Origin of the sequence: Streptomyces sp. CS113, assembly GCF_002188365.1 — a bacterium.
GTDB lineage: Bacteria > Actinomycetota > Actinomycetes > Streptomycetales > Streptomycetaceae > Streptomyces > Streptomyces tendae.
Genome location: NZ_KZ195574.1, coordinates 4,197,050 through 4,308,668, shown reverse-complemented (window position 1 = coordinate 4,308,668; position 111,619 = coordinate 4,197,050). Strand labels below are relative to the sequence as shown.

At 74.3% G+C, this 111,619-nt stretch carries 106 protein-coding genes and 3 pseudogenes (1 of these 109 only partly in view); 61 read left to right on the top strand and 48 right to left on the bottom strand.

Translation table 11 applies throughout. The features are described 5' to 3' along the window. On the bottom strand, positions 1–707 hold the 5' portion of the coding sequence (locus B9W62_RS19055; RefSeq protein ID WP_087808320.1) for a maleylpyruvate isomerase family mycothiol-dependent enzyme. It extends 118 nt beyond the left edge of the window; the window shows 707 of its 825 coding nt (coding positions 1–707); the start codon lies at positions 705–707; its stop codon lies off the left edge, out of view. Between the two features lie 181 nt (positions 708–888). On the opposite strand from B9W62_RS19055, the gene B9W62_RS19050 reads away from it, so the two are divergent. Continuing rightward, positions 889–1,686 carry a carbon-nitrogen family hydrolase gene (locus B9W62_RS19050; RefSeq protein WP_087808319.1) on the top strand — a complete coding sequence of 266 codons (798 nt, stop codon included), beginning with the start codon at positions 889–891 and terminating at the stop codon, positions 1,684–1,686. 66 nt (positions 1,687–1,752) lie between these two features. Then, the gene (locus tag B9W62_RS19045; protein WP_087811978.1) at positions 1,753–2,217 is read left to right on the top strand and encodes a DUF2867 domain-containing protein; all 465 of its coding nucleotides are present in this window, start codon (positions 1,753–1,755) and stop codon (positions 2,215–2,217) included. Between the two features lie 19 nt (positions 2,218–2,236). Here B9W62_RS19045 and B9W62_RS19040 read toward each other — a convergent pair whose 3' ends face one another. From B9W62_RS19040 to B9W62_RS19025, 4 genes are all read right to left on the bottom strand, one after another. After that, positions 2,237–2,731 (bottom strand): LURP-one-related/scramblase family protein, encoded by a 495-nt coding sequence (locus B9W62_RS19040; RefSeq protein WP_087808318.1) that lies wholly within the window; start codon positions 2,729–2,731, stop codon positions 2,237–2,239. 82 nt (positions 2,732–2,813) lie between these two features. Further along, positions 2,814–3,065 carry a DUF6458 family protein gene (locus tag B9W62_RS19035; protein WP_087808317.1) on the bottom strand — a complete coding sequence of 84 codons (252 nt, stop codon included), beginning with the start codon at positions 3,063–3,065 and terminating at the stop codon, positions 2,814–2,816. Positions 3,066–3,179: 114 nt separating this feature from the next. Beyond that, complete coding sequence (locus B9W62_RS19030; RefSeq protein WP_087808316.1) at positions 3,180–4,478, bottom strand: M18 family aminopeptidase; 1,299 nt, start codon at positions 4,476–4,478, stop codon at positions 3,180–3,182. A gap of 98 nt (positions 4,479–4,576) precedes the next feature. Then, positions 4,577–6,403, bottom strand: a complete 1,827-nt coding sequence (locus tag B9W62_RS19025; protein WP_087808315.1) for an acyl-CoA dehydrogenase — start codon at positions 6,401–6,403, stop codon at positions 4,577–4,579. Between the two features lie 149 nt (positions 6,404–6,552). On the opposite strand from B9W62_RS19025, the gene B9W62_RS19020 reads away from it, so the two are divergent. From B9W62_RS19020 to B9W62_RS19010, 3 genes are all read left to right on the top strand, one after another. Then, a complete protein-coding gene (locus B9W62_RS19020; protein WP_087808314.1) occupies positions 6,553–7,020 on the top strand; it encodes an SseB family protein in 468 nt (155 codons plus the stop codon). Between the two features lie 141 nt (positions 7,021–7,161). Continuing rightward, on the top strand, positions 7,162–8,139 hold the full coding sequence (locus B9W62_RS19015) for a pirin family protein (protein ID WP_087808313.1): 978 nt from the start codon (positions 7,162–7,164) through the stop codon (positions 8,137–8,139). Between the two features lie 65 nt (positions 8,140–8,204). Further along, positions 8,205–9,293, top strand: coding sequence for an AI-2E family transporter (locus B9W62_RS19010; protein ID WP_087808312.1), 1,089 nt, complete (start codon positions 8,205–8,207; stop codon positions 9,291–9,293). On the opposite strand, the gene B9W62_RS19005 is transcribed toward B9W62_RS19010, so the two are convergent. After that, a complete protein-coding gene (locus B9W62_RS19005) occupies positions 9,218–11,389 on the bottom strand; it encodes a SpoIIE family protein phosphatase (RefSeq protein WP_087808311.1) in 2,172 nt (723 codons plus the stop codon). The genes B9W62_RS19010 and B9W62_RS19005 overlap by 76 nt on opposite strands. Before the next feature lie 195 nt (positions 11,390–11,584). On the opposite strand from B9W62_RS19005, the gene aspS reads away from it, so the two are divergent. Next, positions 11,585–13,348, top strand: coding sequence for an aspartate--tRNA ligase (gene aspS / locus B9W62_RS19000; protein ID WP_087808310.1), 1,764 nt, complete (start codon positions 11,585–11,587; stop codon positions 13,346–13,348). Between the two features lie 67 nt (positions 13,349–13,415). Here aspS and B9W62_RS40775 read toward each other — a convergent pair. Then, positions 13,416–13,568, bottom strand: a pseudogene (locus B9W62_RS40775) (Uma2 family endonuclease); the annotation flags it as partial. Here B9W62_RS40775 and B9W62_RS40770 point away from each other — a divergent pair. Then, positions 13,568–13,651: pseudogene (locus B9W62_RS40770) on the top strand (transcriptional regulator); the annotation flags it as partial. The pseudogenes B9W62_RS40775 and B9W62_RS40770 overlap by 1 nt on opposite strands. A 17-nt stretch (positions 13,652–13,668) precedes the next feature. Continuing rightward, entirely contained in the window at positions 13,669–13,815 is a 147-nt protein-coding gene (locus B9W62_RS18990) for a DUF397 domain-containing protein (protein ID WP_373433691.1), read from the top strand. On the opposite strand, the gene B9W62_RS18985 is transcribed toward B9W62_RS18990, so the two are convergent. From B9W62_RS18985 to B9W62_RS18975, 3 genes are all read right to left on the bottom strand, one after another. Next, positions 13,754–14,119, bottom strand: a complete 366-nt coding sequence (locus tag B9W62_RS18985; protein WP_087808307.1) for a PH domain-containing protein — start codon at positions 14,117–14,119, stop codon at positions 13,754–13,756. The genes B9W62_RS18990 and B9W62_RS18985 overlap by 62 nt on opposite strands. A 107-nt stretch (positions 14,120–14,226) precedes the next feature. Continuing rightward, positions 14,227–15,843, bottom strand: coding sequence for a methionine--tRNA ligase (gene metG, locus B9W62_RS18980; RefSeq protein WP_087808306.1), 1,617 nt, complete (start codon positions 15,841–15,843; stop codon positions 14,227–14,229). A gap of 115 nt (positions 15,844–15,958) precedes the next feature. Then, positions 15,959–17,299: a VWA domain-containing protein gene (locus B9W62_RS18975; protein ID WP_087808305.1), complete on the bottom strand. Its 1,341-nt coding sequence runs from the start codon at positions 17,297–17,299 to the stop codon at positions 15,959–15,961. 263 nt (positions 17,300–17,562) lie between these two features. Between B9W62_RS18975 and B9W62_RS18970 the strand changes: the two genes are divergently transcribed. After that, positions 17,563–19,641, top strand: a complete 2,079-nt coding sequence (locus tag B9W62_RS18970) for a PhoX family protein (RefSeq protein WP_087808304.1) — start codon at positions 17,563–17,565, stop codon at positions 19,639–19,641. 44 nt (positions 19,642–19,685) lie between these two features. Here the strand turns inward: B9W62_RS18970 and B9W62_RS18965 are convergent, their stop codons facing one another. The 4 genes from B9W62_RS18965 to B9W62_RS18950 form a co-directional block, all read right to left on the bottom strand. Next, positions 19,686–20,717, bottom strand: a complete 1,032-nt coding sequence (locus B9W62_RS18965; RefSeq protein WP_087808303.1) for an endonuclease/exonuclease/phosphatase family protein — start codon at positions 20,715–20,717, stop codon at positions 19,686–19,688. Positions 20,718–20,843: 126 nt separating this feature from the next. Beyond that, positions 20,844–21,215, bottom strand: coding sequence for an ADP-ribosylation/crystallin J1 (locus tag B9W62_RS18960; protein WP_179235555.1), 372 nt, complete (start codon positions 21,213–21,215; stop codon positions 20,844–20,846). Between the two features lie 45 nt (positions 21,216–21,260). After that, positions 21,261–22,190, bottom strand: coding sequence for a hypothetical protein (locus B9W62_RS18955; protein WP_087808301.1), 930 nt, complete (start codon positions 22,188–22,190; stop codon positions 21,261–21,263). Between the two features lie 72 nt (positions 22,191–22,262). Continuing rightward, positions 22,263–22,775 carry a hypothetical protein gene (locus tag B9W62_RS18950; protein WP_087808300.1) on the bottom strand — a complete coding sequence of 171 codons (513 nt, stop codon included), beginning with the start codon at positions 22,773–22,775 and terminating at the stop codon, positions 22,263–22,265. A gap of 93 nt (positions 22,776–22,868) precedes the next feature. Between B9W62_RS18950 and B9W62_RS18945 the strand changes: the two genes are divergently transcribed. Together B9W62_RS18945 and B9W62_RS18940 are read left to right on the top strand one after the other, a co-directional pair. Next, entirely contained in the window at positions 22,869–24,131 is a 1,263-nt protein-coding gene (locus B9W62_RS18945; protein WP_087808299.1) for a PP2C family protein-serine/threonine phosphatase, read from the top strand. Positions 24,132–24,196: 65 nt separating this feature from the next. Further along, the gene (locus B9W62_RS18940; RefSeq protein WP_087808298.1) at positions 24,197–25,276 is read left to right on the top strand and encodes a hypothetical protein; all 1,080 of its coding nucleotides are present in this window, start codon (positions 24,197–24,199) and stop codon (positions 25,274–25,276) included. A 97-nt stretch (positions 25,277–25,373) separates the two neighbouring features. On the opposite strand, the gene B9W62_RS40210 is transcribed toward B9W62_RS18940, so the two are convergent. Beyond that, positions 25,374–25,550 carry a hypothetical protein gene (locus B9W62_RS40210; protein ID WP_087808297.1) on the bottom strand — a complete coding sequence of 59 codons (177 nt, stop codon included), beginning with the start codon at positions 25,548–25,550 and terminating at the stop codon, positions 25,374–25,376. A gap of 112 nt (positions 25,551–25,662) precedes the next feature. Between B9W62_RS40210 and B9W62_RS18930 the strand changes: the two genes are divergently transcribed. Further along, positions 25,663–27,012, top strand: a complete 1,350-nt coding sequence (locus B9W62_RS18930; RefSeq protein WP_087808296.1) for a helix-turn-helix domain-containing protein — start codon at positions 25,663–25,665, stop codon at positions 27,010–27,012. A gap of 41 nt (positions 27,013–27,053) precedes the next feature. Here the strand turns inward: B9W62_RS18930 and B9W62_RS18925 are convergent, their stop codons facing one another. From B9W62_RS18925 to B9W62_RS18900, 6 genes are all read right to left on the bottom strand, one after another. Further along, on the bottom strand, positions 27,054–27,914 hold the full coding sequence (locus tag B9W62_RS18925; RefSeq protein WP_087808295.1) for a hypothetical protein: 861 nt from the start codon (positions 27,912–27,914) through the stop codon (positions 27,054–27,056). A gap of 133 nt (positions 27,915–28,047) precedes the next feature. Further along, the gene (locus B9W62_RS18920) at positions 28,048–29,718 is read right to left on the bottom strand and encodes a glycoside hydrolase family 13 protein (protein ID WP_087808294.1); all 1,671 of its coding nucleotides are present in this window, start codon (positions 29,716–29,718) and stop codon (positions 28,048–28,050) included. Positions 29,719–29,818: 100 nt separating this feature from the next. After that, positions 29,819–30,799, bottom strand: a complete 981-nt coding sequence (locus B9W62_RS18915; protein ID WP_087808293.1) for a nucleoside hydrolase — start codon at positions 30,797–30,799, stop codon at positions 29,819–29,821. 439 nt (positions 30,800–31,238) lie between these two features. Further along, positions 31,239–32,522 carry a threonine--tRNA ligase gene (gene thrS, locus B9W62_RS18910; RefSeq protein ID WP_179235554.1) on the bottom strand — a complete coding sequence of 428 codons (1,284 nt, stop codon included), beginning with the start codon at positions 32,520–32,522 and terminating at the stop codon, positions 31,239–31,241. A 210-nt stretch (positions 32,523–32,732) separates the two neighbouring features. Then, positions 32,733–33,884, bottom strand: coding sequence for an aminopeptidase P family protein (locus B9W62_RS18905; RefSeq protein WP_087808291.1), 1,152 nt, complete (start codon positions 33,882–33,884; stop codon positions 32,733–32,735). 159 nt (positions 33,885–34,043) lie between these two features. Continuing rightward, positions 34,044–34,415: a DUF6479 family protein gene (locus B9W62_RS18900; RefSeq protein ID WP_087808290.1), complete on the bottom strand. Its 372-nt coding sequence runs from the start codon at positions 34,413–34,415 to the stop codon at positions 34,044–34,046. 240 nt (positions 34,416–34,655) lie between these two features. On the opposite strand from B9W62_RS18900, the gene B9W62_RS18895 reads away from it, so the two are divergent. Next, positions 34,656–36,335 (top strand): right-handed parallel beta-helix repeat-containing protein, encoded by a 1,680-nt coding sequence (locus tag B9W62_RS18895; RefSeq protein ID WP_087808289.1) that lies wholly within the window; start codon positions 34,656–34,658, stop codon positions 36,333–36,335. Between the two features lie 76 nt (positions 36,336–36,411). On the opposite strand, the gene B9W62_RS18890 is transcribed toward B9W62_RS18895, so the two are convergent. From B9W62_RS18890 to B9W62_RS18880, 3 genes are read right to left on the bottom strand one after another with little or no spacing between them, the layout of a single operon-like run. Then, positions 36,412–37,290: a serine hydrolase gene (locus B9W62_RS18890; RefSeq protein WP_087808288.1), complete on the bottom strand. Its 879-nt coding sequence runs from the start codon at positions 37,288–37,290 to the stop codon at positions 36,412–36,414. Beyond that, positions 37,287–37,586 (bottom strand): hypothetical protein, encoded by a 300-nt coding sequence (locus B9W62_RS18885; RefSeq protein ID WP_087808287.1) that lies wholly within the window; start codon positions 37,584–37,586, stop codon positions 37,287–37,289. Before B9W62_RS18885 ends, B9W62_RS18890 begins: the two co-directional genes overlap by 4 nt. Continuing rightward, a complete protein-coding gene (locus B9W62_RS18880) occupies positions 37,583–38,515 on the bottom strand; it encodes a LysR family transcriptional regulator (RefSeq protein WP_256976502.1) in 933 nt (310 codons plus the stop codon). Before B9W62_RS18880 ends, B9W62_RS18885 begins: the two co-directional genes overlap by 4 nt. A 368-nt stretch (positions 38,516–38,883) precedes the next feature. Between B9W62_RS18880 and B9W62_RS18875 the strand changes: the two genes are divergently transcribed. Further along, entirely contained in the window at positions 38,884–39,723 is an 840-nt protein-coding gene (locus tag B9W62_RS18875) for a CE1 family esterase (protein WP_256976499.1), read from the top strand. 29 nt (positions 39,724–39,752) lie between these two features. After that, entirely contained in the window at positions 39,753–41,396 is a 1,644-nt protein-coding gene (locus tag B9W62_RS18870) for a penicillin-binding transpeptidase domain-containing protein (protein ID WP_087811977.1), read from the top strand. Positions 41,397–41,435: 39 nt separating this feature from the next. Here B9W62_RS18870 and B9W62_RS18865 read toward each other — a convergent pair whose 3' ends face one another. Next, entirely contained in the window at positions 41,436–42,575 is a 1,140-nt protein-coding gene (locus B9W62_RS18865) for a cytochrome P450 family protein (protein ID WP_087808284.1), read from the bottom strand. A 152-nt stretch (positions 42,576–42,727) separates the two neighbouring features. Between B9W62_RS18865 and B9W62_RS18860 the strand changes: the two genes are divergently transcribed. After that, positions 42,728–43,468 (top strand): TetR/AcrR family transcriptional regulator, encoded by a 741-nt coding sequence (locus tag B9W62_RS18860; RefSeq protein WP_087808283.1) that lies wholly within the window; start codon positions 42,728–42,730, stop codon positions 43,466–43,468. Between the two features lie 12 nt (positions 43,469–43,480). Here the strand turns inward: B9W62_RS18860 and B9W62_RS18855 are convergent, their stop codons facing one another. From B9W62_RS18855 to B9W62_RS18845, 3 genes are all read right to left on the bottom strand, one after another. After that, positions 43,481–43,711, bottom strand: coding sequence for a twin-arginine translocase TatA/TatE family subunit (locus B9W62_RS18855; RefSeq protein ID WP_087808282.1), 231 nt, complete (start codon positions 43,709–43,711; stop codon positions 43,481–43,483). A gap of 103 nt (positions 43,712–43,814) precedes the next feature. Then, positions 43,815–44,270, bottom strand: a complete 456-nt coding sequence (locus B9W62_RS18850) for a tellurite resistance TerB family protein (protein WP_087808281.1) — start codon at positions 44,268–44,270, stop codon at positions 43,815–43,817. 76 nt (positions 44,271–44,346) lie between these two features. Then, positions 44,347–45,324 carry a sporulation protein gene (locus tag B9W62_RS18845; protein ID WP_179235553.1) on the bottom strand — a complete coding sequence of 326 codons (978 nt, stop codon included), beginning with the start codon at positions 45,322–45,324 and terminating at the stop codon, positions 44,347–44,349. 270 nt (positions 45,325–45,594) lie between these two features. Between B9W62_RS18845 and B9W62_RS18840 the strand changes: the two genes are divergently transcribed. The 10 genes from B9W62_RS18840 to B9W62_RS18795 all read left to right on the top strand — a co-directional run bounded on the left by B9W62_RS18840 (position 45,595) and on the right by B9W62_RS18795 (position 57,742). Beyond that, the gene (locus B9W62_RS18840) at positions 45,595–47,016 is read left to right on the top strand and encodes a hemolysin family protein (protein WP_256976495.1); all 1,422 of its coding nucleotides are present in this window, start codon (positions 45,595–45,597) and stop codon (positions 47,014–47,016) included. Continuing rightward, positions 47,013–48,035: a hemolysin family protein gene (locus tag B9W62_RS18835; protein ID WP_087808279.1), complete on the top strand. Its 1,023-nt coding sequence runs from the start codon at positions 47,013–47,015 to the stop codon at positions 48,033–48,035. Before B9W62_RS18840 ends, B9W62_RS18835 begins: the two co-directional genes overlap by 4 nt. A 76-nt stretch (positions 48,036–48,111) precedes the next feature. Continuing rightward, positions 48,112–48,624, top strand: a complete 513-nt coding sequence (locus B9W62_RS18830) for a hypothetical protein (protein WP_087808278.1) — start codon at positions 48,112–48,114, stop codon at positions 48,622–48,624. Positions 48,625–48,775: 151 nt separating this feature from the next. After that, entirely contained in the window at positions 48,776–49,753 is a 978-nt protein-coding gene (locus tag B9W62_RS18825; protein WP_087808277.1) for an alpha/beta hydrolase, read from the top strand. Continuing rightward, positions 49,750–50,964: an acyltransferase family protein gene (locus tag B9W62_RS18820; RefSeq protein WP_087808276.1), complete on the top strand. Its 1,215-nt coding sequence runs from the start codon at positions 49,750–49,752 to the stop codon at positions 50,962–50,964. Before B9W62_RS18825 ends, B9W62_RS18820 begins: the two co-directional genes overlap by 4 nt. Before the next feature lie 85 nt (positions 50,965–51,049). Further along, positions 51,050–52,102 (top strand): fatty acid desaturase family protein, encoded by a 1,053-nt coding sequence (locus B9W62_RS18815; protein WP_087808275.1) that lies wholly within the window; start codon positions 51,050–51,052, stop codon positions 52,100–52,102. A gap of 126 nt (positions 52,103–52,228) precedes the next feature. Then, the gene (locus B9W62_RS18810; RefSeq protein ID WP_179235552.1) at positions 52,229–53,545 is read left to right on the top strand and encodes a sensor histidine kinase; all 1,317 of its coding nucleotides are present in this window, start codon (positions 52,229–52,231) and stop codon (positions 53,543–53,545) included. Continuing rightward, entirely contained in the window at positions 53,542–54,216 is a 675-nt protein-coding gene (locus tag B9W62_RS18805) for a response regulator (RefSeq protein WP_087808273.1), read from the top strand. Before B9W62_RS18810 ends, B9W62_RS18805 begins: the two co-directional genes overlap by 4 nt. Before the next feature lie 164 nt (positions 54,217–54,380). Further along, positions 54,381–55,229 (top strand): ABC transporter ATP-binding protein, encoded by an 849-nt coding sequence (locus B9W62_RS18800; protein WP_087808272.1) that lies wholly within the window; start codon positions 54,381–54,383, stop codon positions 55,227–55,229. After that, on the top strand, positions 55,226–57,742 hold the full coding sequence (locus tag B9W62_RS18795) for an ABC transporter permease (RefSeq protein ID WP_087808271.1): 2,517 nt from the start codon (positions 55,226–55,228) through the stop codon (positions 57,740–57,742). The genes B9W62_RS18800 and B9W62_RS18795 overlap by 4 nt, the downstream gene beginning before the upstream one ends. A gap of 653 nt (positions 57,743–58,395) precedes the next feature. Here the strand turns inward: B9W62_RS18795 and B9W62_RS18790 are convergent. Genes B9W62_RS18790 through B9W62_RS18780 form a run of 3 tightly spaced genes read right to left on the bottom strand, consistent with a single transcriptional unit; the run spans position 58,396 to position 61,981 of the window. Further along, on the bottom strand, positions 58,396–60,948 hold the full coding sequence (locus tag B9W62_RS18790; RefSeq protein ID WP_087808270.1) for an FtsX-like permease family protein: 2,553 nt from the start codon (positions 60,946–60,948) through the stop codon (positions 58,396–58,398). A gap of 2 nt (positions 60,949–60,950) precedes the next feature. Beyond that, on the bottom strand, positions 60,951–61,706 hold the full coding sequence (locus tag B9W62_RS18785) for an ABC transporter ATP-binding protein (protein WP_087808269.1): 756 nt from the start codon (positions 61,704–61,706) through the stop codon (positions 60,951–60,953). Then, a complete protein-coding gene (locus B9W62_RS18780; RefSeq protein WP_087808268.1) occupies positions 61,703–61,981 on the bottom strand; it encodes a hypothetical protein in 279 nt (92 codons plus the stop codon). Before B9W62_RS18780 ends, B9W62_RS18785 begins: the two co-directional genes overlap by 4 nt. A gap of 206 nt (positions 61,982–62,187) precedes the next feature. Here B9W62_RS18780 and B9W62_RS18775 point away from each other — a divergent pair, with 206 nt between their 5' ends. The 3 genes from B9W62_RS18775 to B9W62_RS18765 all read left to right on the top strand — a co-directional run bounded on the left by B9W62_RS18775 (position 62,188) and on the right by B9W62_RS18765 (position 64,694). Continuing rightward, positions 62,188–63,438, top strand: coding sequence for a sensor histidine kinase (locus B9W62_RS18775; protein ID WP_087808266.1), 1,251 nt, complete (start codon positions 62,188–62,190; stop codon positions 63,436–63,438). A gap of 140 nt (positions 63,439–63,578) precedes the next feature. Then, a complete protein-coding gene (locus B9W62_RS18770; RefSeq protein ID WP_179235551.1) occupies positions 63,579–64,250 on the top strand; it encodes a hypothetical protein in 672 nt (223 codons plus the stop codon). A 237-nt stretch (positions 64,251–64,487) separates the two neighbouring features. Further along, on the top strand, positions 64,488–64,694 hold the full coding sequence (locus B9W62_RS18765; RefSeq protein WP_087808264.1) for a cold-shock protein: 207 nt from the start codon (positions 64,488–64,490) through the stop codon (positions 64,692–64,694). 83 nt (positions 64,695–64,777) lie between these two features. Here B9W62_RS18765 and B9W62_RS18760 read toward each other — a convergent pair whose 3' ends face one another. Then, on the bottom strand, positions 64,778–66,160 hold the full coding sequence (locus B9W62_RS18760; protein ID WP_179235550.1) for a hypothetical protein: 1,383 nt from the start codon (positions 66,158–66,160) through the stop codon (positions 64,778–64,780). 113 nt (positions 66,161–66,273) lie between these two features. Between B9W62_RS18760 and B9W62_RS18755 the strand changes: the two genes are divergently transcribed. Beyond that, on the top strand, positions 66,274–67,515 hold the full coding sequence (locus B9W62_RS18755) for a molybdopterin-dependent oxidoreductase (RefSeq protein ID WP_179235549.1): 1,242 nt from the start codon (positions 66,274–66,276) through the stop codon (positions 67,513–67,515). A gap of 376 nt (positions 67,516–67,891) precedes the next feature. Here B9W62_RS18755 and B9W62_RS18745 read toward each other — a convergent pair whose 3' ends face one another. From B9W62_RS18745 to B9W62_RS18735, 3 genes are read right to left on the bottom strand one after another with little or no spacing between them, the layout of a single operon-like run. After that, the gene (locus tag B9W62_RS18745) at positions 67,892–68,686 is read right to left on the bottom strand and encodes a class I SAM-dependent methyltransferase (protein WP_087808259.1); all 795 of its coding nucleotides are present in this window, start codon (positions 68,684–68,686) and stop codon (positions 67,892–67,894) included. Next, on the bottom strand, positions 68,683–69,324 hold the full coding sequence (locus B9W62_RS18740) for a TIGR04282 family arsenosugar biosynthesis glycosyltransferase (protein ID WP_087808257.1): 642 nt from the start codon (positions 69,322–69,324) through the stop codon (positions 68,683–68,685). Before B9W62_RS18740 ends, B9W62_RS18745 begins: the two co-directional genes overlap by 4 nt. Further along, positions 69,321–70,043, bottom strand: coding sequence for a glycosyltransferase family 2 protein (locus tag B9W62_RS18735; RefSeq protein WP_087808255.1), 723 nt, complete (start codon positions 70,041–70,043; stop codon positions 69,321–69,323). Before B9W62_RS18735 ends, B9W62_RS18740 begins: the two co-directional genes overlap by 4 nt. A 115-nt stretch (positions 70,044–70,158) precedes the next feature. Here B9W62_RS18735 and B9W62_RS18730 point away from each other — a divergent pair, with 115 nt between their 5' ends. Continuing rightward, positions 70,159–71,010: a response regulator transcription factor gene (locus tag B9W62_RS18730; RefSeq protein ID WP_087808253.1), complete on the top strand. Its 852-nt coding sequence runs from the start codon at positions 70,159–70,161 to the stop codon at positions 71,008–71,010. A 2-nt stretch (positions 71,011–71,012) separates the two neighbouring features. Further along, on the top strand, positions 71,013–72,125 hold the full coding sequence (locus tag B9W62_RS18725; protein ID WP_087808251.1) for a sensor histidine kinase: 1,113 nt from the start codon (positions 71,013–71,015) through the stop codon (positions 72,123–72,125). 9 nt (positions 72,126–72,134) lie between these two features. Here B9W62_RS18725 and B9W62_RS18720 read toward each other — a convergent pair whose 3' ends face one another. Next, a complete protein-coding gene (locus B9W62_RS18720; RefSeq protein WP_087808249.1) occupies positions 72,135–73,139 on the bottom strand; it encodes an NAD-dependent epimerase/dehydratase family protein in 1,005 nt (334 codons plus the stop codon). Positions 73,140–73,351: 212 nt separating this feature from the next. Between B9W62_RS18720 and B9W62_RS18715 the strand changes: the two genes are divergently transcribed. From B9W62_RS18715 to B9W62_RS18695, 5 genes are read left to right on the top strand one after another with little or no spacing between them, the layout of a single operon-like run. Next, positions 73,352–73,747, top strand: a complete 396-nt coding sequence (locus tag B9W62_RS18715) for a RodZ family helix-turn-helix domain-containing protein (RefSeq protein ID WP_087808247.1) — start codon at positions 73,352–73,354, stop codon at positions 73,745–73,747. Continuing rightward, positions 73,744–74,373 (top strand): class F sortase, encoded by a 630-nt coding sequence (locus tag B9W62_RS18710; protein WP_087808246.1) that lies wholly within the window; start codon positions 73,744–73,746, stop codon positions 74,371–74,373. Before B9W62_RS18715 ends, B9W62_RS18710 begins: the two co-directional genes overlap by 4 nt. A 55-nt stretch (positions 74,374–74,428) precedes the next feature. Next, a complete protein-coding gene (locus tag B9W62_RS18705) occupies positions 74,429–74,920 on the top strand; it encodes an RNA polymerase sigma factor (protein ID WP_003975205.1) in 492 nt (163 codons plus the stop codon). Continuing rightward, positions 74,904–75,446, top strand: coding sequence for a hypothetical protein (locus B9W62_RS18700; protein WP_256976824.1), 543 nt, complete (start codon positions 74,904–74,906; stop codon positions 75,444–75,446). Before B9W62_RS18705 ends, B9W62_RS18700 begins: the two co-directional genes overlap by 17 nt. Further along, on the top strand, positions 75,446–75,799 hold the full coding sequence (locus tag B9W62_RS18695) for a DUF952 domain-containing protein (RefSeq protein WP_087808242.1): 354 nt from the start codon (positions 75,446–75,448) through the stop codon (positions 75,797–75,799). The genes B9W62_RS18700 and B9W62_RS18695 overlap by 1 nt, the downstream gene beginning before the upstream one ends. 7 nt (positions 75,800–75,806) lie before the next feature. On the opposite strand, the gene B9W62_RS18690 is transcribed toward B9W62_RS18695, so the two are convergent. The 4 genes from B9W62_RS18690 to B9W62_RS18675 form a co-directional block, all read right to left on the bottom strand. Continuing rightward, positions 75,807–76,136, bottom strand: coding sequence for an SCO5918 family protein (locus B9W62_RS18690; protein WP_087808241.1), 330 nt, complete (start codon positions 76,134–76,136; stop codon positions 75,807–75,809). A gap of 58 nt (positions 76,137–76,194) precedes the next feature. Further along, complete coding sequence (locus B9W62_RS18685) at positions 76,195–77,790, bottom strand: DEAD/DEAH box helicase (RefSeq protein WP_087808240.1); 1,596 nt, start codon at positions 77,788–77,790, stop codon at positions 76,195–76,197. Between the two features lie 274 nt (positions 77,791–78,064). Next, the gene (locus tag B9W62_RS18680) at positions 78,065–78,268 is read right to left on the bottom strand and encodes a cold-shock protein (protein ID WP_003975209.1); all 204 of its coding nucleotides are present in this window, start codon (positions 78,266–78,268) and stop codon (positions 78,065–78,067) included. A 284-nt stretch (positions 78,269–78,552) separates the two neighbouring features. After that, a complete protein-coding gene (locus B9W62_RS18675) occupies positions 78,553–79,416 on the bottom strand; it encodes an oxidoreductase (protein ID WP_087808239.1) in 864 nt (287 codons plus the stop codon). Positions 79,417–79,545: 129 nt separating this feature from the next. Here B9W62_RS18675 and B9W62_RS18670 point away from each other — a divergent pair, with 129 nt between their 5' ends. Both B9W62_RS18670 and B9W62_RS18665 read left to right on the top strand, forming a co-directional pair. Beyond that, entirely contained in the window at positions 79,546–80,199 is a 654-nt protein-coding gene (locus tag B9W62_RS18670; RefSeq protein ID WP_087808237.1) for a helix-turn-helix domain-containing protein, read from the top strand. Positions 80,200–80,328: 129 nt separating this feature from the next. Beyond that, positions 80,329–81,060 (top strand): hypothetical protein, encoded by a 732-nt coding sequence (locus tag B9W62_RS18665; protein WP_087808236.1) that lies wholly within the window; start codon positions 80,329–80,331, stop codon positions 81,058–81,060. Between the two features lie 121 nt (positions 81,061–81,181). Here the strand turns inward: B9W62_RS18665 and B9W62_RS18660 are convergent, their stop codons facing one another. Next, on the bottom strand, positions 81,182–81,766 hold the full coding sequence (locus tag B9W62_RS18660) for a TerD family protein (protein ID WP_087808234.1): 585 nt from the start codon (positions 81,764–81,766) through the stop codon (positions 81,182–81,184). Positions 81,767–81,898: 132 nt separating this feature from the next. Here B9W62_RS18660 and B9W62_RS18655 point away from each other — a divergent pair, with 132 nt between their 5' ends. The 13 genes and pseudogenes from B9W62_RS18655 (at position 81,899) to B9W62_RS18595 (ending at position 95,251) form a co-directional block, all read left to right on the top strand. Further along, positions 81,899–82,519 (top strand): VOC family protein, encoded by a 621-nt coding sequence (locus tag B9W62_RS18655; protein ID WP_087808232.1) that lies wholly within the window; start codon positions 81,899–81,901, stop codon positions 82,517–82,519. Between the two features lie 78 nt (positions 82,520–82,597). After that, a complete protein-coding gene (locus B9W62_RS18650; protein WP_087808231.1) occupies positions 82,598–83,887 on the top strand; it encodes a phosphatase PAP2 family protein in 1,290 nt (429 codons plus the stop codon). A gap of 175 nt (positions 83,888–84,062) precedes the next feature. Then, positions 84,063–84,581, top strand: coding sequence for a hypothetical protein (locus tag B9W62_RS18645; protein WP_087808230.1), 519 nt, complete (start codon positions 84,063–84,065; stop codon positions 84,579–84,581). Between the two features lie 159 nt (positions 84,582–84,740). After that, positions 84,741–85,583 (top strand): DUF4097 family beta strand repeat-containing protein, encoded by an 843-nt coding sequence (locus B9W62_RS18640; protein ID WP_087808229.1) that lies wholly within the window; start codon positions 84,741–84,743, stop codon positions 85,581–85,583. Between the two features lie 134 nt (positions 85,584–85,717). Beyond that, complete coding sequence (locus B9W62_RS18635; protein ID WP_087808227.1) at positions 85,718–86,713, top strand: ATP-binding cassette domain-containing protein; 996 nt, start codon at positions 85,718–85,720, stop codon at positions 86,711–86,713. Further along, positions 86,710–87,501, top strand: a complete 792-nt coding sequence (locus B9W62_RS18630; RefSeq protein WP_087808225.1) for an ABC transporter permease — start codon at positions 86,710–86,712, stop codon at positions 87,499–87,501. Before B9W62_RS18635 ends, B9W62_RS18630 begins: the two co-directional genes overlap by 4 nt. Before the next feature lie 235 nt (positions 87,502–87,736). Further along, positions 87,737–88,174, top strand: a pseudogene (locus B9W62_RS18625) (hypothetical protein); the annotation flags it as partial. 225 nt (positions 88,175–88,399) lie between these two features. Continuing rightward, positions 88,400–88,489: a K(+)-transporting ATPase subunit F gene (kdpF, locus tag B9W62_RS18620; protein WP_037922167.1), complete on the top strand. Its 90-nt coding sequence runs from the start codon at positions 88,400–88,402 to the stop codon at positions 88,487–88,489. Between the two features lie 7 nt (positions 88,490–88,496). Continuing rightward, entirely contained in the window at positions 88,497–90,158 is a 1,662-nt protein-coding gene (gene kdpA / locus B9W62_RS18615; RefSeq protein WP_087808224.1) for a potassium-transporting ATPase subunit KdpA, read from the top strand. Beyond that, positions 90,155–92,290, top strand: coding sequence for a potassium-transporting ATPase subunit KdpB (gene kdpB, locus B9W62_RS18610; RefSeq protein WP_087808222.1), 2,136 nt, complete (start codon positions 90,155–90,157; stop codon positions 92,288–92,290). The genes kdpA and kdpB overlap by 4 nt, the downstream gene beginning before the upstream one ends. Positions 92,291–92,295: 5 nt before the next feature. Further along, entirely contained in the window at positions 92,296–92,973 is a 678-nt protein-coding gene (locus tag B9W62_RS18605; RefSeq protein WP_087808221.1) for a potassium-transporting ATPase subunit C, read from the top strand. A 21-nt stretch (positions 92,974–92,994) separates the two neighbouring features. Then, the gene (sigJ, locus tag B9W62_RS18600) at positions 92,995–93,939 is read left to right on the top strand and encodes an RNA polymerase sigma factor SigJ (RefSeq protein WP_087808220.1); all 945 of its coding nucleotides are present in this window, start codon (positions 92,995–92,997) and stop codon (positions 93,937–93,939) included. Between the two features lie 115 nt (positions 93,940–94,054). Beyond that, the gene (locus B9W62_RS18595; RefSeq protein WP_087808219.1) at positions 94,055–95,251 is read left to right on the top strand and encodes an NAD(P)/FAD-dependent oxidoreductase; all 1,197 of its coding nucleotides are present in this window, start codon (positions 94,055–94,057) and stop codon (positions 95,249–95,251) included. A 16-nt stretch (positions 95,252–95,267) separates the two neighbouring features. Here B9W62_RS18595 and B9W62_RS18590 read toward each other — a convergent pair whose 3' ends face one another. Together B9W62_RS18590 and B9W62_RS18585 are read right to left on the bottom strand one after the other, a co-directional pair. Next, complete coding sequence (locus B9W62_RS18590) at positions 95,268–96,044, bottom strand: polysaccharide deacetylase family protein (protein ID WP_087808218.1); 777 nt, start codon at positions 96,042–96,044, stop codon at positions 95,268–95,270. A 252-nt stretch (positions 96,045–96,296) separates the two neighbouring features. Beyond that, complete coding sequence (locus tag B9W62_RS18585) at positions 96,297–97,922, bottom strand: PH domain-containing protein (RefSeq protein WP_087808217.1); 1,626 nt, start codon at positions 97,920–97,922, stop codon at positions 96,297–96,299. A gap of 161 nt (positions 97,923–98,083) precedes the next feature. On the opposite strand from B9W62_RS18585, the gene B9W62_RS18580 reads away from it, so the two are divergent. From B9W62_RS18580 to B9W62_RS18570, 3 genes are all read left to right on the top strand, one after another. After that, entirely contained in the window at positions 98,084–98,638 is a 555-nt protein-coding gene (locus B9W62_RS18580; RefSeq protein ID WP_087808215.1) for a SigE family RNA polymerase sigma factor, read from the top strand. After that, the gene (locus B9W62_RS18575) at positions 98,631–99,239 is read left to right on the top strand and encodes a hypothetical protein (RefSeq protein WP_087808214.1); all 609 of its coding nucleotides are present in this window, start codon (positions 98,631–98,633) and stop codon (positions 99,237–99,239) included. The genes B9W62_RS18580 and B9W62_RS18575 overlap by 8 nt, the downstream gene beginning before the upstream one ends. A gap of 128 nt (positions 99,240–99,367) precedes the next feature. Next, positions 99,368–99,934 (top strand): hypothetical protein, encoded by a 567-nt coding sequence (locus B9W62_RS18570; RefSeq protein WP_087808213.1) that lies wholly within the window; start codon positions 99,368–99,370, stop codon positions 99,932–99,934. A gap of 223 nt (positions 99,935–100,157) precedes the next feature. On the opposite strand, the gene B9W62_RS18565 is transcribed toward B9W62_RS18570, so the two are convergent. Further along, positions 100,158–100,571 (bottom strand): arsenate reductase ArsC, encoded by a 414-nt coding sequence (locus tag B9W62_RS18565; protein WP_087808211.1) that lies wholly within the window; start codon positions 100,569–100,571, stop codon positions 100,158–100,160. Positions 100,572–100,663: 92 nt separating this feature from the next. Here B9W62_RS18565 and B9W62_RS18560 point away from each other — a divergent pair, with 92 nt between their 5' ends. The 3 genes from B9W62_RS18560 to B9W62_RS18550 are packed head-to-tail and all read left to right on the top strand — an operon-like array spanning position 100,664 to position 103,174. Then, a complete protein-coding gene (locus B9W62_RS18560; RefSeq protein ID WP_087808210.1) occupies positions 100,664–100,972 on the top strand; it encodes an ArsR/SmtB family transcription factor in 309 nt (102 codons plus the stop codon). Further along, on the top strand, positions 100,969–102,087 hold the full coding sequence (arsB, locus tag B9W62_RS18555; RefSeq protein ID WP_087808209.1) for an ACR3 family arsenite efflux transporter: 1,119 nt from the start codon (positions 100,969–100,971) through the stop codon (positions 102,085–102,087). Before B9W62_RS18560 ends, arsB begins: the two co-directional genes overlap by 4 nt. 22 nt (positions 102,088–102,109) lie before the next feature. Then, the gene (locus B9W62_RS18550; protein ID WP_087808207.1) at positions 102,110–103,174 is read left to right on the top strand and encodes an ArsO family NAD(P)H-dependent flavin-containing monooxygenase; all 1,065 of its coding nucleotides are present in this window, start codon (positions 102,110–102,112) and stop codon (positions 103,172–103,174) included. Positions 103,175–103,235: 61 nt separating this feature from the next. On the opposite strand, the gene B9W62_RS18545 is transcribed toward B9W62_RS18550, so the two are convergent. Further along, a complete protein-coding gene (locus tag B9W62_RS18545) occupies positions 103,236–103,604 on the bottom strand; it encodes an ArsR/SmtB family transcription factor (RefSeq protein ID WP_087808206.1) in 369 nt (122 codons plus the stop codon). 293 nt (positions 103,605–103,897) lie between these two features. Between B9W62_RS18545 and B9W62_RS18540 the strand changes: the two genes are divergently transcribed. Further along, positions 103,898–105,253, top strand: coding sequence for an NAD(P)-binding domain-containing protein (locus B9W62_RS18540; protein ID WP_087808205.1), 1,356 nt, complete (start codon positions 103,898–103,900; stop codon positions 105,251–105,253). 53 nt (positions 105,254–105,306) lie between these two features. Here the strand turns inward: B9W62_RS18540 and B9W62_RS18535 are convergent, their stop codons facing one another. Together B9W62_RS18535 and B9W62_RS18530 are read right to left on the bottom strand one after the other, a co-directional pair. After that, on the bottom strand, positions 105,307–105,966 hold the full coding sequence (locus B9W62_RS18535; RefSeq protein WP_087808204.1) for a response regulator transcription factor: 660 nt from the start codon (positions 105,964–105,966) through the stop codon (positions 105,307–105,309). Next, positions 105,942–107,195, bottom strand: a complete 1,254-nt coding sequence (locus tag B9W62_RS18530) for a sensor histidine kinase (RefSeq protein ID WP_179235548.1) — start codon at positions 107,193–107,195, stop codon at positions 105,942–105,944. Before B9W62_RS18530 ends, B9W62_RS18535 begins: the two co-directional genes overlap by 25 nt. 110 nt (positions 107,196–107,305) lie before the next feature. On the opposite strand from B9W62_RS18530, the gene B9W62_RS18525 reads away from it, so the two are divergent. Together B9W62_RS18525 and B9W62_RS18520 are read left to right on the top strand one after the other, a co-directional pair. After that, positions 107,306–108,067 (top strand): ABC transporter ATP-binding protein, encoded by a 762-nt coding sequence (locus B9W62_RS18525; RefSeq protein ID WP_087811973.1) that lies wholly within the window; start codon positions 107,306–107,308, stop codon positions 108,065–108,067. Beyond that, positions 108,067–110,448: an ABC transporter permease gene (locus B9W62_RS18520; RefSeq protein WP_087808202.1), complete on the top strand. Its 2,382-nt coding sequence runs from the start codon at positions 108,067–108,069 to the stop codon at positions 110,446–110,448. Before B9W62_RS18525 ends, B9W62_RS18520 begins: the two co-directional genes overlap by 1 nt. A 184-nt stretch (positions 110,449–110,632) precedes the next feature. Here B9W62_RS18520 and B9W62_RS18515 read toward each other — a convergent pair whose 3' ends face one another. Next, positions 110,633–111,472, bottom strand: a complete 840-nt coding sequence (locus B9W62_RS18515) for a DUF899 family protein (protein ID WP_087808200.1) — start codon at positions 111,470–111,472, stop codon at positions 110,633–110,635. Positions 111,473–111,619: the final 147 nt, after the last annotated feature.

The window sequence follows — 111,619 nt, the reverse complement described above, 5'->3', positions numbered from 1 at the left end:
GTCTCCCAGTCGAGGGTGAGGGTGGCGGCGGGGCCGAGGGCCGGGGACGACTCGAGGGTGCCGCGGCCCTGGATGTCGACGCGGATGGTGCGCAGGAACTCGACCGGGCCGTGCACGTCGAAGACGACGGCCGAACTGCGCGGCGCGTCCGCCCGCTCGGCGACCACGGCGGGCAGCTCGCCGAGCAGCACGTCACGGGCGACGTGCGCGCCGGGGGAGTCGAGGTTGCCGGGGCGGCCGAGGGTCGTGCGCAGGTCCTGCTCGTGCGCCCACACGTCGAAGGCGTGCCGGCGCATGGCCTCCTCCAGGGTCAGCTCGGTGCCGAGCGGGCCGCGCACCTTCGTGCCCGGGTCCCGGGACTCGTTCCGCAGCTGGCGGTTGCGCCGGATGATCATGTACTCCAGCTCGGACGTCATCTCCGGCGCCGTGTGGTGGCGGCGGACGTCGACCTGCATCTCCATGTACCGCTGGTGGTCGTTGGTGACGTGGTAGAGGTCGCGCGGCAGGGTGTGGATGGGGCGGGGGTCGCCGAGCATCTCGGAGTCCAGGCCCAGCACGTGCGAGACGATGTCGCGCACCGACCAGCCCGGGCACGGGGTCCGGCGGTTCCACTCTGCCTCCACAAGCGGCTGGACCAGCTCGGATATCGCCTCGATGGAGTGAGTCCAGGCGTCGGCGTAGGGCTGGAGGGTGGGATGCAGACTCACGGAACGGGACCCCTCGGCGGTCGGTACACGGGCGGTTGGCGGCAGCGGTGCCAGTGGCGGCGGCGGCAGTCGGCGGGCGTCTTGGGAGGCTAAGTTACGCTGCTGTGCGGCACCCCGGCAGTGCTTTCGTGTGACGATCGTAGGCCCGTGTGGACGGCTCGAATGCCAGGACGGTGGTAGTGTGCGCGCCTCTTTGATCCAAATCGCCGTGAACGAGGACGAAACGGTCGAAGCGCGTCGCCTCCGGGCGGCGGCTCTGGTAAGGGAGCAGGCGGGCGCCGATCTGGTGGTGCTGCCGGAGCTGTGGACCACGGGCGCGTTCGCCTTCGAGGAGTTCGACGCGGCGGCCGAGCCGCTGCGGGGCCCCACGTACGAGGCGATGGCGAAGGCGGCGAGCGACGCGGGGGTGTGGCTGCACGCCGGGTCGATCCCCGAACGCGGCCCGGACGGACGGCTCTACAACACCTCGCTCGTCTTCTCCCCCTCCGGTGACCCGGCCGCCTCCTACCGCAAGATCCACCGCTTCGGCTTCGACAAGGGCGAGGCCGTGCTGATGGGCGCGGGGCGCGAGCCGGTGACGGTCCCCATGGCGGACACCACCACCCTCGGCGTGGCGACCTGCTACGACCTGCGCTTTCCGGAACTCTTCCGCGCCCTCGTCGACGCCGGGGCCGAGATCCTCGTCGTCCCGGCGGGCTGGCCGGAGCGCCGCCGGTCGCACTGGACGCTGCTGGCGCAGGCGCGGGCCGTGGAGAACCAGGCGTTCGTCCTCGCCTGCGGAACGGCCGGGACGCACGCCGGAGTTCCGCAGGCCGGTCACTCGATCGTGGTGGACCCCTGGGGCGAGGTGCTCGCGGAGGCCGGTGCGGACGAGGAGGTCCTCACCGTGGAGTTCGACCCGGCGAAGGTGGCGCGGACCCGGGAGCAGTTCCCGGCCCTCAAGGACCGGGTGCTGGGTCTGGAGCCGCCGCGCGGCTGAGCGCGGAGTGTGAGGACAAGTGACACCACGTGTTTGACGTGGCGTCGCATGGCCCAGTATGCCGGTATGACACGGACACCTACCGGTACCTCCGCCATTCGCCGGGTGCGGGTGGACCCCCTCGGCGCCGCTTTCGCGTCGGCCTTCGAGCTTCCCACCGCGGGACTTCCCCGGCTGACGCCCGAGGAATGGGTGCGCGCCAGCTTTGAGGACGTCCCGGTGACAGTGCGTGAGCTGTTCCGGACGGGGTGGGCGGGCGTGCTGGGGCTGCGACTGGGGCCGCGCACCTCGCGACGGCACGTGGTGGGCTGGCGCGTGCTGGAGACCGGGCCGGGCAGGATCGCCCTGGAGGCCCGCGCGCCGTCGCTGACCGTGCGCAACGTCGTGACCCTGGACGACGCGCGGCTGCTCTGGGCGACGTACGCGTTCTACGAGCGCCGGGCCGGCCGGGTGCTGTGGGCCCTGGCGGCACCCGTGCACCACCTGGCCGTGCCGCTGCTCCTCGGCCGCGCCGTCCGCCGCACGGCGTGAGGCCCCGGGGCCCCGCTCCTCAGTCGTCCTCCCGTTCCTTCTCCGCCAGGTGGATCACGCACACCGTCAGGGCGATCAGCAGCGCCGGGTCCGCGTCGTCCCGGACGACGTCCACGCCGTAGGTGTCCCGGAGGGTGAGCCAGCGCCGGGAGACGACGGCCAGCAGTTCGCCGTCGTACTCGACGGCGAACTCCCGGTCGAGGATCTTGCCGCTGACGTCGAGTTCGGTGCCGTCGGCCAGGGTGACCCGGTAGTGGTTGCGCAGCAGGGAGAGGCGTTTCCGTTTGATGCGTGCCAGGGGCTCGCCGGCCCGTTCGATCACCATCGTGTCGCGCAGGGCGAACATCTTCTGGTGGATGTCGATGAGCACGCGCCCCTGGGCGTCCTTCAGCTCCCAGGTGTCCCGCAGCCGCATCGCCTTGCCGTCGACGAGGAACACCTTGTTGCCGCGGTCGTCCTCGATCCAGTAGTCGTCACCGATACCGAGGAGCCGGTCGTACACGAGGAATCTCATGCTCTGACCGCTTCCCCGCCGGCCGCCCCGGGACGCGGACGGTAGGCCGACAGGCTGACCGCGGGGTGGACGCGCGGCCGGCTCAGGCGCCGTAGCCGTCGCGGTAGCCGTCCTGCGTGTGGTGGTGGGGCCGTTCCTCGACGACCGGGGTCGACGGCGGCATCACGACGCGGCGGCGCCGGGCGATGCTGCTGAACGTCGCTACGCCGATCAGGCCGACGATCATGAAGATCACACCGACCAGGTCGAGGTTGACGCCCTGCATGTCCCAGTCGGTCGCGAACGTGAGGATGGCTCCCACGGCGATGAGGATGATGCACCCGCCGAGGCCCATGAGTGTTGCCTCCCTGTCAGATCCGGTCGGTTCCGGGTTTCCGGCCGATCCGGTTCCGTGCGGGTACCCCGGGCGTCAACCCTCATGCCGCAGGGCGGTGTTCCGCGGTCCGGGCTACGGCCGGAGAAAGGCCACCAGCGCGTTGGCCAGCAGGTGCGGGTCGTCGGCGCCGCACAACTCCCGGGCGCTGTGCATCGACAGGATGGCCACGCCGATGTCGACGGTGCTGATGCCGTGCCGGGCCGCGGTGATGGGGCCGATGGTCGTGCCGCACGGCATGGAGTTGTTGGAGACGAAGGTCTGGAAGGGGATGTCCGCCTTCTCGCAAGCGGCGGCGAACACCGCGCGGCCCGAACCGTCGGTGGCGTAGCGGTTGTTGACGTTGACCTTGAGGATGGGGCCGCCGTTGACCCGCGGGTGGTGCGTCGGGTCGTGCCGTTCCGCGTAGTTGGGGTGGACGGCGTGGCCCGTGTCGGAGGAGAGGCAGACGGTGCCGGCGAGGGCGCGCGCCCGGTCCTCGAGGGAGCCGCCGCGGGCGAACACCGAGCGTTCCAGCACCGTGCCGAGCAGCGGCCCGTCGGCGCCGGTGTCCGACTGGGAGCCGGTCTCCTCGTGGTCGAAGGCGGCGAGCACGGGGATGTACGGGAGGCCGGCGCCCGAGGTCGCGACCGCGGCCAGCGCGGCCGTCCCGGCGTGCACGGACAGCAGGTTGTCCATCCGCGGGCCCGCCATCAGCTCCCGGTCGCGGCCCAGGTACGCCGGGGGCTCCACGGAGTGCGTCATCAGGTCCCAGCCGGTGACCTCGCCGCGGGACAGGCCCGCCTCGTCCTCCAGGAAGGCGATCAGGTCGCCGTCGCGCACGGTGTCGCCCAGGCCCCAGACGGGCTGGAGGTGGCGCTGCTTGTCGAGCTTGAGCCCGTCCGCGGTGACGTTGCGGTCCATGTGGATGGCGAGCTGCGGGACGCGGAGCAGCGGGCGGTCGACGTTCACCAGGCGGGTGGAGCCGTCGCGCAGCGAGAGGCGGCCGGCCAGGCCCAGGTCGCGGTCCAGCCAGGAGTTCATCAGCGGGCCGCCGTAGATCTCCACGGCGACCTGGCGCCAGCCGTGCGCCCCGGTGTCCGGGCGGGGCTTGACGCGCAGGTTGGGGGAGTCGGTGTGGGCGCCGACGATGCGGAAGGGGGTGTGCGCCGCGGCGCCCTCCGGGACGTACCAGGCGACGATCGCACCGCCGCGCAGCACGTACTTGCCGCCGCTCGTCGCCTCCCAGGCGTCGGCCTCCGCGACCTGGCGGAAGCCGGCCTTCTCCAGCCGCTCGGCGGCGCTCGCCACGGCGTGGTACGGGGTCGGGCTCGCCGACAGGAAGGTCATCAGGTCGTCGGTGTGGCCGCGGTCGAAGCGGGAGGGTGCGCTCATGGGGTTCACCTTAACGACGTACGAGGGCCCGCTTCCCGTCTGGCGGGAGCGGGCCCTCGTGGGGGTGTGCGGAACGGGCTTCCGGTGCGGGGCCCGTCCTAGAACGCGGCCTCGTCCAGCTCCATCAGGTCCAGCTCGACGCCCTGGGCGACCTTGCGGGCCAGGGTGAGGCCGGGCAGGACGTTCGCGGCGAAGAACTTCGCGGCGGCGATCTTGCCGGTGTAGAAGGCCTTGTCCTTGGCGGAGGCGGTCGGCAGCTTCTCGGCGGCGACGGCGGCGCCCTTGAGGAGCAGGTAGCCGACGATCACGTCGCCGGAGGCGAGCAGCAGGCGGGTGGTGTTGAGGCCCACCTTGTAGATGTTCTTGACGTCCTGCTCGGTGGCCGCGAGGTCGGTGAGCATCAGGCCGACGATGGCCTCCAGCTCGACGGCGGCCTTGGCCAGGTGCTCGCGGGCGCCGGACAGCTCCTCGCCGCCGGTGCCGAGGGCGAGGAACTTCTTGATGTCCTCGGCGACCGAGTTCAGCGCGGAGCCCTGGTTGCGGACGATCTTCCGGAAGAAGTAGTCCTGGCCCTGGATCGCGGTCGTGCCCTCGTAGAGGGTGTCGATCTTGGCGTCCCGGATGTACTGCTCGATCGGGTACTCCTGGAGGAACCCGGAGCCGCCGAAGGTCTGGAGGGACTGGGCGAGCTGCTCGTAGGCCTTCTCCGAGCCGTAGCCCTTGACGATCGGCAGGAGCAGGTCGTTGAGGGCGTGCTCGGTCGAGGCGTCCTCGCCGTTGGCCTCCTTGACCTGGATCTCGTCCTGCACGGAGGCGGTGTACATGACGAGGGCGCGCATGCCCTCGGCGTACGCCTTCTGCGTCATCAGGGAGCGGCGCACGTCCGGGTGGTGGGTGATGGTGACCTTGGGGGCCGACTTGTCCATGAAGTTGGCCAGGTCGGGGCCCTGGACGCGCTCCTTGGCGTACTCCAGGGCGTTGAGGTAGCCCGTGGAGAGGGTGGAGATCGCCTTCGTGCCGACCATCATGCGGGCGAACTCGATGATGCGGAACATCTGGCGGATGCCGTCGTGCTTGTCGCCGATCAGCCAGCCCTTGGCGGGGTGACGGTCGCCGAAGGTCATCTCGCAGGTGTTGGAGGCCTTCAGGCCCATCTTGTGCTCGACGTTGGTGGCGTAGACGCCGTTGCGCTCGCCCAGCTCGCCGGTCTCGAAGTCGAACTCGTATTTCGGGACGAGGAAGAGCGACAGGCCCTTGGTGCCCGGTCCGGCGCCCTCGGGGCGGGCGAGGACGTAGTGGAGGATGTTCTCCGACATGTCGTGCTCGCCGGACGTGATGAAGCGCTTCACGCCCTCGATGTGCCAGGAGCCGTCCTCCTGCTGGACCGCCTTGGTGCGGCCGGCGCCCACGTCCGAGCCGGCGTCCGGCTCGGTGAGGACCATGGTGGAGCCCCACTGCTTCTCGACGGCGATCGAGGCGATGTGCTTCTGGACCTCGTTGCCCTCCTCGAAGAGGATGCCGGCGAACGCCGGGCCCGAGGAGTACATCCACACGGCCGGGTTGGCGCCGAGGATCAGCTCCGCGTAGGCCCAGATCAGGGAGCGCGGCGAGGTGGTGCCGCCGATCTCCTCGGGCAGCCCGAGCCGCCAGTACTCGGAGTCCATGAAGGCCTGGTAGCTCTTCTTGAAGGACGCCGGGACCGGCGCGGTGTTCGTCTCGGGGTCGAAGACCGGCGGGTTGCGGTCGGCGTCGGCGAAGGACTCGGCCAGCTCGTTCTCCGAGAGGCGGGTCAGCTCCTCAATGACGCTCTTGGCGGTGTCCGTGTCCATCTCCGCGAACGGGCCGCTGCCGTAGACCTTGTCGCGGCCGAGCACCTCGAAGAGGTTGAACTCGATGTCCCGGAGATTCGGCTTGTAGTGCCCCATGGCGACGGCTCCGTTGAGAGATCGGCGAGGCACTCGCTCCTCGCATCCGTACACATACCAACTAGTAGCTCCGATGATGCTACCCGCCGGTAATAAGAAGCAACCCCGAGCCGCCCATCTGTGACTCGTTACTCGTTACTCTGTGCTGCATGTACGGCTACGACCAGACCGCGGGCCCGCAGCAGCAGTACGCCCCGCCCCCGCAGCAGCCGATGGGCGGCGGATACGGGCAGCAGCCGCCGCTGTACCCCGAGCCGTCCCCGCCCTCCCTCGCGGACGCGGTGCGCGCCTTCACCACCGGGCAGATGTCCGCCGAGGACTTCCAGCAGATCTTCGCGACCTCGAAGGTCTACTGCCCCCGCGGCGACAATCCCGGCTTCCTCGCGCTGCACAACACCCAGCAGCCGGTGATCCCGATGTTCACCGGACTGAAGGAGCTGCGCAGGTACGCGGGCAAGGAGTCCAAGTACTTCGTGATCACCGGTGCGGAGGTGATCGACCTGCTGCCGACCGGCTACGGCTTCGTCCTGGACATGGAGGGCGAGCACCGGATGGTCTTCGACGCCAAGGCTGTCGAACAGATGGTCGATTTCGCGATGCGCCGGATGTACGGCTAGACGCCGTTGCCGCGCAGACGGCCGATCGGCGCCTAGGAATCCGTGAGCCCGGAGGGAATGCCCTCCGGGCTTTCCTGGTTCCAGGTGGCAAGAAGTTCAATGCTCAACTAAAGTGGGCGTACGCCGCCCGAGGAGGTCGACATGCCCGCCGTGACCGTCGAGAACCCGCTGACGCTGCCCCGCGTATCCGCACCCGCCGACGCCGTCGCACGTCCCGTGCTCACCGTCACGACCGCGCCCAGCGGTTTCGAGGGTGAGGGCTTCCCGGTGCGCCGCGCGTTCGCCGGGATCAACTACCGCCATCTCGACCCGTTCATCATGATGGACCAGATGGGTGAGGTGGAGTACGCGCCCGGGGAGCCCAAGGGCACGCCCTGGCACCCGCACCGCGGCTTCGAGACCGTCACCTACATCGTCGACGGGATCTTCGACCACCAGGACTCCAACGGTGGCGGCGGCACCATCACCAACGGCGACACCCAGTGGATGACGGCGGGCTCCGGCCTGCTGCACATCGAGGCGCCGCCGGAGCAGCTGGTCATGTCCGGCGGGCTCTTCCACGGGCTCCAGCTCTGGGTGAACCTGCCGGCCAAGGACAAGATGATGGCCCCGCGCTACCAGGACATCCGCAGCGGCAGCGTCCAGCTGCTCACCTCCCCCGACGGCGGCGCGCTGCTGCGCGTCATCGCCGGTGAGCTGGACGGCCACGACGGCCCCGGCATCACGCACACGCCGATCACGATGGTCCACGCGACGCTGGCGCCGGGCGCCGAGATCACCCTGCCCTGGCGGGAGGACTTCAACGGCCTGGCGTACGTCATGGCCGGGCGCGGGTCGGTGGGCGCCGAGCGGCGTCCGGTGCGCCTCGGGCAGACCGCGGTCTTCGGCGCCGGGGGCTCGCTGACCGTCCGCGCGGACGAGAAGCAGGACTCGCACACCCCGGACCTGGAGGTCGTGCTGCTCGGCGGCCGGCCGATCCGGGAGCCGATGGCCCACTACGGCCCGTTCGTGATGAACACCAAGGACGAGCTGATGCAGGCCTTCGAGGACTTCCAGAAGGGCCGCCTCGGCACCGTCCCCGCCGTGCACGGCATGTCGGGCGAGGGCCCCGGGGCCTGACCGCACGTCACCCGGGCGGGCCGTCCGCGCAGGACAGCCCGCCCGGTGCGTGATCGGCTGGAGGCGTGCAGCTGCTCCCCGGTCCGGTACGCCGGTTCGCCGCCTGGTGCGCCGTCATCCTGCTCGCCGCCGGTGTCGTCTACGTCGCGATCCGGCTCTGCGTCGAGCTGCGCACCGCGGTGACCCCGGCGCTGCTCGCGCTGCTCGGCACCGCCCTGCTCCGGCCGCTGCACGCGCGGCTGGTGAAGGCCCATGTGCAGCGGTCGCTGGCCGCCGGGCTGACCTGCGTGGCCGTGCTGGCCGTGGTCGGCGGGGCCGTGTACATCGTGGTCTCCGCGCTCGTCGAGACCGGCGACCAGATCGTCGCCTCGCTGCGGGACGCGGCCGAGGGCGTCGCCGACCTCGGCGCCGCCGGGACCTCGCTGGACGACGTGGCCTCCAACGCCCGCGAGCTGCTGGGCAAGTTCGGCGGCACGGCCGCCTCCGGTGTGGTGACCGGGATCAGCGTCGCCGGCGAGATGATGGCCATGGCCGTGCTCGCCCTGCTGCTCGTCTTCTTCTTCCTGCGCGACTCCGACCGGGCCGTCTCCACCGTGCGCGCCCTCGCCCCGCCCGGCGCCGCCGACACGGTCGAGGCCATGGCGCGGCGGGCCTTCGGCGCCGTCGAGGGCTTCATGCGGGGTACGACCCTGATCGCCCTCATCGACGCGCTGTGCATCACCGTCGGGCTGCTCGTCCTGCGCGTCCCCGGCGCGGTGGGGCTCGGGGCGCTGGTCTTCGTCGGTGCCTACATCCCGTATCTGGGCGCGTTCATCTCCGGTGCCGTCGCCGTGCTGGTGGCGCTCGCCGACCGGGGCTTCGTCATCGCGCTGTGGGCGCTGGGCGTGGTGCTGGCCGTACAGGTGCTGGAGGGACACGTGCTCCAGCCGATGATCCAGAGCCGGACGGTGCAGATGCACCCGGCCGTCGTGCTGCTGGCCCTCACCGCGGGCGCGTCGGTGGCGGGCATCCTGGGGATGCTCCTCGCCGTCCCCCTGACCGCGGCGGCGTTCGGGATCGTGCACGAGCTCCAGGGGCGCTACGGGGCTTCCGGTTCCGGCGCCGCCGGGCCGGCCGCGGGACCTGCGCCGTCCTCCGGGGCCGGGGACTCGTAGAGCTCGTACCAGATGCTCTTGCCCTCGCCGCGCGGGGCGACGCCCCATGCGTCCGCGAGCAGTTCGACCAGCATCAGCCCGCGTCCGGAGGACGCCATCTCCCCCGGCCTGCGCTTGTGCGGCAGGTCGTCGCCGTTGTCGGTGACCTCCACCCGGATCCGCCGCTCGCCCGGCTCCCCGGCGACCTCGGCGACCAGCAGGGCGTCGGTGTCGGTGTGCACCAGCACGTTGGTCAGCATCTCGGAGAGCAGCAGCACCGCCGCGTCCCGCTGCTCCTCGCCCGGCCAGTCGTGCAGCAGGTCGCGCAGATGCTGCCGGGCGGTGGCGATCCGGGCGGGCTCGGCCTGGGCGACCGTCAGCATCGTGCGCCGTACCGGCGCCCGGGTCGCGGTGGCTTCGCCGCAGCCGCAGCCCTCGCCCTGCCGGCACAGCAGCAACAGCGCGATGTCGTCCTCCCGGCGGTCGGACAGCGGGCCGACGGTGTGGTGCGAGGAAGGGCCGTGCACGGCCTGGACCAGCGCGTCGGCCAGCTCTTCCAGGCCGCCGGTGTGCTCCTCCAGGATCACCCGCAGGCGGTGCCAGCCGCTCTGCAAATCGTGGCCGCCGGTCTCCACCAGACCGTCCGTGCACAGCATCAGGGTGTCCCCGGGTTCCAGGGCGAGCCGCGTCGTCGGGTAGTCGGTGTCCGGATCGATGCCCAGCGGCAGCCCGCCCGCCGTGGCGAGGATCAGCGCCGTTCCGTCCGCCATCCGCACCACCGGGTCCAGGTGTCCCGCGCGGGCGCTCTCCACGGTGCCGGTGGCGGGGTCGACCTCGGCGTAGTAGCAGGTCGCGAAGCGCAGGTCGCCGGGGTCGTCCGAGGCCGTGGCGAGACCGTGGAAGAAGTGGGAGGCGCGGGCGAGCACCGCGTCGGGGCGGTGCCCCTCGGAGGCGTAGGCGCGCAGGGCGATGCGCAGCTGGCCCATCAGTCCGGCCGCGCGCACGTCGTGCCCCTGGACGTCGCCGATCACGAGGGCGAAACGCTCCCCGGGCAGCGGGATCATGTCGTACCAGTCACCGCCGACCTGGAGGCCGCCGCCGGTGGGCACGTAGCGGGCGGCGATGGCCATGCCGGGGATCTCCGGACCGAGCATGGGCAGCATCGAGCGCTGCAACCCCTCGGTCAGCTCCCGCTGGTTCTCCGCGGCGCCGGCCCGGGACAGGGCCTGGGCGAGCATCCGCGCCACCGTGGTCAGCACGGAGCGCTCGTCCGGCGTGAACGCGACGGGATAGGCGAAGGCGGCCATCCAGGCGCCCATGGTGCGGCCCGCCACGGTCAGCGGCAGATAGGCCCAGGAGCGGCGGCCGAAGCGCTCGGCGAGCGACCACGTCATGGGATACCGCGACCGGTACTGCTGCGGGGAGGAGAGATAGACCGCGCGGCCGGTGCGGACCACCTCGGCGGCCGGGTAGTCGGTGTCCAGGGACATGTCCACGAACGGGTTGGCCTCGTTCTCCGGCTGCCCGTGGTGGCCGATGACGGTGAGGTGGTCCCCCGAGACCCCGAACACCGCCAGGCCGTCCGGCGAGAACCCCGGCATCGACAGTCCGGCCGCGACCCGCAGCACCTCCTCGGTGGACCGCGCCTCGGCCAGCGCCCGGCCCGCGTCCAGCAGGAAGGCCTCCCGCGAGCGGCGCCACTCCCCGGTGACCGCGCTGCGCCCGGCGGGCGTGCCCGGCCGCGGTTCGGCGACCTCCTGGAGGGTGCCGGTCAGCGAGTACGCCTTGCGTACGGAGTCGAACGAGGGCTTGGAGCGGCTGCGCACGACCCGGACCACATGGCCGCGCTCGTCCATGATCCGGATCCGGACCTCGGCGAGGGTGCCCTCGGCGACGGCGAGCTGGACCACGCCGGTGATCTCGTTCCAGTCCACCGGATGCAGCCGGGCCCTCACCTGGGCCTCCGTGAGGCATGCCGGTTCCGCGGGCAGCCCGAGCAGCCGGGCGGCCTCCGCGTCCACCACGACCTCGCCCGTGGCGGTGTCCCAGTGCCACAGTCCGGTCGCGAGGGCGGCAAGGACGTCCCCCACCTCGGGCAGGGGCTCACCAGTGCGCATTGCCCCACTTTAGGAAGATGTGCTCGGACATGGCCACCGCTCGCCCGGACGCCGGGGCGGGCCGGGAGCGGACTCCCGGCGGGCCGCTCACACGTCAATGGGGAGGAAGGCAGCCGTTGCTGCCCGGTACGCTGGGGTTGTTTCACGTGAAACGCGAAACGCCATCCCCGATCCGCGAAGGCTGGATGAACGACGATGCATCGGTACAGGTCCCACACCTGCGGCGAGCTCCGCTCCTCTGACGTCGGCACCGACGTCCGACTGAGTGGCTGGCTGCACAATCGGCGCGACCTGGGCGGCATCCTCTTCATCGATCTGCGCGATCACTACGGCATCACGCAGCTCGTCGCCCGTCCGGGCACCGAGGCGTACGCGGCGCTGGACAAGCTGACCAAGGAATCGACCGTTCGGGTCGACGGCCAGGTCGTCTCCCGCGGCGCCGACAACATCAACCCCGACCTGCCCACCGGCGAGGTCGAGGTCGAGGTGGGCGAGGTCGAGCTGCTGGGCGCCGCCCAGCCGCTGCCCTTCACCATCAACACCGAGGACGGGGTCAACGAGGAGCGGCGCCTGGAGTACCGCTTCCTGGACCTGCGCCGCGAGCGCATGCACCGCAACATCATGCTGCGCACCTCGGTCATCGCCTCGATCCGCAGCAAGATGGTGGCCCTCGGCTTCAACGAGATGGCGACGCCCATCCTCACCGCCACCTCCCCCGAGGGCGCCCGCGACTTCGTGGTCCCCTCCCGCCTGCACGCGGGCCGCTTCTACGCCCTGCCGCAGGCGCCGCAGCAGTTCAAGCAGCTGCTGATGATCTCCGGCTTCGACCGGTACTTCCAGATCGCGCCCTGCTTCCGCGACGAGGACGCCCGCGCCGACCGCTCGCCCGGCGAGTTCTACCAGCTCGACGTCGAGATGAGCTTCGTCGAGCAGGAGGACGTCTTCCAGCCGGTCGAGCGGCTGATGACGGAGCTGTTCACGGAGTTCGGCGGCGGCCGTGAGGTGACCTCCCCCTTCCCGCGGATCCCGTTCCGCGAGGCGATGCTGAAGTACGGCTCCGACAAGCCGGACCTGCGCGCCCAGCTGGAGCTGGTCGACATCACCGACGTCTTCGAGGGCTCGGAGTTCAAGGCCTTCGCCGGCAAGCACGTGCGCGCGCTGCCCGTCCCGGACGTCTCGGCGCAGCCCCGCAAGTTCTTCGACCAGCTCGGCGACTACGCCGTCTCGCAGGGCGCCAAGGGCCTGGCCTGGGTCCGCGTCGGCGAGGACGGCAAGCTGTCCGGCCCGATCGCCAAGTTCCTCACCGAGGCCAACGTCGCGGAGCTGACCAAGCGGCTCTCCCTGGCCCCCGGCCACGCGGTGTTCTTCGGCGCGGGCGAGTTCGACGAGGTCTCGAAGATCATGGGCGCGGTGCGGGTCGAGGCCGCCCGGCGCGCCGGGCACTTCGAGGAGAACGTCTTCCGGTTCTGCTGGATCGTCGACTTCCCGATGTACGAGAAGGACGAGGAGACGGGGAAGATCGACTTCTCCCACAACCCGTTCTCGATGCCGCAGGGCGGCATGGACGCCCTGGAGAACCAGGACCCGCTGGACATCCTGGCCTGGCAGTACGACATCGTCTGCAACGGCGTCGAGCTGTCCTCCGGCGCCATCCGGAACCACGAGCCGGAGATCATGCTGAAGGCCTTCGAGATCGCGGGCTACGACGCGGAGACCGTCGAGCGCGAGTTCGCAGGCATGCTGCGCGCCCTGCGCTTCGGCGCCCCGCCGCACGGTGGCATCGCCCCGGGCGTCGACCGCATCGTCATGCTGCTGGCCGACGAGCCCAACATCCGCGAGACCATCGCCTTCCCGCTCAACGGCAACGCCCAGGACCTGATGATGGGCGCCCCGACCGAGCTGGACGAGACCCGGCTGAGGGAACTGCACCTGACGGTGCGCAAGCCGCAGCCGAAGTAGTCCGCCGACGGCACGCACAGGGGCCCGGCACCGGATCACTCTCCGGCGCCGGGCCCCTTCGTCGTCCTCACCCCTGGTCCTGGCCTTCCTCCTGGTAGAGCGGCAGGTCCTGGGTCGAGACGGTCCAGTCGGCGATGGTGACGTCCTCGCCGTAGACGAAGTCCTTGCGGGTGGCATAGCGAGGGCCCTCGGGAGTGACGTGGATGTCGGTGAGGACGGCGGCAGCCGAAGCTGCGCCGGGAGGCCCTGGGGATGCGAGCCGATGAGGCCGGCCAGGCCGTGGGACACGGCGAGGACCTCGTCTGCGGCGCCCCGGCACCGTGCACGTCCGCGACTCCAAGTACCGGGGCGCGAGCCCACGCCTCGCCTTGGCGGCGGAGGCGTGGGCGGGGTTCGTGGCCGGGTCTAGCGCGCCACGAACTGGGTCAGGATGGCCTGGACCTCGTAGATGTCGACGCCCTTGGTGAAGGTCTTCTGGATGGGGGCCTGGGAGCCGGAGAGCCAGATCTTCAGTTCGGCGTCGAGGTCGAAGGTGCCTGCCGTCTCCACCGCGAAGTGCGTGATGCTGCGGTACGGGATCGAGTGGTACTCGGTCTTCTTGCCGGTGATGCCCTGCTTGTCGACCAGGATCAGCCGACGGTCGGTGAACAGGATGGTGTCGCGGATCAGCAGATAGGCCGCGTGGACCTGCTCGCCCTGGCCGAGCAGACGCGCGTACTCCTGCTGCGCCTGGCCCGGATCGATGCTGTGCGCGTTGCCGAACAGTGCCATGGATGTCCCCCCACGTGACGTGATTTCGTTCTTTGTTCGATCTTCGCAAACGCGGAGGGCCCGGGAGAAGCTTCCGCCTCTCCCGGGCCCCTGCTGTAGCGAGCGCGTTACGCGGTCGGCTTCTCTTCGAGACGCGGGAAGAGCACCGCGCCCTTGGTGACCGTCGCGCCGGAGGGCAGCCGTCCCCAGTCGGCCGCGTCCTGGACCCGCTGGTCGGCGAGGGCGCCCAGGGCGGGCTCGGCGCCGAGGGAGTCCCAGAGCTTCTGGGAGGTGTCCGGCATGATCGGGTTCAGGAGGACCGCCACCGCGCGCAGGGACTCCGCGGCCGTGTAGAGGATCGTCGCCAGGCGGGCCTTGCCCTCCGGGCTGTCGTCCTTCGCGACCTTCCAGGGCTCCTGCTCGGTGATGTAGCCGTTGACCTGCTTGACGAAGTCGAAGACCGCCAGGATGCCGCCCTGGAAGTCCAGCTCCTCGCCGATCTTCCGGTCGGCCTCCGGGACGGCCTTGGCCAGCCCGTCGTGGATCGCCTTCTCCGCGTCCCCGTCGGCCGTCGCGGCCGGCAGCTCGCCGCCGAAGTACTTGCCGACCATGGCCGCGACGCGGGAGGCGAGGTTGCCGTAGTCGTTGGCCAGCTCGCTGGTGTAGCGGGCGGAGGAGTCCTCCCAGGAGAAGCTGCCGTCCTGGCCGAACGCGATCGCGCGCAGGAAGTACCAGCGGTACGCGTCCACGCCGAAGTGCGAGGTCAGGTCCTGCGGCTTGATGCCGGTCAGGTTGGACTTCGACATCTTCTCGCCGCCGACCATCAGCCAGCCGTTCGCGGCGATCTTCCCGGGCAGGGGCAGGCCCTGCGCCATCAGCATGGCCGGCCAGATGATCGCGTGGAAGCGGAGGATGTCCTTGCCGACCAGGTGCACGTCGGCGGGGAACGTCGACTCGAACTTCTCCGGGTTCTCGTTGTAGCCGACCGCCGTCGCGTAGTTCAGCAGGGCGTCGACCCACACGTAGATGACGTGCTTGTCGTCCCAGGGGACCGGCACGCCCCAGTCGAAGGTCGAGCGGGAGATGGAGAGGTCCTGGAGGCCCTGGCGGACGAAATTCACGACCTCGTTGCGCGCGGACTCGGGCTGGATGAAGCCCGGGTTGGCCTCGTAGTGGGCGAGCAGCTTCTCGCTGTACTCGCTCAGCTTGAAGAAGTAGTTCTCCTCGCTGAGGATCTCCACCGGCTTCTTGTGGATCGGGCACAGCTTCTGCCCCGCGTACTCGCCCTCGCCGTCGAGCAGCTCGCCGGGGAGCTTGTACTCCTCGCAGCCCACGCAGTACGGGCCCTCGTAGCCGCCCTTGTAGATCTCGTCCTTGTCGTACAGGTCCTGCACGAACTCCTGGACGCGGTCGGTGTGCCGCTTCTGCGTGGTGCGGATGAAGTCGTCGTTCGCGATGTCGAGGTGCTCCCACAGGGGCTTCCACGACTCCGTGACGAGCTTGTCGGCCCAGGCCTGCGGGGTGACCCCGTTCGCCTCGGCCGTGCGCATGATCTTCTGACCGTGCTCGTCCGTGCCGGTGAGGTACCACACCTTCTCGCCGCGCTGGCGGTGCCAGCGGGTGAGCACGTCGCCTGCGACGGTCGTATAGGCGTGGCCCAGGTGAGGAGCGTCGTTGACGTAGTAGATGGGGGTCGAGACGTAGTACGCCTTCGCCCCCTGCTTCTCGGTTCCAGTGGCCGCCATGGTCGAAATCCTACTGGGCCCGTGGAGATCGACTCACACGCGTTTCGGGGGGTGGACGCAGGGGTTCCCCTTCGTCCACCCCCCGAGGGGCCGTGCGTGCGGCCGCTGTGACCGGCTACGGGCGCCAGGTGGCCAGTACGGCCTCGTACAGCTCCTTGTCGGTCAGTTCCTTCGGGGTCTCGCCGGCCAGGAAGTGGGAGGCGTTGCCCGTCTTGAGCTTGCGGAGGTAGTCGAAGGCCTTGTTCTCCGGGTCACCGAAGGCGACGAAGGAGAAGTGGACGTTCGGGTGGTTCGCCGCCGCGTCGGTGAGGGACTGGGTGGCGGGGGTCTTGGCGTCGGGGGCGCCGTCGGTCTGGAAGATCACCAGGGCGGGGGTGCCGGGGGCCGCTTCCTTGGCGTGGTGGGCGAGGACTGCCTCGACGGCGGCGTGGTAGCTGGTGCGGCCCATGCGGCCGAGCGCCGCGTGCAGCTCGTCGATCTTGTTCTCGTGGTCGGTGAGGGTGAGGTCGCCGGTGCCGTCCACTTCCGTGGAGAAGAACGTGACATGGACCGTGGCCTCGGGGTCCAGGTGCGCCGCGAGCGCGAGGGTCTGCTCGGCGAGGGCCTGGGCGGAGCCGTCCTTGTAGTACGGGCGCATGGAGGCGGAGCGGTCGAGGACGAGGTGGACCTTGGCGCGGGTGCCGGTGAGGTCGTACTTCTTGAGGGCGGTGCCGGCGGCCTTGTAGGCGGTGGTGAGGCCGGGGGCGCGGGAGCGGAGCCTTGCGGGGGTGGTGGCCGGCTTTGACGCCTCGGCTTCGCCTTCGGCGTCCGGGTTTCCACGGGGTGCCACCGGCGGGGGGGCGGGCTGTGACGCCTCGGCTTCGCCTTCGGCGTCCGTGTTCCCACCCGCACCACCCGTGCTGCCTTCGTTGTCGGGTGCGGGTGGCCCCTGTGGGGTGTCCTCGCCGTCGGCGGCTGCGGGTTCCGGGGTGGTGGTGGCGGCCGGGGCGGCCGCCTCGGCCTTCGGCTCCGCCTTGGCCTCCGGCTCTGCCTCGGCCTTCGGCGTCGGCTCTGCCTGGGTCTCCGGCTCTGCCTTGGCCTCCGGTTCCGCCTTGGCCTCCGGTTCCGCCTCGGCCTCCGGTTCCGCCTTGGCCTCCGGTTCCGCCTTGGGTTGCGGATCCGGGGGCGTGGCTGCTTCCGGGGTTGTTGGCTTGGGGACCGTGACGTTGGTGAAGGCGGCCTTGACGAGGTCGTGTTCGTCGGGGGTGGGTTCCGAGCGGGGCTCGGGGATCTGGGAGGCCTCCGGCTCGGCGGGGGCGGTCTCGGCCGGCTCCGCGGGTGCGGTGGGCTGGGACGGGAGCTTCGGCTCCGGTGCGGTGACCGGCGGTGCCGTCTCCTGCGTCGCACCCTCCTCCTGTGCGGTCCGTTCCTTGCGTGAGCGGCCGAACGCGTTCCGCAGGAGAGTGAGAATGCCCATGTGCGCAACCCTTCGAGTGAGTTGGTGCCGTCAATCCCTGGCCAGGACGGACACGTAAGGTTAGCGGTCCCGGCTTGTGATCTTGTGCAGGGTCTGGCATGCGGGCGCCGACGCGTCAAGGTCGGATCCGGACGCGGTCGCGATTCCCCGGCGGATTCCGCGGGTTCACCCTCCGTTCACCGCGACGCCCGGTCCCCGCACGTATGTGCACCTACGGTCGCGCTGACACCAGGGCATACAGGGATTCTCAAGGGGAGAACACAGTGCGCAAGCTCCTGCCGTTGATCGGGACGCCGTCCGGCTCGCATCCGGGCGGCCGGTCCGCGATGACCTGCCGTTTCCGGTGTGGTGACGCCTGCTTCCACGAGGTGCCGAACACCAGCTCCAACGAGTACGTCGGCGATGTCATCGCCGGTGCGCTCAGCCGCCGTTCCATGATGCGGGCCGCCGCCGTCGTGACCGTCGCCGCGGCCGGCGCCGGGGCGGTGGGCGTGGCGGGGGCGCCGTCGGCGCAGGCCGCGCCCGCGGCCGGAAAGGGACACGGGAAGCCGTCCCGGACGCAGGGTGCGCGAGGGCTGCGGTTCACGCCCGTCGCGCCCAACACGGACGACGCCGTGACCGTCCCGGAGGGGTACCGCCAGGACGTCGTCATCCGTTGGGGTGAACCCATCCTGCGCGGGGCGCCCGCCTTCGACGCCGAGAAGCAGACCGCCAAGGCGCAGGCCGGGCAGTTCGGTTACAACAACGACTTCCTCGCGCTGCTGCCGCTGCGCGGCGAGCACGACCGCCAGCTCCTCGTCGCGAACCACGAGTACACCGACGAGGTGCTCATGTTCCGCGGCTACGACCCCGAGAACCCGACCCGCGAGCAGGTCGAGATCGCCTGGGCCGCGCACGGGCTGTCCGTCGTCGCCGTGGAGGAGGAAAGGAGGAGCGGGCGGCTCACGGCCGTGTCGCGGCATCGGCTCAACCGGCGGGTCACCGCCACCAGCGAGTTCCGGCTGACCGGCCCGGCCGCCGGGTCCGACCTGGTGAAGACCTCCGCCGACCGCAGCGGCCGCAAGGTGCTCGGCACCCTCAACAACTGCTCCGGCGGCACCACCCCGTGGGGCACGACGCTGCACGGCGAGGAGAACTTCAACCAGTACTTCGCCAACGCCTCCAGCGCCACCGACAAGCGGTACGGGATCGGGACCGGCGCCACCGAGCGCAAGTGGGAGCGGTTCGACAAGCGGTTCGACGTCGCCCAGGAGCCGAACGAGGTGCACCGGTTCGGGTACGTCGTCGAGCTGGACCCGTACGACCCGGAGTCGACGCCGCGCAAGCACACGCTGCTCGGCCGGTTCAAGCACGAGGCCGCGACCGTGCGGCTGACGCACGACGGGCGGCCGGTCGTCTACACCGGCGACGACGAGCGGTTCGACTACTTCTACAAGTTCGTCGGCAGCAAGCGGATGCGGCACGGCACCTCCCGCTGGGCGCGCGAGCACAACCTCTCGCTGCTCGACGAGGGGACGCTGTACGTCGCCAAGCTCGACGGCGACTCTCCGGCCATCGAGATCGACGGGTCGGGGACGCTGCCGCGCGACGGCGAGTTCGACGGGGGCGGCCGGTGGATTCCGCTGGTCACCGCCACGGAGCGCGGTGCCGTCTCGCACGTCGACGGGATGAGCGCCGAGGAGGTGTGCGTCTTCACGCGGCTCGCCGGGGACAAGGTCGGCGCGACCAAGATGGACCGGCCCGAGGACATCGAGCCGTCGCCCACCACCGGCAAGGTGTACGTCGCCCTGACCAACAACACCAACCGCGGCAAGAGCGGCTACGCGGGTCCCGACGAGGCCAACCCGCGCAACTCCAACAAGCACGGCCACGTGCTGGAGCTGACCGAGCGCTGGAACCGCGCCGACGCCACCACCTTCGGGTGGTCGCTGTTCCTGGTCGCCGGTGACCCGGAGGACCCGGCGACCTACTTCGCGGGCTTCCCCAAGGACCGGGTCAGCCCGATCTCCTGCCCGGACAACGTCGCCTTCGACGACCACGGCAACCTGTGGATCTCCACCGACGGCAACGCGCTGGGCTCGCACGACGGCCTCTTCGGCGTGGCGACCAAGGGTGACCGGCGCGGTGAGCTGAAGCAGTTCCTGACCGTGCCGACCGGCGCGGAGACCTGCGGTCCGCTCGTCCAGGACCGGCGGGTGCTGGTCGCCGTGCAGCACCCGGGCGAGGTCGACGGCGCCTCCGTGGAGCAGCCGGCCAGCACCTGGCCCGACGGGCCCGGGAAGATCGTGCGCCCGGCGGTCGTGGCGGTGTGGCGCGCGGACGGCCGCGACATCGGCGTCTGAGCCCGCCCCGCGAGGCTCAGAAGCAGGCAGGAGCGGGAGCGGGGTCAGCCTTCCGCCGCGTGCAGGGTCAGGTCGACGACCAGCGCGCGGTGGTCGGTGCCGGCCAGGTCCAGGAAACGGGCGTCGCGTGCGGCGAAGTCCTCGGACACCAGCACGTGGTCGATCTGCACGCCGAACACGGGGAGGGTCCTCGCGGGCCAGCTGGGCGTGCGGTCCTCGCCCGCGAGCCGGGCGGCGTCGCGCAGTCCCGTGTCGAGGATGCGGCGGAAGGCGGCGTGGTCCTGGGAGGCGTTGAAGTCGCCGGCCAGGACCACGGGCGCCCCACCGCCGTCGCCGGTGGCGGCGGTCGCGGCCGCGTCGCGCAGGGCGTCCAGTTCCTCGCGCCACCGGCCCACCCGGTCCGCCAGCGGCGGCATCGGGTGGGCGAGCTGGAGCCGTACGGGGTGGCCGCGTACGTCGGCGACGGCGCCCGGCATGCCCAGGGTGCCGGGGACGGCGGGGGCGGCCTTCAGCGGGAGGGCGCTCAGGATCACGGAGCCCTTGGCGCCGTCGCCCTCGACGGCCCGCCGGTGCGGGTAGCCGGCGGCCAGGTCGCGCCGCAGCGCCGCGTCGCACGTGGACTCGCACTCCTGTACGAACACGAGGTCGGGCTTCTCCCGGCGCACGGCGGCGATCAGCGCGTCGGTGCCCTGCCCGAACTCCACGTTGGAGGTCAGCACCCGCACCTCGGCGACCGGCGGCCCGGTGGGCTCCCCGCTCTTGCCGTACGGCTCGATGAACCACGCCAGCAGTCCGAGCAGCGCGACGCCCCACACCGCGCCGGTCCACCACCGGGCGAGCAGCGTGAGCAGGAGCCCGGCGCCGGTCGGCACCAGCAGCCAGGGCAGGAAGGCGAGGAGCTGCGGCACGGGGGTGACGCCGTCGGTGTCGGCGACCCGGCAGCCGACGACCGCGCTCACCGAGGCGAACAGCAGCCCGGCGCACCAGGCCCCGAGGCGCCGTCCGGTGCGGCGGGGCGGCCACCCGTCGTCGGGGTCCGTCCACGCGCCGTTCGCCGTGTCGGTCTCCGTCTCCACGTCCGGCCCTCCGCTCGCGGGTGCGATGCCGCATCCTCCCTCAAGGACCGGGCCGGGGAGCCGGAAGTTGCCCCGCCCCGCCCCGCCCCGCCCCGGCCGGCATCGGCATCGGTACTGGTCCCGGCGCTACGTCTGCGCGTGGAACTCCCGTACGACCTCGATGCGGCCCACGATGTGCCGGTTGAACTCCGCCAGGTCCTCCGCCGGGACCCACAGCTCCAGGATGGTCTCGCCGCCGGCCTGCCGTACCGGGTAGCGCGCGAGGAAGGCGGTGCCGACCTCGAAGCGGGTGACGTAGCCCGAGCCGGAGGCCGGGACGTTCCAGTCGCGGGCGATGCGGACGGCGTAGTCCTCGTTGAGGACCGGGTAGAAGATCGGCTGCTCGGGCAGGCGCGGCGGCCAGGCCGTCCAGCCGGAGGCCTCGACGAGCGCCAGCTCCTCGGGGCCGGTCGGCCGCCACAGGGTCGTCGTGCTGGTCTCGGTCCGGTGCGCGGTCATGGTCGGCGACGTTAGCCGCCGGGGCGCGGGCCCCGCCAAGCGGTTTCAGAGGCGGGTGCGGCTCGGCCGGGGCGGGGCGGGCTCGGCCGGGGGCTCCGTGAGGGGCGTCCGGCGTGCCGGACGCCCGTACCGGCCGGTGAGCCAGGAGGCCAGGGCGACGGCGAGGCCGAGGGCGACGAGGAGCCAGGAGGCGGTGCGCAGCGTTGCGGTGAGGGCGTCGTAGACGGCGCCGACGGCGCCCGCGGCCGGGCCGTCCACCGGGCCGGGGAGTTCGGCGACGGTGAGCCGGCGGCCGACCGGCACGGCGAGGGCGAGCAGGGCTCCGCCGAGGGCGGTGCCGATGCCCGCCGCCGTGACGGCCCGGCGGCGGCAGGCGGCGACGGCGATGCCGGTGACCGCGAAGGCGACGGCCGCGAGCGGCAGCCAGAAGGCGGCGACGTCGAGCACGTGGTAGCCCTTCCTGAGCCGGTCCGCCTCGTGGGCCGGGAGCACGGTGACCGCGGTGTGCCGGACGGGGATGCGCCGGGCGAAGGGCACGTGGTCCTCGGCGAGCCGGTCCCGCACGCGCTCGGTGACGGGGGCCAGGTCGACGGTGACCGCCCCTCCGGCGGCACCGTCGTCGCGCAGGGCGCGCAGTACGGCGGCGTGGACGGTGCGGTTGGCCGCGTCCCAGCCCTCGTGGAAGGCCTCGGTGCGGGTGAACGACCGGGCCGCGTCGCGCACGAAGAGCCGCACGGCGCCGTTCACGGGGCCGGCCGTGGCCTCGTCGACGAACCCCGTGAACCCGGCGCCCAGCGTGTCGGCGGCCGCGTCCCGTACGGCCGGGTCGTCGGCGAGCGGGGCCACGGCCGCCACGTACCGGCCCGTGTCGGCGGGCCCGTGCATCGCCCAGCCCGCCAGCGTGGCGCACGGTGCGAGCAGGCTGGCGAGGGCGATGAGGACGGCCGACAGGGCGCTCCGGGAGCGGGGGGACACCCTCCCAGGCAAACCCCCGCGCTCCCGCCGGGCGACCGGCGTGACTGCATATGGCCCCCCGCCGCGCGCCGGTCAGGTGTTCCGGGTGGTCCCGGTACGGGCGGGGGCGAGGGCGCGGGTGTGGGCCGTCCGGGCCTCCTCGGCGTCCTGGTGCGTGGCGTAGTGGTAGTACAGCCCGGCCGTCACCGCCGCCGCGAGCAGCAGGGACACGAGGACGCAGGTGAACATGGCCACGCCGCTGCCCGAGTACAGGAAGCCCAGCGCGCTGCCCGCGAACGCCCCCCACAGCACCGCGTGGCCCTCGCGCGGCAGCCGGTCGGCCACCGCGCGGACCACGTACCAGAGGATGGCGAACGCGAGCACGGTCATGAAGCCGAACAGCAGGTTCCAGCCGGTGATGGGGCCGCCGTGGCGGCGGATGGACGCGGCCCAGTAGCCGTAGACCAGGCCGATCGCCAGGGGCATCGCCCACTTCGCCAGCAGGTGGGTCCGCTCGCCGAAGACGTCGGGCGGCGTGTGCCCGGACGCGCCCGTGCCGGTGCGGGCGCCGGTGGACGTTCCGCGTGTGGGTACCGCGTGAGCCATGGGAGCACTCCTCTCGCCTCGCCCCGTTTCCCCCCGTCTACCAGGGCACACCTGGGCCCGCCGACTGGCAAGTCAGGGCGCGGGGCGGTCGGGATGCGGGCCGCTCGGACGCGTGTTTCGCTGGGGCCCGTGAGGGGTCGTGTCCGCAGGCCGGTGCGCGCCCGGTGGCGGCCGCTCGGCCGGCTCGTGCACGCCGCCGGACGGGGCGACGTGATGTCCCGGCACGAACTGCTCAGTGTGCGGGGGCACAGCGTCGCCTGGCTGGTCCCGCTGGTGATGCTCGCGAGCATCGCCGTCGTCGACGTCAGCACCGGCGCGTTCGAGATCATCTCCTGGACCGTGCTCGTGCCCGGAGTCTCCGCCGCGATCTGCGGGGTGCGGACCACGGCCTTCTACACGGTCGTCGCCATCGCGCTCTACATCTTCGCCGACACCATCGCGCGGCACCGGGACGAGACCGGGCTGCCCGGCCTGGTCCTCGTCGCCCTCGGCGGCGGGATCGCCGTGGTGGCGGCCGGTGTCCGGGTCGGCGGGGAGCGGCGCATGCTGCACATGCGGGACATCGCCGACACCACCCGCCGCACCGTGCTGCGTCCGCTGCCGGTGGGCTTCGGCGGTATCGACCACGCCGCCGTGTACCTCTCCGCGGACAGCGAGGCCCGCGTCGGCGGCGACTTCTACGACATCCAGCCGGGACCGTACGGCACCCGCGTCCTCGTCGGCGACGTGCAGGGCAAGGGCCTCGGCGCGGTGGAGACGGCCGCCGCGCTGCTCGGCACCTTCCGCGAGGCCGCCTACCACGAACCGGACCTCGCGACGGTCGCCGAGCGCCTGGAGGTGCGCATGGTGCGCCACCGCGCGCACACCGCCGCCCTCGGCCGGTCCGACGGCGACCGGTTCGCCACCGCCGTGCTGATCGGTTTCTCCCCCGGCCTGCCGGACGCCGTCGACGCCGTCGTCTTCGGCCACGAGCCGCCGCTGGCGGTCGGCCCCCGCGGGGTGCGCGTACTGCCGGTCGTGGGCGGGCTGCCGCTGGGCATGGCCGATCTGGCGCCCGACGGCCGGTCCGGGGCGACGCCGCCGGTGCACCGGCTGAGCCTGGCCGAGGACGAGACGCTGCTGCTGGTCACCGACGGGGTGACCGAGGCCCGGGACCCCGGCGGGGTCTTCTACCGGCCGGCCGACGACATCGCCCGCGCCGTCGCCGCCGACGCGCGCAGCGCCGGGCCGGCGCGGCTGGTGTCCCTCGTCCGGGACGGCACGCTGCGGCACTGCCGGGGGCGGGTGGCCGACGACACCACGGTCTTCGCGGTACGGCGGACACCGGGCGACCGGGAGCCGGCCGCCGACGGCTGAGTGCCCCGCTGCGCGGCCGCAGCGGTTACGGTGCTGCGGTACGTGATCGACATGGGGGAGGGGACATGCCCGGAACCGTGCTGCTGCTCGCGGCGGCGCCCGTGGGCCGTGGGTGCCTGGTGGACGCCGCCTCCGTGCTCCCCGTGCTCGCGGCCGTGCCGCCCGCCGTGCTCGCCGGCACCGACACGGCGAACGTCGTCGAACTCGCCGACCCGCTGGAGCCGCAGGCGGTCCTCACCCGGCTGCGGGCCGCGGCGGCGGCTCCCGGACCGCTCACGGTCTACGTCGCCGGGCAGCTCCAGCTGGACCGGCGCCAGCGCCTGCCGCACCTGGCGCTGGCCCGCACGACGCCGTCGACCGTCCGCTACACCGCGCTGCCCTGGCACTGGATCCGCGAGGAGCTGCGGCTGCGGCCGAGCGGCGCGACGACGCTGCTGCTCGATCTGCACGCGGACCAGGAGACCTGGGAGTGGCTGCGGACCCGGCCGCTCGACTCCGGGCGCAACAACGCCGTCTACGGCCGGGTCGCGCCGCCGCCCGCGCGGCGGACGGTGGCCGTCCCGTCGTACATGCGGGGCGTCGCGACGATCCTGCGCAGCGGGCACCGGCCGCCGCCGGACGAGCTGCACCAGCAGGCGCTGGCCCGGGCCGCGGCCGACGGGGCGGGCGGCGGCGCGGTGGCGGGCCGGGACCTGGTGCTGACGGCGCCGGGGCCGGTGGCGGGCGATCCGCACGCCGTCATCGCCGCGGCCGTGCGGTCCGGGCGGCACGGGGACGCCGACGCGCTCGCCGCCCGGCACGAGCGGGCCGCGGCCCACGCGTACGGGCCCGCCTCCGAGGACGCGCTGCACTGGACCGAGGTCCGGGCCGACCTGGCGATGTTCGCGGGCGACCCGGTGCGCAGCTGCCGGACCTGGCTGACGGTGGCCGAGGCCCGGCTGGGCGCCGGACAGCCCCCGCAGGCACCCGCGGTGGAGGCGGCCGTCGACCGGGCCCACCACCAGTGGGGGCTGGTCCGCGACGCCGGACGGGCCCGCGAACTGGGCGCGGCCCTCGCCGCGCTGCGCGGCCGCGTACCGGGCCGCCGCGAGGGCGCCCTGGACCACGTCCAGCGCGAACTGAGCCGGCTCCAGACCCAGGGCTGAGGCCAGCCCTCCCGGTGGGTGGTGCGGGTGGTGCGGGCGGTGCGGGCGGTGCACATGGTTCAGCGCGTGGTGCGGGTGTCGGGTGGCCGGGGGACGCCTAGCCGTCCGACGAGGCCAGCTCCTCCGCGGGCGGGGCGATCTCGTGGCCCGGGGCCGGGGCGTGGGCCGAGTCCGTGGGGCCCGCGTTCGCGGCCAGCAGCAGGCAGGCCACGGCGGCCAGGGCGGCGGCGACGGCTCTGGCGTAACGTTCGGCTGCGCGGGTGCGTACGGGCACGGTGTCCTCTGCGGGATCAGGGATTGTGTCAAGCGCGGTTAAGCACGCTTAATACCCGGTTTAACCTAGAGCCGTCCGAGCCGAACGGCAAGAGCCTCATGGGGAGTTGGCAGTGGGGGACCGTGACGACCGAAACGCCATCGGGCGCCGGGTGCAGCGGCTGCGGGCCGAGCGCGGGATGACCCAGCGCCAGCTCGCGGAGCCGGCGTACACACCCGCGTACATCTCCACCCTGGAGGCCGGCCGGGTCCGCCCCTCCGACGAGGCGCTGCGGCACCTCGCCGACCGGCTCGGCGTCGGCTACGAGGAGCTGGCCACCGGACGCCCCGCCCACCTCGCCACCGACCTGCGGCTGAGGCTCACCGAGGCGCAGCGCACGCTCGCCACCGAGGGCGCCGAACAGGCGGCCGACCAGTACGCCGGGCTGCTCGCCGAGGCCGAGGCGTACGAGCTGCCCGAGGAGCGGGCCGCGGCGCTGCTCGGACTCGGGGAGTGCGCCGTGGAGACCGGCGAACTGGCGGCCGGGCGGCAGTACTTCGAGCGGGCCGAGCAGTGCCTCGTGGAGGCCGGCGCCCCGCTGCCCGCCCGGGTGCCCGCGCTGCGCGGGCGGGCGCTGGCCCACTACCTGGCCGGTGAACTGCGGTACGCCGTCTACCTGCTGGAGACCACCCTCGACGAGCTGAACCGCGGCGGCCTGCACGACCCCGACGCGCTGCTGCTGCTCTACGCCAGCGCGATCGGCCCGTACATGGACATGGGCGCCCACGCGCGCGCGGCCCAGGCCGCCGAACTCGCCCTCTCCCTCGCCCCCAGCGCCGGTGACCCCGCTCTGGTGGCCCGGATGCACCGCTCGGTGGCCCGCACGCTGCTCGCCGAGGGCCGCCTCGCCGACGCCGACGCCTCGCTGGCCAAGGCGGCCGAGCTGTACCGCACGCTGCAACTCCGCACCGAGCTGGCCAACTGCCACTGGATGCGCGGTTACGTCTGCGCCCAGAACGGCGAACTCCCGCGCGCCGAGACGGAGATGCGCGAGGCCCTCGGCATGCTCTCGGCCACCCGTGCCGCCCTCTACAGCAGCCAGGTCGCGGTCGAGCTGGCCGACGTACTGCACCGGCGCGGCAAGTCGGAGGAGGCCGCCGAGCTGCTGCACGGCGTCCTGGACGACCTCTCCTCCGAGCGCGGCGCCGTGCACTCCGCGGGCGCGCACCGGCTGCTCGGCATCATCGCCGAGGACGCCCGGGACACCGAGGCCGCCGAGGAGCACTACGTCCGTGCGCTGAGCCTGCTGGAGCGGGCCGGTGCGGCCGGTGACCTGGCCGACCTGTGCCGGCTCCTGGGCGACCTGCTGCGCCGCACCGGCCGCGTCGAGGCGGCCCTGGACGCGTACCGCACCGGCCTCGGGCACCGCACCGCGCCCGGCACGACCACCCTGGGACCGGCGCCCGCCCAGCCGCCGCTCTAAAGCCTGCCCGGCGGATCACGCCGCAGACGCGGAGTCCGGCGCTAGACCTGGGCCCGGCCCTGGCGGCGGGCCTCCGTCAGGCGGTCGGTGCCGACCTCGACGGCCGTCCGGGTGGCTTCGTCGGCCGGTGTGCCGAGGGTGCCGTTGGTGAGGCTGATCGCGTCGTCGCCGACGCGGACGGCGACCAGGTCCAGGGTGAGGACGCTGCCTCCGCCGTCCGCCCGGGTGTCCGCCCGGGTGTCCGCTCCGGTGTCCGCCCCGTTGTCCGGCGCCGTGCCGCCCACCGTCACCCGCAGGCCCCCGCGGGCGTCCCCCGCCTCCGGCAGGGGCAGGCCGGTGACCCGGACGTCCCGGGTGGTGCCGTCGGCGTCCCGCGCCTCGAAGCGCCCGCACGTGTCCGGCAGCGTCCCGAGCCACGCCAGCGTCCGGTCCAGGTCGGCGGCGCGGTAGGAGGTGACCCGGTAGTGCAGCTGGGCCCCGCCGTCCACGTCGTCCAGGGCGGCCGTGGCCCGGGGCGCGGTGGCGGCGCCGGTGCCGAAGAGGTCCTCGGTGTAGAGGACGTCCAGCAGCCGCCGGCAGTCGGGCCGCTCGGCAGTGGCCTTGAGCAGCTCGTCCCGCCAGGTCGCGGCCCCCTGCGTCGGCTCCCACGCCTCCCCCAGGTCGCCCGCCCCGACCAGGGCCGCCCGCGCCTGCCCCCGGGTGAGCACCGGCGGCAGCTCGGCCGACGGAAGCGCGGCCGGTGACTGCGGGGTCGTCGGCACCGGGCCGGCCGGCCCCTCCGTCCCCCGCCCTCCGACGGCGCAGGCGGCCGCCCCCAGCGCCAGCACCGCCGCGAGTGCGGCACCGGGCAGCGCACGGACGGCGGAGGCGTGTGACGGTCGGGCGGCGGGGGCGTGCTGCATCGGTGCCTCCTGGAGGGCCGGTGCGACCGGCGCCGTGCCGGATCGGTCACCCCTCCACGGCACCACCGTCCCCGCCCCGCCACCAGCGTGTGCGGCCGTCCGGGTGAGAGCGCCGGGCGGCCGCGCGGGCCGGTTACAGCCCCAGCCACACCGTCGTGTCCGGGCCCAGCCGGCCGTCCTCCAGGGGCGCGCTGCTGAGCAGCACCTCGCCGGCCGGCAGGTCGACCGCGGTGCCGGAGAGGTTGGCGACGCAGCGCCAGCCGTCCGAGCGGTCGAACCGCAGCACCCCCGCCGGTACGTCGTCCGACCAGGTCAGCGACTCGCCGTCGAGCAGCTTGCGGCGCAGGCGCAGGGCCGTGCGGTACAGCTCCAGCGTCGAGCCGTCCACGCCGTCCTGGGCCTGGACGGCGTACGCCGCGAAGCCCGGCGGCTGCGGCAGCCACGCCCCGCCCGCGCCGAAGCCGTACGAGGGCCCCTTCGTCGTCCAGGGCAGCGGCACCCGGCAGCCGTCGCGGCCCTTGCGGACGTGGCCGGTCTGCTCCCAGATCGGGTCCTGGAGGACCTCGGTGGGCAGGTCGGCCACCTCGGGCAGACCCAGCTCCTCGCCCTGGTAGAGGTAGGCCGAGCCGGGCAGCGCCAGCATCAGCAGCGTCGCCGCGCGGGCCCGGCGCAGCCCGGCCGCCGGGTCGACGGCGGGTGCGCGGCCGCCGGACAGCAGCCATGCGTCGGTGTCCGTGTCCGGCGGCAGGACCAGGCGGGTGGCGTGCCGGACGACGTCGTGGTTGGACAGCACCCAGGTCGCCGAGGCGCCGGCGGCCCGCGCGTCGGCCAGCGAGCCGGTGATGACCTCGCGCAGCTCGGCCGCGTCCCAGCCGGTCTGGAGGTACTCGAAGTTGAAGGCCTGGCCGAGTTCGTCCGGGCGGGCGTACAGCACGCGCCGGGGGCCCGGGACCCAGGCCTCGGCGACGGCCGTGCGGGGCGGGGTGTAGGCGTCGAGGATCTTGCGCCAGTCGCGGTAGACCTCGTGGACGTCGTCGCGGTCGTAGAACGGGTGGGTGCCCGGCGCGAACCGGTCGAGGGCCGCCTCGCCGCTCAGCTCGGGGGCGCCGAGGTCGCGCAGCGGCTCGGTCAGGTCCTTGACCAGCGCGTGCGCGACGTCGACGCGGAAGCCGTCGACGCCCCGGTCGCACCAGAACCTCAGCGTGGTGCGGAAGTCGGCGCGGACCTGTTCGTTCTCCCAGTTCAGGTCGGGCTGTTGGGGCGCGAACAGGTGCAGGTACCACTGTCCGTCGGGCACCCGCTGCCAGGCGCTGCCGCCGAAGACGGACTGCCAGTCGGTGGGCGGGAGTTCGCCGTGCGCGCCGCGGCCGTCGCGGAAGACGTACCGGTCCCGGGCGGCGGAACCGGGGCCGGCGGCCAGCGCCTCCCGGAACCAGGCGTGGCGGTGCGAGGTGTGGTTGGGCACCAGGTCGACGATCACCTTCAGGCCCAGCCGGTGGGCCTCGGCGGCCATCGCGTCGAAGTCGTCCAGTGTGCCCAGGCGCGGGTCGACGTCGCGGTAGTCGTCGACGTCGTAGCCGCCGTCGGCGAGTTCGGAGGGGTAGAAGGGGCTCAGCCACAGGGCGTCGACGCCGAGGGCGGCCAGGTGGGTCAGCCGCTGGGTGACGCCGCGCAGGTCGCCGAGCCCGTCGCCGTCGGCGTCGGCGAAGCTGCGGGGGTAGACCTGGTAGATGACGGCCTGCCGCCACCAGTTGGGGTCCTTGGACGACAGGTCGGGAGTGCTGGCGGTGCTGCGTACGGTCACGCGGCCTCCTTCGCGGTACGTGCGGGCGACACGAACTGATCTGGTACGTCTGTCCAGATCACCCGAAAAGGGAACCCGTGCGCCCGCGACGCGCCGGGGGCTACGCCTCCGTGCGCTCGACCGTGCCGAGGTACAGGTCTACGTACCGGGTCACGTCCACGTCGAGGGCCACGTCGACCAGGGCCTGTTCGCGCATGCCGTCGTGCAGTTCGGACTCGCCGACGCGCAGCCGGCGGTCGACGAGGGTCTGGCCGCGGGACGGGCCGGGGGCCAGGGACACCTCGACGGGCAGCCGGTGTGTGGTCAGGCCCGCCGGGTCGATCACCGCGCAGACCGCGCCCGCGTCGCCGAGCCCGCCGCCGGGGTCCGTCGCGTCGGTGGCGGGGCCGCGGTGGGCGAGCAGCTCCCCGGCGAGCCGGGTGCCGGGCTCGGCGCTCGCGCGCAGCCGCCGGACGTCCGGGCCGGGCACGATCACCCGCTCGAACACGTCGAGGCCGTACATCGTGATCGGCACCCCGGCGGTGAGCAGGATCGCGGCGGCCTCGGGGTCGTGCCACACGTTGAACTCGGCGACCGGTGTCGCGTTCCCGGTGGCCACCGCGCCGCCCATGAACACGATCCGCTCGATGTTGCCGGTGACCTCCGGGTGGGTGCGCAGCAGCAGGGCGATGTTGGTCAGCGGCGCGGTGGGGATCAGGGTGACCGGGCGGGGGGAGGCGAGGATCTCCCGGCGCAGCAGCGCCACCGCGTCCACGTCGGCGGGGGCGCGGGTGGGCGCGGGCAGCCCGAGGTCGCCCATGCCGTCGGCCCCGTGCACGTGCCGCGCGGTGCGCACGCCCTCGATCAGCGGCCGCTCGGCACCCCGGGCGACGGGGACGTCCGGGGCGCCGGCCCGCTCCAGCACGGTCAGCGTGTTCCGGACGACGCCCGCCACGTCCGTGTTCCCGGCCACGCAGGTGACCGCCCGCAGGTCGATGCGCGGATGCCGGACCGCCAGCAGCAGGGCCAGGGCGTCGTCGATGCCGGTGTCGCAGTCGATGATCACCGGAATGGGCTGCTGCTGCTCGGAGACGGTGCGCACGGCCGGGGGCTCCTTGTTGCTTCGCGGGGACGCCGATGCCGGTGACCCTACGCGGACCCGCCCGGATCCCCCGGCTCGGGAGGCTCGGCACCGTGCCGGTGCGCTTCGCCGTGCCCCGGGCGGGGCTTCCCGCCCGGGGCGGCGGAGGACGGGCACTGCGTGCGGGTGGTGCGGGTAGCGCGGTCGCCGTACGGGCGTGCGGGTTCGGCCGGCTCGGGACCGCGGGCCCGGTCCGGGCCGACGGCCGCCGCCGTGCCGGTTCGACGCCCCGCCTCCGCAGCCGGCCCGACGGGACACCGGACGCCCCGCCCGCCCGGTGCCCGCACGCCCCGCCTCCGCAGCCGGCCCGACGGGTCACCGGACGCCCCGCCCGCCCGGTGCCGCACCCCCCGGGTCCGGGGCCCGGCGCCTCGGGTCCGGCGCCGGGCGCGTGGGCGGCTCAGTCGGACGGCCACAGCTTCGGGGCGCGGGACTCGACCCGGTCGGTGACGCGGTGCAGCAGTTCGGTGCCGGGGAGCCGGCCCGGGCGGCGGCCGTCGCGCAGGCGTACGTCGACCAGGTCGCCGCTCTCCGCCTCCCGCGCGCCGATCACCGCCAGGTACGGCACCTTCCGCGCCGCCCGGACCCGGGCGCCGAGGCTGCCGCGTTCCGGGTCGGCGACCTCGGCGCGCAGGCCCCGGCCGACGGCCTGCCGTACGAGGGCGTGCGCCGCCTCCCGCTGTGCCGCGGCCACCGGCAGCACCACCAGCTGCACCGGGGCCAGCCACGCCGGGAAGGCGCCGCCGTGCGCCTCGATCAGGTGGGCGACCGCTCGTTCCACGCTGCCGATGACGCTGCGGTGCACCATGACCGGGCGGTGCCCGGTGCCGTCGGGGCCGATGTAGCGCAGGCCGAAGCGTTCGGGCTGGTGAAAGTCGATCTGGACGGTCGACAGGGTCGACTCGCGGCCGGCCGCGTCCTCGATCTGCACGTCGATCTTCGGGCCGTAGAAGGCCGCCTCGCCCTCCACCGCCTCGTACGGCAGTCCGTCCAGGGCCTCCCTGAGCAGCGCGGTGGCCCGCCGCCACAGCTCCGGGTCCGCGACGTACTTGCCGCCGGGGCCCGGCAGCGACAGGCGGTAGCGGGAGGCCCGGATGCCCAGGTCGGCGTGGGCACGGCGGATGAGCCCGAGGGCGGCGCGGGCCTCGTCGGCAGCCTGGTCCGGGGCGCAGAAGACATGCGCGTCGTTGAGGTGGATGGCCCGCACGCGGGTCAGTCCGCCGAGGACGCCGGAGGGCTCGGAGCGGTACATCGCGCCCAGCTCGGCGATGCGCAGCGGCAGTTCGCGGTAGCTGCGGGAACGGGAGCGGTAGACGAGGGCGTGGTGCGGGCACAGGCTCGGCCGCAGCACGACCTCCTCGGCGCCCAGTTCCATCGGCGGGAACATGTCGTCGCGGTAGTGCTCCCAGTGCCCCGAGATCTCGTACAGCTCGCGTTTGCCGAGGACGGGGGAGTAGACGTGCCGGTAGCCGGCCCGGCGCTCCGCCTCGCGGACGTACTCCTCCAGGGTGTGGCGGACGACCGCGCCGTCGGGCAGCCAGTACGGCAGGCCCGCGCCCATGAGCGGATCGGTGTCGAACAGCTCCAGTTCGCGGCCGAGTCGCCGGTGATCGTGCCGGTGGTCGTGGTCCTGGTTCTGGCCCTCGACCTGGTTCTGGTCCTGGTCATGGTCCTGGTCGTGCATGGTGGTCTCCCTCGGAACGGTCCACGGGACGAGCACCACGTGACGAAGCCCCGGGGCGCTTGCCCCGGGGCTTCGGACTTCTGGTCAGCAGTCAGCGCGCCGGGACGGTTCCCGGCGTCGTCATCAAGGACGAGCAGGCGCGCTTCATGGGGGCGACGGTACGCGGGGCCGGGACGCGGACGCGAGCGGGTTTTCCTCCGGCCGGCGCCCTCAGCGGACGATCACCAGCTCGTGCGAGGTGGTGTTGAGCCGTCGCGCCCCGTCCTCCGTGCAGGTCACGACGTCCTCGATACGGACGCCGAAGCGGTCCGGGAGATGGATGCCGGGCTCGATGGAGAAGCACATGCCCGGTTCGAGGGGCTGCTCCTCGCCCTTCCCCAGATACGGCGGCTCGTGGGTGGTGACGCCGACGCCGTGCCCGGTGCGGTGCGCGACGTGCCCGGCGTGACCGGCCTCCTCGAGCACCGCGCGGGCCGCCCGGTCGACGTCCTGGCAGGACACCCCGGGCCGGACCGCCTCGAAGGCCGCCCGCTGCGCGGTCCGGACGGTCTCGTGGACCCGGCGCTCCTCGTCCGTCGGCGCCCCGACGTGGACCGTGCGGGCGATGTCGAAGCCGTAGCCGTCCCGCAGGCCGCCGAAGTCCAGGACGACCATGTCGCCGTCCCCGATGACCCGGTCCCCGGGCCGGTGGTGCGGGTCGGCGGCGTGGGGTCCGGCGCCGACCACCGTGAAGTCGATCCGGCTGCCGCCGTGCCCGCGCAGCAGTCCGGCCAGGTCGGCGGCCAGCTCCCGCTCGCTGCGCCCGCCGAACCGCAGCCCCAGGACCTCCTCGTACGCGGCGTCCGCCGCCGCTGCCGCGGCCGTCAGCCGGGCCACCTCGTCCGCGTCCTTCACCGCGCGCCGCATGGGCAGTACGACGGACAGCGGCTGGTAGGTGGCCAGCGGCAGGGACGCCTGGAGGCAGAGCAGGTGCAGCGCCCAGGTCGCGTCGGAGACGGCGTACCGGCCGTGCGGACGCAGCAGGCCGGCCGCGGCGGCGTAGGCGTCCTGTCCCTCCCACCAGTCGGACACCCGTATCGCGCCCGCGCCGGGGGCCGCCTCGGCGGTCGGGCGGTCGATCGCGGGCACCAGCAGCCGGGGCTGGGAGGTGGCGGTGAGGACGAGGAGGGTGAGTCGTTCGGTGGTGGCGGTGGGCCGGTAGCCGCACAGCCACACCAGGTCGGGGCCGGGAGTGACCAGCACACCGGCGAGCCCGAGGGCGGCGGCCTCGTACGCGGTGCGGTCCATGCGGGCCGCGTAGACCTCGTCCGTGAAGGCGGCGGGGGTAGCGTCACCCCCGCCGTCGTCGCCCGGTTCACTCATGGCCGACGGCGGCGCACCGCGCGTGCGGGCCTTCCGGTACCGGCCATGTCGTCGCCTCCAGGGACCCGGTGGGGCAGCTCCCGCGCGAGCACGCGGATCTCCTCCAGTGAAGCCCGCGGTGCGCCGCCGCGTCCCGTGGCGCACCGCCGGACGGGTGACTCAGACGTGGCCGGGTCCACCGCTGCCGAAGGCTCCGCTGGACCCCGGCAGCCAGCGCCGCCGTTTCTGGTCCTCGCCGCGGCGGCTGCCCGAGTGGTGCAGTTCGTAGGGCATGAGCCGCGGGCTCCCGTTGTCGTTCAGCGGGATCTCGTCGGGTTCACGCATCTCCCGCTCCTCGCGGACGGCCCCGGTGTCCGGGAGGTGCGGCTGTTCGTCGGCGCGGGGGCGGTCGGGTTCCCGGTCCATGACCCGCATGCCGATGCGTACGGCCCAGACCAACGCCCCGGCGATCACCAGCCCGATGATGAAGACCAACGCCACCTTGAGCCCGCCCGAAGGCGCGGCCAGCACTACATACGTTGCCGTACTCATGTTCTGATTATGTACCCCCAAATGAGATAAAGCGCCCGATATGTCTCTGGGGGTGTGCTCGCGCGTGTGCGTGCGATTGGGACGGGCCGGGGGCTGGTACCCGGTCGGTACGGGGTGGTCACGGCCTCGGCCCCGGTCTCGGCCCCGGCCTGGGAATCGGCCTCGGGCCTCGGTCCCGGCCCCGGCCTCGGTCCCGGCCCGGCGGCCGCCCCTCCGCGCCACGGGTGGAAGGAGCAGCCCATGACCGCGCCCTTGACGGCGGACGCCCATGAGTACGGCCTGGTCGGGGACGGCACCGCCGACGACGGGCCGGCCCTGCGGAAACTGGTGGACGCGCTGGGCGACGCCACCGCCGGGGACGGACGGCCGGGCACCGTGCGCGTGCCCGCCGGGCGGTACGTGATCCGGGATCAGCCCGTGCTCTGGCGCAGCGGCGTCTCGCTGGTCGGCGCCGGACGCGGCGCGACGTGCTTCGCGCTCACCAACCCGGGCGCCCCCACGCAGCCGGTCCCGCTGGCCTGGTTCACCACCGCGCAGCACGGCGCGGGGCCGGACCACCCCATCGCGGACGTCACCTTCGCCCACTTCGAGATCGACGGTTCCGGGGTGGAGACCGAGGAGTACGAGGTCCTGGCCAAGGGGCTGGGCCTTCAGTACGTGCTGCGCGGGCGCTTCAGCGACCTGTGGATCCACGACACCGCCGCCACCGGCTTCGGGTGCGACTTCCTCCAGGACACGGTGGTGGAGGGGGTGCTGGCCGAGCGGTGCGGGCGGCAGGACCCCGGCGAGAAGATGGGCGGCGCGGGCATCGGGATCGGGGTCGGCGGGTGGGGGCCGGTCGAACGGCTGGCGGTGACCGACTGCACCGCGCGCGGCAACGGCACCAACGGCATCTTCCTCGAGCTCCAGCAGGACGACTGGGTCCCGCCCCGCGGCATCCGCATCACCGCCTGCCACGCCGAGGACAACCGCTACGGCATCTCCGACTGGGGCGCCGACGGCCTCCTCGTCACCGGCTGCACGATGCTCGGCAACCACGTCGCCGGGTTCGACGTGTCGGCGCAGGGCACGACGAGTGTGGGCGGGCGCGGCGGCCTCGTCACCGGGTGCCTGGTCGACGGCAACGCGGGGGACGGGATCGCGCTCGGCAACACCCCCGGTCCGTACGGCTTCCACGGCAACCGCGTCGGCGGCAACGGGCGGTACGGCTACTGGCAGCACAACCTGGCGGGCGGCGACCAGGAGCCCGCCACGGACATCGTCCTGGAGTCCAACGACATCCACGACAACGCGCTGGACGGCATCCGCGTCGACGCGCCGCTGCACGAGCCCGCGATCCTCGGCAACCGGATCCGGGGCAACGGCCGCCGCGCGGCGCCGGAAGCCCGCGGGGGCGGCGAGGGCGTCCACTGCGGGCCGCTGTCCCTGACCGACGAGCGGGCCGACTGGCTCCCGGGCGGCCACCGCGGCAAGGAGCTGACGATCGGCGGCGAACCGGGAGGGGCCGAGGCCACCGCCGACGGCACCGCCGTGGTCGCCCCCGAGGCCGGCGTCGAGGTCACCGCCGTGGTCACCGACAACACCGCCACCCGGCTCACCCTCGCCCCCCTGCGCCCCGGAGCCGACACCGCGTGGCCGGACGGCACCCCCGGTCCCGGCACCGCCTACCGCCTCCCGGACTCCCCCGCCCCGCGCGCCGGTCTCACGGCCGCCGCCGCCGTCACCCACCCGTGCGTGCAAGGCAACCGCGTCCGGGACGACGGGCGCCCCCGCACCCAGGTCCACGCGGTGTGGATCGCGTCCCGGGCCACCTGGACCGGCGGCCGGGTCTCCGGCAACGACTTCAGCGGCAACGGCTCGGCGTCGACCCGCTTCGACTCGGCGCCGAGCGGCGGACGCTGGCGCGACAACGCGGGGTGACGCGGATGCCGCGGGTGCTGCGAGTGCTGCGAGTGCTGGGGGTGGCGGCGCGGGTAATGCCGGGGCCTCGGCACCGTCAGGGTGCCCGCAGCGCGTCCACCGCGATCCGGGCCGCGGTGCCGATCACCGCGTCCGCCGCCGGGAGTACGGCCGCGGTGTGGGCGGTGCGGGTGAAGACGGCCACGGCGTAGCGGCCGCCGTCGGGGTACTCGACGACGCCGACCTCGTTGCGCAGGGTCGGCAGGCTGCCGGTCTTGCCGGCCACGTGCACGTCGTCGAAGGGGAAACCGGCGGCCAGGCGGTGCGGCCACACCTGGAGCCCCATGATCCGGCGCATCGCGGCGCCGTACTCGGCCGGGCAGGCCTCGTCCCGCCACAGGGCGGCGAGCAGGCGGGTCATGTCGCGCGGGGTGCTGTGGTTGGTGCGGGCCGGGTCCAGGGCACGCAGCCGGGTGATCACGTGCGGGTCGGTCAGCGCCCGCGCTCCGTCGGGCCCGGCGTCCTCGCGCATGGTGCCCAGCATCTCGCCGAAGCCGTACACCGCCCGTGTCCGGGTGAGGCCGAGCCGGGCCGACGTGCGGTTGACGGCCTCCAGGCCGACCCGGCGCAGCAGCAGGTCGGCGGCGGTGTTGTCGCTGACGGACATCATCAGGAACGCGGCGTCGCGCAGCGACAGCCGGACCGGGTCGAGCATGGCCGCCAGCCCGGTGGGCCCCGGGGTGCGTCCGGTGGGCAGGCACTCGACCTGCTCGGTGAGGTCCAGGTCCCCGGCCGCCGCCAGCTCGTGCAGCGTCACCAGTACGCACAGCTTGTGGACACTCGCCGTGCAGACCGGCTGGTCCGCCCCGGCGCCGACCTGTGCCCCCGAGTCGATGTCCACGGCGTGCAGCCACCCGGTGACCCCGGCATCGGCGAAGGCCGCGTCCAGCCGCGCGGCGGTGGCGGCGTCGCTCATGACCGGTCCTCCGACGCCACGTCGGCCCCCACCGGCCGCCCGGCGTCGGTGAGCGCGGCGGGAGGTGCCGCCGGTCGGTGGCGGAGGGCGGCGGCCGTGGCCAAGCTTCGGGTGCCGGTGCCGGTGCCGGTGCCGGGTCCCACCGGCCGGGTGGTCGCGGCGGCACGCGCCCCGGGCCGGGCGTGCGCCTTGCGGAGGGTGCCGCCGAGGGGGTGGGCGGGGGGCTTCGGGCGTGCGTGGCCGGCGGCGGTGGCGGGGTGTGCCGGTCGGTGGTCGAAGGCGGCGGTGTCGGTCAAAGCCAGTACTCCGATGCCGGGCGTAGGTGCAGGGGCCGGGCGGGTGTCTCGGCGTGGGCGTCGGCCGTGGTGCGCAGGGCGTGGGTGGCCGCGTCCGCGAAGGCGCCGACGGCGGCGTCGCCGCGCCCCTTGGGCCAGGCCGCGGAGTGCCGCCAGGCGGGCGGCGCCCCGGCCAGCGGGCGCCAGACCAGGTCCTGGTCGCCGGGGGTGACCAGCCGGGTGTCGCGGGGGCCGAGGGCGACGGCCCCGGACGACAGGACGAGGCCGCGGACGAAGCTCGCGCCCTGGCCGTGCCGTACCGCGGCGGGCGTGTAGCCGCCCCGGGCGCAGGCGGTGAGCAGGTCGTCGTAGACCGCGGGGGCGTCCGCGCGCGGGAAGAGCACCAGGTCGTAGCCGGTGAGCGCGGCGAGCGGCACGGCGTCCAGCTCGGTCTGCGGCGCGCCCCGCGGCAGCAGCACGCCGAGGTCGCGGCGGAGCACCGGGCCCAGCTCCAGGCCGGTGACGTCGCACGGGTGGTGGATCAGGCCGACGTCCAGTTCGCGGGCGGCGAACCCGGCGAGCTGCTGCGCGGTGGTCAGCTCGTGCAGTTCCAGTTCGAGCCCGGCGTGCCGGCGGCGGAAGTCGGCCAGCAGCGCGGCGACGGTCTCGCCGGAGATGTCGGGGGACAGGGCGGCGCGCAGCAGACCGCTCTCGCCGTCCCGGATGCGGCGCGCCGCGGTCCGCAGTGACTCGGCGCGGGCCAGCAGCTCACGGGCCTCGGTGAGCAGCAGCGTGCCCGCCTCGGTGATCGCCACCTGGCGGCTGGTGCGTTCGAAGAGCCGGACGCCCAGCTCCTTCTCCAGCCGCTGGATGCGCTGCGACAGGGGCGGCTGGGCCATGCCGAGCCGGGCGGCGGCACGCCCGAAGTGTGACTCTTCTGCAACAGCCACAAAGCACTCCAGGTGCCGCACCAGGTCCACGACCAGTAATCATATCGGTGATTGATCGATCCGACATCCATATCGGTCTTGGACAGGGACTCGACGGGGTTGCTCTCCTCGGGGCCATGCGCTCCTTCCCTGGCCCTGGCCCTCGCTCTGGCCCTGTCCCTGCCCCTGACCCTGACCGGCGCCTCGCGCCCCGTGCCCGCCGGTGGCGCGGCGTACTCGCCCTCGCCTTCGTCCTCCCCCTGGCCGGCTGCGCCACCGACTCCGACTCCGGTGCCGACTCCGGCCGTCCGGCCGCGGCGTCGTCGGCGAGCGGCCCGGCCACCGCCGGTACGGGCACGGGGGCGCCGGAGGTCCGCGCACAGCTCCGGGTGGACGGCGACGTCCGCCAGTACCTCCTGCACCGGCCCCCCACTTCCGCCGCCGACGGCGACGGCCCAAGGCCCCTCCTCATCGCGTTCCACGGCCGTGGGGCCGACGCCGCCGAACTGCGGGCGAAGACCCGGCTGGAGCGGGCCGCCACCGCGCGCGGCATGCTCGTCGCCTTTCCCGAGGGCCTCGGCCACGGCTGGGGCGCGGGCACCCAGGCGACGAAGCAGCGTCCGGACCCCGCCCTGGACGTGCGGTTCACCGAGGCGCTGATCAAGCACCTGGTCCGCACCGAGCGGGCCGACCCCGGCCGGGTCTACGTCGCCGGGTTCTCCAACGGCGGCTCGATGGCCCTGCGCATGGCCGCCGAGCGCCCCGCCCTGCTCGCAGGAGCGGCCTCGGTCTCCGGCCAACTGCCCACGGGGGACGCCGCGGTGGAGCCCACCGGGCCCGTCCCCGTCATGGTCGTCTACGGCGCCGACGACCCCGTACGGCCGCTCGCGGGCCTGCCCTCCCCGCCGCCGGACCCCGAGGAGCCGATCCTGCCGACCCGTTCGGCCCGGGACAGCGCGGCGGCGTTCGCGGCGGCCGGGGGCGCGGGCGAGCCGGTCACGCGGGAGGAGAAGGGCTACGACCGGACGGTGTGGCGGCTCGGGAAGGACGCCCACGGCGGCGACCGGCGGACCGGCGGCACGGTGCAACTCCTCGTCGTCGAGGACGCCGGTCACACCTGGCCGGGTTCGACCGTCCCGCCGCCCGAGGGGTTCGGTCCCGTCAGCAAGGCCCTCGACGCCACCGACACGATCCTCGACTTCTTCACCGACCCCGGCCCCGGCCGCTGACCCGACAAGGACCTGCCATGCCCGACCGCATGCCCGACGTTCCCCATCTCACCCCCTCCCGCCGCCGCAGGCCCCGCAACGGGGTGCGGGCCGTCGCCGCCGTGGGTGTCGTGCTCGCGGTCGCCGCGGGCGGCTCGTACGCCGCCGGGTTCGGCCCCTTCGCGCGCGGCGACGACGGACCCGACCCCGCCGCCATGAAACAGGCGCGCGCCTTCCTCGCCGACTGGGCCGCCGGGCGGCTGCCGAGCGCGGCCGGGCGCACCACCGAGCCCGGCAAGGCGCAGGAGGTGTTGCAGAGCTTCACCGCGGGGCTCGACATCGAGCAGCCGAAGCTGACGGCGGCGAACGACGGGGTGCGGGAGGACGAGGACGGCACCCTCGGCGTCCCCTTCACCGCCCGGATGCCGGTCACCGGCCTGGGCACCTGGACGTACGAGTCGCGGCTGCCGCTGCGCGAGCAGGACGGCGGCGGCTGGAAGGTGGACTGGCGGCTGTCCCTGGTGCATCCGCGGCTGAGCGAGACGGAGAAGTTCCGCCTGGAGCGCGAGGAGACCGCGCCGCCGAAGGTCACGGACCGGCAGGGGGTCTCCCTGGTGGGCGACGCGTACCCGTCCCTGGCCCCGCTCCTGGGACGGCTGGCCGGCGGTGCGGGCGGCGGTGGCGGACCGCGCGGCGCGGTCGAGCTGGTCGACCGGGCCAGCGGGGAGACCGTGCGCACCGAGGCGTCCTTCGGCAAGAAGCCCGACCCGGCGGCGGCGGACCGGCCCGTGCGCACCACCCTGGACGCCGGCTGGCAGGCCGCCGCGGAGAAGGCCCTCGGGGAGGCCGACGGCAAGAACGCCTCCCTCGTCGCCCTGCGCGTCGACAACGGCGAGGTCCTCGCCCTCGCCAACTCGCCCTCCTCCGGCTTCAACCGCGCCGCCTCCGGCACCTACGCGCCCGGCTCCACCTGGAAGATCGTCACGAGCAGCGCCCTGCTGCTCAAGGACGCGGTCGCGCCCGACGACGTCGTGGACTGCCCCAAGTACCTGACCGTGGGCAAGGAGTTCCACAACGTGGAGACCTCCGAACACCCCGGCGCCACCTTCCGCAAGGACTTCACCGAGTCGTGCAACACCGCGTTCATCAGCCTGCGCGGCAAGCTCGACGACGGGGAGCTGGGGAAGGTCGCCCGGACCTACTTCGGGGTCGGCCAGGAGTGGCACATCGGCATCCCGACGTACGACGGCTCGGTGCCGGTGCCCAAGGACGAGACGGAGAAGGCCGCGTCGATGATCGGGCAGGGCCGGGTCCAGGCCAACCCCCTGATCATGGCGTCGGTGACGGCCACCGCGGTGTCCGGCGAGTTCCACCAGCCGTCCGTCACCGCGGGCAACGAGGACGAGACCCGCACCGAGCCGCTGCCCGACGAGGTCGTCAGCCAGCTGCGCGGGCTGATGCGGGCCACCGTCACCGACGGCACCGCGCGCGTCCTGGCCGACCTGCCCGGCGAGATCGGCGCCAAGACCGGCACCGCCGAGGTCTCCGACGACCAGGACAACAACGGCTGGCTCGTCGCCCACCGGGGCAACGTCGCCGTCGCCGCCGTGGTCGAGGAGGGCGTGACCGGCGGCGGCTCGGCGGGGCCGATCGTGCACAGCCTGCTGTCGGCCGTACCGGAGGACCCGTCCTGATCCCGGGCGGTCCAGGGGTCCGGGCCGCCGGTGCGCGGATCAGCCGAGCCGCACCGGCAGTTCCGTCAGCCCCCGCAGCAGGGTGCCGGTGCGCCAGGTGAGCGTCGCCGGGTCGGCGGCGAGGGCGAGCGCGGGATGCCGGTCCAGGAGCAGCCGTACGGCGACGGCGGCTTCGAGGCGGGCCAGCGGGGCGCCCAGGCAGTGGTGCGGGCCGTGGCCGAAACCGAGGTGGCCCCGCGGGCGGCGGCCGATGTCGAAGCGGTCGGGGTCGGGGAAGTGCGCCGGGTCGCGGGAGGCGGCGGCGAGGGAGACGAGTACCGAGTCGCCCGCCGCGATCCCGGTACCCGCCAGCTCCAGCGGCTCGGCCGCGAAGCGGAACGCGGAGGCGTGCACCGGGGAGTGGTACCGCAGCGACTCCTCCACGGCGGCCTCGGTCAGCTCCGGCTCGGCGCGCAGACGGGCGAGCTGGCCGGGGTGGGTGAGCAGGCCGTGCACGGTGGCCGAGATCAGGTTGACGGTCGTCTCGTGCCCGGCGACCAGGATGAGGAAGGCCATGCCGAGCAGTTCGCCGGGGGCGAGTTCGCCGCTGTCGGCGGCGGTGACCAGGTCGCCGAGCAGCGTGCCGTCCGGGGTGCGGCGCTTGGCGTCGGTCAGCTCGGTGAGGTAGCCGGTCAGCGCGGTCGCCGCCGCCCCGGCCGCTTCCGGCGAGGTGGGCGTGACCAGCTCGGTCGACCAGGTGTGGAAGGTCGCGCGGTCGCTCTCCGGGATGCCCAGCAGCTCGCAGATCACGGTGACCGGCAGCGGCAGCGCGTACCGGGCGACCAGGTCGGCCGTGCCCGCCCGCGGCAGCGCGTCCAGCAGGTCGTGCGCGATGCGCTCGACGCGCGGGCGCAGGGCGGCGGTCCGGCCCGGCGTGAAGTGTCCGGCGACCAGCCGGCGCAGGCGGGTGTGCTGCGGCGGGTCGCTTTGCAGCATGTTGTGGCCGATGGCGTGCCCGCCGTCGCTGTCCCAGGAAGCGGAGTACCGGATGTCGTTGCGCAGCCGCGGATCGGTGAGCGCGGCCCGTGCCGTGTCGCGCGCCACCACCAGCCAGCTCTCCCCGCTGCCCGGCACGAGCGCCCGGTGCACGGCGCCCACGGCCCGCAGGGCGGCCAGTTCCTCGGAGGTGGGCGCGGTCATGGAACCTCCGGTGGAAGAGACATCCGGGAGACGCCTGGGAGACGTTTGGGAGACAAGCAAACGGGGAGTACTCCCCGTTTCTTCGGCCGACGATAGCATCGGCGTCCGGAGTACGGGGAGCACTCCCCGGTTCGAACGACCCGGAGGGCGAGATGACCGTCGGCGCACACGACGGAGCGCCCCGGCAGCGACGTGACGCACGGCGCAACCGGGAGCTTCTGCTGGAGGCGGCCCACGAGGTGTTCACCGAGCAGGGGCTGGACGCGCCGCTGGACGTGATCGCGCGCCGGGCGGGGGTGGGCAACGCGACGCTCTACCGCCACTTCCCCACCCGCGCCGCCCTGGTGGACGCCGTGTTCCGGGACTCGCTGACCGGCACGGTGGACGCCGGTGAGCGGGCCAGGAAGGCCCCGGACGCGTGGGCGGGCCTCACCGCCTATCTGGAGGCGGTCTTCAGCACCCTGGCCGCCGACCGCGGCTCCAACGACCTCATGACCACGCATCTGCGGGGCGTCGAGAGCCTGGAGGCCGTGCACGAGCACAACCGCGGGACCGTGGACGCGCTGCTGTCCCGCCTCCGCGCCGAGGGCACCGCCCGCGCCGACGTCACCACCGAGGACGTCCTGTTCGGCCTCGCGGCCCTCGGCCGGGCCGTCCCGGCCCTGACCGCGGCGACGACGCCGCCGACGGACGGCGCGGTGCCCGGCGCCGCGGCAACCGCCCCGCCGGACGCCTGGCGGCGGCCCCTCGCCCTGTTCCTGGCGGGGCTGCGCGCCGCGCCGGGCGCCGGGGCGCTGCCGGCGCCCGCGCTCACCGCCGCCGAACTCGGCGAGGTGCTGCGCGAGTTGGGTCCGCACCGCACCCGCGCCGGGGAGCGCGAACCCGGCGCGTGAGGCGCGCCGGGCTCAGCCCCGGCGGCCGGTGTCGGTGCCGGTGCCGGGGTCCTCGCGCTCGACCGTCTCGCCCTGGATGACGCGCGGTGTCCCCGGTTCGTCCGCGTCCCTCGCCGCGCGGGCCTCGGACTTGAGGATGCGGGCCGACTTGCCCGCCGAGCGGGTCAGCTCGGGGAGTTTCTTCACGGCCAGGACGGCCGCGACGACGATGAGAATGATCGCGAGCTCGCTCAGTCCGAACACGGCTCTCCCCTGGTGAACGTACGGTGCGGACCCGCGGCACGGACCCGCACACGGAATCTACGGCAAGGTCGGCGGGCCCGGGGCCCGCGGGGTCCGGAGGCTGTCAGAGGTCGAACTCGTGCGGCGGCAGGTCGAGGGCGTAGCACGCCTCGCGGACCACGGCGCGCTCGTCCTTGTCGAAGTCCCCGTCGGCGCCGCCGATCACGATGCCGATCTGGATCACGGCCCGTGCCTCGGCGGGCTTCTTCTTCGCCTTGGCGATCTCCTGGAGGATGCCGACCTTGCCGAAGGCGAAGTCGGCGGTCAGCTTGTCCAGGTTGTCCTCGAAGCGGCGGCGCAGGTCGTCGGCGGGGAAGTTCTGGAGCACCTCGTTGGTCGAGATCAGCTGGGCGACCCGCTGCCGCTCGGAGGGGTCGACGCTGCCGTCGGCCGCCGCGACCAGCGCGCACATCGCCATGCTGGCGTCGCGGAAGGCGCCGCTCTTGAGGTCGTTCTTCTTCGCCACGAGCTGCGTCTGCATCTGCGACGCGGACTCCTTGAAGCGGTCCCACAGGGCCATGAGAACTCCGTACTCCGAACCGGCCGGGCGGGAGGCGCAGACGGCCCCCGCCCATTGCTCTACATCACTGTAGAAGTTACCAGTCTTCCCCGTCCTCGGCGTCGCCCTCGAAGAAGTCCCCCACCTCGTCGACGACCTCGGCCGCCACCATCCCCACGGCGACGCCCGCGGCCCCGGCCAGGACGGCGGCACCGACCCCGGACTCGTGGCCGTACACCGCGTGGGAGCCGTACGACGCGCGGTGCTCGACCAGCTCCTGGATCCAGCCGTCGACGAGGGCGGTCCAGTCCCGCGGCCCGGCGGGGCCCTCGTGCGGGACGGTGAAGCGGCTGAGCGCGTCGTGGCCGCCGTGGCCGTCGGGCGACGCACCGTCGCGCTTGTCCGCCTCCAGCACCACTTCGAGGGCGCCCGGCACGGCCAGGAAGGTCAGCTCGATCTCGCTGACCTGGTGGGCGTAGCGCGGGGGCGGGGTCAGCTCGATCTCCTGGTAGAAGGGCAGCCGCTGTCCGGTGCCGCCGATGCGGCCGTACTCCAGGTCGGCCGAGCGGAAGCCGAAGCCGAGCCCGCCGAGGGCCTCCAGCACGGCCTCCTGGGCCGGGAGCGGGGCCACGGCGAGCGGGTCCAGGTCGCCCCGGTCCCGGGCGCCGGCGACGGCCAGCTCGGTACGCACGCCGAGCACGATGCCCAGCGGCTGTCCGTACAGTTCGGTGGCGGGGGTCTCCCAGGGCAGCGTCACCGCGAACGGGAGGCTCGTCTCCTCGCCCGCCGCGAGCCGGAAGGGTCCGGTGACGGTGTGCCGGTCGAAGACGACGACGCCCTCCCCGTCGGCACCCTCCCCGTCGGTACCTTCCCCGTCGCCGTGCTCCCCGTGCTCGGTCTCCACCCGGGCCACCAGCTCCAGCGCGACGTGCTCGACGTCGTGGTCGCGGGTGCCGCCGACGAGGTGGACCCGGCCCGACAGCGTGCCGCCCGGCCGGGCGGCGCCCGGGTCGAGGACCGTGTCCACCGTGGGTCCGCCCACGCCGAGGGAACCGAGCAGCCGCTTGAACACCATCGAGGCGTTCGCTCCTTCACTTTCGGGCGGGGAACAACCGGAGCCGTCCGGCCGTTCTCTACAGGCGAGTAGAAGCATAGGGGTCTCAGGACTCCCTATCCCTTTGCTCGTCCTTTACCATGAGGGAGAACCCTCGGGCGCCCGGCTGGTACCGGCGCCCACCGACCCCGTTAAGGAGTCCCGTTCCGTAATGGAGCCTCCCAGTACCGGCCGCGCCACGGCCGGCCCGCCAGTGCCCCCGTACGCGCGTGAGGGAAGCGGGGTGGCACGGTGACCGAGGTCCTGCTCCTCCTGCTGGCCCTCCTCCTCACCCTGGCCTGCGCCCTCTTCGTCGCGGCCGAGTTCTCCCTCACCACCGTCGAGCGCTCCGACCTGGAGCGTGCCGCCGAGTCCGGTGAGCGCGGCGCGGACGGCGCCCTGAAGGCCGTACGGTCCCTGACCCTCCAGCTGTCCGGCGCCCAGCTCGGCATCACGGTGACCTCGCTGGTCATCGGCATGCTGGCCGAGCCGTCCCTCGCGGTGCTGCTGCGCGGCCCGCTGCGGGCGATCGGCCTGGGCGGCGCCACCTCGACGGTCGCGACCCTGCTCGGCGTGGTCCTCTCCACCGTCGTCCTGATGGTCATCGGCGAGCTGGTCCCCAAGAACTGGGCGATCTCCCGCCCGCTGGCCGTCGCCAAGGTCGTCGCGGGCCCGCAGCGCGGCTTCACCACCGCCTTCGGCCCCTTCATCCGGCACCTGAACAACACCGCGAACCGCTTCGTGCGCCGCTTCGGCCTGGAACCGGCCGAGGAGCTGGCGTCCGCCCGCAGCGCCGAGGAACTGGTCGCCCTGGCCCAGCACTCGGCCGCCGAGGGCGCCCTGGAGGCGGATTCCGCGGAGCTGTTCGTGCGCACCCTGCACCTGAGCGAGCTGACCGCGGAGAACGTCATGACCCCGCGCGTGGACGTCAAGGCCCTGGAGGCCCACGCCACCGCCGCCGACGCCGCGAATCTCTCGCACGCCACCGGCCTGTCCCGCTTCCCGGTCTACCGGGACAGCCTCGACGAGGTCATCGGCACCGTGCACATCCGCGACGTGCTGGCCCTGGAGCCGGAGAAGCGCCGGGACACCCCCGTCACCGAGCTGGCCACCGCGCCCCTCCTGGTGCCGGACAGCCTGCCCGCCGACCGCCTCTTGGAGCGCATGCGCGCCACCCGCACCATGGCCGTCGTCATCGACGAGTACGGCGGTACGGCGGGCGTGGCGACGGTCGAGGACATCGTCGAGGAGGTCGTCGGCGAGGTGCGCGACGAGCACGACCCGGTCGAGATACCGGACCTGCTGCCCGCCCCCGCCGACCCGGACGGCCGCGCGGCCTGGGAGGCCGACGGCTCGCTGCGCCTGGACCACCTGGAGCGCATCGGCCTGACCGCGCCGGAGGGGCCGTACGAGACCCTGGCCGGCCTGGTCGCCACCCATCTGACGCGCATCCCCGCCAAGGGCGACGTGGTCGCCCTGGACGGCTGGCGCATCGACGTCCTCGACGTCGACCACCACCGCGCCGACCGCCTGCGCGTCACGGCCCCCGCGGCCGGCGACGTCGCGTCGGCGCACGCACCGTCGGCGCACGTACCGTCGGCGCACGTACCGGCGTCGCACGAGCGGCCGGCGCCCGCACCGTCCGCGCACGATGAGCGGGAGCTGGCCCGATGACCGTCGTACAGCTCTTCATCGGCGCGCTGACGCTGCTGACCAACGCGTTCTTCGTGGGCGCCGAGTTCGCCATGATCTCGGTGCGCCGCAGCCAGATCGAGCCGCGTGCGAAGACGGGCGACAAGCGCGCCCGGATGACCCTGTGGGGCCTTCAGCACATCTCCCAGATGATGGCCACGGCCCAGCTCGGCATCACCGTCTCCTCCCTGGTGCTCGGCGCGGTCGCGGAGCCGGCCATCGCGCACCTGATGGAGCCGGTGTTCGAGGCGGTCCACATGCCGCACGCACTGGTCCACCCGGTGGCCTTCGCCATCGCCCTGGCCCTGGCGACGTACCTGCACATGCTGATCGGCGAGATGATCCCGAAGAACATCGCGCTGGCCGCCCCGGCGCCCACCGCGCTGCTCCTCGGCCCGCCGCTGGTCGCCCTCACCCGGGCCCTGAAGCCGGTCGTCTTCGGCATCAACGCCTTCGCCAACACGCTCCTCAAGCTGCTGCGGGTGGAGCCGAAGGACGAGGTCGAGGCCGTCTTCACCGACGACCAGCTGGCCCGCATGGTGGTCGACGCCAGCGAGGCCGGACTGCTCACCCCGGCCGACGGCGAGCGCCTGCGCGACGCGCTGGAGCTGGGCACCCGCCCGGTCGGCGAGATCCTGGTCCCGGCCCAGAAGATGCGCTCGGTCCCGCACACGGTCACCCCGGCCGAGCTGGAGCGCCTGGCCGCCGACGCGGGCTACTCCCGCTTCCCGGTCACCGGCCCCGGCGGCACCGTCCTCGGCTACCTGCACATCAAGGACACCCTGGGCCTGACCGACCGCGAGAGCCCCTTCCCGCGCACGGCCCTGCACCGCGTCACCCGCGTCCGCATCGACACCCCCCTGGACGACACCCTCACCGCCCTGCGCACCGAGGACAGCCACCTGGCCGCCGTCACCGGCGAGACGGGCGCGGTCCTGGGCTTCGTCACGATGGAGGACGTCCTGACGGAACTGGTGGGCCCGACGACCCCGGTGGCCTGACGCCCGGAACCTCTCCCGGGGCGGATTCGTCTCCTCCGGCGACAGCGCGACGTCCCTACCGCCCGAGGAGACACCCATGGCCATGGTCGGCCTGTTCTGGATCACCGAGGGGTGTGTGTACCTGGGGGCGAAACCCGCCGGTGCGGCGCCCGGGGTGCGGCTGACCGGGGACGGGGTGGAGATCCTCGGGGACGGGCAGGGCGGACGGTCCTGGGGCTGGGGCGAGGTGCGCGGGCTGGACGTGCGCGACGTGGCCGTGCGGTCCGCCGGGCGGCGGCTGGCGTCCATGGCGTTCGACTCGGTCGTCGTGCTGTTCACGGGCGACGGCGAGCACCCGCCGCTCTTCACGGTGCTGGTGGAGACGGAGGGCGACGGCACGGTCGAGGCGAGCGCCCTGGCCGCCGTCGCCGGCGGGATCCACACGCCGGACGAGTACGACCTCTCCCGCACCCTGCTCGGCCGCCTCGCCGACGGCACCACCACCGTCGGGGAGCTGGTCGGCTGGCGCCGGGACGAGCCCGAGGACGTCGCCCCCACCAGGGAGCAGCGCCTGGCGCTGCTGCGGGAGTGGACGGCGGCCTCCGTCTGACCGGCGGGCCGGTCACCGACGTGGCCGGCCCGTAGCCGACCCCCTACCCGGGTATCACCCGCGGCTTGGCTCCCCGGGGTGACGTGCCCGCTCGCGTCGTCTTCCTACCTTCCCTCCGTCAGCGCCACGACGAGACGGAGGAGGCGGACGCATGGGTCGCTTCAGGAGGTTCCTGACCACCGCCGTACTGACCACGCTGCTGGTCGGCGGTACGGCCGGCTGGGCGTCGGCGAGCGGCGAGAGCGCGCCGAGCGGTCCGCTTCCCGGCACCGCCTCCTGGCTGGCGGACGACTCCCTCGGCAGGGAGCTGCCGGACCCCGCCACGGCCACCCCGGCCGAGGTGGCGGCGTTCTTCGCCGGTCTGAGCGGCGCCCAGCGGCAGAGACTCGTCGAGGACCATCCCACCGTGGTGGGCAACCTCGACGGCGCCCCCGTGCACCTGCGCTACGCGGCCAACGCGCCCGCGGGCGACCGGGTGCTGGCGTACGACCCGCGCGGCCGCGGCACGATCGCGCAGGTCGCGGGCGACCTGGAGCACGCCGCCCACGTCTCGGTGATCGTCCCCGGCTCGGACATCGACGCCTCGGCCTTCGACCGCACGGCGCGGCGGGCCGCCGACCTCCAGGCGGCGGCGGGCGACGACACGGCCGTCATCGCCTGGGCCGGTTACACCACGCCCTCCGGCATCGGCCCGGACCTGGCGACGGGACGCCTCGCCGAGGCGGGCGCCGAACGGCTGGCCCGCTTCACGGCAGGCCTGGACGCGGCCGGTCTTCCCGACCCCGCCCTCTTCTGCCACAGCTACGGCTCGGTGGTCTGCGGCCTGGCCGCCGACGACACCGACGCGAGCGACATCGTCGTCATGGGCTCGCCCGGCATGCGCGCCGCCGACGTCGGCGCTCTCGGCACCGACGCCCACGTCTGGGCGGCGAAGTCCCCGCACGACTGGATCGGCCGCGTCCCCAACGTCGAGTTCCTGGGCCTCGGCCACGGCGCCGACCCCACCTCGCCCGGCTTCGGCGCGACCGTCCTGCCCGCCGACGACGTCCCGGCGCACGACGCGTACTTCGCCCCCGGCACCTCCACCCTGACCGCGTTCGCCGCGATCGCGGACGGAGCGCGGTCATGAGGGGCCCGCGTGCCGCGTTCGCCCGGTTCGGTGCCCGGGTCGACGAGCGGACCCCGGCCCACCGAGACCGTGCGATCGACGGCCTGCGCGCGCTGGCGCTGCTGGCCGTCCCGACCGGGCACTGGCTGGTCGGCGGGTTCACCCTCGACGGCGGCGGCGCGCTGCACAACGCCAGTCCGCTGGCCACCTTCGGCGCCCTGGCCCCGGCGAGCTGGGTGCTCCAGATGCTGGGCATCTTCTTCCTCGTCGGCGGCTACTCCTCGTACCTCTCCTACCGGCGCCGCAAGGGGTCGGTACGGCAGTGGACGGTCGGGCGCCTGCGGCGGCTGGGGCGGCCGGTCCTCGGCGTCACGGCCGTCTGGGCGCTGCTGCTCCCCCTGCTGCACTACGGCGCCGGGGTGCCGGCCGACACCCTGCACACCGCGTCGACCCTGGTCGTCCAGCCGCTGTGGTTCGTCGGCGTCTACGCCGTGATCACGGCACTCACGCCGTACTGCGTCCGCGCGTCCCGGCGCCTCGGCGCCCGGGCCGCGGTGCCGTTGATCGGGTCCGTCGCGGTGGTCGACCTGCTGCGCTACGGGCCGTACGCGGACGCGATGCCGTCCTGGCTGAGTCTGCTCAATCTGCTGCCGGGCTGGATGTTCGCCTACCAGCTCGGAGTGTCCTGGGCGGACGGGCGGATCGGCAGGCGCGGGGCGTGGCTGCTGCTGGCCGGCGGTGCGGCGCTGTTCGCCGTGCTGCTGCTCGCCTTCCACTACCCGATGTCGATGGTGGGCGTGCCGGGCGAGGCCCGCACCAACTCCCACCCGCCGTCCCTGCTGGTCCTCGCGCTCGCCGCGGCCCAGTCCGGCGCGGCGATCCTGCTCCGCGACCGGCTGGCCCGGCTGCTGCGGCGGCCCGCCCTGTGGGCGCCGGTGGTGGTGGTCAACCTGTCGGCGATGACCGTCCTGTGCTGGCACCAGACGGCGATGCTCGCCGCCGCCGTCCCCGCCTCGTACGTCGGGGAGGTCCCCGGTCTGACCGGCGCACCCGACACGGGCGGATGGGTTCTGGCGCGGCTGGCCTGGATGCCGCTCTTCGCGGGGCTGCTCGTGCTGATCGCGAAGTTCGCCCGGCCGCTGGAGGCCCCGTGGGACCGCACCGGCACGGCCCGGCGCGCGGCGGCGGCGGTGCTGGCTGCGGGCTTCGGCTACTTCGCGCTGGCGGCGTGAGCCGGCACCTCCCGCAGACCTGACCCGCCCCGGCCCGACCTGACACGACCCGACTCGACCCGACCCCAGCCCCAAGGAGCCCCCCATGTCCCCGGCCCGCGACGCCTCCCCGCCGGACGCCGCCCCACCCGACACCGGCAGTGAGTTCACGCCGCTGCTGCGCGACGTCAAGGGGCAGCACCTGCTCGAACGGCGCACCGGCTGGTACGCGCGCACCATCACGGTCAACGCGCTCGGTCTCGCCGCCGTCGGCACCGGCATGGCGCTGCTCGGCGACTCCTGGTGGGTGCTCGCGCTCGCGCCCGTCCTCGCCGTCCTGTGCGCCCGTACCGCGTTCATCGGCCACGACGCGGGCCACGCCCAGATCAGCGGCGATCGCGCCGTGAACCGCCGCATCGGGCTCGTCCACGGCAACCTGCTGCTCGGCATGAGTTACGCGTGGTGGAACGACAAGCACAACCGCCATCACGCCAACCCGAACCACATCGACAAGGACCCCGACGTCGCAGCCGACATCCTCGTCTTCACCGGCGAACAGGCCGCCACGCGCACGGGTTTCCGCGGCTGGCTCACCCGGCACCAGGCGTGGCTGTTCTTCCCGCTCACCCTCCTCGAGGGCCTCGCCCTGAAGCTCCACGGCTTCCGGGACCTGCGGCGCCGGCAGGGCCGGGCGCGCCTGGTGGAGGGCGCGCTCCTGGTCGCCCACGTCGCCGGGTACGGCACCCTGCTCCTGACGACCATGCCGCTCGCGCACGCCCTCGTCTTCGCCGCGCTCCACCAGGCCCTGTTCGGGCTGCACCTGGGCATGGCCTTCGCGCCCAACCACAAGGGGATGGACATGCCCGACCCGGACTCCGACGCGCAGAAGTGGGGGCACCTGCGGCGCCAGGTCCTCACCTCCCGCAACATCAGGGGCGGCTTCGTCACCGACTGGTTCCTCGGCGGCCTCAACTACCAGATCGAGCACCACCTGTTCCCCAGCATGCCCCGCCCGCACCTCGGGCTCGCGCAGGCCGCGGTGAAGGCCCACTGCCGCGACCTCGGCATCCCCTACGCGGAGACCGGCCTCGTCGACTCCTACCGGCAGGCCCTGCGCCACATGCACGAAGTGGGGGAACCGCTGCGTGCCGACATCTGAGGAGCCGACACCTGAGGAGCCGACACCTGAGGATCCGACACCCGAGGAGCCGATGCCGTGCGTGCCCGCGGACGCCGCCCCTTCCGACGCCGTCGCGGCGCACACAGGCCCCCTAGGCTGGTGCCCATGACCCCAGTGGAGGAGGGACGTCCGCGCGCGCTGCTCGCGGGGGCGTCGCGGCGGTGGGTGCGGCTGCTGCCGTGGGCCGTGGCGTTCGTGCTGTGCGTCGTGCTGCTGCCCACCACCATCGTGGTCCTCACCGCCGACTACGGCCTGAACGGCGGCGTCGCGAGCGCGCTGGCCGTGGCCCAGTCCGCGCCGCTGCTGCTCGCCGTCGTACGGCCGCTGCACGCCTGGTACGTGGTCTTCGCCGCGGACGTGGCCGGCGCGCTCGCGCTGCTCGGCGTCGACTTCGAACAGCGGCTGCTGTGGCCGTTCCCGCCCATGGAACTCGTCGGGTACGTCGCCCTCTGCCTCGCCCTGGGCCTGCGCGAGCGGCGCCGGACACTGGTGCTGGTGTGGCTGGCGACGGCGGGCGCCAACGTCGGCCTGGGCTTCGCCGCACCGCACGGCTCCAGCGCCAAGGAACTGCTGTTCACCATCCTCGGCGGCGTCGCGCTCCTGCTGGGCGGTGTGCTGCGCGAGCGGTACGAGGTGCAGCGCAGGCTGGTCGAGCAGGAGACGATCAGCGAGGCCGAGCGGGGCCGGCGGACGCTGCTGGAGGAACGCGCCCGCATCGCACGCGAGCTGCACGACGTGGTGGCCCACCACATGTCCGTCATCACGGTGCAGGCGGACACCGCCGAGTACCGCCTCGCGACGCTGCCGCCCGACGTACGCGAGGAGTTCACGTCCATCGCGGCCACCGCGCGGGAGTCGCTCGGCGAGATGCGACGCCTCCTCGGCGTGCTGCGCAACGAGGAGGCGCACGGCGAACTCGCGCCCCAGCCGGGCCTCGCGCAGATCGGGCAGCTGGTGGAGGCGACCGCGCGGACGGGCGGGCCGGTGGAGTTCTCCCCCTGCGACGCCGAGGTGCCCGAGGCGGTGGGCCTGTCGGCGTACCGGATCGTCCAGGAGGCCCTCGCGAACGTCGTACGGCACGCGCCCGGAGCCGCGACGCACGTGTCGCTGTCGGTGTCGCGGCCCGCCGACGGGCAGGGCGGGGAGCATCCCGCCGATGGGCAGGACGGGGGGCATCCCGCCGAAGGGCAGGGGCATCCCGCCGACGGGCGGGGCGGGGAGCGGCTCACCGTCCTGGTCGTCAACGAACCGCCGCCCGAGCCGCCCGCCGGGCCGCTCGAAGTGGGCGGCACCGGGCACGGCCTGGTCGGCATGCGCGAACGGGTGCGGCTCGTCGGCGGCACCCTCGACGCCGGGCCGCTGCCGGACGGCGGCTTCCGGGTCGCCGCACAACTCCCCCTGACGGAAGAGGACCTCACGTGACGACGCGCGTCATCATCGTCGACGACCAGGCCATGGTGCGGGCGGGCTTCGCCGCGCTGCTGGCCGCCCAGAGCGACATCGACGTGGTGGGCGAGGCCCCCGACGGCGCCCAGGGCGTCGAGCTGAGCCGGCGTACCCATCCGGACGTCGTCCTCATGGACGTGCGGATGCCCGAGATGGACGGGCTGGAGGCCGCGCGCCGCCTGCTGTCGCCCCCGCCGGGGGTGACCCACCGGCCGCGGGTGCTGATGCTCACCACGTTCGACGTCGACGACTACGTGTACGAGGCCCTGCGGGCGGGCGCCAGCGGCTTCCTGCTGAAGGACGCGCCCCCGGCCGACCTCATCGCGGCGGTCCGCGTGGTGGCCTCGGGCGACGCGCTGCTCGCCCCGTCCGTCACGCGCCGCCTCATCGCGGACTTCGCCCAGCAGCGCCCCGCGTCACGGGGCAAGCCCGCGCTGCGGCTGAAAGGGCTGACGGAACGCGAGACCGAGGTGCTCACCCTGGTCGCCCGCGGCCAGTCGAACACGGAGATCGCCCAGACCCTGGTGCTGGCGGAGCAGACGGTGAAGACGCACGTGAGCCGCGTCCTCACCAAGCTCGACCTGCGCGACCGGGCGCAGGCGGTGGTCTTCGCGTACGAGTCGGGGCTCGTGGCGCCGGGAGAGTAGTCCCGCCCGGACGGCCCCGCGGGCCCGGCCGCCTCCTCCTTCTCCCCCTACCGGGGTAGCACCTCCACATTGGCTCCCCGGTATGACGCCCGGCGCCGAGCCGTCCCCGCACTCTTCACCCGTCACCAGGACGCACCTGATGCACGGATGAGGGAGACGGCACCATGAGGCTACGCAAGGGCAAGCGGCGGCAGGCGGACGACCGGGCGGCGGCGGACCACCGCCCCGAGGCCCCGGCCGCCACTCCCGGGCTCGCCGTCGAACTGCGCGGGGTCCGGCGGCAGTACGGCCGCGGCGCGGGCACCGTGCACGCGCTCGCGGGCGTCGACCTCGCCCTCCCGCGCGGCACCTTCACCGCCGTCATGGGCCCGTCCGGGTCCGGCAAGTCCACCTTCCTGCAGTGCGCCGCCGGGCTCGACCGGCCGTCGGCGGGTTCGGTGCGCCTCGGCGGTACGGAGATCACCGGCATGGACGAGAACGAGCTGACGGAGCTGCGCCGCAGCCGCCTCGGCTTCGTCTTCCAGGCGTTCAACCTGCTGCCGTCGCTGACCGTGGAACAGAACGTCCTGCTGCCCATGCGGCTGGCCGGGCAGCGCCAGGACCGCGGCCGGGCGGCGGCGGTGCTCGCGCAGGTCGGGCTCGCCGACAAGGCGCGGCGCCGGCCCGGCGAGCTGTCCGGCGGCCAGCAGCAGCGCGTGGCCGTCGCCCGGGCCCTGGTCACCGCCCCCGACGTGATCTTCGCCGACGAGCCCACCGGCGCCCTCGACACCGGCACCGCGGCGGAGGTGCTCGGACTGCTCCGGCACGCGGTGGACACCCTCGGCGCCACCGTCGTCATGGTCACCCACGACCCGGCCGCGGCCGCCTGGGCCGACCGCGTGCTGTTCCTCGCCGACGGGTCCTTCGCCGACCACCTGGAGCGGGGTTCGGCGGAGCAGATCGCGGCACGGATGACCGCGCTCACCGGGCGCACGCGGGCGATGGCCGGGGCCGGTGCGGGGGTGGCGGCATGAGCCTCAAGCCCAACGGCCTGGCCCGCGCGGCCGTGCGCTTCAAGCCCGCCTCGTTCGCGGGCACCTTCGTCGCGCTGATGATGTCGGCGCTGGTCGTCGCCGCCTGCGGGGTGCTGCTGGAGACCAGCATCCGCGCCTCGGTGCCGGCCGAGCGGTACGCGAACGCGCCGGTCGTCGCGGCGGCCGACCAGTCCGCGCGCGTCGTCGCGGACACCGTCGACGGCCCCGAGGAGACCGCGTACCCGCTGCCGGACACCGCCCGCGTGGACGCGGGGCTCGCGGCCAAGGCCGCCGGGGTGCCGGGCGCGGCCGGCGCCGTACCGGACTTCACCTTCCCGGTGCACGGCGGTGACGGCCCGGCGGGCGCGTTCACCGGCCACGGCTGGGGCTCGCACGCCTTCACCGGCACCGCGCTGACGAAGGGCGCCGCGCCGCACGCGGGCGAGGTGGTCCTGGACGCCGGCGCGGCCCGCACCGCGCAGGTCGGCGTCGGCGACACCGTCGCGTTGGAGACCGCCGACGGACCCGCCGACTTCCGGGTGTCCGGGCTGGCCGAGGCCGGTGCCGGTGACCCCGCGGACGAGGGGGCGGACGGCGGGGCCACCGCCTGGTTCGCCGACACCGAGGCGCCCGTGCTGGCGGGACACCCCGGCCAGGCCGACGCCATCGCCGTCCTGGCGGAGGACGGGGCCGACACGAAGGCCCTCGCCGCCGCCGTCGGGAAGGCCCTCACCGGCTCCGGCGCGCAGGTGCTCACCGGCGACGACCGCGGCGAGGTCGAGGACCACGGGCTGGCGTACGGCAAGGAGACGCTCTTCGCGGTCGGCGGTTCCTTCGGCGGGATCGCCACGCTGGTCGCGGTCTTCACCGCCGCCGGCACGGTCGCGCTCTCCGTCGGCCAGCGCACCCGCGAGTTCGCGCTGCTGCGCGCCGTCGGCGCCACCCCGCGGCAGATCCGCCGCGCCGTCGCCGCCGAGGCGCTGCTGGTCGCCCCGCTCGCCGGGCTGCTCGGCTGCCTGCCGGGCATCGGGCTCGCACACTGGTGGTTCGGGCAGATGCAGGACCGCGGGGCCGTCCCCGAGGCGGTCGAACTGCACGTCTCAGGGTTCCCGCTGCTCGCCGCCGTGGGAGTGGGGCTGCTCACGGCGCTCGGGGCCGGCTGGGCGGCCGGGCGCAGGCCCGCGAAGATCAAGCCGGGTCAGGCGCTCGCCGAGGCCTCGGTGGAGCGGCTGCGGCCGGGTGTCGTCCGTACGGTCCTCGGTCTCGCCGCGGTCGGCGGCGGTTCGGCGCTCGCCGGGGTGGCGGCCTCCGCCGCCGGTTCCGACGCGGCCAACGCCTCCCTCGGCGTCGTCATGCTCTTCATGCTGGCCGTCGCCCTGCTCGGGCCGATCCTGGCCCGGCTGTGCGCGGGGCTCTTCGGGCTGCTGCTGCGCGGCGGTGACGCCTCCGCGTCGCTGGCCGCCGCCAACTCCCGTACGAACGCCCGCCGCCTGGCCTCCGCGATCACGCCGATCGTGCTGGCGATGGCCTTCGCCTCGACGCTGGTCTTCATGCACACCAGCGAGAGCCACGTGGCCTCGGAGCAGCTCCGCGACGGCATCACGGCGGACCACGTGGTCACCGCCCCGGCGGGCCTGCCCGCCGACGCCGCCGACCGGGCCGCCCGCGCGCCCGGTGTCGACGCGGCCGTGAGCCTGCTGGACACGCAGGTGCTGGTGCCCGTCCGCGGCGGGGGCGAGACCTCGTTGCAGGGCACGGCGACGCAGGGCCTCTCGGGCTCCGGTGCCGAGCTGGCGAAGGTCCAGGACCTGGACGTGCGCGAGGGCGGCCTGGACCGGGTGGGTCCGGGCCGGATCGCCATCGACAAGACCCTCGCCACCGCCACGAATGTCGGTCTCGGCGACAAGCTGCCCCTGTACCTCCCCGACGGCACGAAGGCAGCCCCGGAAGTGGTCGCCGTCTACGGCCGCGGCCTGGGCCTGCCGGCCGTGACCATGGACCGCGCCGCCCTGGACGGCCACGTCACGTCGCCCTTCGCCGACACGCTGCTGGTCAGTGGCGGCGAGGCGGGGCCGCTGCGGGCGCTCGGCGAGGTCACCGACGCCTCCGGCTACGCGCTCGCGCAGAACGTGGACCGGGAGTTCGGTGCCTGGGCCAACTACATGATGGCCGCCGTCCTGGGCGGCTTCGCCGCCGTCGCCGCGGTCAACACCCTGGTGATGACGGTCCTGGACCGCCGACGCGAGCTGCACACGCTCCGCCTCGTCGGCTCCACCCGGCGCCAGGTGCTGCGCATGCTGGGCTGGGAGAGCCTGCTGGTGTCGGCGGCGGGCGTGGCCCTGGGCACCGCCATCGCCATGATCACGCTGACTCCGATGATGCGTGGTCTGACCGGCGAGTTCCCGCACGTCCCGCCCCTGCTGTACGCCGCCTTCGCCGCGACGGCGGCCGCCCTCGGCCTGGCCTCCGTCACCCTCCCGGCCCACAGGACCCTGCGCGACCGACGTCCATGAACCCCGGCAGGCGGCCCGGCCCCCCCGGCCCCGCCCCGGCCCCCCGGCCCCCCGGCGGCCCGGCCCCCGGCGCCCTCGGCCCCGGCGGCCCGGCCGCCACCGGCCCGCACCTGATCCCCGGGGCCCCGTCACGGCGGGGCCCCGGGGAGTTCGCGTCCCGGCGGGCAGAGAGCCGCGTCCGAACGCGAGACCCGCCGGTCGCGTGGGCTCGCCCTGCTGGAGCGCCGGTACGCCCGTGGGGCGGGTGCCCCGGGATACGGGGGTCGGCCGTGCGGGTTCGGCCTGGTGCGGCGGCATCCCGGGGCCTGTGGTCGCCGCTGGGCGGTGGTCGGCCGCGTGGGCCGGCCCTGTGGGAGGGCTGGTCCGCCCTGGGCCCGCCTGCGGGGCGGGTTGCCCCGGGGTACGGCGGTCGGTCGTGCGGGCGTGGCCTGGCGCGGCGGCATCCCCGGGCCGCGTGCCGGCCCCTTGGCGGCGGTCGGCCGCGCGGGTTCGGCCTGGTGCGGTGGCACCCCCGGCTGGGCCCGCGGCCGGCCCCCTGGCGGTGGCCCCGCAGGTCCGCCGTCAGCTCTCCTGGCGGCGGGCCCGTCTGCGGGTCCCATCCGCGGTGAGGGCTTGCCCCGTCGCGGCGGCAGCGGTCCACGGACCCGGTGGTGTCAGACCGTTCGCAGGGCGTCCGCCGGGGGCGTGCGCAGCGCGTGACGGGTGGGGAGCTCGATGGTGAGGTACGAGGTCAGGACGACCGTCACCGCCACCGCCGGGAGGAGCCAGGCCGGGCCCGCCGGCCAGGGACGGCCGAGGAAGCCCTGGCCGAGGAGGGCCAGGGGGACGGCGGACAGCAGGAGGCCGCAGACGAGGGCCGCGGCGGCGATCACCGCGGCCTCGCGGCGCATCATCGCGCGGACCTGCCGCGGGGTCGTGCCGACCAGGCGCAGCGCGGCGATCTCCGCCCGGCGCTGGGCGGTGGCGGCGACCAGCTTGTTGGCGATGCTCAGCAGCAGATAGCCGAGGAGCACCACGACCACCGCCAGGTTGACCCACACCTCGGGCGGCGCGTCCGCACCGGTGGTGTCCGGGGCGGTGCTCGCGACCGCGAGGCCGGGCCGGCCGGCGGCCAGCTCGGCGAGCGCCCGCCCCGCCTCCCGCGTGCCGTCGGTGCGGACCAGGGCCCGCTGGTCGAGGCCGGTCGTGGTGTGCCCGGCGGCCAGCTCGCGGGAGAGGACGACCGGGCCGAAGCCCAGCCCCCGGTCGTACACGGCGACGACCCGGGCGTCGACGCGCGCCCCGTCGCCGAGCACCAGCCGCAGCCGCTTCCCCACCCCGGCGTCGCGCGTGCGGGCGGCCTCGGCGCCGACGGCGACGGTCGCCCCGGTCAGCCGGTCCAGGCTGCCCTCCGTCACCCCGAGGTCCACGACGCCCCGGGCGTCCGGCCCGAGGATCATCGCCGAGGCCGACTCGGCCGCGGGCTCGCCCAGCTCGTCGTACTCCCACACCACCGTGGTCGTCCCGGCCGGTGCCGCCGCCCGTACGCCGGGCACGTCGCGCACGGCGGACAGGGTCCCGCCGGGCAGCCCGCCCAGGGCCGGCGCGGTCAGCTCGTACTGGGCGAGCGTGCCGGTGCGGGTGTCGTCGGAGGTGGCGGCCAGCACCGTGGTCTGGGTGAGGGTGTAGGTCAGGACGAAGACGACGCCCATGGCCAGGGGGCTGACCACGCCCGACAGCCGCAGGGCGTAGGCCCGTACGTTGGACAGTGCCAGCCACGTCGGCGCCGCCACCCCGGGCCGCAGCCGCCGTACTACGGCCTCGCCCGCGCTCCTGACCAGCGCCGGGCCGGACAGCGCCAGGCCGATCGCGGCGACGATGCCCGCCATGGAGGTGACCGAGGCCCCGAGGACCGTCCGGGACAGCAGCGGCACCACCGAGAGCGCGCAGGCCCCCAGGATCAGCAGCAGCCCGGCCGTGGTCCGCGCCCGCGACGGTGTGCGCGGCTCGCTGCGCGACTCGGCGACCGCCTCGGTGGCCGGCATCCGCGAGGTGCGCCAGGCCGCGCACCGGGCGGAGAGCTGCACGGCCGCCGCGACCAGGAGCAGCGTGGCGAGGGCGGGCAAGGGGCTGACGGTGAGGGGGAGTGCGGACGGGAGTACGTCGCGGTCGGCCAGCAGCTCCCGGAAGTGTCCCGCCAGCAGGTATCCGGCCGCCACGCCCGGCACCAGGGCGATCACCGCGACGACCGTCGACTGCGCGGCGGCCAGGCGCCGGATCTGCTTCGGGGTCGCGCCGACGGCCCGCATCAGCGCCAGGTCGCGGCGCTGCCCGGCGATGGTCACGCCCAGCGCGCCCGCGACGACGAACCCGGTGATCAGCAGCACGATCCCGCCGAGCGAACCGGCGAGCAGGATCAGCAGCGAGCGCGCCGAACCCACGCCCGGCGCCACCGCCTCGCCCCGGTCCGCGCCGGTGGTCACCCGGAGCCCGGTGCCCGCGACCTCCTCGCGGACGGCGTCGGCCACCCGCTCCCCGGCACCGTCGGCGGCCCGCAGGCCGACCAGGTCCACGGTTCCGGCACGCGGGCCTGCGCCCCCGGTGTCCCGCCCGGCCAGCGCGGCGGCCGTCCCGTCCGCGAACCAGACGCCGCCGCCCGCGCCCGGGGCGTCGACCAGTGCGGAGACCCGGTAGGCGGCGGCGGGGCGGCCGTTGGCCACGACCCGGACCCGGTCGCCCACCGCGAGGCCCGCCGCGTCGGCCGCCGCCGCGTCCACGGCGACCGCCTTCGCACCGGACGGGGCCCGCCCCTCGACCCGCGCGCCGGCCAGCAGCCGCGTCGAGGACCAGCCGTGACCCGCCGTCGCCGGATCCTCGGCGACGGGCACGGGCCGTCCGCGCCTGTCGACCAGCGCGGCCGGGAAACCGATGTCGCCGACGGCCGCGGTCACGCCGGGCAGGGCGGCCAGCCGGTCGACGAGCCGGGCCGGGACCGTGGCCCGCTCGGGCAGCGCGATCGGCAGGTCACCGCTCGGGTGGAACTCCTGCCCGGCGGCGACCACGACGTCCGCGCCGCCGAGCCGACCGGGCGGCAGCTGCGAGCGCAGCCCGGACTCGGCGAGTACGCCGGTGGTGGTGATCAGGGCCGCGCCGCCGAGGACCGCGCAGGCCACGGCGAGCAGGGCGGTGATCCGGTGCGCGGCCATGCGCAGGGCGAGGTGCAGCATGTCTACCGCTCCCCCAACGCGACGAGCCGCTCGGCCAGGTGCGGGGCCGTCGGCCGCTCCAGGGCCTCGACCACCCGGCCGTCGGCCATCACCAGCGCCCGGTGCGCGCGGGCCGCCGCGGCCGGGTCGTGGGTGACCATGACCACCGTCTGACCGAGGTCGTCGACGAGGGCGCGCAGCAGGTCGAGGACCTGGTGGGCGCTGCGCAGGTCCAGCGCGCCGGTCGGCTCGTCCGCGAAGACGACGGCGGGCTTCGCCGCCAGCGCCCGTACGACGGCGGCCCGTTGCTGCTGGCCGCCGGACAGCTCGGCCGGGCGGTGCGACAGCCGGTCGGCCAGCCCCACCCGCTCGGTGAGCGTCCGCAGCCAGTCCCGGTCCGGGCGCCGGCCGGCCAGGCGCAGCGGCAGCGTGAGGTTGTCCTCGACGCTGAGCGAGGGGATCAGGTTGTACGCCTGGAACACGAACCCGACGCGTTCGCGGCGCAGTTCGGTGCGGCGGGTCTCGTTCAGGCCGGAGATCTCCTGCCCGTCGATGCGGACGCTGCCGGACGTGGGGGAGTCGAGCCCGGCGGCGCAGTGCATCAGCGTGCTCTTGCCGGACCCCGAGGGCCCCATCACCGCGAGGAACGTGCCGTGCTCCACGGTCAGCGACACGTCGTCGAGGGCGCGTACACCGCCTGGGTACGTCCGGGCGACCCGGTCCAGCGCGATGGCGGGCGCCCGGCGCGCGGTGACGGCCGGCAGGGCGGCGGTGCTCATCGCCGCCCCCGCAGGCCGCGTACGACGAGGGTCCCGGCGGCGAGCACGGTGACGACGCCGCTGGCCAGGTGGAGCGCGGTCGCGGCACCGGTGAAGGACAGGGCCATGTTGGCGACCGCGCTGAGCACCACCACGGCCCACAGCAGCGTCCGCAGGACGTCCCCGCGCGAGACGGCGTCCGGGCCCTCGCCGGGGGCGGAAGCGGCGGTCGGGACAGCCTGGGGCACGCCCAAGCGGTAGGGATCCTGCTGGTTGTGGCGGTCCTGGTGCGTCATGGCTGCGGCCTCCGTCGGCGTCGCTCTCGGTCGTCCTTGACGCTATGGAGCCGGGCACCCGGCGGCCGATCCCGTGGGCCGCCCGGTCCGGGGTACAGCAGGCTGTACTCTCCGGCTCCGCACCCGTCGCCGGCCGGTCCCGCGGCATAGGGTCGGCCCCACGCGCACGCCGGAGCGGGGCGCACGGACCGGAGGGAGGCAGGCGGATGACGGTGCCGGTCACGTCCGTGCGGGAGACCGCCGTACGGACGCTGCGTGCCGCCGGTGCGGCGACGGGGCAGCTCGTCGGCGGTCTCGGCACGGCGTTCCTGGCGCTGGGCGTACTGCTGCTGGTGGCACTGGCCGCCGTGACCGCGCCGGCCGGCGTGGGACTGCTGCTGGCCCCCGCCGCCCTGCGCGCCCTGCACGCGCTCGCCCGCCGGGAACGCGAACGCCTGTCCCGCCGGGGCCCGGAGATCGTCCCGCCCGACCCGCCGCCCACCCGGCTGCGCGCCGCCCTGGGCGACCCCACCACCCGGCGCGAGCTGCACTGGCTGGTCCGGCACGCCACCCTCGGGTTCCTGCTGGGCCTGCTCGGCTTCCTGCTGCCGCTCTGCGCCGTCCGGGACACCACCTTCCCGCTGTGGTGGCGGCTGAGCCCCGGGGAGGCGACGACCACGTCCATCGGTGTCGGCACCGCGCACGGCTGGCCGGACGCGCTCGCGGCGACCCTGCTGGGCGTGGGCTGGACCGCGATCGTGCTGGGCCTTGGCCCCGGCATGGCGCGGCTCCAGGCCGCCCCGGCCCGGCGGCTGCTCGCGGCGGGCCCGGACACGGACCTGTCGTTGCGGGTGGCGGAACTGACCGCGACCCGGGCCGCGGCGCTGGACGCGCACGCCACCGAGCTGCGCCGGATCGAACGGTCCCTGCACGACGGCGCGCAGAACCGGCTGGTGTCGGTGACGGTGCTGCTGGGCGCCGCCCGGCGGATGGCGGCGCGCGATCCCTCCGGGGCGGACGAGCTGCTGGAGCGGGCGCAGTCCGCGGCGGAGCAGGCGCTGGCGGAGCTGCGTTCGGTGGCGCGGGGCATCCTGCCGCCGGTCCTCGCCGACCGCGGTCTCGCGGGCGCGCTGTCGGGACTGGCGGCGGACTGCGGGGTGCCGTGCCGCGTCGAGGCCGACGTGCCCGAGCGGTGCGCGGCGTCGGTCGAGGCGACGGCGTACTTCGTGGTGGCCGAGGCGCTCACGAACATCGCGAAGCACAGCGGTGCCGCCCGCGCCTCGGTCACCGTCCGGGCCCGCGGGGGCCGGCTGCGCCTGCTGGTCGAGGACGACGGCCGGGGCGGCGCCGACGAGAACGCCGGCTCGGGCCTGACCGGCATCCGCCGCCGCGTCGCCGCGCTGGACGGCACCCTCCGCCTGAGCAGCCCGCCCGGCGGCCCCACCGCCCTGGACGTGGACCTTCCCTGCGGGAGCTGACCCATCGGGCCGGGGGGCTGGGCCCGCAGTACCGTGGAGGAACCGGGGGCATGCCGCGCACCGGCCCCGACACCGGTGCCGCTCCCGGTGATCGACGACGCCGGGCCGGATCCGCCCGAGCCCGGGGCAGGACTCGCCTCATGACGGTGCCCGTGCCGGTGCGGCCGGCGACCACAGAGCGTCCGGAGCGGCCCGCCGCGGTCCACCGGCCGGGCCCGCGGCGTCCGGGCCCGCGGCAGGGCTCCTCGCCGCAGGCCGGTGAGCGGCTGCGGCCGCTGACCCGGCGTCAGGTCGAGGACCGGTTCGGCGAGCTGGGCGACCTGTACGCGCAGACCTCCGGCGGCGGCCCCCGGGCGTGGAACGCGGCCCGCGGCGCCTTCCTGCGCCGACTGGGCGCCGACGTACGGCGGCCGGGCTTCGGTCTGCTGATAGCGGAGACCACCGTCCTGACCGGCTGTGCCTACGGCTACCCGGTGCCCGGCGGCGACCCGCGCGGCGTGCGGGGACTCGAGCCGTACCTGCCCGGAAGCGTGCTGTCCGTCGCCGCGTCGGACCGGCTCTTCCTGGTCTCCGGGATCGTCGTGCCGGCCCGCGTGCGCAGACAGCACCAGGACCGCGCCTGGAACCTCGCCCGGCGGTTGCAGACCCGCCTGCTGGCCGAGCACGACGCCGCCCTCGGCGTCACGCTGGTGGACCGCACCGACGGCGCGACCGTGCAGGCGCTGCGCTCCTGGGGCTGGCGCTACGCCGAGGGCGACACCCACCAGTCGTCCGTGCTCGGCCGGTACGGCGTCCTGGTCCTCGGCCGCTGAGCGGAGAATTCGCCCCGCTGAAACAATTATTCGCCCGGCACGGGAATAATTCGCCGGGGAAATGGCCGTTCTTTCCCGGCGATTTCATCCCGGGCCGTCGATGTATTACGTGCTAGGCTGGACGTCAGTTGCAGTTGTGGTTGCCATTTGTCATACCGGTTTTCCGGGCAGGTGATCATCGCGGCGATGGGAGGGCTCGCACGGTGTGGGCCTTCAACACTGCCTAGGAGAAAAAGCATGGCTTCCGGTACCGTCAAGTGGTTCAACGCCGAAAAGGGCTTCGGTTTCATCGCGCAGGACGGCGGCGGCGCCGACGTCTTCGCCCACTACTCGAACATCGCCACCCAGGGCTTCCGCGAGCTCCAGGAGGGCCAGCGGGTGAACTTCGACGTCACGCAGGGCCAGAAGGGCCCGCAGGCGGAGAACATCGTCCCCGCGTCGTAACACCCACCGCGTAACGCCGCGACGCACGTCGCGACCCACGTGGACAGGGCCCGCACCGCACGGTGCGGGCCCTGCGCGTGTGTTCACCAGCCGGTCGCCAGCAGGTGGTTGAGGAGCAGGGCCAGGACCGCCTGCGCCGCCAGCCAGCCGCGCGGCCGGGTGAGGAAGGCGCAGGCCGCGAGGAGCCACAGGGCGAAGGGGAGCCAGATGCGTTCCGTCTCCGCCTTGCTCATGCCGGACAGGTCGGCGGCCAGCAGCGCGAGCAGCCCGGCGCCCACGAGAAACGCCAGCCGGAACTCCTCGGCCCGCCCGCCCCGGGCCCGCCCGTCCTCGCCCCGCCCGTCCGCGACGCGCCGCCGGACCAGTACGGCCCCGGCCCGCCGCAGTCCCGCCGCCGTCGCCAGGCCCGTGATGAGCACCGTGCAGGCGAGGTTGGCCCACACCCAGTACGCGTAGGGGCGCACACCGGCCGCGCCCTCGTAGTACCTCTCGACCAGCAGGTGGTACGCCTCCCACCAGTCGAACCCGGCCGCCGTGAACGCCACCGGCACCACCGCCGCCCCCGCCAGCAGCGGCACGAACAGCACCGGCCGCGCGGCCCCCCGCACCCCGCGCCGCCCGAGCAGGAGCACCGCCGCCGCGACCACCGCGAACAGCGTCAGGCCGTACGAGAGGTAGCAGGTCAGCCCGAACAGCAGTCCCGAGCCCGCCGCCCACCCCAGCGGGCGCCCGGTGACCGCGAGGGCCAGCAGCGCCACCGCCCACGCGGCGACCGCCGCGAAGTAGCCGTCGGCGGACGTGCCCATCCACACCGCCGCCGGTGCCAGGACCAGGAACGGCGCCGCCCGCCGGGCGAGCCGCTCGGCGGCCAGGGCCCGCACCGTGACCAGCACCGCCACGCCCGCCGTCGCGCCCACGGTGAGCGTCAGGGCCCCGGCCCAGCCCCCGCCGCCGAGCCCGATCCGGTCCAGCAGTACGTAGGTGAGCGTGGCTCCGGGCGGGTGGCCGGCGACGTGGGCGGGCCAGTTGTCGGGGGAGTGGAGCAGGATGTGTCCGTTGAAGTCGCGCAGGGTCGCCGGGATGTCGTGCCAGCGGTCGATCACCGAGAGGTACTCCTGGCGCGTGGTGAGCCGTCCGGCGACGCCCCGGTCCCACCCGTCGACCAGCGCCAGCGACCAGGTCCAGGCCAGCGCCGTGCCCCAGGCCGCGGCCAGCAGCGCACGCCACGGCAGCCGGGTGGCGACGGCCGGGCCGTACGCCACGACCGCCGCCGCGACCACCAGCGCGGCCGGTGTGCCAGGGCCGAGGTGCGGGTCCCAGCGGCCCAGCAGGGGCGGCCAGCCGACGATCAGGTCGTCGTAGGTGTACACGTACCGGCCGACCAGGACGGCGGCCGTCACGAGGAGCACGGCGGCCGCCACGGCGTACAGGTCGCGGGGCACGGGGCGCGGGCGGGTCACGGTCACTCCGGCACCGTAGGCCGGGAGATCACGCGGCGGGCGGTGCGCACGGCGGACGTCAGCGTTTCGTCATGGGTCGCGGACCCTTCCGGGGGCCGGTCCCGGCCTACGGTCGGGACATGCGCGACCTCGCCCCACGGCTTCCCTCCTCCCCGGGTTTCTGGCGCAGCCCGCTGCGCGGGCCCTGGTTCACCTCGGTGCTCGGCCTCGTCCTGCTCGTCGGCATCACGGTGCTGTTCGTGACGGGTCTGGTGTCCTACGCCGCCTACAACCCGGATCTGGCGCCGGTCAACGACAAGACCCCGGACAAGGGGATCCTCGGCTTCTACCTCTTCGCCTGGCCGACCGACCCGCCCTGGCTGTACCGGCTCACACAGGGCGTCCACGTGACCCTCGGGCTGGTGCTGATCCCGGTGCTGCTGGCCAAGCTGTGGTCGGTGGTGCCGAGGCTGTTCACGCTGCCGCCGGTCCGCTCCCTCGCCCACGCGCTGGAGCGGATCTCGCTGCTGCTGCTGGTCGGCGGCGCGCTGTTCGAGTTCGTCACCGGAGTGCTCAACATCCAGCTGGACTACCTCTTCCCCGGCTCGTTCTACCCGCTGCACTTCTACGGCGCCTGGGTCTTCTTCGCCGCGTTCGTCGCGCACGCCGTGCTGAAGGCGCCGGCCGCGCTGCGCAACCTCCGGGCGATGCGCGAGGAGCGCGACGACGACCTGGTCTCGCCGCGGCCCGCCGCGCCCACCGTCTCGCGGCGCGGGGCCCTGTGGTTCGTCGGGGGCGGCTCGCTGCTGATGTTCGCCACGACCGCGGGCCGCGGCTTCGACGGGCCGCTGCGGGCCACCGCCGTACTCTCCCCGCACGGCGGGCCCGAACCGGGGAGCGGCCCGAACGGGTTCCAGATCAACAAGACCGCCGCCCACGTGGGCATCGACCCGGCCGAGACCCGCGAGGAGGCCTGGCGGCTCGTCGTCACGGGGCGGGCGGGAACCGTCCGGCTCAGCCGCGCCGAGCTGCTCGCCATGGAGCAGCACAGTGCGGACCTGCCCATCGCCTGCGTCGAGGGCTGGTCGACGTCCGACCAGCGGTGGCGCGGGGTGCGGCTGCGGGACCTCGCCGCGCGGGTGGGCCACGGGGACGACCCGCCGGACGTGTTCGTCGAGTCCCTCCAGCGCCGCGGCGCCTTCCGCAGCGGGGCGCTGCGCGCCAACCAGGTGGCCGACCCGCGCTCCCTGCTCGCCCTGTACGTCAACGGCGAGGAGCTGAGCCCGGACCACGGGTACCCGGCGCGGATCATCGTGCCCGCCGCGCCCGGCGTGCTGAACACCAAGTGGGTGGCCCGGATGACGTTCGGAGACCTGGGATGAGGCGCGAGCGCGAGTCGTGGCGGCGGTCGCGGCCGAGGCTGCCGCGGTCGCCGAGGTCGGTGCGGTCGGTGCGGCCCCGGATCGGCAGCCCGTTCCAGATCCTCCTGCTCGCCTGCTCCTTCGCGCTCGCGGGCTACGCGGGCGTGCGGCTGCTCGCCGGCGACTGGCTCGGCGTCGTCCTCTGGTTCGTGGGCGCGGCACTCCTGCACGACCTGGTCCTGCTGCCGCTGAGCTCGGTACTGGACCGGGCGCTCACCCGCGGGGCGGCCGCGGTGCGCCACCGGGAGTGGACCTCGTACGTCCGGTTCCCGGCGGCCTGCTCCGGGCTGCTCCTGCTGGTGTGGTTCCCGCTGATCGGCGGGCGGGTCGACGCGAGCTACGCGGGGGTCACCGGGCTGTCGGCGGACGGTTTCCTCGCCCGCTGGCTGCTGATCACGGCGGCGCTGTTCGGCGGCTCGGCGCTGCTGCTCGCCGGGCGGCTGCTGCGCAGCGCGACGAAGCGGCGCCCGCCCGACGTCCACTGATCCGCGGTCCGCCAGCCGGCGGCGCCCGCGCGGCGCAGCAGGGCGCGGGTGCCGACCCGTGCCCACGGGAACGGGCTGCCGGCGGCGGCGCGGGCGTGGGCGTCGGTGACGTCGACGAGCTGCACGTGGGCGCGTTCGTCGACGTCGACCGGGGCCGTCTCGGCGATCAGCAGGCCGCCGGGGGCGAGCAGGGCGGCGACGCGGGCGAGCAGGGCACGGGGGTCGCCGCCGATGCCGACGTTGCCGTCCATCAGGAGGACGGTGTCCCAGCGCCCCTCGCCGGGCAGCGGCTCGAACACGGAACGCCGCAGGGACTGCCCGCCGAGCCCTACGGTGCGGGTCACAGCGGCCTCGCTGACGTCGATGCCGAGGGCGGTGCGGCCTCGGGCGGCGAGTTCGGCCACCAGCCGGCCGGGGCCGCAGCCCACGTCGAGCACGGCGCCCTCGCAGCGGTCCAGCACCTCCAGGTCCACCGCGTCGGCCCGCGCGCACCAGCGCTCCACGTCCAGCGGCAGCAGCCAGCCGTCGGCCCGGCGCAGGAACAGCGGCCCGTGTCCCGACCGCAGGGCGGCGGCGTAGGGGTCGGAGCCCGCCCAGGCGGGGGCGGCGGACGGCGTGCCGGGGGCGAGTCGCGCGGTGCCCTTCACCGGCTCGCCCGCCGCCGGTCCGCGGCCGGTGCGCAGGCCGCCAGCCGGGCGGCGAACCGGCCGTCCGGGGCCAGGTCGGCGACGGCGCGGGCGTCTGCGGCGGTGTCGACGTCGCGCAGGGGCGGCAGGTCGCGCACCCGCAGTCCCGCCGTCAGGAGCCGCTCGCGCTGCACGGCCCCCGTGACCGGCGTCGACATGGGCACGCCCCGCAGCAGGGCGGGTTCGGGCCGGGCCAGGCCCAGGGCCCAGAAGCCGCCGTCCTCGGCCGGTCCGAAGTACGCGTCGCAGTCGCGGAAGTCCGCGTCGAGCAGGTCGGGCGTCACCTGCGGGGTGTCCATCCCGATCAGCAGGGCGGGCCCCGCGCACCCGGCGAAGGCGTCCGCGAGGCGTTCGTCGAGCCCGCCCGCGCACTGCGGTACGACGTCGAAGCCGGGCGGCAGCCACGGGCCCGGGGCGCCGTCGAGCACCAGCACCCGGCGCCGCGCGGGCGTCGCGGCGACGGCGGCCAGGGTGTCGGCGAGGGCCGCCTCGGCCAGCGCGGCCGCCTCGGCGGGGGTGAAGGGCGGGGTGAGCCGGGTCTTGACCCGGCCGGGACGCGGCTCCTTCGCGATGACCAGGAGGGTGGTCGTGGCGGTCACCGGGTGCCGCTCCTCTCGCTGTGCTCCGCGGGGACGGCGGGCGGCTCGGCCAGGACGCGGCGCATGTCCCGTACCGCGTGCCAGGTGCCGCGCCAGGTCCCGGTCACCTTCGAGGCGCCGGTGCGGGGCAGGTACGGCACGTCGTGCTCGGCGATCCGCCAGCCCGCGTCGGCGGCCCGCACCACCATCTGTAGCGGGTAGCCGCTGCGCCGGTCGGTGAGGCCGAGCGCGAGCAGCGGCTCGCGGCGCGCGGCCCGCAGCGGGCCGAGGTCGTGCAGCCGCAGGCCGGTGCGGTGGCGCAGCATCCGGGCCAGGGCGAGGTTGCCGGCGCGGGCGTGCACCGGCCAGGCCCCCCTGGCCCGCGGCCGTCGGCGTCCGAGCACCAGGTCGGAGGTCCCGGCGCGGATCTCGCGCACGAAGGGCGCCAGCAGACCCGGGTCGAGGGAGGCGTCGCAGTCGCAGAAGCAGACGACGTCGGCGGTCGCGGCGGTCAGCCCGGCGTGGCAGGCGGCGCCGAAACCGCGGCGCGGCTCGGTCACGACCGTGGCGCCGAGCGAGCGGGCGAGGTCCGCCGAGCCGTCGGTGGAACCGTTGTCGACGACGAGCGCACGCCAGCCGGCCGGGACCCGGTCCAGGACCCACGGGAGGGCCCCGGCCTCGTTCAGGCAGGGGAGTACGACGTCGACGTCGGGAGCGGGCGAGGTGGTCACGGCGTTCACCCTACGAACCGGAATCGGACGAATCGGGCTTCCACTCCTTACGAAACACGGACGTCGCCGACCCGTCGGCACGCGGGAGGCCCCGCCGCCGAGACCGCGGTGCGACGCTGGTCCCATGCACCAGCAGCCCGACGCCCCCGCCCCGGCCCGGCCCGCCGACCCCTGTCCGACCGGGCCCGGGTCCCCGGCCCGCCCCGTCGCCGGATCCCCGGCCCGCTCCGCCGACGGATCGCCGACCGAGCCCTCGGCCGAATCCGGGGGCGAAGGCTCGGACGTGCCCGCGCGGATCCTCGTCGTGGACGACGATCCCACCGTCGCGGAGGTCGTGGCCGGGTATCTCGACCGGGCCGGGTACCGCGTGGACCGGGCCGGGGACGGGCCCGCCGCGCTTGCGCGGGCCGCCGCGTACCGGCCCGACCTGGTGGTGCTCGACCTGATGCTGCCCGGCATGGACGGACTGGAGGTGTGCCGGCGGCTGCGCGGCCGGGGGCCGGTGCCGGTCATCATGCTGACCGCCCGGGGCGACGAGGACGACCGCGTCCTCGGTCTGGAGGTCGGCGCCGACGACTACGTCACCAAGCCGTTCAGCCCGCGGGAACTGGTGCTGCGGGTGGAGTCCGTCCTGCGCCGCACCCGCCCGGCCCCGGCGCCGCGCCCGCCGTCCGCGGCCGGTCTCACCGCCGACCCGGCCGCCCGCAGGGCCACCAAGAACGGCACCGAACTGGCCCTGACCCTCCGCGAGTTCGACCTTCTCGTCTTCTTCCTGCGCAACCCCGGGCGGGCGTTCGCCCGGGAGGAGCTGATGCGCGAGGTGTGGGGCTGGGACTTCGGCGACCTGTCCACCGTGACCGTCCACGTCCGGCGGCTGCGCGGCAAGGTCGAGGACGACCCGGCCCGGCCCCGGCTGATCCAGACGGTGTGGGGCGTGGGCTACCGCTTCGACCCCGCCGGCCGGGAGGCCGACTGACCGTGCACGCCACCCTCCTCATCGCTCTCTACGCCTTCGCGGGCGCCACCGCCGCCGGCCTGGTGGGCGCGGCCGTGCTGCGCCTGATCCGGCGGCGTTCGCTGACCGCCTCGCTCGCCGTGGTGGCGGCGGTCGCCGTCCTCGCCATGCTGGCCGGCACGCTGGCCGTCGCCTGGGCGATGTTCCTGTCCCCGCACGACCTGTCCGTCGTCACGACCGTCGTGGCGATGGCGGCCGTCGTCTCGCTGGCCACGGCGCTGCTGCTGGGCCGCTGGGTGGTCGCCCGCAGCCGTGAACTGGCGGCGGCGACGCGCTCGTTCGGCGACGACGGGGACTACGCGGCCCCCACCACCCCGGCGACGGCCGAACTGGACGCGCTCAGCCGCGAACTGGCGGCCACCAGCGCCCGGCTCGCCCAGTCCCGGGAGCGGGAGCGCGCCCTGGAGACCTCCCGGCGCGAGCTGGTCGCCTGGATCTCGCACGACCTGCGTACCCCGCTGGCTGGGCTGCGGGCCATGTCCGAGGCGCTGGAGGACGGGGTGGCCGCCGACCCCGACCGCTACCTGCGCCAGATCCGCGCCGAGGTGGAACGCCTCAACGACATGGTCGGCGACCTCTTCGAGCTCTCCCGCATCCACGCCGGCACCCTCGTCCTCGCCCCGGCCCGGATCTCGCTCTACGACCTGGTCGGCGACGCCCTCGCGGGCGCGGACCCGCTCGCCCGCCGGCACGGCGTACGGCTGGTCGGCGACGCGGTGGCGGCCGTGCCGGTCGAGGTGGACGGCAAGGAGATGAGCCGGGTCCTGGGCAACCTGCTGGTCAACGCGATCCGCCGGACCCCCGCCGACGGCACGGTCGCCGTCGCCGCCGAGCGGTCCGCCGACGGGGTGGTGGTCTCCGTGACCGACGGCTGCGGCGGCATCCCCGAGGAGGACCTGCCGCGGGTCTTCGACACCGGCTGGCGCGGCACCCACGCCCGTACACCCCCGGCCGGGGCCGGCCTGGGCCTCGCCATCGTGCGCGGCATCGTCGAGGCGCACCGCGGCCGGGCCACGGTCCACAACATCCCCGGCGGCTGCCGCTTCGAGGTGACGCTGCCGCTGGCGGAGGCCTGAGAGCCGGGGTCACTCCCCCCGCAGGCCCGCCCGCGCGAACTCCCGCATGCCCTCGGCGAACCCCACCCGCGGACGCCAGCTCAGCTCGGCCCGCAGGCGCGCCGAGTCGGCGGTGATGTGGCGGACGTCGCCCAGGCGGTACTCGCCGGTGACCACGGGCTCGGGCCCGCCGTACGCGGCGGCCAGGGCGGTGGCCATCTCGCCCACCGTGTGCGGCTCACCGCTGCCGGTGTTGTAGGCGCTGAGCGCGCCCGGAGGCGGCCCGGCGGCCTCCAGTGCCGCGACGTTCGCCGCGGCCACGTCCCGCACGTGCACGAAGTCCCGGCGCTGGCGGCCGTCCTCGAAGACGCGCGGGGCCTCACCGCGGGCCAGCGCCGAGCGGAAGAAGGAGGCGACCCCGGCGTACGGGGTGTCCCGGGGCATCCGGGGGCCGTACACGTTGTGGTAGCGCAGCGACACCGCCGTCGCGCCGGTCGTCCGGGCCCAGGCGGCGGCCAGGTGCTCCTGGGCCAGCTTGGTGGTGGCGTACACGTTGCGCGGGTCGGCCGGGGCGTCCTCGCCGACCAGCCCCGGGGACAGCTCCGCGCCGCACCGGGGGCAGGCGGGTTCGAACCGGCCCGCGTCCAGGTCGGCGACGGCCCGCGGCCCGGGCCGCACCACCCCGTGCCGGGGGCAGGTGTAGCGCCCCTCCCCGTACACCACCATCGACCCGGCGAGCACCAGCCGCCGCACGCCCGCACCGGCCGTCGCGGCGAGCAGGACGGCGGTGCCGAGGTCGTTGCGGGAGACGTACTCCGCCGCGTCGGCGACCCCGTTGCCGAGGCCGACCATCGCCGCCTGGTGGCACACGGCGTCCACCCCGGCCAGCGCCCGCGCGAGGGCCGCCGGGTCGCGCACGTCGGCGCCGGGGTCCTCGCGGACGTCGTAGCCGACGGGCTCGTGCCCGTGCTCCCGCAGGGCCTCCACGATGTGGGACCCGATGAAACCGGCGCTGCCGGTGACCAGTACGCGCATGCCCGCCACGCTAGGCCCGCGGGGGCGCCGGACCGGGCCCGCCGCCCGGCACGTCACGGGTCCGTAAGGAGCGGTCGGGCCGCGGAGCCGGCGCGACCGACCCGGCGGCTTTGCCATTCCTTTACAACCTGCCCGGTCCCCGCCTCGTCTCTCCGTCCGACCCGCATCACCACCCCCCACGTGGTGCGCCGACGACGAGAGAGAGCGACCCGATGCGCCGAACCATCCTCACCGCCGTGGCCCTGGCCTGCACCGCCGTACTGGCGGGCACCGGGACCGCGTTCGCCGACGACCCCAGCCCGGTCCCCTCCGCCCCCGCCGAGAGCGTCCCGAGCCCCGGCACCGGGCCGGCCGACGCGACCCCCGCGCCCGTGCCGTCCGTCAGCGCCCCCGCCGCCGAACCGACCGAGGCACCGGCCCCCGCGCCCGCCGACGGCCAGGTCTCCGTCGTACCCAAGGGCGCGGCCGACACCGGAGTGGCGGCGCCCTCGGACCCGGCCGGGACCGACACGTCCGTGGTCGGCGCCAGCACCGGCGGAGTGCTCCTCGCGGGCGGCGTCGTCCTGTTCGTCGTCCGCCGCCGACGGGCGGCGGCGACCGGCGCATGATCCCGCGCCCCGGCCGCGCCCTCGCGGCCGCCGCACTGGCCGCGCTGCTGGCGGGCTGCGGCGGCGGCCAGGGCGACGGCGACGCCGCCCCCGGCCGCCCGGCAGCCACGAAGGCCACGGCGGCACCTCCCGCGCCGGCCCCGGCGAAGCCGGTGCGGCCGCTGGCGCGTTCGGTGCCGGTGGGGCTGCGCATCCCCGCCCTCGGGGTCGACACCCCGGTGATGGGCCTGGGGCTGGCCGCGGACGGCACGGTGCAGGTCCCGCCCGTCACGGACGACGACCACGCCGGCTGGTACCGGCACTCGCCGACGCCGGGTCAGGTGGGTCCCTCGGTCCTCCTGGGCCACGTCACGGTGGGCAGGTACGGCGACGGGGTCTTCCGGGACCTCGCCCGGCTGCACCGCGGCGAGCGGATCGAGGCCCGCCTGGAGAACGGCACGGCCGCCGAGTTCACGGTCACGGCCGTACGGACGGTGGCGAAGGCCGGCTTCCCGACGGAGGACGTCTACGGCGACGTGGCCGGACCGGAGCTGCGGCTCATCACCTGCGGCGGCCCGCGCGACGGCGAGGAGTACCGGGACAACGTCATCGTCTTCGCCGAACTGAGCGCCACCAAGGGCGTCTAGGACAGGCCCGCCCCGGTGCACACCGCACCGCATACCCTCACGACCATGGAGAGCGTTGAAACGGTCCCGTGACAGGGCGGCGTCCGAACTGTTCGCCGCCCTGTATCCGCGCCTCGCCGGCTGGTGCCGCCGGCTCGTCGACGACGACGAGACGGCCCACGAGATCGCCTCCGAGGCGTTCACCCGGCTCTGGGCCCGCTGGACGTCCGTGGAGGAGCCCCGCGGCTTCCTCTACGTCACCGCCGCCAACCTCGTGCGCGACCACTGGCGCAAACTGGAGCGCGAGCGCCGGGCGGTGCGCCGGGTCACCGCGGAGGTCGCCGTGCGTCCGCATCCCGAGCAGGCCGACCCCTCGGTGCGGCTGCTCGTACAGTCGCTGCCGGAGCGGCTGCGCGTGCCGATCCTGCTCCACTACTACGCCGACATGCCGATCCGGGAGGTGTCCGTGCTGACCGGACGCAAGGAGGGAACCGTCAAGGCCGACCTGCACGCGGCCCGCGAACTGCTCCGCGTCCATCTGAGGAGAAGCCTTGACCACACGCCTTGAGGACGAGATGGACGAGCCCGGTTCCGGACGCGACGGCGACGATCCGCTGCTGGTCGTACTGCGCCCGGGCGCCGACTTCCTGGGCCCGCCGCCCGGCCGGTACGAGGCGATCCGCCGGACCGCGTCCCGGCGGCGCCTGCTGCGCGCCGCCGCCGGTGCCGCCGCGACCGCTGCCGCCGCCGCCCTCATCGCGCTGCCGCTGCACTGGGCGGCCCCCGCCGCACCCGCCCGCCCGGCGCCACCGCTGGCCCCGGCCCCCGTCGGTCCCGCCCCGCAGGCCACACCCAGCCCGGCCCCGCCGAGCCCGGCCCCGCCGAGCCCGGCCCCGCCCAGCGACACCACGCGGGCGCCCGGCCCCGGCCCCGCACTGCCGACCGAGGAATCCGGCCCGTCCGCCGCCACCCCGTCGCCCTCCGAGCCGTCGGCCGAGCCGAGCGACCCGCCGGTCGGGCAGGACCCGTCGAGCACACCGGGCACCGTGGTGCCCACGCCCGAGGTGGACGGGCCGGCTGCTACAACGGGGTGATGATCTACCACGTGGTGCCGCTCGCCGAGTGGAACGCCGACCCGGGGCGGCCGTACGCGCCCGCCTCCCTCGCGGAGGACGGGTTCGTCCACTGCTCGCCCGACGAGGGGACCACGCTCGCCGTCGTCAACGCCTTCTACCGCGGCGCGCCCCGGCCGCTGGTGGCGCTGCTCGTCGACGAGGAGCGGCTCACCGCGAGGTGCGGGTGGGAGGCCGCCGCGCCCGCGCCGCCGCCGGGTGTCGCCGAGGGCACCCTCTTCCCGCACGTGTTCGGCCCCCTCGACCGTGCGGCCGTCCAGCGCGTGCTGGAGGTCCGCTGGGACGACGGGGGCCGGGCCACGGGGCTGCGCTGATCGCGCCTCAGCTGTCCTGGGGCGTGACGACGGTGCCGCCGAGCAGCGCGGACGCCGTCTCGACCGGTGTGGCGGCGGGCGCCGACGGCTCGGGTTCGGCGCCGGGAGCGGGGTGGCAGGTGAAGCCGAGGCGGGCCATGGCCCGGGTCACCTCGCCGCCGCTGAAGTCGCGCCGGTCCTGCCGGGTGACGATCTCGCCCACCTGCTTGACCGGGTAGCGGCGGCGGCCGATCGTGACCGACTCACCGGTGACGGGTTCGGGCGTGACGCCCTTCATCGAGTCCAGCACCCCGCCCTTGGTGAGGTCGAACGGGTACCGGGCGATGACACAGCGCATGTTGCCTCCACGAGCGGGATGGGTTTTCCGGTGGTGTCCGAGGGGTGTACGGACCGTCCTAGGCCGCCGAGCCGGTCGAACCGGCCGAGCCGCCGGTGGACTGGCGGCGTGCCCTGCGGCGCGGGGACTCGCCGGTGGGCCGCCCCTGGACGGCGCGGCCCTGGCCGGTGCGGGGCTGCGCGGCGCCGCCGCCGGTGCGGGCCGGGGAGCCGGCCCCCTGGCCGCCGCCGCGCCCCTGCGAGGGGCGGCCGCGGCGCCCGCGGGACGCGGAGCCCGTGCCGGAGGCGGCGCGCCGGGGGCGCTCCACGACCGGTGCGGCGATGACGACGGGGATGCCGGAGGGGGTCTGCGCACCGGTGATGCGGGTCAGCTCCGCCTCGCCCGAGCGGACCGGCGTGACCTGCGGGGTGATGCCGGCCGCGGCCATCAGCCGGGTCATCTCACGCCGCTGGTCCGGCGTCACCAGGGTGACGACGCTGCCGGACTCGCCGGCGCGGGCGGTACGGCCGCCCCGGTGCAGGTAGTCCTTGTGGTCGCCGGGCGGGTCCACGTTGACGACCAGGTCGAGGTTGTCGACGTGGATGCCGCGGGCCGCGACGTTGGTCGCCACCAGCGCGGTCACCTGCCCGTCCTTGAACTGGGCGAGGGTCCGGGTGCGCTGCGGCTGGGACTTGCCGCCGTGCAGCCCGGCGGCGCGCACCCCGCTCTTCAGCAGCTGCTTGACCAGCCGGTCCACCCGGTGCTTGGTGTCCAGGAACATGATGACCCGGCCGTCGCGCGCCGCGATCTCGACGGTCGCGCGCTGCTTGTCCTCGTCCTGCACGTGCAGCACGTGGTGCTCCATCGTGGTGACGGCACCGGCCGACGGGTCGACGGAGTGGACCACCGGGTCCGTCAGGTAGCGGCGGACCAGCCGGTCGACGTTGCGGTCGAGGGTGGCCGAGAACAGCATCCGCTGCCCGTCCGGCTGCACCTGGTCGAGCAGGGCGGTGACCTGCGGCATGAAGCCCATGTCGGTCATCTGGTCGGCCTCGTCGAGCACCGTGATGGTGACGTCGCCGAGGGCGCAGTCGCCGCGGTCGATGAGGTCCTTGAGCCGTCCGGGCGTCGCGACGACGACCTCCGCGCCGGAGCGCAGCGCACCGGCCTGCCGGCCGATGGACATGCCGCCGACCACGGTGGCCGACCGGAGACCCGCGGCGCGGGCGTACGGGGCGAGCGCGTCGGTGACCTGCTGGGCCAGCTCGCGGGTGGGGACCAGGACCAGGGCGAGCGGACGCCGCGGCTCGGCGCGCCGGCCGGCCGTACGGGCCAGCAGGGCGAGGCCGAAGGCGAGGGTCTTGCCCGAACCGGTGCGGCCGCGGCCGAGGACGTCGCGTCCGGCCAGGGAGTTCGGCAGGGTCGCCGCCTGGATCGGGAACGGCACGGCCACGCCCTGGTCGCCGAGGGCGGCCAGCATGCGGGCGGGCAGGTCGAGTTCGGCGAAGGTCTCGACGGCGGGGAGCGCCGGGGTGATGGTCTTCGGCAGCGCGAACTCGCCGCCCTGCGGGGCGGCGGCCGGCCTGCGGCCGGAGCTCTGGGAGCGGCCGGCCGACCGGGAGCGGCGGGGGCCTTCGCCGGAGCGCCGACGGTCGTTGGTGCGTGTGCGGTTCATGGGGAACCTTCCTTGATACGGCACGTATCAAGGGAGACCCGCAGCGGAGGAGCGGCGCAGGGAATCGCAAGAACGAGCCGGGCCGGTCGATTTCGGCGTGCTGCCGAGCGGACCGGGAGAATTGGTGAATGCGGGAACGCGGGTAAAGCGAATGCGGGGGAGGGAGTGTGGAGAAATCCGTGCCCCCGCGGCGGGGCGCGGTGCGCCCGGAAACGCGGCGAGCTGGGGCCCGCACCCCAAGGTGCAGGCCCCAGCTGCGGAGTATGCGTGAGCGTCAGGCCGGGGTGATGTTCTCGGCCGTCGGGCCCTTCTGGCCCTGCGCGATGTCGAAGGTCACCTTCTGACCCTCGAGCAGCTCGCGGAAGCCCTGCGCGTTGATGTTCGAGTAGTGGGCGAAGACGTCGGGGCCGCCGCCGTCCTGCTCGATGAAGCCGAAGCCCTTTTCGGCGTTGAACCACTTCACGGTGCCGGAAGCCATGTTTTCTCCTTCGGTACGGTGCTCGGAGTTCACCCTGTGTGCACTCCGGTCGCCGTGATGATCACCCCGTCGGACAAAACCTTCAGGCAACCACAACTGCAACTTCCATCGACAGTAGCACGCCGTGATCGGCCGGGTGCCGGACATAATCTTGGCCCGATCGGCCGCCCGGGGAATATTCCCGGGACGGCGACGGATTTTCTCCCGCCGTCGGAGCAGATATCGCCCCGAACAGGCCGCGGACACCCCCGTACCGAGACAAAGGACACGTTCGTACGGGTGGTTCAGCGCAGGCCGAGGCCGGCGAGATCCTCGTCGGTGAGGGTGATCGAAGCGGCGGCCGTGTTCTCCTCCAGGTGGGACAGGGAACCCGTGCCGGGGATGGCCAGGGTGACGGGCGAGGACGCGAGCAGCCAGGCCAGGGCTATCTGCGGGACCGTGGCGCCGTGCCGGTCCGCGACCTCGGCGATACGGTCCCCGCCGACCTCGCTCAGGCCGCCGCCCAGCGGGAAGTACGGCACGTAGGCGATGCCGGCCTCCTCGCAGCGGGCCAGTACCTCCGTGTCGTCGCGCTTGCCGGTGTGGAAGTGGTTCTGGACGGCCGCCACGGGCGCGATCCCCCGCGCCTCGGCGAGGTGCCCGGCGTCCACGTGGCTGAGGCCCAGGTGCCGGATCAGACCCTCCTCGCGCAGCGCGGCCAGCGCCTCGAAGCGGGCGGCGACGGACTCGCCGTGCGGCGGCGGTTCGATGCCGCCGATGCGCAGGTAGACCAGGTCGAGGCGGTCGACGCCCAGGCCCGCCAGGTTCTCCTCGACCAGCGCGCGCAGGGCGCCCGGCTCGGTGGTCGCCTCCAGACCGCCGTCCGGGGTGCGCAGCGGCCCGACCTTGGTGGCGATCACCAGGTCGTCCGGGTAGGGGTGCAGGGCTTCGCGGATCAGGTCGTTGGCGCGGACGGACCCGTCGTCGTTGGTGTAGAAGGCCGCGGTGTCGATGTGGTTCACGCCGAGCTCCACGGCGCGGCGCAGTACGGCGCGACCGGTCTCCGGGTCGCGGGCCGGGCCGTGGAAGCTGTTGGTGGGCAGCCGCATGGCGCCGAAACCGAGCCGTCCGATCGTGAGGTCGCCACCGAGGCGGAAGTCGTTGCTCATGCCGCCACCCTGCGAGGCGCCACCCCCACCGCACGACCCCGTGGCAGCTTGCTGCCAACCCCCACTGCCCCGGCGCAGTGATCGCCGCCGCCCCGGTCACCACCGAGGCGGGCGCGTCACAATGGCCGTATGGCAGAGAGCATGACGGTGCACGGTGACGTGGAGCTGCTGGCCCGGGCCGGGCACCTCTTCTCCTCCGTCCGGGAGGAGTTCGTCTGCGCCGCCCGCGACCTCGACACCTGGCCCCGGCCCGCCGCCCGGCAGGTCGCCCGGAGCCGGGTGCGGGACAGCGGTGCCACGCGGGTGCGCAAGCTGCTCAGTCCGGCCGCGCTGGCCGACGAGGGCGGCCGGGCCCACCTGAACGAGCTGGCCGCCCGGGGCGCCCGGGTGCGGATCGCCGCCAGCGGCCTCCCGCACGAGACGATCATCATCGACCGGCGCTGGGCGATCCTCGCCGGAGCGGACGCGCCCGGGGGCCGCGCGTACACCGTGACCGCCGCGCCCACCCTGGTCGGCGGCGTGCACGCCCTGTTCGAGGCGGCCTGGGAGGCGGCCACCGACCTCGCGTCCTTCCTGCGGGGCGACCAGCCGCAGCTCGACGCCGGGAGCCGGACGGTGCTGCGCGCACTGGGTTCGGGCGCCACCGACGCGGCCGCCGCGCGGGAACTGGGCATGTCGCTGCGCACCTACCGGCGCCGGGTCGCCGAACTGCTCGACGCCCTCGACGCCGGGTCGCGGTTCCAGGCGGGGGTGCGCGCGGGCGAACTCGGCCTGAGCGGCTGACGGGCCGAGCGGCTGAGCGGCCGAGCGGCCGAGCGGCTGAGCGGCTGCACGGCCGCGGGAACGGTTCGGTGCCCCGCTGCGTCGTCCCCTTCCAGGGCGCGGCGGCCGTGTCCCGGGGAGGGCGGCACAGTGGCTGCGGACGGGTTCGCCCGGTGGACACGGCGGTTCGAGGACGAGCGCGAGCGCAGACGTGCGCAGGGCGACCCGGAGTGGGAACGGGGCGCCGTGCTGCACCGCGCGGTGTGGGCGGGCATCCAGCGTTTCCAGGTCGGCGAGGACGGTGACGGAGCGAACCTCGTCGCCAAGGCCGAGGCGGCGGGCGACGCCGACTACGCGCGGGCGGTGCGGCTCTTCGTCGCCGAGGAGCAGAACCACGCCCGGCTCCTCGCCCGGCTGCTGGCCGCGGGCGGCAGGCCGACGCTGAGCGGCCACTGGAGCGACACCGCGTTCGTGCGGCTGCGGCGGCTGCTGGGCCTGCGCACCGAACTGCTGGTGCTGATGGTCGCCGAGGTGGTGGCGCTGCGCTACTACCGCGTCCTGCGGGACGGTACGGACGACGCGCTGACCAGGGAGGTGGCGGGCCGGATCCTGGCCGACGAGCGGCGCCACGTCCCCTTCCACTGCGCGCGGCTGCACGACTCGCTGGCCGGGCTGCCCGCCGTCACGCGCCGCCCCGTGCTGGCCCTGTGGCGGCTGCTCCTCCTCGCGGCCACCCTGGTCGTCGTCGCCGACCACGGCGCGGGGCTGCGCCGCCTCGGCGTCGGACGGCGCCGTTTCGCGGCCGACGTCATGGCCTCGTCCGCCGAGGTGGTCGAGGCGGTACTGACCCCGCGGCCGGACGCGTGGACGGGCGGCGCCTGAGGCCGGCACCGGCGGCGGGGGCGTACGTCCGCCGCGGGGCCGTACGCCCGCCGCGCGGCCCGTACGCCCGTCGCGCGGCCGTAGGTCCGCCGCGGGGCCGTACGCCCGCCGCGGGGCCGTCCTACTTGCTGACGGCGAAGCGCATCAGCGCGTGCTCGTCGCCCTGCTTGATCTTGCCCGTCTCGTTGACGACCTCCAGCTTCCAGGCGCCCCCGACCCGCACCGCCTTGGCCACCGCGCAGCCGTTGTCCTGGCTGAGCAGGCTGGGCCAGATGTCGGCGACCTGCTCCGAGCTGCCGCCGGTCGCGTCGTAGACCTTGAAGCTGATGTTGCGCGCCTTCTGGAAGGAGCTGCCCTTCTTGTACGCGGCGGCCACGAACACGATCGACGTGATGGCACTCGGGAGCCGCGCGAACTCGACGGTCACCGTCTCGTCGTCACCGTCCCCGTGACCGGTCTGGTTGTCGCCGCTGTGGAGCAGCGAACCGTTGCCCATCGGGTCGAGCGAGTCCAGTCCGGCGAGGCGCACCGGGTCACCGCCCTGCATCGCGACGGCGATCAGGTCGAGGTCGGTGCCGGTCTTGCGCCGCAGCTTGCCGAGCACTCCGCCGCTGCTGCCGGCGGTGGGGTCCCAGGAGACGCCGATGGACAGGTGGGTCACCCCGTCGAGGTCCGCGGGGCCGCCTTCCTTGGTGAGCGTGATCATGCGTGGGTCATCCTCCGTGGTCGTGCCTGTGCTGGAGAGTCTGCCTGGCACAGGAACGTTTCGGCAGAGCGGGGGGCAGCCGGTCAGTTTTCGAGAAGCACCGCGGGCCCGCCCGCTCCTACCGTCTAGGACATGAACTCCATCGACTCCGTCACCCTCGAGGTGGCCGACACCGAGGCCGCCGCCCGCTTCTACTCCGACGCCTTCGGGCTCGACGGGTCGCGGGTGCGGGTCCGCGCCTCCGACGCCCCGACGAGCGGTTTCCGCGGCTTCACCCTGTCGCTCGTGGTGGCCCAGCCCGGCAACGTCGACGCGCTGTTCACCGCGGCCGTCGAGGCCGGCGCCACCGTCCTCAAGCCCGCCGCGAAGTCGCTGTGGGGCTATGGCGGGGTCGTCCAGGCACCGGACGGCACGGTCTGGCAGATCGCGACGTCGGCGAAGAAGGACACCGCCCCGGTCACCCGCGACGTCGACGAGATCGTGCTCCTCCTGGGCGTCGAGGACGTCAAGGCCACCAAGCGGTTCTACGTCGAGCAGGGCCTCACCGTGGGCAAGAGCTTCGGCGGGAAGTACGTCGAGTTCGCCACCGGCCCGGACACCGTCAAGCTCTCCCTCTACAAGCGCCGGGCCCTCGCCAAGGTCGCGGGCGTGCCCGCCGAGGGCACCGGCTCGCACCGGCTCGTCGTCTCCGGCGGCACCCGCCCCTTCGCCGACCCCGACGGCTTCGCCTGGCAGCCGGAGCTCAGCCACTGATGGGCTAGTTTCCTGTGCATGTCTTCACGGGAAACACCGCGAATACCCAGGGGCGGGACGCGGGCGAGACTCTGGGCCGTGGCGGGTGCGGCGACCCTCGCGTTCCTCGTCGCGCTGGAGATCGCCGCGCGCCGCTACGGCGTGCCGGGGCCGATGACCAACCAGGCCAAGGAGCTGGTGTTCGCTCCCGCTTCGGGGCCCCTGCTCTACGCCGGCCTGGCGCTGACGATGGTGGTCCTGACCTGGCGTCAGCGGTTCGCGGCGGCGGCCGTCGCGGTCGGCATCGACCTCGCCGTCGTACTGGTGCGGTGGGCGGCGGACGCCACCGCGTCCGGCAGCCACACCTTCGGCAACGGCGCGCTGTGGGCGGTCCTGGGCTGCGGGGCCGTCGCCCTGACGCGGCGCACCGGCCCCGAGCGGATCCTCCTGCTCAAGGGCGTCGGGCTGGGCCTGCTGCTGGTGGCGGGCCGCAAGACGGGCGACGCCTGGCTGCTGATCACCTCCAAGACCCGCCCCGACGTCCTCGACCCGTACGTGGCGACCGCCGACCACGCGCTGGGCAACCCCTCGTGGCTGATGGGACGGGCCGTCGAGGCCACCGGCCCGGTCGGTGAGCACCTGCTGGACTGGGTCTACGCCCAGCTCGCGGTGGCCGCCGCCGTCGTCGCCCTCTACCAGCTGCGCAAGGTGGGCGCCGAGCGCCGGTTCCCGCGCCACCACCTGGTCCGCACCTTCCTGTTGATAGGCCTGCTCGGGCCGGGCATCTACATGATCTTCCCGGTCGTCGGACCGGTCTTCGCCTACGGCACCGGCGCCTTCGGCACCGGCGGCGAGGAGTGGGCGATCGCCAACCTGTGGCCGCACACGCCACCGCCGATCGCCGCGCCCCACCCGTTCACGTACGACGGGATCACCCCGCGCAACTGCATGCCCAGCCTGCACACGGCATGGGCCACCGTGATCTTCATCCACTCCCGGCAGGGTCCGCGCGTCCTGCGCTGGGCGGGAACGTTCTGGCTGGTCGCCACGCTCACCGCGACGCTGGGATTCGGCTACCACTACGCCATCGACCTCGTCGCCGGCGTGGTGTTCGCGGTCACGGTCGAGGCGGGGCTGCGGGCCCTGGACCGCGGCTGGGACCGGTCGGGGACTCTGCTGGTCGCCCACGGGGCGGTGGTGTTCGCCGCGATCCTGGGGGCGACGCGCTACCTGCCGCTGGAGATGGCCCGGCACCCGTGGGTCTTCGGACCGCTCCTGCTGCTGGCGATGGCCTCGGTGATCCACGGCTACGTCCGGACCACGAAGGGCTGGGAACCCGCGATCCCCGCGACGTCACCGCGCCCGGAACCGCGACTCGAGGCCGTCTGACGCACGACCTGGGCCGACATGGCACCTGTGCCTCCGTGGCGCCACTTATGGCACCACGGAGGCACAGATTTTTTCTGCCACGTTTCCGCAGGTCAGAGGCTTGCGCTAAGCCGTCTCGGGATCGTGGCGCCGCTGCGGCTTGCACATGGCGCCATCGTGGTGCCATCATGGCGTCATGGACCTCACCCCGTATGTCGACACACTTCGCCGTGAACTCGCGGTGGCCGCCGAAGCCGGGGGCGACGAAGCCCGCGAGCTGGCCGAGCGGCTCATCGCTCCGCTGGAGTCGGCGACCCGGCTGACCATGCTCAACGTGCTCTCCGCCGCGATGGACGAGATCACCCGCGAACTGGCCCCCGGTTCGGTCGACGTACGGCTGCGCGGGCTCGAGCCCGACTTCGTGGTGACGCCGCCGCCCACCGACGGCGGTGGTGCCGCGGAGCAGGCCGCGCCCGTCGAGACGCTCAGGGCCCCGGCGCCCGCCGACGGCGACGAGGGTGGTACCGCCCGCGTCAACCTGCGCCTGCCGGCCCACCTCAAGACGCGGGCCGAGGAGGCCGCGAGCCGCGAGGGGCTGTCGGTCAACGCCTGGCTGGTGCGGGCCGTCTCGGCCGCCGTCGACGGCGGCGGCACCCCGTCCGCGCCGGAGCGGGCGCGCAACGTCGGACAGAGCTTCACCGGCTGGGTGCGCTAGCCACCCGCACCAGCACCCACATCCACATTCACATCCACCCTCGCGCCCGCACCCGGGCCACGGAGAACCGCGCACCGCAACGCACCGCCAAGCACCGCACCGCACAACGCTCACACCACGTCCCACCAGCGGGGACGGACTCATGAGGACGGTACAGCCATGCCTTCTTTCGACACTCCCCGACCGATCGCGGTGACCGCCCACGTGGGCGCCGGCTCCATCCGGTTCACCGCGAGCGACCGGAGCGACACGGTCGTCGAGGTGCGCCCCGGCGACCCCGGGCGGGACAAGGACGTACGGGCCGCCGAGCAGACCGAGGTCTCCTTCGCGAGCGGCGTCCTGACGATCAGCACGAAGGAGCGCCGTTTCATCGGCCCCACCGGCACGGTCGAGGTGACGGTGGAACTGCCCGCCGGGTCGCGCGTGGACACGGTCGGCTCCTGGACCCAGGTCCTCGGCGAGGGCCGGCTGGGCGAGGTCCGGGTGAAGACCCCGGGCGGCGACGTGCGCCTGGACACGACCGGACCGCTCGAGCTCAACGCCTCCCACGGCTCGGTCACGGTGGACCGGGTCGAGGGCTCGGCCGAGATCACCACCAGCTCCGGCAGCGTGCGCGTCGGCACCGTCCAGGGCCCCGCCGTCCTGAAGAACTCGCACGGCTCCACCACCGTGGGCGCCGCCCTGGGCGACCTGACGGTGAAGAACGCCAACGGTGACATCAACGTCGCCCGCGCCGAGGCCTCCCTCACCGCCACCACCGCCCACGGCACCCTGCGGGTGGACGAGGTGGTCCGCGGCGAGATCCGGCTGGAGACCTCCTACGGCGCCATCGAGGTCGGCGTCCGCGAGGGTACGGCCGCCTGGCTCGACGTCCAGTCCGGCGGCGGGCTGGTGCGCAACACCCTCACCGCGTCCGGCGGCCCCGCCCAGACCGAGGAGACCGTCAAGGTCCACGCCCGCACCCGGTACGGCAACATCGACGTCCGCCGCGCCAAGGCCTGAGCGCCCGCCCGACCCGTCCCGCCGGACACCCCGCGTCCGCCCCCCCCGCGTCAGTCCCCCAAGCCGTCCCCCCGATCCGTCCCCCCCCAATCCGTCATCCCCTCGAACGGGAGGGCTCCATGCCTTCGTCTGTCATGCCCACGACCATCTCGGGAGCCGGTCCGCAGGCGCCCGCCGCCGTCTCCGCCGTGCATCTGCGCAAGTCGTACGGGGACAAGACCGTCCTCGACGGCATCGACCTGCGCATCCCGGCCGGATCCGTGTTCGCGCTGCTCGGTCCGAACGGCGCCGGCAAGACCACCACCGTGCAGATCCTCTCCACCCTCATCTCCGCCGACGGCGGTCAGGCCCAGGTGGCGGGCCACGACCTCGCCACCGCCCCGCAGGAGGTCCGCCGCGCCATCGGCGTCACCGGACAGTTCTCGGCGGTGGACGGTCTGATCACCGGCGAGGAGAACATGCTCCTCATGGCGGACCTGCATCTGCTCCCCCGGCGCGAGGGGAAGCGGATCGCCGCCGAACTGCTGGAGCGCTTCGGCCTCACCGAGGCCGCGAAGAAGCCCGCCTCCACCTACTCCGGCGGCATGAAGCGCCGCCTCGACATCGCCATGACCCTCGTCAGCGGTCCCCGGGTCATCTTCCTCGACGAGCCCACCACCGGTCTCGACCCGCGGTCCCGCCACAACATGTGGCAGATCATCCGCGAGCTCGTCACCGGCGGCGTCACCGTCTTCCTCACCACCCAGTACCTGGAGGAGGCCGACGAACTCGCCGACCGCATCGCCGTGCTCCACGGCGGCAGGATCGTGGCCGAAGGCACCGCCGAGGAACTGAAGCGGCTCGTCCCCGGCGGACACGTCCGGCTCCGCTTCACCGACCCGGACGCCTATCGCGACGCCGCCACCGCCCTCTCCGGCAGCACCGGGGACGACGACTCCCTCACCCTCCAGATCCCCAGCGACGGCAGCCAGCGCGACCTGCGCTCCGTCCTCGACCGCCTGGACGGCGCGGGCATCGAGGCGGACGAGCTGACTGTGCACACCCCCGACCTCGACGACGTCTTCTTCGCCCTGACCGGCGGCGCCGGCGTCCCCGCCCAGTCCGACGCGACCAAGGAGACGGTCCGATGAGCAGCCTCACCCTCGCCGTGCGCAACTCCTCCACCATGCTGCGCCGCAACCTCCTGCACGCCCGCCGCTACCCCTCCCTCACCCTCAACCTCCTGCTCACGCCGATCATGCTGCTGCTCCTCTTCGTCTACATCTTCGGAGACACGATGAGCGCCGGGATCAGCGGCGGCGGCGCCGACCGGTCCGCCTACATCGCGTTCGTCGTGCCGGGCCTGGTGCTGATGACCATCGGCAGCACCACGGTCGGCACCGCGGTCTCCGTCTCCAACGACATGACCGAGGGCATCGTCGCCCGCTTCCGCACCATGCCCATCCACCGCGGCTCGGTGATCACCGGGCACGTCATCGGCAGCGTGCTTCAGTCGGTGATCAGCGTGGTCCTCGTCGGTGCCGTCGCCGTGGCCATCGGCTTCCGCTCCACCGATGCCGGCGTCCTGGAGTGGCTCGCGGCCTTCGGGCTGGTCGCCCTGTTCGCCACCGCGCTCACCTGGATCGCCGTCGGCATGGGCCTGATCAGCCCGAACGTCGAGGCCGCCAGCAACAACGCGCTGCCGCTGATCTTCCTCCCGCTCATCTCCAGCACCTTCGTGCCCATCGACGCCATGCCGGGCTGGTTCCAGCCGATCGCCGAGTACCAGCCCTTCACCCCCGCCATCGAGACCCTGCGCGGCCTGCTGCTCGGCTCCGAGATCGGCCACAACGGCTGGCTCGCCCTCGGCTGGTGCGTGGCCCTCTGCGCGCTCGGCTACTTCTGGTCCAAGTCCGTCTTCAACCGCGACGCGAAGTAGGGCGGCCACCGCCGCGGGCGGCACCCGCGACCCGCTTCTCCCAGGGCGGCGCAGCCGACGACCTCGTCGGGTGCGCCGCCCTCGCTGTCGCCCCTCGGTGTCGGTCCTCGGAGTCGCCCCTCGGTGTCGTCCGGTCGGCGGTGCCGCGAATGGTGCCAATAAATGGCTCCACATGGTGCCACTCATGTGTCATAATGATGCCATCAACGGTGCGACGGAGGGGGACGGTCCGACCATGGACGCAGTGCGCAGTGACCGGCAGGCGACACCCGGCGCCCTCGCGGCCTTCGCCCGCTTCGTGCTCTGCGGGGGCGGCGTGGGCCTCGCCGCCGGCTTCGCCGTGGCCGGACTCGCCTCCTGGATGCCCTGGGCCCTGGCCAACGCCCTGGTCACCGCCGCCTCCACCCTCCTGGGCACCGAGCTGCACGCCCGCTTCACCTTCGGCACCGGCGGGCGGACGACCTGGCGCCAGCACGCCCAGTCCGCCGGATCGGCGGGGGCCGCGTACGCGGTGACGTGTGCGGCGATGCTCGCCCTGCACCAGGTGGTGGCGACGCCGGGTGCGGTGCTCGAACAGGCCGTCTACCTGTCCGCCTCCGCGCTCGCCGGCATCGCTCGCTTCGTGGTCCTGCGCCTCGTCGTCTTCGCGCGGGGCGGGCGGCGTGCCGTCGCGGGAGACGCGGGGCGCCCCCTCGTCAGAGACGTGTCAAAGGCGCTCACGCCGCCGTATGGAAGCCGTCAACAGTGGCCGAATCCGGTCGGAATGGGGCTCTCATCTCCCTGTCAGCTTCTTTTCCGAACCTCACTAGGAGCCAGCGATGGCCGACGTGGCCTTCGTCGTCACCACGATCGCGGTGTTCGCGTTCGTGGCCCTTGTCGCCAAGGGGGTGACGAAGCTGTGACCGCGGAGAACATCGTCGGCCTGATCGTGGCCGTCGCCCTGCTCGGTTACCTCGTCCTCGCCCTGATCCACCCGGAGAGGTTCTGAGCACCGCATGAGCCCCGTCCTCGCCGGCGTGCTCCAGTTGCTCGCGCTCATGGCCGCGCTGGCGCTCGCCCACGTCCCCCTCGGCACCTACCTGGCCAGGGTCTACTCCTCGCCCAAGCACCTGCGGATCGAGAAGTGGATCTACAAGGGCATCGGCGCGGACCCGGACACGGAGATGCGCTGGCCCGCGTACCTGCGCGGCGTCCTCGCCTTCTCCGTCGCCGGGGTCCTGTTCCTCTACCTGCTCCAGCGGCTCCAGGGCGTGCTGCCCGGCTCGCTCGGCTTCGCCGCCATCGACCCGGACCAGGCGTTCAACACCGCCGCGTCTTTCGTGGCCAACACCAACTGGCAGTCGTACTACGGCGAGCAGGCCATGGGCCACGTCGTGCAGACCGCCGGTCTGGCCGTGCAGAACTTCGTCTCGGCCGCCGTCGGCATCGCCGTGGCCGTCGCCCTCGTCCGCGGTTTCGCCCGGTCGCGCACCGGCGAACTGGGCAACTTCTGGGCCGACCTGGTCCGCGGGGTCGTCCGCGTCCTGGTGCCCATCGCCGTGGTCGGCGCGGTGATCCTGGTGGCCTGCGGGGTCATCCAGAACTTCTCCGGCATCCACGAGGTGGGCCAGTTCACGGGCGGCTCGCAGCAGTGGAACGGGGGCGCGGTCGCCTCGCAGGAGGTGATCAAGGAGCTGGGCACCAACGGCGGCGGCTACTTCAACGCCAACTCCGCCCACCCCTTCGAGAACCCGACGCCGTTCACCAACCTGTTCGAGATCTTCCTGATCCTGCTCATCCCGGTCGCCCTGACCCGCACCTTCGGCCTCATGACCGGCTCGGTGCGCCAGGGCTACGCGATCCTCGCCACGATGGCCACCATCTGGGTCGGCTTCGTCGCCCTGATGATGTGGACCGAGTTCGCCCACCACGGCCCGGCGCTACAGGCGGCCGGGGGCGCGATGGAGGGCAAGGAGGTCCGCTTCGGCATCGGCGGCTCGTCGATCTTCGCGGTGTCGACCACCCTGACCTCCACCGGCGCCGTGGACTCCTTCCACTCCTCCTACACCGGCCTGGGCGGCGGCATCACCATGCTCGGCATGATGCTGGGCGAGATCGCGCCCGGCGGCGTCGGATCCGGGCTCTACGGCATGCTGGTCATGGCGGTCATCGCGGTGTTCATCGCGGGCCTGATGGTCGGCCGCACCCCCGAGTACCTGGGCAAGAAGATCGGCACCCGCGAGATCAAGTTCGCCGCCTGCTACATCCTGATCACCCCGGCCCTGGTCCTGGTGTTCACGGCCGCGGCGATGGCCCTGCCCACGCCGGGCGACTCGATGACCAACAGCGGGGCGCACGGCTTCTCCGAGAATCTGTACGCCTACACCTCGGCCGCGAACAACAACGGCTCCGCCTTCGCGGGGCTGAACGCCGACACCCAGTGGTTCAACACCACCCTCGGCCTCGCCATGCTGCTCGGCCGGTTCCTGCCGATGGTGTTCGTCCTGGCCCTCGCGGGCTCGCTGGCCGGGCAGCAGCCGGTGCCGGCCACCCAGGGCACCTTGCGCACCGAGAAGCCGCTGTTCAGCGGGTTGCTGGTGGGCGCCGTCCTGATCATCACCGGGCTGACCTACTTCCCGGCCCTCGCCCTGGGCCCGCTCGCCGAGGGGCTGGCATGACCACTCACACGCGGAAACAAGAGGACGCCATGTCCACCGTCACCACCCCGGACCGGGCGCCGCACGACGACGCACCCACCGGGCACCAGCCCGATCAGGGCCGCGTCGGCGCGGGCCTCTTCGATCCGAAGCAGCTGGTCACGTCGCTGCCCGACGCGTTCCGCAAGCTGGACCCGCGGGTGATGGTGAAGTCGCCCGTCATGTTCGTCGTCCTCGTCGGGTCCGTCCTGACCACGGCCTTCTCCCTCGCGGACCCCGGTGACTGGTTCGGCTGGACGATCAGCGCCTGGCTCTGGCTGACCGTGCTCTTCGCCAACCTGGCGGAGGCGGTCGCCGAGGGCCGTGGCAAGGCCCAGGCCGACACCCTGCGCAAGGCGAAGACCGACACCGTCGCCCGACGGCTGGTCGACGGGCGCGAGGAGCGGGTGCCCGGCACCGGGCTGGTCGTCGGCGACCTGGTGGTCTGCGAGGCCGGCGACATCGTCCCCGGCGACGGCGACGTCGTCGAGGGCGTCGCCTCGGTCGACGAGTCGGCGATCACCGGCGAGTCGGCGCCCGTCATCCGGGAGTCCGGCGGCGACCGGTCCGCGGTCACCGGCGGGACGAAGGTGCTCTCCGACCGCGTCGTCGTCCGGATCACCACGAAGCCGGGCGAGACCTTCATCGACCGGATGATCAACCTGGTCGAGGGGGCGGCCCGGCAGAAGACGCCGAACGAGATCGCGTTGAACATCCTGCTGGCCTCGCTGACCGTCGTCTTCCTGCTGGCCTGCGCCACCCTCCCGCCGTTCGCCGACTACGCGGGCACCGAGCTGACGATGGTCGTGCTGGTGGCCCTGCTGGTCTGCCTCATCCCGACCACGATCGGCGCGCTGCTCTCCGCGATCGGCATCGCGGGCATGGACCGCCTGGTGCAGCGCAACGTACTGGCGATGTCGGGCCGCGCGGTCGAGGCCGCGGGTGACGTCTCCACGCTGCTCCTCGACAAGACCGGCACCATCACCCTCGGCAACCGGCAGGCCGCCGAGTTCGTGCCCGTGCGCGGGGTGACGGAGGCCGAGCTCGCCGACGCCGCCCAGCTCTCCTCGCTCGCCGACGAGACCCCCGAGGGCCGCTCCGTCGTCGTCCTCGCGAAGGAGGAGTACGGGCTGCGCGAGCGGCGGCAGGGCGAGCTGTCCGGCGCCGAGTGGATCGAGTTCACCGCCCAGACCCGCATGTCGGGCGTGGACGTGGACGGCCGCAGGGTGCGCAAGGGCGCGGCCGGTTCGGTCGCCGCCTGGGTCCGGGAGCGGGGCGGCACGGTCGCCGACGACGCGGACACCACCACCGCCCGCATCTCCGAGGCGGGCGGTACGCCGCTGCTGGTGGCCGTCGAGGACGACCGCGGCGCGCGCGTCCTCGGGGTGATCCACCTCAAGGACGTCGTCAAGGACGGCATGCGGGAGCGGTTCGAGGAACTGCGCCGCATGGGCATCAAGACGGTCATGATCACGGGCGACAACCCGCTGACCGCCAAGGCGATCGCGGACGAGGCCGGCGTCGACGACTTCCTCGCCGAGGCCACGCCCGAGGACAAGATGGCGCTGATCAAGCGGGAGCAGGCCGGCGGCAAGCTCGTCGCGATGACCGGCGACGGCACCAACGACGCCCCCGCGCTGGCCCAGGCGGACGTGGGCGTGGCCATGAACACCGGCACGTCGGCCGCCAAGGAGGCCGGCAACATGGTCGACCTCGACTCCAACCCGACCAAGCTCATCGAGATCGTCGAGATCGGCAAGCAGCTGCTGATCACCCGGGGGGCGCTCACGACGTTCTCCATCGCCAACGACGTCGCCAAGTACTTCGCGATCATCCCGGCGCTCTTCGCGGCCGTCTACCCGGGCCTGGACAAGCTCAACGTCATGGGCCTGTCCTCCCCGTCCTCCGCGATCCTGTCCGCGGTGGTCTTCAACGCGCTGATCATCGTCGTACTCGTCCCGCTCGCGCTGAAGGGCGTGCGCTACCGGCCCATGAGCGCCGACCGGATGCTGCGCCGCAACCTCGCCGTCTACGGACTGGGCGGCCTGGCCGCCCCGTTCGCCGGCATCAAGCTCATCGACCTGATCGTCTCGCTCATCCCCGGAATCGGTTGACCGCCATGAACACCTCCGTAAGCAACGCCGCCCGCCTCCTCGCGGCGGGACTGCGCGCCCTCCTCGTCCTGACCGTGGTCACCGGCATCGTCTACCCGCTCGCCGTCACCGGCGTCGCCCAGGGGCTGTTCCCCGGGAAGGCGAACGGCTCGGAGATCGAGGCGGACGGCCGGGTCGTCGGCTCCTCCCTGATCGGCCAGGCGTACAACCTGCCGCTCGGAAAGGGCCAGGAGACCCCCGAGCCGGACCTGAAGTGGTTCCAGGGCCGCCCCCAGAACGGCCTCGGCAGCAACAGCGTCAACACCCAGTACAAGCTGATCCTGTCCGGCGCCACCAACCGCTCCGCCGACAACCCGGAACTCCTCCAGTGGGTGCGGGACGCCAAGGCCGCCGTGGTCAAGGACAACTCCGTGCCCGGCCACCCCGTGCGGCCCGAGGACGTGCCCGCGGACGCCGTCACCTCCTCCGGCTCCGGCCTGGACCCGGACATCTCCCCGCAGTACGCCGGCCTCCAGGTGCACCGGGTCGCCGAGAAGAACGGCCTGCCCGCCGACCGGGTGCAGCAGCTCGTCGACGAGCACACCACCGCCCGCACCCTCGGCTTCATCGGCGAACCGCGGGTGAACGTCCTGGAACTGAACATCGCGCTCGAGGACCTGGTGGCCCCCGCGGCCGGGCACTGAGGCGCGGTTACAATCCGGGCCATGGCTCTCACGGTGAGCGACGTGGAACGGTTCGAGGCCTCCAGGCACCGTCTGGAGGCCATCGCCTACCGCCTCCTCGGCTCCGCGAGCGAGGCGGAGGACGCCGTGCAGGAGACGTTCCTGCGCTGGCAGGCGGCCGACGTCGGGCGCGTCCAGGTCCCCGAGGCCTGGCTCACCAAGGTCCTCACCAACCTCTGCCTCAACCAGCTCACCTCGGCCCGCGCCCGGCGGGAGACCTACGTCGGCCAGTGGCTGCCCGAGCCGCTGCTGGCCGGCGACCCGATGCTCGGCCCCGCCGAGACGGCCGAGCAGCGCGAGTCGGTCTCCCTCGCGGTCCTCGCCCTGCTGGAGCGGCTGTCACCGGCCGAGCGGGCGGTGTACGTCCTGCGTGAGGCGTTCGCGTACCCGCACCGGGAGATCGCCGCGATCCTCGACATCACGGAGGACGCCAGCCAGCAGATCCTGCACCGGGCCAGGAAGCACGTCGCGCGGGGCAGGGCGCGTACGGAGGTCGACGGGGCCGAGGCCCGCCGGATCATCGACGAGTTCCTCGCGGCGGCCACCAGCGGCCGGACCGAACCGCTGGTCCGGCTGCTCACCCAGGACGCCGTGTCGATCGGCGACGGCGGCGGGAAGGTCCCGGCCCGCGCCAAGGCGTTCGAGGGCGCCCGCGCCGTGGCCACGTTCATGCGGGGCCTGTTCAAGCCCGGCAAGGCCAAGCGCGAGCTGGCCGGCGGCCCCGCCGAGATCTACGCCGTCACCGCCAACGGCGACCCCGCCGTCGTGGCCGTCGTGCACGGCCGGGTCATCGGGATCATGTGCCTGGAGGTCACGCCCGAGGGGCTCGCGGGCTTCCGCAACCAGGTCAACCCCGACAAGCTCGAACGCGCCACCCGCCGGTGGGCGGCCACCGACCACGGGGAACCCCTGTTCCAGGTCTTCTGACCGTGCTGTGACGCAGGTCACCTCCTGCTCCTGTCAGGAATCCGCGGGCCGCCCGGTTCAAGGGGCGAGTCCCGCTGGAGAGAGCCGTCAACGGCCGAAGACAAGGGAGCACGTCATGCAGCACACCCCGCGGCACCGCATCGTCGTCCTGGGCGCCGGATACGCCGGAGCCGTCGCCGCCGGCCGCATCGCCAGGCGCCTGCGGAGCGAGGACGCGGCCGTCACCCTCGTCAACGCCGAGCCCCACTTCGTCGAACGGGTGCGGATGCACCAGCTCGCGGTCGGCCAGGACCTCCGGGCCCGGCCGCTCGACGAGATGTTCGCGCGCACCGGCGTCGACGTGCGGATCGCCAAGGTCACCGGCGTGGACGCCGACCGGAAGACCGTCTCCGTCACCGACGCGGACGGCGCCGGCGAGCTGGCGTACGACACCCTCGTCTACGCCCTCGGCAGCGCCTGGAACCCCCGGGACGTCCCCGGCGCCGCCGAGCACGCGCACGAGATCGCCGGCCGGCCGGGTGCGCTGCGGCTGCGCGAACGCCTGGCGGGTCTCGAGGCCGGCCGGTCCGTGGTCGTGGTCGGCGGCGGGCTCACCGGCCTGGAGGCCGCGTCCGAGATCGCCGAGGCCCGCCCGGACCTGGAGGTGTCGCTCATGGCGAGCGGCGGACTCGGCGACTGGCTCTCCCCCAAGGGCCGCCGTCACCTGCGGAAGGTGTTCGCGGACCTCGGCGTCACGGCGTACGAGGACGCCGCCGTCACGTCCGTGGCCGCGGACCACGTCGTCACCGCCGACGGCACGGCCGTACCGGCCGACGTCACGGTGTGGACCGCCGGTTTCGCCGTCCACCCGCTGGCGGGAGCCACCACGCTGGAGGTCACGGACACGGGCCGGATCGTGGTCGACGCGACCATGCGCTCGGTGTCCCACCCGGACGTGTACGCCGTCGGCGACGCGGCACTGGCCGCGGGCCCCGGCGGCAAGCCGCTGCGGATGTCCTGCGCCTCGGGCGTCCCCACCGCCTGGCAGGCCGCCGACGCCATCGCGGCCCGGCTGACCGGCCGGAAGCTGCCGAACGTGACGCCGCGCTACTTCAACCAGTGCATCTCGCTGGGCCGCGGCCAGGGCCTGATCCAGTACGTCACCGCCGACGACCGGGCCGTGCGCGGGGCGCTGACCGGACGGCTCGCCGCCCGCTACAAGGAACTCGTCTGCAAGTCCGCGGCCTGGGGCGTCGCCAACCCGACCCTGGGCATGCCGACCCGGCGCCGTCCGGTCGTGGCCCGTACGCCGGAGCCGGCCCCGTCGGTCTGAGCGGCGGCGGTCGCGCTCAGCGCACCGGGAACCCGAAGGTGCGGCCCTGCTCCTTCAGCCAGGGCAGGACCTGCCGCAGGGCCTCGACGGTCTCGGTGCGGTCGCCGCCGGCGTCGTGGAAGAGGATGGTCGGGCCGTTGGACAGCTCCCGCTGGACGGTGTCGACGATGGCGTCCGTGCCGGGCCGCTCGAAGTCCTTGGTGTCCACGTTCCAGCCCAGCGGACGCATCCCGTGCGAGGCGGCGAGCTTGCGGCTGTAGGGGGTGAACGCGCCGCCGGGGGCCCGGTAGTACATCGGCCGGACGCCCCCGGACGCCTTGATGATCATGCGCTCGGCGTCCAGGATCTCCTTGGACTGGTAGGCCTCGGACTTCTTGTCCATGCCGGTGTCGTGCGACACCGAGTGGTCGCACAGCCGGTGCCCGGCGGCGACGACGTCCTTCACGAGGTCCGGGTGCGCCTGCGCCTGAAGGCCCGTCATGCAGAAGGTGGCCTTCACCCCGTACTCGTCCAGCAGGGCCAGCACCTGGGGCGTCCACGCCGGGTCGGGACCGTCGTCGATGGTGATGTTCACGCCGCGCGGCCCGGCGTCCGAGGCGTGCGCGATGCTGATGTCGACGGGCTTGGCGTCGCCGCCCGGCGCGGCCGACGCGGAGGGCGCGGCCGTCGCGCCGCCGCCGGAGGGGTCGGCCTGCGCGGTCCACACCGAGGCGCCGACGGCGAGCATCGTCACACCGAGCGCCGCCCCGACGACCTTGCCGTACCAGCCTCGTCCACCACCGTGCCGCGCCATGTCCGCCGCCCCGCCTTCGCGTAGTTACTCGCCGCCGGTCCGCGATCACGTCGGGGACCACATGACAGGACGGGGGAAATCCGCCGCGGGATCCCTCCGTTACCGATCACGGACAATCCCGGGGGAGTTCGCGGACAACTCGACGGGCCGGGAGTGAAACGTGCGACGGCAGGTGCCGGGCGGCACGCCCACCGTGCGGTTGACGTGCCGGCGCAGGGCCGTGGCGGTACCCCTGCCGGCGGCGGGCGAGCGTCAGGCCTCGGAGGGCGCGGCGTCCGCCGACGTGCTCACGCCGCCCAGGACGCGGACGATGCGGGCCAGGTCGGCCGGGGCCGCCGCGAGCCGCACCGCCTCGCCCGCGTCGTCGAGTTCGGCGACGTGCCAGCCGCGGGGGACCCCGTCCCCGTCGCCGCCCCGCGGACGCCGTACGCCCGTGACGGTGAGCCGGTGCACCGGAATCGGCCGCGCCGCGAACCGCCCGGGGCCGGGGTGCGGGACGACCGCGGGCGGGCCGCCGCCGAAAACGACGTGGGTGCCGAAGTGGTTCGGGTTGTAGTCGGTGCTCTCCAGGAAGCGGGCGGCCAGGAACACGTCCTCGCCGCTGCCGCTGTCGCTGCCGCTGTCGCCGTCGTCGCCGTGCCCGTGCCCGTGCTCGCTCGCGGTGCCGGACTCGCCGGGTGCCGCCACGGGCGCCGGGACGGGCGCGGGCGTACGGATCCGGGTCGCACGCCAGGCCGCGGCGAGGAGGCCGAGCGTGCCGAGCGTCCCCGCGGCCGCCCAGGTGAGGGCACCGGGAGAGGCCGGCAGCCCCAGGGGGTGGAGATAGCAGAGCGGCAGCAGCCACAGCGCCGTCACGACCAGGACACCCGCGAACGGCAACGCCGACGGCAGGACCTCGTCGTCGGGCAGCCGCCGCCCGCGCCGGCGCAGCAGCACCCGGGCACCGGGGTACCCGGCGGCGAGTGCGAGCCCGGCCGCCAGGACGGCCACCGAACCGGCGCTGGTGAAGTGCTCCCGCCACACGTGGTGTTCCCCGGCGACCACCCTCACCTGCCCTCGCCACAGGGTGAGTTCGACGCGGTCACCGGCCCGGAAACCCCGGGCACCCTCCCGTGAGACGGTCACCCGGTCCACGGGCCGGCCGTCGGCGAAGTACAGACGGCTGGGCCCCTTCCCGCCGTTCACCTCGGTCCGTGCGATCACGGCCGGCAGGGTGGTCAGGCACGCCTCGCGGTCCGCGGGCGGCGCCCCGGCCGCGCACGGGGCGGCCGAGTCCCACGCGTCCTTCGTCGCCCCCGTGACCGGTACCAGCCACGCGGCGAGCCCCGCGCCCGCGAGCAGCAGCACGCACAGGAGCAGCGGCGCGGCGGCGCCGCGGCCCGCGGTGCGCCGGGAGATGACGGCGAGGTGGTCCGACTCCGGGGTTCCGTGACGGCGGTGCAGGGCCCGCAGTTCGTCCAGTCTCGCGTCGAAGTCCGGCCGGTCGTCCCGGGACACCGACAGCGGCAGGGGCAGTCGCCGGGTCCGCCCGTCGCGCAGCAGCACCCCGACACGGAAGTACTCCTCCCCGTGCCGCCCGTACTGGATGTGGACGCGCAGGTCGGCGATGTCCGCCCAGGGCAGGCTCCGGCGGCGGCGCACCAGCGAGCCGTACCGCACGCCGTACGCGTCGGCGCCGACCTCCAGGGTGACCGCGTGGAGGAACACGACGCCCACGAGAGCGGCCAGCAGCCCGCCGCCCACCCACCAGTCCAGGAACTCGCCCGAGTACACGACCCGCCCCGCGGCCAGGACGGCCCCGGCCGCGCCCAGCGCGACGAAGGCCCACAGGGGCCGTGTGCGGAGGGGGCGGATACTCGTTTCCCGGCCGACGGTCATGGCCGCATGGTGCCACCGGCCGGCCGGCCCCCGCCTGTACGGCATCCGGCAGTCTTGCGGCCCGCGAGACTGCCGGGACCCGCGGGCGGTCCGCCGCCGCCGACCACGCCCCTTGTACCGGACGGCGGTCGGGTGACACCGTGCAGCCCGACGGGGGAGACATGCGACCACCAGACGAACCGAGCACCGGCCGGGGTGCGGACGCGCACGAGTTCGACGCCTTCTACGCCGAGAGCGTCGGCCGGCTGATCGGTCACCTGTACGCGATGACGGGCGACCTCGCCGAGGCGCAGGACGTGGTCCAGGAGGCCTTCGCCCGGGCCTGGGAACGGCGGGCCGAGCTGGACCTGAACGGCGCCCCCGAGGCGTGGGTGCGCACGGTCGCCTGGCGGCTGGCGGTCAGCCGGTGGCGCAAGGTGCGCACCGCGCTCGCCTTCGCCCGGCGCCAGGGCCCGCCGGCCGCCGTACTGCCGCCGGAGCCGCACCACGTGGTGCTGGTCCAGGCGCTGCGGCGGATACCCGAGGCGCAGCGCCGGGCCGTGGTGCTCCACCACCTGTGCGACCTGACGGTCGAGCAGGTGGCTGCCGAGGTCGACTGCCCGGTCGGTACGGTCAAGGCGCAGCTGAGCCGGGGCCGGGCGGCACTGGCACGGCTGCTGACCGACACGGAGCTGGATCCGCGGACGAGCCGCCCGCCGGAGGTGCGTCATGGCTGACAGGCCGGGACCGGTGACCGGACCGGATGGGGGACTGGAGGAGCGCCTGGCCGACCTCGCCGAGTCGGGCCGCCGGCGGGCGGTGCCGCCGGCCGCGGAGCGGATCCGGGCTCGCGGTGAGCAGCGAGTACGCCGCAGGCGGGCCGCGCTGGCGTCCGGCGGCGCGCTCCTGGTCGCGGCGGTGGCGCTGGGCGGGCTCTCGCTGGTCCGGACCGCCCGGGACCCCGAGCCGCCGGCCGTCCACCCGACGGCGACGGCTTCGCGGTTCGTGCCGCCGGCTCCCGCTCCGGGGGAGGAGTACGCCGAGGAACTGGCCCATGTGTACGGCGCGGTGGTGCGGGGCGACACGGTGCGGGTCACCGTCGAGCCGCTGCGCGCCGTACGGGGGACCGCGACGCCCGCGGGCGAGGCGCACACGCTGACCCTGCCGCGGGGGACGCCGGTCGAAGCGCGGCGGCTGTCCGGCGGGGAGCCGGCGGACGTGCGGCTGGACGAGCTGCTGGACCGCCTGACCGGCGACCGGAAGTGGGCGTTCGTCATCGACTACGACGGCGAGGGCCGCGTGCACTCGCTGCGGGAGGCGTACTGGCTCGCGGACTGAGTCCCGGGAGGCTGGAAGCCGGACGGGTGGTGGACAAACAATTTCGCATCGCCGTGCAACCTGCCGGGTGGGGTGGCGCGTAGAGAGTGCGTATCCAGAACGCACCAGGTCCTTGGGGGGACTTCACCATGCGCGTCGTACACCGCCGGTCGGCCACCGTCCGCTGCCTCACCGCCCTCGCCCTCGGCATGCTGGCCCTGACCGGGTGCAGCACCGACGACGGCCCGGCGGCCGCCACCGCGTCCGGGACGTCGGCGGCGCCCACCCCGTCGCCGGACGGAACGTCCCCGAGCACCACGCCGACCGGCACCACGCCAACCGGCACCGCACCGACCGGGACCGCGGCCCGTTGGGCGGGCACCAAGCAGTTCGTGCAGATCGACGACGCCCGGACCGCCGACGGACGGACCTACCTGTCGGTGCGGCCCGCCGAGAAGGAGCCCCACCCGCAGTTCGAGGCATGGGTGATCGTCCCGGGCGAGGGCCCGTACACCGAGGTGAGCATGGCCGAGGACGCCCAGGTGCTCCTGTCGGTCCCGCTCGGCGACGCCAAGCACCCCGCGTCGTACGCCCAGGCCGACTTCGTCGGCCGTCTGACGGCCCGCCCCTCCTCGGACCGCGCGCTCCTCGGCTACGACCTGAGCTTCGACGGCGAGGGACGGGTCACCAGGGTGCAGTCGCTGTACACGCCCTGAGCCGGCCCTGTGAAAACGGCGCTCGCCGTGCGGACTCGGCTCCGGCTCGGCGGTCTCCTGCCTGGGCGGCAGGCCGGCTGAGGGAACCCTCCCGACCTGCTCGGATCAGGTCGAGAGGGCTGCGTCTTCCCGAGTGAAGACGAAGCCCGAGGCCGCGCGCCGGCGGTGCGGCCGGCCGTGCCCACCCCGATGACGACGACCTCGTGGACGTCCGTGGCCGGGCTCAGGGCCGCGGTTCCGGGGCGATCTCCTTGATCAGGTCCTCGACCAGCGCCTTGATCTCGTCGCGGATCGAGCGGACGGCCTCGACGCCCTGGCCGGCCGGGTCCTCCAGCTGCCAGTCCAGGTACCGCTTGCCGGGGAAGACCGGGCAGGTGTCGCCGCAGCCCATGGTGATGCAGACGTCGGACTCCCGGACCGCGTCCACGGTCAGCATCTTCGGCACCTCGGCGGAGATGTCGACGCCGACCTCGCGCATCGCCTCGACGGCGGCGGGGTTGACGTTCTCGCCCGGGTTCGAGCCGGCGGAGCGGACCTCGACGCGGTCCCCGGCCAGGTGGGTCAGCCAGGCGGCGGCCATCTGCGAGCGGCCGGCGTTGTGGACACAGACGAACAGCACGGAAGGCTTGTCGGACATCAGGAGGTCTCTCTTGTCTGGCGACGGCATCAGGCACCCATGACGTCTGCGCCCGGTGGTGTCAGTCACCACTGATGTGAGAGTATCAGCGCATGATGACGTCAGTCGACACTGACCTGATCCGGGTGCTGGCGGACCCGCTCAGGCTGCGGATCGTGACCCTGCTCGCCACCGAGACGCTGTGCACCACCCACCTCGTCGAGGAGACGGGCGCCCGGCAGACCAACCTCTCCAACCACCTGAGAGTGCTGCGCGAGGCCGGGGTCGTCGAGACCGAGCCGTGCGGCCGCTACACGTACTACCGGCTCCGTCCGGACGTCATCGCCTCGCTCGCCAGCTGGTTCGCCGACCTGGCCGAGTCCGCGCGCACCGCCGCCGACAACAAAAGGGCCTGCCCGTGACCCGCACCGATGCGCCCGCGACGACCACCGGCACCGCCGAAGAGGCCTCCGTCGTCGGGAAGTTGTCGACGCTCGACCGCTTCCTCGCCGTCTGGATCCTCATCGCCATGGCCGTCGGGCTCGGCCTGGGCCGAGCGATCCCGGGCCTGAACGACGCCCTCGCCGAGGTCGAGATCGGCGGCATCTCCCTGCCCATCGCCGTCGGCCTGCTGATCATGATGTATCCGGTCCTGGCCAAGGTCCGCTACGACAGGCTCGACGCCGTCACCGGCGACCGCAGGCTCATGGCCTCGTCGCTGGTGATCAACTGGATCGTCGGCCCGGCGGTGATGTTCGCGCTCGCGTGGATCTTCCTGCCCGACCTGCCCGAGTACCGCACCGGCCTGATCATCGTCGGCCTGGCCCGCTGCATCGCCATGGTCATCATCTGGAACGACCTGGCCTGCGGAGACCGCGAGGCCGCCGCCGTCCTGGTCGCGCTCAACTCGGTCTTCCAGGTCCTGGCGTTCGGCCTGCTCGGCTGGTTCTACCTCGACCTGCTGCCCGGCTGGCTCGGCCTGGGCGACGGTGAACACCTGGACATCTCCATGGGGAAGATCGCCCTGAACGTGGTCATCTTCCTCGGTGTCCCGCTGCTGGCCGGCTTCCTCACCCGCCGCATCGGCGAGAAGAAGCTCGGCCGCGAGACGTACGAGGCCCGCTTCCTGCCGAGGATCGGCCCGTGGGCGCTCTACGGCCTGCTGTTCACGATCGTCATCCTCTTCGCGCTGCAAGGGAAGACCATCACCTCGCAGCCGCTCGACGTCGCCCGCATCGCCCTGCCGCTGCTGGTGTACTTCGCCGTGATGTGGGCCGGGACCTTCCTGCTGGGCAAGGCGATCGGCCTCGCCTACGACCGCACGGCCACCCTCGCCTTCACCGCCGCCGGCAACAACTTCGAACTGGCCATCGCCGTCGCCATCGCCACCTTCGGCGTCACCTCCGGCCAGGCCCTGTCCGGCGTCGTGGGACCGCTCATCGAGGTGCCCGTCCTGATCGGCCTGGTCTACGTGTCCCTGGCCTGGCGCAAGAAGTTCACCGCGCCCGCGCCGGCCACTGAGGGCAGGGACCACTGATGCACCGCGCGGCACGGGCGGCATGACCCGGCACACCGACGTGGTGGTGATCGGCGGCGGCCAGGCGGGGCTCGCCGCCGGCTACCACCTGCGCCGCCAGGGCCTGGACTTCGTCGTCCTCGACGCCCAGGCCACCCCGGGCGGGGCCTGGCAGCACACCTGGGACTCGCTCCGCCTCTTCTCCCCCGCCGCCTTCTCCTCCCTCCCCGGCCGCCTCATGCCGGTGCAGCCGGGCGAGGAGTACCCCGAGGCCGGGCACGTGGTGGCGTACCTGAGCGACTACGAGCAGCGGTACGACCTCCCCGTGCGGCGGCCGGTCCGGGTCACCGGCGTGCACGACGAGGGGCGGCTGCTGAGGGTCGAGACCGACTCCGGCACCTGGCACGCCCGCGCGGTGATCAGCGCGACCGGCACCTGGTGGCGCCCCTTCCTCCCCGCCGTACCGGGCCGCGGGGACTTCACGGGCCGCCACCTGCACACCGTCTCCTACCGCGGGCCGCGGGACTTCGCGGGCCGGCGCGTGATCGTCGTCGGGGGCGGCAACTCCGGCGCCCAGATCGCCGCCGACCTCGCGTACGACACCGAACTGACCTGGGTCACCCGGCGCCCGCCCCGCTACCTCGCCGACGACATCGACGGCCGCGCCCTGTTCGACGCGGCCACCGCCCGCCGCCGGGCCCTCGACGCCGGCCGCGCCGACACCGGGGGCGTCGCGTCGCTGGGCGACATCGTCGCCGTACCGCCGGTACGTGAGGCCCGTGACGCCGGGCGGCTCAAGGCGTCCCCGATGTTCGAGCGCCTGGACCGCGACGGTGCCGTCTGGGCCGACGGCACACGGACGCCCGCCGACGCGGTCGTCTGGTGCACCGGCTTCCGCCCGGCCCTCTCGCACCTGGCGCCCCTCGGCCTGCGCGGCCGGCGCGGGCGCATCGCCACGGTGGGCACGCGGGCAGCGGACGAGCCGCGCCTGCACCTCCTGGGCTACGGCGACTGGACCGGCCCCGCCTCCGCCACCCTCATCGGCGTCGGGCGTCCGGCCCGCGACGCGGCCCGCGCCGTCGCCGAACTCCTCGCCGCGCCGGGATGATCCGCGTGCCATCGGCCGCGAGGGCGCGCGGACGCGGCGATGACGGGCGGGGCCGAGCGCGTTACCGGACGGCCAGCAGTTGCCCCATCGCCGCCAGCACCGACGGCTCGACCCGGTAGTAGACCCAGGTGCCGCGCCGCTCGGAGGACAGCAGGCCGGCTTCCTTGAGCTTCTTCAGGTGGTGGGAGACGGTCGGCTGGGAGACGCCGACGTCGGAGATGTCGCACACGCAGGCCTCGCCGCCCTCGTGCGAGGCGACGGCCGAGAAGAGACGCAGCCGTACCGGGTCCCCGAGCGCCTTGAACATGCGCGCCGTCCGCTCGGCCTCCTCGGCGGTGAAGGGGCGCTCGCTCAACGGCGGGCAGCACGGCACCACCGCGGCGTCGGGGGCCTCGGATTCCAGCAGCGGCAGTGCCTTGACGTTCGACATACATCTATGTTGACACATGTCGAACCAGGGAGCCCCGGCTCAGCGGTGGTCGAGCCGAGGTCCGGGCGGCAGTCGGAGTCGAGGGCGACGGAGTCGAGGACGATGCCGTCGATCGCCGCGACGTCCACGTGCTCCAGGGCGCACAGCCTCCTGGTTTCGATGAATGTCTATCTTGACGTCCATCGAAGCAAGTGCCATGCTGGCGCCCACAAGGCATCGATGAATATCAAAACAAGGAGCCGTCCACCGCTCCGCTCCGCCCACCCGGGCACCGAACCGAAGGAAGCACCGCCATGGAGAAGCAGAACCTGCCCGTCGTGGTCGTCGGAGCCGGCCCGGTCGGCCTGGCCGCCGCCGCGCACCTCGTGGAACGCGGTATCGAGCCGCTGGTGCTGGAGGCCGGCACCTCGGCCGCCACGGCCGTACGGGACTGGGCGCACGTCCGCCTGTTCTCGCCCTGGGCCGAGGTCACCGACCCCGCCGCCGAGAAGCTGCTCGCCCCGACCGGCTGGACGCGCCCCGACGGGACGACGTATCCGACCGGCGGCGACTGGGCCGAGCGGTATCTCCAGCCGCTCGCCGACGTCCTCGGCGACCGGGTCCGCTACGGAGCCACCGTCACCGGCGTGGCCCGCGCCGGCCGGGACCGGATCGTCGACTCCGGCCGCGAGGAGCAGCCGTTCACCGTGCACCTCGAGACGGCGGACGGCGGCGAGGAGCGGATCACCGCCCGCGCCGTCATCGACGCCTCCGGCACCTGGTCCGTGCCCGGCCCGATGGGTGCGAACGGAATCCCCGCCCTCGGCGAGAAGTCCGCCGCCGACCGCGTCACCTACCGCGTCCCCGACCTGAAGGACCCGGCCGTCCGGGCCCGCTACGCCGGCCGGCGCACGGCGGTCGTCGGCTCGGGCGCCTCCGCCTTCACCGCCCTCGCCCTCCTCGCCGACCTGGCCGGGGAGGAGGCGGACACGCACGCGGTCTGGATCCTGCGCCGGGGCATCGGCGACGCCACGTACGGCGGCGGCGAGGCCGACCAGCTCCCGGCCCGCGGCGCCCTCGGCCTGCGGGCCAAGGCGGCGGTGGAGCAGGGGCACGCGAGCGCCGTCACCGGGTTCCGTACGGAAGCGGTCGAGCGGGACGGCGACCGGCTGGTCCTGGTCGCCGAGGACGGCCGCCGCCTGGACGCGGTCGACGAGGTGGTCGTCCTGACCGGCTTCCGCCCCGACCTCACCTTCCTCTCCGAGCTCCGCCTCGGCCTCGACGAACGCCTCCAGGCCCCGACCGCGCTGGCCCCGCTGATCGACCCGAACGTCCACTCCTGCGGCACGGTCTACCCGCACGGCGTGCAGGAGCTGTCCCACCCGGAGCAGGACGTCTACCTGGTCGGCATGAAGTCCTACGGCCGCGCCCCCACCTTCCTCGCCATGACCGGCTACGAGCAGGTCCGCTCCGTCGCCGCCGCCCTGGCCGGCGACCACGAGGCCGCCGAGCGCGTGGAGCTGACCCTGCCGGAGACCGGCGTGTGCGGCGGCGCGGGCCTGTTCGACGAGCCCGACGCCGCGCGGGGCGACGAGGGCGGCGGCTGCTGCGCGGCCCCGGCCACGCTGCGGATCGGCACCGGCGCACCCGCCTCCTCCGGCGGCTGCTGAGACTCCACTCCCGTCCCGGGAGGATGGCCCGAGGGGAGGGCGCGGCAGGGGGCTCAGGCGCGCAGATAGGCCAGCACCGCCAGGACGCGGCGGTGGTCGTCGGGCGCCGTCGGCGGCAGGTCGAGCTTCTGGAGGATGCTCGCGATGTGCTTGGCGACGGCGGCGTCGGTCACGACGAGCCGGCGGGCGATCGCCGCGTTGGAGCGGCCCTCGGCCATGAGCGCGAGGACCTCGCGTTCCCGGGGGGTGAGCCGGTCCAGGGGGTCGCGGTGGCGGGCGAGCAACTGCCGTACGACTTCGGGGTCGACGACCGTGGACCCGGCGGCGACCCGGGTGACGGCGTCGGCGAACTCCTCGACGTCGCCGATGCGTTCCTTCAGCAGGTAGCCCGTTCCCACGCTGCCGCGGCGGTCGTCCAGCAGTTCCTCGGCGAAGGTCTGCTCGACGTACTGGCTGAGGACGAGGACCGCGAGTCCGGGCTGCTCGGACTGGAGCCGGCGGGCGGCCCGCAGCCCCTCGTCCGTCTGGCCGGGTGGCATGCGGACGTCGGTGATGACCAGGTGCGGCCGGTGTTCCCGGGCCGCGGCGAGCAGGGAGGGGCCGTCGCCCACCGCGGCGAGGACCTCGTGGCCGAACCGCTGGAGGAGGTGGACGAGGCCTTCACGCAGGAGGACGGCGTCCTCCGCGATCACGATGCGGAGGGACGGCCGCACGGGATCTCCGCTCTCAGCAGGGTGGGCCCGCCGGGCGGGCTGGACAGCAGCATTCTGCCGTCGGCGGTGGCGATCCTGTCGGCGAGCCCGACGAGGCCCGTACCGCGGGCCGGGTCGGCGTTGCCCGAACCGTTGTCCTCGATGTCGAGGCGGAGCACCCCGTCCCGGCAGCGGGCGGTGACGCGGCAGTGGTCGGCGCCGCTGTGCCGGGCGACGTTGGTGAGCGCCTCGGCGGTCACGAAGTACGCGGTCTGCTCGACGGCGGCCGGAAGCCGGCCGGCGAGATCGATGTCCAGGCGGACGGGGACCGGGCAGCGTCCGGCGATGTCGCGCACGGCGGCGGGCACCCCGCGTTCGGTCAGGACCTGGGGATGGATGCCCCGGATCAGTTCCCGCAACTCGGTGAGCGCCTCCTTGGCCAGGGCGTGGGCCGCCGCGACCTCCTGTGCCGCGGCGCTGCCGGGCGGTAGGTCGAGGGCCGCGAGGCCCAGCCTCACGGTGAGGGCGACGAGCCGCTGCTGGGCGCCGTCGTGGAGGTCACGCTCGATACGGCGGCGTTCGGTCTCGAAGGCGTCGACGAGGCGGGCCCGGGAGCGCACGACCTCGCGCAACTCGTGGTCCTTCGGGAAGAGCACGGCCCGGGTCACCGTGGCGCGCACGCCGGCCCACGCACCGATCGGATACGCGGACACGGGCAGGAGCAGGGCACCCGCGACCGGGCCGGCCACGGCCTGCCAGGAGGAGGCCGAGGGCTGGAGGGGCGCGAGGAGGAGGAAGCCCGGAATGCCGAGCGAGACCAGGACGACGGCCAGGTCCATCCAGCCCACCGCCAGGACGGACACCGCGCCGTAGCCGACGGCCAGCGGACCGTGGCGCGGTCCGCGCCGCTCGCGCCGGTCCTTCGGGCCGACCCGGTCGCTTCGGTCCTTCGGGCCGACCCGGTCGCTCCGGTCCTTCGGGCTGCCGCCGTCGCCGCGGTCGACGAGCGCGAGGCGGCGCCGTTCGAGGGGACCCGCGAGGGCGGCGGCGAAGACCACGACGGCCACCGCGCAGAGCACGGACGCCCACGTGCCGACGGGCGCGGCGAACAGCCCGCCGACACCGATGTACGCGGCCGTGGCGAAGACCCCGCCGGACAGCAGGAACCCCAGCGCGCGCAGCGGCCACACGGTGCGGAGGTACCCCAGCGGGCTGTGGACGAGGGCCTCCAGGACGGTTCGGGGAGTCACGCGGTCGAACGTAGCGGCCCCGGCACCGGGAGGCAGTAGTGCCAGGTGGAGTATCACCTCTCGCCCGGGCAGGAGTGCGCCGGATGGTCCGCCTGCCGTTGCCTTGCAACATGACCACAACACACACCACTTCGGCGGCCGTACGGCCCGTCGAGCTGTGTTCGGTGACGAAGCGCCACGGCACCGGGGACCGGGCCGTCACGGCTCTCGACGACGTGTCGACGTCCTTCGCGGCGGCCACGATGACGGCCGTCATGGGCCCCTCCGGCTCCGGCAAGTCCACCTTGCTGCACTGCGCCGCGGGCCTGGACCGGCCGACCGCCGGGGAGGTGCTGATCGGCGGAACGGACCTGGACGGACTGGACGAGAACGAGCTGACCGTCCTGCGCAGGGAGCGGGTCGGCTTCGTCTTCCAGGAGTTCAACCTCGTGTCGGCACTGACGGCCGCGCAGAACGTCGAACTGCCGCTGCGACTGGCCGGGCGGCGCCCCGCGGCGGACGAGGTGGGCGCGGCGCTCGCGGCCGTCGGGCTCGGGGACCGCCTCGGACACCGGCCGAGCGAGCTGTCCGGCGGCCAGCAGCAGCGGGTCGCCATCGCACGGGCGATGATTGCGCGGCCCGCCGTCCTCTTCGCCGACGAGCCGACCGGCGCGCTCGACACCCGGGCGTCGCGGACGGTGCTGCGGCTGTTGCGGGATCTGGTGGACAGCCGGGGCCAGACGGTGGTGATGGTGACGCACGACCCCGCCGCCGCGGCGTGTGCGGACCGCGTGCTGCTGCTCGCGGACGGGCGGCTCGCGGACGAACTGCCGGGCGCCGCCGGTGCCGAGGCGATCGCGGCACGGACCGCCGCCCTGGAGGTGGGACCGTGATGATCGGCCTGGCGACGGCCAGAGAACGATGGAGCAGCTTCCTGGGCTGCTTCGTGGCCGTGGCGCTCGGCGTCGCGGTGGTGACGACGAGCGCGCTGGTACTGCTGTCGGACGGCACGAAGGTGCCCGAACGGCTCGCCGGAGCACCGGTGCTGGTGCGGAGCCCGGCGGGGACGCAGGCCGGCGGGATCTTCGTGGAGAACCCGCCGTGGGCACCGGAGCGCGCCGAGGAACTGCGACGGAGGCTGGCCGGACTGCCGGGAGTCGCCGCCGCGGTGACGGACCGGTCGTTCTACGCGCAGGCGGCGGACACCGAGCAGCGCGAGGGCGAGCGGCAGGGCCACCCCTGGTCGACGGCGGCGCTCGCCGAGTACGGCCTGAGCGAGGGCGGGCCGCCCGCCACCGGGAGCGAGATCGTCGTGGACCGGTCCCTCGGGTTCACGCCGGGCGATCCGCTCACGGTGCTGACCGCGCGCGGGCCGCAGCGGTTCTCGGTGTCCGGGACGATGGACGGCCCCGGCTACTACGTCACCGACCGGCGGGCCGCCGAACTGGCCGGCGGGGCACGGACCATCGGGCTGCTCCTGGAGCCGGGAACCGACACCGGCCGTGTCGCGGCGGCCGCCCGGTCCGCCGTCGGCGGCGACGGCACGGTCCTGACCGGTGCCTCCCGCGGCGCGCTGGCGCCCCAGCAGGACGAGACGACCCGCTGGATCGGTGGCCAGGTGCTCACCGCCATGGCGGTGCTGTCCTCCTTCGTCACGGTCTTCGTCGTCTCCTCGACGTTCGCGTTCGCCGTCGCGCAGCGGCGCCGCGAGTTCGGCCTGCTGCGGACGATCGGCGCCACCCCGCGGCAGCTGAAGCGGCTGGTGTACGGCGAGGCCCTGGCCGTGGGCGCGGCCGGCGCGGCGGCGGGGGCGCTGCTCGGCGTGGTGCTGGCGCCCACGATGACCGGCGTGCTGATCGACGCGGGCTTCCAGCCGGCGGGCTTCGAGGTGCGCCTGCGGTGGTGGGTGCCGGTGGCGGCCTTCGCCTCGGGCGTGACGGTGGCCCTGGTCGGTGTGGGCGCCGCGTCGCGCCGGGCGTCCCGGGTGAAGCCGCTGGAGGCGATGCGGGAGGCGGTGGTGGACAGCCGGCCCATGACGCGGCGCCGCCGGGTGGCCGGGCTGGCGGCGACGGCCGTGGGCGCGGTCTGCTCGGTGGGCACGGCCTTCGCGGGGGCCGACGCCATCGTGCTGCTGGCGCTCGGCACGGCGATGAGCCTGACGGTCGGCCTGACCCTGCTCGCACCGGCGCTCGTCGGGCCCGTCGTCGGGGCACTGACCCGGCCCCTGGCCCGGCGCCCCGGCGCGACGGCGGTACTCGTGCGCGAGAGCATGATCACCGCGGTGCGCCGGACCTCCGCCACCGTCGCCCCGGTGCTGGCGACCGTCGCCTTCGCCGTACTGATCACCAGTACCGTGGAGACGGTCCGCAGCGCCGACACCGCCCGGCAGGCCGCGGCCGTACGGGCCGAGTCGGCGGTGGTGCCCAGCGGAACGCCGGGTCTGTCGGACGCGGCGGTGGCCAGGGCCGGGGGCACGCCGCTGCTGTCGACGACCGTGTACGGCGGTGACGGCGCGGCGGCCCTGACCGCGGCCGGGGTGTCCTCCGGCTTCGAGCAGGTGTACGCCGTGCCCGCGCCGCGTGGCGGGACGGTCGTGGTCACGGAGGCGGTGGCCGCCGCGCACGGCTGGCGGAAGGGCCGTGACGCCCCGCTCACCCTAGAGGACGGCCGCACGCGGCGCTTGCGTGTGACGGCCGTCGTGGACGACTCGATGCCGTACCAGGTCCTCCTCCCGCACGACCTGGTCCGCGAACACGACCCCTCCGCACTGGCGGACGTCGCCTACCGCACGACCCGGGCCCCCGCGCACCTCCCGGCCGGGCTCCACGCCGACCAGGTCTCCGTGGCGGCGTACGCGGACTCGGACGACGCCGAGGAGGACCGGCTGGTGTGGATCTTCACCCTGATGCTCGTCGTCGTGTCGGCGGGCTACACGGCGATCGCCGTCGCCTCCACCCTGCTGACGGCCACCGCGGGCCGGGTGCGCGACGTCCGCGTACTGCGCCTGTCCGGTGCGACGTCCCGCCAGGTGCTGCTGGCCCTCGCGGCCGAGACGTGCTGTGTCGTCGCCCTGGGCGCGGCCCTGGGCCTGGCGACGGCCGCCCCGGCCCTGTTCGGCACGGTCCACGGGCTTCGCCAGGAGCTGGGCCTGCCCGTGCGGTTGTCCCTGGCCTGGCCCTGGCTCACGGGCGTGGTGACAGGCCTGCTGCTGCTCGCCACGGCGGCCACCGTCCTGCCGGCCCGCAGGGCCCTGGGGCGCCTGCGACGGGCATGAGCGGACGGGCCTGCCGCAACGGGGTGCGACGGGGCGCCGCCGCGAGCGGTTCGGCCGGTGGGTCGGTCGGTCGGTCGAGAGGAGGCGGCTGCCCCCTGATCACGCGTCGCGCGGTCAGAGCGGCGACGGGGCTCCGGTCAGGGCCGTGACCGGGCTCCAGTGAGTGGCAGTGACCGGGCTCCGGTCAGTGGCAGTGATCGGGCCCGGTCGCCGGGCCGGTGCCGGTGGCGCCCAGGTCGTCGGAGTGGCCGGCGTCGACGCGGGGCCACTGCGCCGTGGGACGTCCGCCCGGCCACTCCCGCAGCGGCGGCCAGTCGGGAGCCCCGCCCAGGGTCCGCGTGGCATGCCCGAGGCGTGGCCGGCCCGCCGGTGAGTCCTCCCAGTCCTCCTGCCGCCCGAAGACCGTGAGGTCCATGAGCGCGTAGCTGTAGTCCACCGCCTCGGCCCCGCGGCGCTTGGTCCAGTACGTCTCGAAGACGCGGTCGCCGTCGCGCAGGTAGCACACCAGGTGGAACAGGCCGGGCTCCCGGCCGACGAGCAGCGACCCGAGCGAGGGCTGGGCGGAGTACCACGGCATCGACCAGCCCATGAAGGCCCGGTAGCGCAGGCTCTCCTCGTACGACGTCCGCGCGTCCCCGAAGCCGTAGGCCGTGTTCCGTCCCTGGCAGAACACGGCGAACGTGATGTCGCGGGAGTGCAGATAGGCCAGCTCGCCCACGTGGCTCATCACCCAGGTGCAGCCTTCGCACTGCTCGGCGGCCGGCCGGCCGGGCCACCACATGAAGTAGTAGGCGATCATCTGGCGTCGCCCTTCGAACGCCTCCAGGAGCGTCACGGGACCGTCCGGGCCCAGCAGCGCGCTGTCCGCGGCCACCTCGACCATCGGGAGTCTGCGGCGCGCCGCGGCGATCGCGTCGCCTTCGCGGGTGTGCGCCTTCTCCTTCGCCCGCAGCTCTTCCACATGCTGCTCGAAGGTCGCGCGGTCGACGACCGGTGGCTGCGCCGTGCTCGGGTTCTCGGACATCAGCGGCTCCAGGAATCGCTTCGGCCTGTCTCCATTGTCGCCGAGCACGCCGACGGCCGCTGGGCGGTCCGACCCACCACCGGGCCTGGCCCCGTGGGCTGCGCCCCCATACGCCCTGCGACTGGACCGCCGAGGGCAAGGACACCG

Coding starts and splice junctions, on each gene's coding strand:
- B9W62_RS18695 (WP_087808242.1), top strand. CDS start 75,446: ATGATCTACCACGTGGTGCCGCTCGCCGAGTGGAACGCCGACCCGGGG.
- B9W62_RS18820 (WP_087808276.1), top strand. CDS start 49,750: ATGAGGGGCCCGCGTGCCGCGTTCGCCCGGTTCGGTGCCCGGGTCGAC.
- B9W62_RS18835 (WP_087808279.1), top strand. CDS start 47,013: ATGACCGTCGTACAGCTCTTCATCGGCGCGCTGACGCTGCTGACCAAC.
- B9W62_RS18545 (WP_087808206.1), bottom strand. CDS start 103,604: ATGTCGAACGTCAAGGCACTGCCGCTGCTGGAATCCGAGGCCCCCGAC.
- B9W62_RS18815 (WP_087808275.1), top strand. CDS start 51,050: ATGTCCCCGGCCCGCGACGCCTCCCCGCCGGACGCCGCCCCACCCGAC.
- B9W62_RS18795 (WP_087808271.1), top strand. CDS start 55,226: ATGAGCCTCAAGCCCAACGGCCTGGCCCGCGCGGCCGTGCGCTTCAAG.
- B9W62_RS18655 (WP_087808232.1), top strand. CDS start 81,899: ATGAACTCCATCGACTCCGTCACCCTCGAGGTGGCCGACACCGAGGCC.
- B9W62_RS18635 (WP_087808227.1), top strand. CDS start 85,718: ATGCCCACGACCATCTCGGGAGCCGGTCCGCAGGCGCCCGCCGCCGTC.
- B9W62_RS18550 (WP_087808207.1), top strand. CDS start 102,110: ATGACCCGGCACACCGACGTGGTGGTGATCGGCGGCGGCCAGGCGGGG.
- B9W62_RS18720 (WP_087808249.1), bottom strand. CDS start 73,139: ATGCGCGTACTGGTCACCGGCAGCGCCGGTTTCATCGGGTCCCACATC.
- B9W62_RS19045 (WP_087811978.1), top strand. CDS start 1,753: ATGACACGGACACCTACCGGTACCTCCGCCATTCGCCGGGTGCGGGTG.
- B9W62_RS18680 (WP_003975209.1), bottom strand. CDS start 78,268: ATGGCTTCCGGCACCGTGAAGTGGTTCAACGCCGAAAAGGGCTTCGGC.
- B9W62_RS18940 (WP_087808298.1), top strand. CDS start 24,197: ATGCCCGGAACCGTGCTGCTGCTCGCGGCGGCGCCCGTGGGCCGTGGG.
- B9W62_RS18605 (WP_087808221.1), top strand. CDS start 92,296: ATGAACACCTCCGTAAGCAACGCCGCCCGCCTCCTCGCGGCGGGACTG.
- metG (WP_087808306.1), bottom strand. CDS start 15,843: ATGGCGGCCACTGGAACCGAGAAGCAGGGGGCGAAGGCGTACTACGTC.
- B9W62_RS18890 (WP_087808288.1), bottom strand. CDS start 37,290: ATGAGCGACGCCGCCACCGCCGCGCGGCTGGACGCGGCCTTCGCCGAT.
- B9W62_RS19035 (WP_087808317.1), bottom strand. CDS start 3,065: ATGGGCCTCGGCGGGTGCATCATCCTCATCGCCGTGGGAGCCATCCTC.
- B9W62_RS18730 (WP_087808253.1), top strand. CDS start 70,159: ATGCACCAGCAGCCCGACGCCCCCGCCCCGGCCCGGCCCGCCGACCCC.
- kdpB (WP_087808222.1), top strand. CDS start 90,155: ATGACCACTCACACGCGGAAACAAGAGGACGCCATGTCCACCGTCACC.
- B9W62_RS18770 (WP_179235551.1), top strand. CDS start 63,579: ATGACGGTGCCCGTGCCGGTGCGGCCGGCGACCACAGAGCGTCCGGAG.
- B9W62_RS18790 (WP_087808270.1), bottom strand. CDS start 60,948: ATGCTGCACCTCGCCCTGCGCATGGCCGCGCACCGGATCACCGCCCTG.
- B9W62_RS18825 (WP_087808277.1), top strand. CDS start 48,776: ATGGGTCGCTTCAGGAGGTTCCTGACCACCGCCGTACTGACCACGCTG.
- B9W62_RS18900 (WP_087808290.1), bottom strand. CDS start 34,415: ATGAGTACGGCAACGTATGTAGTGCTGGCCGCGCCTTCGGGCGGGCTC.
- B9W62_RS18975 (WP_087808305.1), bottom strand. CDS start 17,299: ATGGGCATTCTCACTCTCCTGCGGAACGCGTTCGGCCGCTCACGCAAG.
- B9W62_RS18830 (WP_087808278.1), top strand. CDS start 48,112: ATGGCCATGGTCGGCCTGTTCTGGATCACCGAGGGGTGTGTGTACCTG.
- B9W62_RS19040 (WP_087808318.1), bottom strand. CDS start 2,731: ATGAGATTCCTCGTGTACGACCGGCTCCTCGGTATCGGTGACGACTAC.
- aspS (WP_087808310.1), top strand. CDS start 11,585: ATGCATCGGTACAGGTCCCACACCTGCGGCGAGCTCCGCTCCTCTGAC.
- B9W62_RS18895 (WP_087808289.1), top strand. CDS start 34,656: ATGACCGCGCCCTTGACGGCGGACGCCCATGAGTACGGCCTGGTCGGG.
- B9W62_RS18570 (WP_087808213.1), top strand. CDS start 99,368: ATGCGCGTCGTACACCGCCGGTCGGCCACCGTCCGCTGCCTCACCGCC.
- B9W62_RS18515 (WP_087808200.1), bottom strand. CDS start 111,472: ATGTCCGAGAACCCGAGCACGGCGCAGCCACCGGTCGTCGACCGCGCG.
- B9W62_RS18850 (WP_087808281.1), bottom strand. CDS start 44,270: ATGGCCCTGTGGGACCGCTTCAAGGAGTCCGCGTCGCAGATGCAGACG.
- B9W62_RS18670 (WP_087808237.1), top strand. CDS start 79,546: ATGGCAGAGAGCATGACGGTGCACGGTGACGTGGAGCTGCTGGCCCGG.
- B9W62_RS18630 (WP_087808225.1), top strand. CDS start 86,710: ATGAGCAGCCTCACCCTCGCCGTGCGCAACTCCTCCACCATGCTGCGC.
- B9W62_RS18945 (WP_087808299.1), top strand. CDS start 22,869: ATGCGGGCCGCTCGGACGCGTGTTTCGCTGGGGCCCGTGAGGGGTCGT.
- B9W62_RS18585 (WP_087808217.1), bottom strand. CDS start 97,922: ATGACCGTCGGCCGGGAAACGAGTATCCGCCCCCTCCGCACACGGCCC.
- B9W62_RS18560 (WP_087808210.1), top strand. CDS start 100,664: ATGATGACGTCAGTCGACACTGACCTGATCCGGGTGCTGGCGGACCCG.
- B9W62_RS18540 (WP_087808205.1), top strand. CDS start 103,898: ATGGAGAAGCAGAACCTGCCCGTCGTGGTCGTCGGAGCCGGCCCGGTC.
- B9W62_RS18765 (WP_087808264.1), top strand. CDS start 64,488: ATGGCTTCCGGTACCGTCAAGTGGTTCAACGCCGAAAAGGGCTTCGGT.
- B9W62_RS18775 (WP_087808266.1), top strand. CDS start 62,188: ATGACGGTGCCGGTCACGTCCGTGCGGGAGACCGCCGTACGGACGCTG.
- B9W62_RS18800 (WP_087808272.1), top strand. CDS start 54,381: ATGAGGCTACGCAAGGGCAAGCGGCGGCAGGCGGACGACCGGGCGGCG.
- B9W62_RS18640 (WP_087808229.1), top strand. CDS start 84,741: ATGCCTTCTTTCGACACTCCCCGACCGATCGCGGTGACCGCCCACGTG.
- B9W62_RS18785 (WP_087808269.1), bottom strand. CDS start 61,706: ATGAGCACCGCCGCCCTGCCGGCCGTCACCGCGCGCCGGGCGCCCGCC.
- B9W62_RS18960 (WP_179235555.1), bottom strand. CDS start 21,215: ATGACCGCGCACCGGACCGAGACCAGCACGACGACCCTGTGGCGGCCG.
- B9W62_RS18925 (WP_087808295.1), bottom strand. CDS start 27,914: ATGCAGCACGCCCCCGCCGCCCGACCGTCACACGCCTCCGCCGTCCGT.
- B9W62_RS18525 (WP_087811973.1), top strand. CDS start 107,306: ATGACCACAACACACACCACTTCGGCGGCCGTACGGCCCGTCGAGCTG.
- B9W62_RS18660 (WP_087808234.1), bottom strand. CDS start 81,766: ATGATCACGCTCACCAAGGAAGGCGGCCCCGCGGACCTCGACGGGGTG.
- B9W62_RS18780 (WP_087808268.1), bottom strand. CDS start 61,981: ATGACGCACCAGGACCGCCACAACCAGCAGGATCCCTACCGCTTGGGC.
- B9W62_RS19005 (WP_087808311.1), bottom strand. CDS start 11,389: ATGCGCACTGGTGAGCCCCTGCCCGAGGTGGGGGACGTCCTTGCCGCC.
- B9W62_RS18520 (WP_087808202.1), top strand. CDS start 108,067: ATGATCGGCCTGGCGACGGCCAGAGAACGATGGAGCAGCTTCCTGGGC.
- B9W62_RS18950 (WP_087808300.1), bottom strand. CDS start 22,775: ATGGCTCACGCGGTACCCACACGCGGAACGTCCACCGGCGCCCGCACC.
- B9W62_RS18595 (WP_087808219.1), top strand. CDS start 94,055: ATGCAGCACACCCCGCGGCACCGCATCGTCGTCCTGGGCGCCGGATAC.
- B9W62_RS18870 (WP_087811977.1), top strand. CDS start 39,753: ATGCCCGACGTTCCCCATCTCACCCCCTCCCGCCGCCGCAGGCCCCGC.
- B9W62_RS19030 (WP_087808316.1), bottom strand. CDS start 4,478: ATGAGCGCACCCTCCCGCTTCGACCGCGGCCACACCGACGACCTGATG.
- B9W62_RS18905 (WP_087808291.1), bottom strand. CDS start 33,884: ATGAGTGAACCGGGCGACGACGGCGGGGGTGACGCTACCCCCGCCGCC.
- B9W62_RS18685 (WP_087808240.1), bottom strand. CDS start 77,790: ATGAACCGCACACGCACCAACGACCGTCGGCGCTCCGGCGAAGGCCCC.
- B9W62_RS18715 (WP_087808247.1), top strand. CDS start 73,352: ATGCGCCGAACCATCCTCACCGCCGTGGCCCTGGCCTGCACCGCCGTA.
- B9W62_RS18580 (WP_087808215.1), top strand. CDS start 98,084: ATGCGACCACCAGACGAACCGAGCACCGGCCGGGGTGCGGACGCGCAC.
- B9W62_RS18565 (WP_087808211.1), bottom strand. CDS start 100,571: ATGTCCGACAAGCCTTCCGTGCTGTTCGTCTGTGTCCACAACGCCGGC.
- B9W62_RS18755 (WP_179235549.1), top strand. CDS start 66,274: ATGCGCGACCTCGCCCCACGGCTTCCCTCCTCCCCGGGTTTCTGGCGC.
- B9W62_RS18860 (WP_087808283.1), top strand. CDS start 42,728: ATGACCGTCGGCGCACACGACGGAGCGCCCCGGCAGCGACGTGACGCA.
- B9W62_RS18985 (WP_087808307.1), bottom strand. CDS start 14,119: ATGGCACTGTTCGGCAACGCGCACAGCATCGATCCGGGCCAGGCGCAG.
- B9W62_RS18575 (WP_087808214.1), top strand. CDS start 98,631: ATGGCTGACAGGCCGGGACCGGTGACCGGACCGGATGGGGGACTGGAG.
- B9W62_RS18865 (WP_087808284.1), bottom strand. CDS start 42,575: ATGACCGCGCCCACCTCCGAGGAACTGGCCGCCCTGCGGGCCGTGGGC.
- B9W62_RS18645 (WP_087808230.1), top strand. CDS start 84,063: ATGGACCTCACCCCGTATGTCGACACACTTCGCCGTGAACTCGCGGTG.
- B9W62_RS18675 (WP_087808239.1), bottom strand. CDS start 79,416: ATGAGCAACGACTTCCGCCTCGGTGGCGACCTCACGATCGGACGGCTC.
- B9W62_RS18590 (WP_087808218.1), bottom strand. CDS start 96,044: ATGGCGCGGCACGGTGGTGGACGAGGCTGGTACGGCAAGGTCGTCGGG.
- B9W62_RS19015 (WP_087808313.1), top strand. CDS start 7,162: ATGCCCGCCGTGACCGTCGAGAACCCGCTGACGCTGCCCCGCGTATCC.
- B9W62_RS19020 (WP_087808314.1), top strand. CDS start 6,553: ATGTACGGCTACGACCAGACCGCGGGCCCGCAGCAGCAGTACGCCCCG.
- B9W62_RS19025 (WP_087808315.1), bottom strand. CDS start 6,403: ATGGGGCACTACAAGCCGAATCTCCGGGACATCGAGTTCAACCTCTTC.
- B9W62_RS18845 (WP_179235553.1), bottom strand. CDS start 45,324: ATGGTGTTCAAGCGGCTGCTCGGTTCCCTCGGCGTGGGCGGACCCACG.
- thrS (WP_179235554.1), bottom strand. CDS start 32,522: ATGCACGACCAGGACCATGACCAGGACCAGAACCAGGTCGAGGGCCAG.
- sigJ (WP_087808220.1), top strand. CDS start 92,995: ATGGCTCTCACGGTGAGCGACGTGGAACGGTTCGAGGCCTCCAGGCAC.
- B9W62_RS18690 (WP_087808241.1), bottom strand. CDS start 76,136: ATGCGCTGTGTCATCGCCCGGTACCCGTTCGACCTCACCAAGGGCGGG.
- kdpA (WP_087808224.1), top strand. CDS start 88,497: ATGAGCCCCGTCCTCGCCGGCGTGCTCCAGTTGCTCGCGCTCATGGCC.
- B9W62_RS18710 (WP_087808246.1), top strand. CDS start 73,744: ATGATCCCGCGCCCCGGCCGCGCCCTCGCGGCCGCCGCACTGGCCGCG.
- B9W62_RS18810 (WP_179235552.1), top strand. CDS start 52,229: ATGACCCCAGTGGAGGAGGGACGTCCGCGCGCGCTGCTCGCGGGGGCG.